The organism is Krasilnikoviella flava, from assembly GCF_900167525.1.
GTDB classification, from domain to species: Bacteria; Actinomycetota; Actinomycetes; order Actinomycetales; family Cellulomonadaceae; genus Isoptericola; species Isoptericola flavus.
The window spans coordinates 114,673-227,839 of the sequence record NZ_FUZQ01000008.1 but is presented as its reverse complement, the minus strand read 5'-3'; the positions used below and the strand labels follow the sequence as shown (position 1 = coordinate 227,839).

The 113,167-nt window shown below is 74.1% G+C and carries 102 protein-coding genes, 1 pseudogene and 1 riboswitch (2 of these 104 running past the window's edge); of the genes and pseudogenes, 67 read left to right on the top strand and 36 right to left on the bottom strand.

All coding sequences use genetic code 11. The features are described from left to right. The 3 genes in view from B5Y66_RS20910 to B5Y66_RS20900 are tightly spaced (at most 29 nt apart) and all read left to right on the top strand, a layout consistent with a single transcriptional unit that may run on beyond the window. Positions 1 to 85 carry the 3' end of a DUF4097 family beta strand repeat-containing protein gene (locus tag B5Y66_RS20910; RefSeq protein WP_079576547.1) on the top strand. 755 nt of this gene lie to the left of the window's left edge, so the window shows 85 of its 840 coding nt (coding positions 756-840); the start codon falls outside the window, past its left edge; it ends in the stop codon at positions 83 to 85. A 29-nt stretch (positions 86 to 114) separates the two neighbouring features. After that, positions 115 to 900: an ABC transporter ATP-binding protein gene (locus tag B5Y66_RS20905; protein WP_079576546.1), complete on the top strand. Its 786-nt coding sequence runs from the start codon at positions 115 to 117 to the stop codon at positions 898 to 900. Next, on the top strand, positions 900 to 1,664 hold the full coding sequence (locus tag B5Y66_RS20900; RefSeq protein ID WP_079576545.1) for an ABC transporter permease: 765 nt from the start codon (positions 900 to 902) through the stop codon (positions 1,662 to 1,664). Before B5Y66_RS20905 ends, B5Y66_RS20900 begins: the two co-directional genes overlap by 1 nt. 70 nt (positions 1,665 to 1,734) lie before the next feature. Here the strand turns inward: B5Y66_RS20900 and B5Y66_RS20895 are convergent, their stop codons facing one another. Both B5Y66_RS20895 and B5Y66_RS20890 read right to left on the bottom strand, forming a co-directional pair. After that, a complete protein-coding gene (locus tag B5Y66_RS20895) occupies positions 1,735 to 2,952 on the bottom strand; it encodes an NAD(P)/FAD-dependent oxidoreductase (RefSeq protein ID WP_079576544.1) in 1,218 nt (405 codons plus the stop codon). A 148-nt stretch (positions 2,953 to 3,100) separates the two neighbouring features. After that, a complete protein-coding gene (locus B5Y66_RS20890) occupies positions 3,101 to 3,541 on the bottom strand; it encodes an Hsp20/alpha crystallin family protein (RefSeq protein WP_079576543.1) in 441 nt (146 codons plus the stop codon). Between the two features lie 226 nt (positions 3,542 to 3,767). Between B5Y66_RS20890 and B5Y66_RS20885 the strand changes: the two genes are divergently transcribed. Beyond that, entirely contained in the window at positions 3,768 to 5,435 is a 1,668-nt protein-coding gene (locus B5Y66_RS20885; RefSeq protein WP_217700864.1) for an amidase, read from the top strand. A gap of 39 nt (positions 5,436 to 5,474) precedes the next feature. Here the strand turns inward: B5Y66_RS20885 and B5Y66_RS20880 are convergent, their stop codons facing one another. From B5Y66_RS20880 to B5Y66_RS20870, 3 genes are all read right to left on the bottom strand, one after another. After that, complete coding sequence (locus tag B5Y66_RS20880) at positions 5,475 to 6,761, bottom strand: APC family permease (protein WP_281252032.1); 1,287 nt, start codon at positions 6,759 to 6,761, stop codon at positions 5,475 to 5,477. A 177-nt stretch (positions 6,762 to 6,938) separates the two neighbouring features. After that, positions 6,939 to 8,438 (bottom strand): cellulose-binding domain-containing protein, encoded by a 1,500-nt coding sequence (locus tag B5Y66_RS20875; protein WP_176168952.1) that lies wholly within the window; start codon positions 8,436 to 8,438, stop codon positions 6,939 to 6,941. 191 nt (positions 8,439 to 8,629) lie between these two features. Beyond that, positions 8,630 to 9,994 carry an MFS transporter gene (locus B5Y66_RS20870; protein ID WP_079576541.1) on the bottom strand — a complete coding sequence of 455 codons (1,365 nt, stop codon included), beginning with the start codon at positions 9,992 to 9,994 and terminating at the stop codon, positions 8,630 to 8,632. An 88-nt stretch (positions 9,995 to 10,082) separates the two neighbouring features. On the opposite strand from B5Y66_RS20870, the gene B5Y66_RS20865 reads away from it, so the two are divergent. Next, positions 10,083 to 10,781: a GntR family transcriptional regulator gene (locus B5Y66_RS20865; protein WP_079576540.1), complete on the top strand. Its 699-nt coding sequence runs from the start codon at positions 10,083 to 10,085 to the stop codon at positions 10,779 to 10,781. 16 nt (positions 10,782 to 10,797) lie between these two features. Here B5Y66_RS20865 and B5Y66_RS22375 read toward each other — a convergent pair whose 3' ends face one another. The 4 genes and pseudogenes from B5Y66_RS22375 to B5Y66_RS20850 all read right to left on the bottom strand — a co-directional run bounded on the left by B5Y66_RS22375 (position 10,798) and on the right by B5Y66_RS20850 (position 13,207). Further along, positions 10,798 to 11,457 carry an FAD-dependent monooxygenase gene (locus B5Y66_RS22375; protein ID WP_139821022.1) on the bottom strand — a complete coding sequence of 220 codons (660 nt, stop codon included), beginning with the start codon at positions 11,455 to 11,457 and terminating at the stop codon, positions 10,798 to 10,800. Positions 11,458 to 11,519: 62 nt separating this feature from the next. Continuing rightward, positions 11,520 to 11,984, bottom strand: a pseudogene (locus B5Y66_RS23295) (FAD-dependent oxidoreductase); the annotation flags it as partial. A gap of 50 nt (positions 11,985 to 12,034) precedes the next feature. Continuing rightward, the gene (locus B5Y66_RS20855; RefSeq protein WP_139821021.1) at positions 12,035 to 12,847 is read right to left on the bottom strand and encodes a hypothetical protein; all 813 of its coding nucleotides are present in this window, start codon (positions 12,845 to 12,847) and stop codon (positions 12,035 to 12,037) included. 57 nt (positions 12,848 to 12,904) lie between these two features. Further along, positions 12,905 to 13,207 carry a putative quinol monooxygenase gene (locus B5Y66_RS20850; protein ID WP_079576538.1) on the bottom strand — a complete coding sequence of 101 codons (303 nt, stop codon included), beginning with the start codon at positions 13,205 to 13,207 and terminating at the stop codon, positions 12,905 to 12,907. Between the two features lie 93 nt (positions 13,208 to 13,300). Then, a riboswitch (SAM riboswitch) is annotated at positions 13,301 to 13,417 on the top strand. A 55-nt stretch (positions 13,418 to 13,472) separates the two neighbouring features. On the opposite strand from B5Y66_RS20850, the gene B5Y66_RS20845 reads away from it, so the two are divergent. Together B5Y66_RS20845 and B5Y66_RS20840 are read left to right on the top strand one after the other, a co-directional pair. Next, positions 13,473 to 13,769 carry a hypothetical protein gene (locus B5Y66_RS20845; RefSeq protein ID WP_079576537.1) on the top strand — a complete coding sequence of 99 codons (297 nt, stop codon included), beginning with the start codon at positions 13,473 to 13,475 and terminating at the stop codon, positions 13,767 to 13,769. Positions 13,770 to 13,853: 84 nt separating this feature from the next. Further along, positions 13,854 to 14,966 carry an NAD(P)-binding domain-containing protein gene (locus tag B5Y66_RS20840; protein WP_079576536.1) on the top strand — a complete coding sequence of 371 codons (1,113 nt, stop codon included), beginning with the start codon at positions 13,854 to 13,856 and terminating at the stop codon, positions 14,964 to 14,966. On the opposite strand, the gene B5Y66_RS20835 is transcribed toward B5Y66_RS20840, so the two are convergent. Further along, positions 14,963 to 15,802 carry an MBL fold metallo-hydrolase gene (locus B5Y66_RS20835; protein WP_079576535.1) on the bottom strand — a complete coding sequence of 280 codons (840 nt, stop codon included), beginning with the start codon at positions 15,800 to 15,802 and terminating at the stop codon, positions 14,963 to 14,965. The two genes, B5Y66_RS20840 and B5Y66_RS20835, sit on opposite strands and share 4 nt — an antisense overlap. A gap of 126 nt (positions 15,803 to 15,928) precedes the next feature. After that, the gene (locus B5Y66_RS20830) at positions 15,929 to 16,858 is read right to left on the bottom strand and encodes an HNH endonuclease (protein ID WP_079576534.1); all 930 of its coding nucleotides are present in this window, start codon (positions 16,856 to 16,858) and stop codon (positions 15,929 to 15,931) included. 120 nt (positions 16,859 to 16,978) lie between these two features. Between B5Y66_RS20830 and B5Y66_RS20825 the strand changes: the two genes are divergently transcribed. The 21 genes from B5Y66_RS20825 to B5Y66_RS20725 all read left to right on the top strand — a co-directional run bounded on the left by B5Y66_RS20825 (position 16,979) and on the right by B5Y66_RS20725 (position 43,124). After that, on the top strand, positions 16,979 to 17,362 hold the full coding sequence (locus B5Y66_RS20825) for a nuclear transport factor 2 family protein (RefSeq protein ID WP_079576533.1): 384 nt from the start codon (positions 16,979 to 16,981) through the stop codon (positions 17,360 to 17,362). Between the two features lie 82 nt (positions 17,363 to 17,444). Next, positions 17,445 to 18,494 carry a LacI family DNA-binding transcriptional regulator gene (locus B5Y66_RS20820; protein WP_079576532.1) on the top strand — a complete coding sequence of 350 codons (1,050 nt, stop codon included), beginning with the start codon at positions 17,445 to 17,447 and terminating at the stop codon, positions 18,492 to 18,494. Positions 18,495 to 18,632: 138 nt separating this feature from the next. Next, positions 18,633 to 19,868, top strand: coding sequence for an agmatinase (gene speB, locus B5Y66_RS20815; protein ID WP_079576531.1), 1,236 nt, complete (start codon positions 18,633 to 18,635; stop codon positions 19,866 to 19,868). A 47-nt stretch (positions 19,869 to 19,915) separates the two neighbouring features. Continuing rightward, complete coding sequence (gene speB, locus B5Y66_RS20810) at positions 19,916 to 21,139, top strand: agmatinase (RefSeq protein WP_079576530.1); 1,224 nt, start codon at positions 19,916 to 19,918, stop codon at positions 21,137 to 21,139. 44 nt (positions 21,140 to 21,183) lie between these two features. Further along, positions 21,184 to 22,812 carry an ABC transporter substrate-binding protein gene (locus B5Y66_RS20805; protein WP_079576529.1) on the top strand — a complete coding sequence of 543 codons (1,629 nt, stop codon included), beginning with the start codon at positions 21,184 to 21,186 and terminating at the stop codon, positions 22,810 to 22,812. A gap of 35 nt (positions 22,813 to 22,847) precedes the next feature. Continuing rightward, on the top strand, positions 22,848 to 24,158 hold the full coding sequence (locus B5Y66_RS20800) for an MDR family MFS transporter (RefSeq protein ID WP_079576528.1): 1,311 nt from the start codon (positions 22,848 to 22,850) through the stop codon (positions 24,156 to 24,158). A gap of 63 nt (positions 24,159 to 24,221) precedes the next feature. Beyond that, a complete protein-coding gene (locus tag B5Y66_RS20795) occupies positions 24,222 to 26,243 on the top strand; it encodes a dipeptide ABC transporter ATP-binding protein (RefSeq protein WP_079576527.1) in 2,022 nt (673 codons plus the stop codon). After that, entirely contained in the window at positions 26,243 to 27,178 is a 936-nt protein-coding gene (locus B5Y66_RS20790) for an ABC transporter permease (RefSeq protein ID WP_079576526.1), read from the top strand. The genes B5Y66_RS20795 and B5Y66_RS20790 overlap by 1 nt, the downstream gene beginning before the upstream one ends. A 5-nt stretch (positions 27,179 to 27,183) precedes the next feature. Beyond that, the gene (locus B5Y66_RS20785) at positions 27,184 to 28,179 is read left to right on the top strand and encodes an ABC transporter permease (RefSeq protein ID WP_079576680.1); all 996 of its coding nucleotides are present in this window, start codon (positions 27,184 to 27,186) and stop codon (positions 28,177 to 28,179) included. Continuing rightward, positions 28,176 to 29,804 (top strand): ABC transporter substrate-binding protein, encoded by a 1,629-nt coding sequence (locus B5Y66_RS20780; RefSeq protein WP_079576525.1) that lies wholly within the window; start codon positions 28,176 to 28,178, stop codon positions 29,802 to 29,804. Before B5Y66_RS20785 ends, B5Y66_RS20780 begins: the two co-directional genes overlap by 4 nt. Further along, entirely contained in the window at positions 29,801 to 30,781 is a 981-nt protein-coding gene (locus tag B5Y66_RS20775; RefSeq protein WP_245807267.1) for an ABC transporter permease, read from the top strand. The genes B5Y66_RS20780 and B5Y66_RS20775 overlap by 4 nt, the downstream gene beginning before the upstream one ends. Continuing rightward, positions 30,771 to 31,619 (top strand): ABC transporter permease, encoded by an 849-nt coding sequence (locus B5Y66_RS20770; protein ID WP_079576523.1) that lies wholly within the window; start codon positions 30,771 to 30,773, stop codon positions 31,617 to 31,619. Before B5Y66_RS20775 ends, B5Y66_RS20770 begins: the two co-directional genes overlap by 11 nt. Continuing rightward, a complete protein-coding gene (locus tag B5Y66_RS20765; RefSeq protein WP_079576522.1) occupies positions 31,612 to 33,165 on the top strand; it encodes an ABC transporter ATP-binding protein in 1,554 nt (517 codons plus the stop codon). Before B5Y66_RS20770 ends, B5Y66_RS20765 begins: the two co-directional genes overlap by 8 nt. Continuing rightward, a complete protein-coding gene (gene argJ, locus B5Y66_RS20760; RefSeq protein WP_079576521.1) occupies positions 33,162 to 34,307 on the top strand; it encodes a bifunctional glutamate N-acetyltransferase/amino-acid acetyltransferase ArgJ in 1,146 nt (381 codons plus the stop codon). The genes B5Y66_RS20765 and argJ overlap by 4 nt, the downstream gene beginning before the upstream one ends. Before the next feature lie 16 nt (positions 34,308 to 34,323). Beyond that, a complete protein-coding gene (locus tag B5Y66_RS20755; RefSeq protein WP_079576520.1) occupies positions 34,324 to 35,229 on the top strand; it encodes an oxygenase MpaB family protein in 906 nt (301 codons plus the stop codon). Between the two features lie 161 nt (positions 35,230 to 35,390). Beyond that, positions 35,391 to 36,383 carry a carbohydrate ABC transporter permease gene (locus B5Y66_RS20750; RefSeq protein ID WP_079576519.1) on the top strand — a complete coding sequence of 331 codons (993 nt, stop codon included), beginning with the start codon at positions 35,391 to 35,393 and terminating at the stop codon, positions 36,381 to 36,383. Then, positions 36,380 to 37,264: a carbohydrate ABC transporter permease gene (locus B5Y66_RS20745; protein ID WP_079576518.1), complete on the top strand. Its 885-nt coding sequence runs from the start codon at positions 36,380 to 36,382 to the stop codon at positions 37,262 to 37,264. Before B5Y66_RS20750 ends, B5Y66_RS20745 begins: the two co-directional genes overlap by 4 nt. Positions 37,265 to 37,307: 43 nt before the next feature. Next, positions 37,308 to 38,660 carry an ABC transporter substrate-binding protein gene (locus B5Y66_RS20740; protein ID WP_079576517.1) on the top strand — a complete coding sequence of 451 codons (1,353 nt, stop codon included), beginning with the start codon at positions 37,308 to 37,310 and terminating at the stop codon, positions 38,658 to 38,660. Beyond that, a complete protein-coding gene (locus tag B5Y66_RS20735) occupies positions 38,657 to 39,427 on the top strand; it encodes a glycerophosphodiester phosphodiesterase (RefSeq protein WP_079576516.1) in 771 nt (256 codons plus the stop codon). The genes B5Y66_RS20740 and B5Y66_RS20735 overlap by 4 nt, the downstream gene beginning before the upstream one ends. Before the next feature lie 121 nt (positions 39,428 to 39,548). Then, entirely contained in the window at positions 39,549 to 41,612 is a 2,064-nt protein-coding gene (locus B5Y66_RS20730) for a beta-galactosidase (protein WP_079576515.1), read from the top strand. Positions 41,613 to 41,753: 141 nt separating this feature from the next. Next, a complete protein-coding gene (locus B5Y66_RS20725) occupies positions 41,754 to 43,124 on the top strand; it encodes a nucleobase:cation symporter-2 family protein (protein WP_079576514.1) in 1,371 nt (456 codons plus the stop codon). Here the strand turns inward: B5Y66_RS20725 and B5Y66_RS20720 are convergent. Then, positions 43,097 to 43,492 carry a YchJ family protein gene (locus B5Y66_RS20720; RefSeq protein ID WP_079576513.1) on the bottom strand — a complete coding sequence of 132 codons (396 nt, stop codon included), beginning with the start codon at positions 43,490 to 43,492 and terminating at the stop codon, positions 43,097 to 43,099. The two genes, B5Y66_RS20725 and B5Y66_RS20720, sit on opposite strands and share 28 nt — an antisense overlap. Before the next feature lie 13 nt (positions 43,493 to 43,505). Next, positions 43,506 to 44,717: an MFS transporter gene (locus B5Y66_RS20715; RefSeq protein ID WP_079576512.1), complete on the bottom strand. Its 1,212-nt coding sequence runs from the start codon at positions 44,715 to 44,717 to the stop codon at positions 43,506 to 43,508. A 121-nt stretch (positions 44,718 to 44,838) separates the two neighbouring features. On the opposite strand from B5Y66_RS20715, the gene B5Y66_RS20710 reads away from it, so the two are divergent. Continuing rightward, entirely contained in the window at positions 44,839 to 45,810 is a 972-nt protein-coding gene (locus B5Y66_RS20710) for a hypothetical protein (protein ID WP_079576511.1), read from the top strand. A gap of 180 nt (positions 45,811 to 45,990) precedes the next feature. Further along, a complete protein-coding gene (locus B5Y66_RS20705; RefSeq protein ID WP_079576510.1) occupies positions 45,991 to 47,301 on the top strand; it encodes a serine hydrolase domain-containing protein in 1,311 nt (436 codons plus the stop codon). 85 nt (positions 47,302 to 47,386) lie between these two features. Here B5Y66_RS20705 and B5Y66_RS20700 read toward each other — a convergent pair whose 3' ends face one another. Continuing rightward, entirely contained in the window at positions 47,387 to 48,979 is a 1,593-nt protein-coding gene (locus tag B5Y66_RS20700) for a glycoside hydrolase family 53 protein (RefSeq protein WP_079576509.1), read from the bottom strand. A 77-nt stretch (positions 48,980 to 49,056) separates the two neighbouring features. Continuing rightward, complete coding sequence (locus tag B5Y66_RS20695) at positions 49,057 to 51,153, bottom strand: beta-galactosidase (protein WP_079576508.1); 2,097 nt, start codon at positions 51,151 to 51,153, stop codon at positions 49,057 to 49,059. A 199-nt stretch (positions 51,154 to 51,352) separates the two neighbouring features. Between B5Y66_RS20695 and B5Y66_RS20690 the strand changes: the two genes are divergently transcribed. The 4 genes from B5Y66_RS20690 to B5Y66_RS20675 all read left to right on the top strand — a co-directional run bounded on the left by B5Y66_RS20690 (position 51,353) and on the right by B5Y66_RS20675 (position 55,775). Further along, entirely contained in the window at positions 51,353 to 52,678 is a 1,326-nt protein-coding gene (locus B5Y66_RS20690; RefSeq protein ID WP_079576507.1) for an ABC transporter substrate-binding protein, read from the top strand. A gap of 108 nt (positions 52,679 to 52,786) precedes the next feature. Continuing rightward, entirely contained in the window at positions 52,787 to 53,770 is a 984-nt protein-coding gene (locus B5Y66_RS20685) for a carbohydrate ABC transporter permease (protein ID WP_079576506.1), read from the top strand. 2 nt (positions 53,771 to 53,772) lie between these two features. Further along, positions 53,773 to 54,702, top strand: a complete 930-nt coding sequence (locus B5Y66_RS20680; RefSeq protein ID WP_079576505.1) for a carbohydrate ABC transporter permease — start codon at positions 53,773 to 53,775, stop codon at positions 54,700 to 54,702. A 38-nt stretch (positions 54,703 to 54,740) separates the two neighbouring features. Then, positions 54,741 to 55,775, top strand: coding sequence for a LacI family DNA-binding transcriptional regulator (locus B5Y66_RS20675; protein WP_079576504.1), 1,035 nt, complete (start codon positions 54,741 to 54,743; stop codon positions 55,773 to 55,775). On the opposite strand, the gene B5Y66_RS20670 is transcribed toward B5Y66_RS20675, so the two are convergent. The 4 genes from B5Y66_RS20670 to B5Y66_RS20655 form a co-directional block, all read right to left on the bottom strand. Continuing rightward, entirely contained in the window at positions 55,718 to 56,665 is a 948-nt protein-coding gene (locus B5Y66_RS20670; RefSeq protein ID WP_079576503.1) for a hypothetical protein, read from the bottom strand. The genes B5Y66_RS20675 and B5Y66_RS20670 overlap by 58 nt on opposite strands. Next, positions 56,662 to 58,980, bottom strand: a complete 2,319-nt coding sequence (locus tag B5Y66_RS20665; RefSeq protein WP_139821019.1) for a hypothetical protein — start codon at positions 58,978 to 58,980, stop codon at positions 56,662 to 56,664. The genes B5Y66_RS20670 and B5Y66_RS20665 overlap by 4 nt, the downstream gene beginning before the upstream one ends. Continuing rightward, positions 58,977 to 59,300: a hypothetical protein gene (locus B5Y66_RS20660; protein WP_079576501.1), complete on the bottom strand. Its 324-nt coding sequence runs from the start codon at positions 59,298 to 59,300 to the stop codon at positions 58,977 to 58,979. Before B5Y66_RS20660 ends, B5Y66_RS20665 begins: the two co-directional genes overlap by 4 nt. A gap of 165 nt (positions 59,301 to 59,465) precedes the next feature. Further along, a complete protein-coding gene (locus B5Y66_RS20655; RefSeq protein ID WP_079576500.1) occupies positions 59,466 to 60,134 on the bottom strand; it encodes a hypothetical protein in 669 nt (222 codons plus the stop codon). A 246-nt stretch (positions 60,135 to 60,380) separates the two neighbouring features. Here B5Y66_RS20655 and B5Y66_RS20650 point away from each other — a divergent pair, with 246 nt between their 5' ends. Then, positions 60,381 to 61,259: an alpha/beta fold hydrolase gene (locus B5Y66_RS20650; RefSeq protein WP_079576499.1), complete on the top strand. Its 879-nt coding sequence runs from the start codon at positions 60,381 to 60,383 to the stop codon at positions 61,257 to 61,259. 21 nt (positions 61,260 to 61,280) lie between these two features. On the opposite strand, the gene B5Y66_RS20645 is transcribed toward B5Y66_RS20650, so the two are convergent. Continuing rightward, the gene (locus B5Y66_RS20645) at positions 61,281 to 62,672 is read right to left on the bottom strand and encodes a pyridine nucleotide-disulfide oxidoreductase (protein WP_079576498.1); all 1,392 of its coding nucleotides are present in this window, start codon (positions 62,670 to 62,672) and stop codon (positions 61,281 to 61,283) included. A 116-nt stretch (positions 62,673 to 62,788) separates the two neighbouring features. Further along, positions 62,789 to 63,394: a hypothetical protein gene (locus B5Y66_RS20640; protein WP_079576497.1), complete on the bottom strand. Its 606-nt coding sequence runs from the start codon at positions 63,392 to 63,394 to the stop codon at positions 62,789 to 62,791. Between the two features lie 154 nt (positions 63,395 to 63,548). On the opposite strand from B5Y66_RS20640, the gene B5Y66_RS20635 reads away from it, so the two are divergent. Further along, on the top strand, positions 63,549 to 64,307 hold the full coding sequence (locus B5Y66_RS20635; protein ID WP_079576496.1) for a MerR family transcriptional regulator: 759 nt from the start codon (positions 63,549 to 63,551) through the stop codon (positions 64,305 to 64,307). 88 nt (positions 64,308 to 64,395) lie between these two features. Continuing rightward, on the top strand, positions 64,396 to 64,821 hold the full coding sequence (locus B5Y66_RS20630) for a hypothetical protein (protein WP_079576495.1): 426 nt from the start codon (positions 64,396 to 64,398) through the stop codon (positions 64,819 to 64,821). A gap of 39 nt (positions 64,822 to 64,860) precedes the next feature. Here the strand turns inward: B5Y66_RS20630 and B5Y66_RS20625 are convergent, their stop codons facing one another. Next, on the bottom strand, positions 64,861 to 65,805 hold the full coding sequence (locus B5Y66_RS20625) for a hypothetical protein (protein WP_079576494.1): 945 nt from the start codon (positions 65,803 to 65,805) through the stop codon (positions 64,861 to 64,863). 50 nt (positions 65,806 to 65,855) lie between these two features. Here B5Y66_RS20625 and B5Y66_RS20620 point away from each other — a divergent pair, with 50 nt between their 5' ends. Continuing rightward, entirely contained in the window at positions 65,856 to 66,353 is a 498-nt protein-coding gene (locus B5Y66_RS20620; protein ID WP_245807266.1) for a heme-degrading domain-containing protein, read from the top strand. A 20-nt stretch (positions 66,354 to 66,373) separates the two neighbouring features. Continuing rightward, positions 66,374 to 67,909 (top strand): amidohydrolase, encoded by a 1,536-nt coding sequence (locus B5Y66_RS20615; protein ID WP_079576493.1) that lies wholly within the window; start codon positions 66,374 to 66,376, stop codon positions 67,907 to 67,909. A gap of 49 nt (positions 67,910 to 67,958) precedes the next feature. On the opposite strand, the gene B5Y66_RS20610 is transcribed toward B5Y66_RS20615, so the two are convergent. Further along, a complete protein-coding gene (locus B5Y66_RS20610) occupies positions 67,959 to 69,638 on the bottom strand; it encodes a glycerophosphodiester phosphodiesterase (protein WP_079576492.1) in 1,680 nt (559 codons plus the stop codon). A 128-nt stretch (positions 69,639 to 69,766) separates the two neighbouring features. Between B5Y66_RS20610 and B5Y66_RS20605 the strand changes: the two genes are divergently transcribed. Together B5Y66_RS20605 and B5Y66_RS20600 are read left to right on the top strand one after the other, a co-directional pair. Further along, complete coding sequence (locus tag B5Y66_RS20605) at positions 69,767 to 70,114, top strand: TraR/DksA family transcriptional regulator (protein WP_079576491.1); 348 nt, start codon at positions 69,767 to 69,769, stop codon at positions 70,112 to 70,114. 95 nt (positions 70,115 to 70,209) lie between these two features. Continuing rightward, a complete protein-coding gene (locus tag B5Y66_RS20600; RefSeq protein ID WP_139821018.1) occupies positions 70,210 to 70,836 on the top strand; it encodes a nucleoside/nucleotide kinase family protein in 627 nt (208 codons plus the stop codon). A gap of 27 nt (positions 70,837 to 70,863) precedes the next feature. On the opposite strand, the gene B5Y66_RS20595 is transcribed toward B5Y66_RS20600, so the two are convergent. From B5Y66_RS20595 to B5Y66_RS20585, 3 genes are all read right to left on the bottom strand, one after another. Continuing rightward, entirely contained in the window at positions 70,864 to 72,756 is a 1,893-nt protein-coding gene (locus tag B5Y66_RS20595) for a heparinase II/III domain-containing protein (protein WP_079576490.1), read from the bottom strand. Continuing rightward, a complete protein-coding gene (locus B5Y66_RS20590; RefSeq protein ID WP_079576489.1) occupies positions 72,753 to 74,339 on the bottom strand; it encodes a hypothetical protein in 1,587 nt (528 codons plus the stop codon). The genes B5Y66_RS20595 and B5Y66_RS20590 overlap by 4 nt, the downstream gene beginning before the upstream one ends. 674 nt (positions 74,340 to 75,013) lie before the next feature. Beyond that, complete coding sequence (locus B5Y66_RS20585) at positions 75,014 to 75,604, bottom strand: TetR/AcrR family transcriptional regulator (protein ID WP_079576488.1); 591 nt, start codon at positions 75,602 to 75,604, stop codon at positions 75,014 to 75,016. A gap of 48 nt (positions 75,605 to 75,652) precedes the next feature. On the opposite strand from B5Y66_RS20585, the gene B5Y66_RS20580 reads away from it, so the two are divergent. Beyond that, positions 75,653 to 76,831 (top strand): FAD-dependent monooxygenase, encoded by a 1,179-nt coding sequence (locus B5Y66_RS20580; RefSeq protein ID WP_176168950.1) that lies wholly within the window; start codon positions 75,653 to 75,655, stop codon positions 76,829 to 76,831. 35 nt (positions 76,832 to 76,866) lie between these two features. On the opposite strand, the gene B5Y66_RS20575 is transcribed toward B5Y66_RS20580, so the two are convergent. Further along, a complete protein-coding gene (locus B5Y66_RS20575) occupies positions 76,867 to 77,607 on the bottom strand; it encodes a VOC family protein (RefSeq protein WP_079576486.1) in 741 nt (246 codons plus the stop codon). Between B5Y66_RS20575 and B5Y66_RS20570 the strand changes: the two genes are divergently transcribed. Both B5Y66_RS20570 and B5Y66_RS20565 read left to right on the top strand, forming a co-directional pair. Continuing rightward, the gene (locus tag B5Y66_RS20570) at positions 77,546 to 79,144 is read left to right on the top strand and encodes a class-II fumarase/aspartase family protein (protein WP_245807264.1); all 1,599 of its coding nucleotides are present in this window, start codon (positions 77,546 to 77,548) and stop codon (positions 79,142 to 79,144) included. The two genes, B5Y66_RS20575 and B5Y66_RS20570, sit on opposite strands and share 62 nt — an antisense overlap. Positions 79,145 to 79,228: 84 nt before the next feature. Further along, positions 79,229 to 79,561 carry a hypothetical protein gene (locus tag B5Y66_RS20565; RefSeq protein WP_079576485.1) on the top strand — a complete coding sequence of 111 codons (333 nt, stop codon included), beginning with the start codon at positions 79,229 to 79,231 and terminating at the stop codon, positions 79,559 to 79,561. Between the two features lie 6 nt (positions 79,562 to 79,567). Here the strand turns inward: B5Y66_RS20565 and B5Y66_RS20560 are convergent, their stop codons facing one another. Next, positions 79,568 to 81,085 (bottom strand): SDR family oxidoreductase, encoded by a 1,518-nt coding sequence (locus B5Y66_RS20560; protein WP_079576484.1) that lies wholly within the window; start codon positions 81,083 to 81,085, stop codon positions 79,568 to 79,570. Positions 81,086 to 81,220: 135 nt separating this feature from the next. Here B5Y66_RS20560 and B5Y66_RS20555 point away from each other — a divergent pair, with 135 nt between their 5' ends. Continuing rightward, positions 81,221 to 82,030: a tryptophan-rich sensory protein gene (locus B5Y66_RS20555; RefSeq protein WP_079576483.1), complete on the top strand. Its 810-nt coding sequence runs from the start codon at positions 81,221 to 81,223 to the stop codon at positions 82,028 to 82,030. 4 nt (positions 82,031 to 82,034) lie between these two features. Next, entirely contained in the window at positions 82,035 to 82,592 is a 558-nt protein-coding gene (idi, locus tag B5Y66_RS20550) for an isopentenyl-diphosphate Delta-isomerase (RefSeq protein ID WP_245807263.1), read from the top strand. Between the two features lie 7 nt (positions 82,593 to 82,599). Here the strand turns inward: idi and B5Y66_RS20545 are convergent, their stop codons facing one another. After that, the gene (locus B5Y66_RS20545; RefSeq protein ID WP_245807262.1) at positions 82,600 to 83,127 is read right to left on the bottom strand and encodes a MarR family winged helix-turn-helix transcriptional regulator; all 528 of its coding nucleotides are present in this window, start codon (positions 83,125 to 83,127) and stop codon (positions 82,600 to 82,602) included. Positions 83,128 to 83,195: 68 nt separating this feature from the next. Between B5Y66_RS20545 and B5Y66_RS20540 the strand changes: the two genes are divergently transcribed. From B5Y66_RS20540 to B5Y66_RS20515, 6 genes are read left to right on the top strand one after another with little or no spacing between them, the layout of a single operon-like run. Next, positions 83,196 to 84,272, top strand: a complete 1,077-nt coding sequence (locus B5Y66_RS20540) for a polyprenyl synthetase family protein (RefSeq protein WP_079576481.1) — start codon at positions 83,196 to 83,198, stop codon at positions 84,270 to 84,272. Then, positions 84,269 to 85,156, top strand: coding sequence for a phytoene/squalene synthase family protein (locus B5Y66_RS20535; protein ID WP_079576480.1), 888 nt, complete (start codon positions 84,269 to 84,271; stop codon positions 85,154 to 85,156). The genes B5Y66_RS20540 and B5Y66_RS20535 overlap by 4 nt, the downstream gene beginning before the upstream one ends. Then, the gene (crtI, locus tag B5Y66_RS20530) at positions 85,153 to 86,775 is read left to right on the top strand and encodes a phytoene desaturase family protein (RefSeq protein WP_079576479.1); all 1,623 of its coding nucleotides are present in this window, start codon (positions 85,153 to 85,155) and stop codon (positions 86,773 to 86,775) included. Before B5Y66_RS20535 ends, crtI begins: the two co-directional genes overlap by 4 nt. After that, a complete protein-coding gene (locus B5Y66_RS20525; RefSeq protein WP_322788705.1) occupies positions 86,772 to 87,176 on the top strand; it encodes a lycopene cyclase domain-containing protein in 405 nt (134 codons plus the stop codon). Before crtI ends, B5Y66_RS20525 begins: the two co-directional genes overlap by 4 nt. Next, a complete protein-coding gene (locus B5Y66_RS20520) occupies positions 87,173 to 87,493 on the top strand; it encodes a lycopene cyclase domain-containing protein (protein WP_079576478.1) in 321 nt (106 codons plus the stop codon). Before B5Y66_RS20525 ends, B5Y66_RS20520 begins: the two co-directional genes overlap by 4 nt. Further along, entirely contained in the window at positions 87,490 to 88,410 is a 921-nt protein-coding gene (locus B5Y66_RS20515) for a prenyltransferase (RefSeq protein ID WP_079576477.1), read from the top strand. Before B5Y66_RS20520 ends, B5Y66_RS20515 begins: the two co-directional genes overlap by 4 nt. A gap of 54 nt (positions 88,411 to 88,464) precedes the next feature. On the opposite strand, the gene B5Y66_RS20510 is transcribed toward B5Y66_RS20515, so the two are convergent. Beyond that, positions 88,465 to 89,733 carry an APC family permease gene (locus B5Y66_RS20510; protein ID WP_079576476.1) on the bottom strand — a complete coding sequence of 423 codons (1,269 nt, stop codon included), beginning with the start codon at positions 89,731 to 89,733 and terminating at the stop codon, positions 88,465 to 88,467. A gap of 74 nt (positions 89,734 to 89,807) precedes the next feature. Here B5Y66_RS20510 and B5Y66_RS20505 point away from each other — a divergent pair, with 74 nt between their 5' ends. The 4 genes from B5Y66_RS20505 to B5Y66_RS20490 all read left to right on the top strand — a co-directional run bounded on the left by B5Y66_RS20505 (position 89,808) and on the right by B5Y66_RS20490 (position 94,704). Then, positions 89,808 to 90,551, top strand: a complete 744-nt coding sequence (locus tag B5Y66_RS20505; RefSeq protein WP_079576475.1) for a TetR/AcrR family transcriptional regulator — start codon at positions 89,808 to 89,810, stop codon at positions 90,549 to 90,551. After that, entirely contained in the window at positions 90,548 to 91,549 is a 1,002-nt protein-coding gene (locus B5Y66_RS20500; protein WP_079576474.1) for an ABC transporter ATP-binding protein, read from the top strand. The genes B5Y66_RS20505 and B5Y66_RS20500 overlap by 4 nt, the downstream gene beginning before the upstream one ends. Beyond that, complete coding sequence (locus B5Y66_RS20495) at positions 91,546 to 93,201, top strand: ABC transporter permease (protein WP_079576473.1); 1,656 nt, start codon at positions 91,546 to 91,548, stop codon at positions 93,199 to 93,201. The genes B5Y66_RS20500 and B5Y66_RS20495 overlap by 4 nt, the downstream gene beginning before the upstream one ends. Positions 93,202 to 93,288: 87 nt before the next feature. Continuing rightward, positions 93,289 to 94,704 carry an amino acid permease gene (locus B5Y66_RS20490; protein ID WP_245807261.1) on the top strand — a complete coding sequence of 472 codons (1,416 nt, stop codon included), beginning with the start codon at positions 93,289 to 93,291 and terminating at the stop codon, positions 94,702 to 94,704. A 56-nt stretch (positions 94,705 to 94,760) separates the two neighbouring features. Here B5Y66_RS20490 and B5Y66_RS20485 read toward each other — a convergent pair whose 3' ends face one another. Then, positions 94,761 to 96,041: an NAD(P)/FAD-dependent oxidoreductase gene (locus B5Y66_RS20485; RefSeq protein WP_079576673.1), complete on the bottom strand. Its 1,281-nt coding sequence runs from the start codon at positions 96,039 to 96,041 to the stop codon at positions 94,761 to 94,763. A gap of 68 nt (positions 96,042 to 96,109) precedes the next feature. Here B5Y66_RS20485 and B5Y66_RS20480 point away from each other — a divergent pair, with 68 nt between their 5' ends. Beyond that, complete coding sequence (locus B5Y66_RS20480) at positions 96,110 to 96,772, top strand: MOSC domain-containing protein (RefSeq protein ID WP_079576472.1); 663 nt, start codon at positions 96,110 to 96,112, stop codon at positions 96,770 to 96,772. Here B5Y66_RS20480 and B5Y66_RS20475 read toward each other — a convergent pair. Continuing rightward, positions 96,726 to 97,871, bottom strand: coding sequence for a hypothetical protein (locus tag B5Y66_RS20475; protein WP_079576471.1), 1,146 nt, complete (start codon positions 97,869 to 97,871; stop codon positions 96,726 to 96,728). The genes B5Y66_RS20480 and B5Y66_RS20475 overlap by 47 nt on opposite strands. Positions 97,872 to 98,160: 289 nt before the next feature. On the opposite strand from B5Y66_RS20475, the gene B5Y66_RS20470 reads away from it, so the two are divergent. The 3 genes from B5Y66_RS20470 (at position 98,161) to B5Y66_RS23080 (ending at position 101,384) form a co-directional block, all read left to right on the top strand. Beyond that, positions 98,161 to 100,029 (top strand): HNH endonuclease signature motif containing protein, encoded by a 1,869-nt coding sequence (locus B5Y66_RS20470; RefSeq protein ID WP_079576470.1) that lies wholly within the window; start codon positions 98,161 to 98,163, stop codon positions 100,027 to 100,029. Between the two features lie 111 nt (positions 100,030 to 100,140). Continuing rightward, positions 100,141 to 100,677, top strand: coding sequence for a metallophosphoesterase (locus tag B5Y66_RS23085; protein ID WP_245807260.1), 537 nt, complete (start codon positions 100,141 to 100,143; stop codon positions 100,675 to 100,677). Then, complete coding sequence (locus tag B5Y66_RS23080; RefSeq protein ID WP_245807259.1) at positions 100,641 to 101,384, top strand: metallophosphoesterase family protein; 744 nt, start codon at positions 100,641 to 100,643, stop codon at positions 101,382 to 101,384. The genes B5Y66_RS23085 and B5Y66_RS23080 overlap by 37 nt, the downstream gene beginning before the upstream one ends. 30 nt (positions 101,385 to 101,414) lie before the next feature. Here B5Y66_RS23080 and B5Y66_RS20460 read toward each other — a convergent pair whose 3' ends face one another. Then, entirely contained in the window at positions 101,415 to 101,948 is a 534-nt protein-coding gene (locus tag B5Y66_RS20460) for a PH domain-containing protein (RefSeq protein ID WP_079576469.1), read from the bottom strand. Between the two features lie 44 nt (positions 101,949 to 101,992). Continuing rightward, the gene (locus tag B5Y66_RS20455) at positions 101,993 to 102,631 is read right to left on the bottom strand and encodes a histidine phosphatase family protein (RefSeq protein WP_079576672.1); all 639 of its coding nucleotides are present in this window, start codon (positions 102,629 to 102,631) and stop codon (positions 101,993 to 101,995) included. A gap of 184 nt (positions 102,632 to 102,815) precedes the next feature. Here B5Y66_RS20455 and B5Y66_RS20450 point away from each other — a divergent pair, with 184 nt between their 5' ends. The 4 genes from B5Y66_RS20450 to B5Y66_RS20435 all read left to right on the top strand — a co-directional run bounded on the left by B5Y66_RS20450 (position 102,816) and on the right by B5Y66_RS20435 (position 105,906). Next, on the top strand, positions 102,816 to 103,280 hold the full coding sequence (locus B5Y66_RS20450; RefSeq protein WP_079576468.1) for an NfeD family protein: 465 nt from the start codon (positions 102,816 to 102,818) through the stop codon (positions 103,278 to 103,280). A 40-nt stretch (positions 103,281 to 103,320) separates the two neighbouring features. Further along, a complete protein-coding gene (locus B5Y66_RS20445; protein WP_079576467.1) occupies positions 103,321 to 104,829 on the top strand; it encodes a flotillin family protein in 1,509 nt (502 codons plus the stop codon). A 70-nt stretch (positions 104,830 to 104,899) separates the two neighbouring features. Next, complete coding sequence (locus B5Y66_RS20440) at positions 104,900 to 105,571, top strand: DsbA family oxidoreductase (protein WP_079576466.1); 672 nt, start codon at positions 104,900 to 104,902, stop codon at positions 105,569 to 105,571. Between the two features lie 152 nt (positions 105,572 to 105,723). Beyond that, the gene (locus tag B5Y66_RS20435) at positions 105,724 to 105,906 is read left to right on the top strand and encodes a hypothetical protein (RefSeq protein WP_079576465.1); all 183 of its coding nucleotides are present in this window, start codon (positions 105,724 to 105,726) and stop codon (positions 105,904 to 105,906) included. A 19-nt stretch (positions 105,907 to 105,925) separates the two neighbouring features. Here the strand turns inward: B5Y66_RS20435 and B5Y66_RS20430 are convergent, their stop codons facing one another. Next, the gene (locus B5Y66_RS20430) at positions 105,926 to 106,876 is read right to left on the bottom strand and encodes a DNA-3-methyladenine glycosylase family protein (RefSeq protein WP_245807258.1); all 951 of its coding nucleotides are present in this window, start codon (positions 106,874 to 106,876) and stop codon (positions 105,926 to 105,928) included. 7 nt (positions 106,877 to 106,883) lie between these two features. Further along, positions 106,884 to 107,498, bottom strand: coding sequence for a ribonuclease H family protein (locus B5Y66_RS20425; protein WP_079576464.1), 615 nt, complete (start codon positions 107,496 to 107,498; stop codon positions 106,884 to 106,886). A gap of 207 nt (positions 107,499 to 107,705) precedes the next feature. Here B5Y66_RS20425 and B5Y66_RS20420 point away from each other — a divergent pair, with 207 nt between their 5' ends. The 3 genes from B5Y66_RS20420 to B5Y66_RS22620 form a co-directional block, all read left to right on the top strand. Continuing rightward, positions 107,706 to 108,854, top strand: coding sequence for a VIT1/CCC1 transporter family protein (locus B5Y66_RS20420; protein WP_079576463.1), 1,149 nt, complete (start codon positions 107,706 to 107,708; stop codon positions 108,852 to 108,854). A 70-nt stretch (positions 108,855 to 108,924) separates the two neighbouring features. Next, a complete protein-coding gene (locus B5Y66_RS22625; RefSeq protein WP_176168949.1) occupies positions 108,925 to 111,138 on the top strand; it encodes an ICP22 family protein in 2,214 nt (737 codons plus the stop codon). Between the two features lie 85 nt (positions 111,139 to 111,223). After that, on the top strand, positions 111,224 to 113,167 hold the 5' portion of the coding sequence (locus B5Y66_RS22620; protein ID WP_176168948.1) for a beta strand repeat-containing protein. Its footprint extends 1,413 nt past the window's final position; only the first 1,944 of its 3,357 coding nucleotides appear in the window; its start codon is at positions 111,224 to 111,226; its stop codon lies off the right edge, out of view.

Here is a 113,167-nt window from a genome sequence, read left to right as displayed (position 1 = left end):
CACCGAAGGGCCGGTCGAGGACGAGGCCACCGCAGAGATCCACGCCAGCACCGGCTTCGGCGACGTCGTCGTCCGCCGGCCGTGAACCACACCTCAGGAACAGGAGTACCGGACATGACCACGGAACAGTCCCCCGAGCCCGCGATCCGGGTGCAGGGCATCGAGAAGTCGTTCGGCGAGCTGCACGTGCTGCGCGGCGTCGACCTCGACGTCGCCAGGGGGAGCATCTTCGCGCTCCTCGGCTCGAACGGCGCCGGCAAGACCACGCTCGTGCGGATCCTGTCGACGCTGCTCAGGGCGGACGCGGGCACCGCCGTCGTGCACGGGTTCGACGTCGCGGCGAAGCCCGGCGACGTGCGCGAGTCGATCAGCCTCACCGGCCAGTTCGCCGCGGTCGACGAGATCCTCACCGGCCGCGAGAACCTCGTCCTCGTCGCCAGGCTGCGCCACCTGAAGACCCCGGGCGCCGTCGCGGACGAGCTGCTCGACCGCTTCTCGCTCACCGAGGCGGGTGGCCGGCGCGCCGGCACCTACTCCGGTGGCATGCGCCGGCGGCTCGACATCGCGATGAGCCTCATCGGCGACCCGCCGATCATCTTCCTCGACGAGCCCACCACCGGCCTCGACCCGCAGGCGCGGATCGAGGTGTGGGACACCGTCAAGAAGCTGGCCCAGGGCGGCACCACCGTGCTGCTCACCACGCAGTACCTCGACGAGGCCGAGCAGCTCGCCGACCGGATCGCCATCCTGCACCAGGGAACGATCATCCAGAACGGCACCCTCGCCGAGCTCAAGCAGCTCCTCCCGCCCGCCCAGGTCGAGTACGTCGAGAAGCAGCCGTCCCTCGAGGACGTCTTCCTCTCGCTCGTCGGCGCGACCGGTACCGAGAAGGAATCCTGATGACCACCCACGCCCTTGCCGACACCGGCACCCTGACCGGTCGGTCGCTGCGCCACATCGTGCGGAGCCCGGACACCATCATCACCACGGCGGTCACGCCGATCGCGCTGATGCTCATCTTCGTCTACGTCTTCGGCGGGGCGATCAACACCGGGACCGACGAGTCGTACATCAACTACATGCTGCCCGGCATCCTGCTGATCACCGTGGCGTCCGGCATCGCCTACACCGCGTACCGGCTGTTCCTCGACATGCAGGGCGGCATCTTCGAGCGGTTCCAGTCGATGCCGATCGCACGGTCGAGCGTGCTGTGGGGACACGTGCTCACGTCCCTCGTCTCGAACCTGGTCTCGGTCGCGATCGTCATCGGCGTCGCGTTCCTCATGGGCTTCCGCACCGGGGCGTCCTTCGGGGCCTGGCTCGCGGTCGCCGGCATCATCGTCCTGTTCACCCTCGCCCTGACCTGGCTGGCGGTGATCGCCGGGCTCTCCGCGAAGACGGTCGACGGTGCGAGCGCCTTCAGCTACCCGCTGATCTTCCTGCCGTTCATCAGCTCCGCGTTCGTGCCCACCGACACCATGCCCGCCCCGGTCGCCTGGTTCGCCGAGAACCAGCCCGTGACGTCCATCGTCAACTCGATCCGTGCCCTGTTCGCCGAGCAGCCCGTCGGCAACGACATCTGGATCGCCCTCGCGTGGCTGGTCGGCATCTTCGTCGTCGCCTACGCCTTCGCGGGCGTCGCCTATCGCCGCCGCGTCAGCTGACCCCGGCCGGGTCCGCACGCCGGTCGAGCCTGTCGGGACCTCCCCGACAGGCTCGACCGGCGTGGTCGCGTCAGGCGACGGGGACGACGTCGCTCGGCGCGGCCGCACGCCGAGCCCGCAGCACCTCACGACGTCGCGGGTCGCCGACGAACGACGGGTAGCGCATGATCCCCGGTCGCCGCGCCTCCCAGGTGAGGCCCTGGACGGTGCTCCTGCAGACCAGCTCCTTGAGCCACGCGCCGGGGCGGCCGCCCAGCCGGCCGCCGAGGAACACGCGGACCGGGACGTCGCCCCGGCGGGCGAACTGGAACAGCCCCGCGCCGCGTCCGAGGCTCAGGCACTGGCCCAGGAAGCCGACCGCCACCGGTGCGGGCTCGGTGCCCACCAGCCGTGCCAGGACGGTGTCGGCTGCCGCGCCACCCAGCTGTCCCGCGGCCTGGCAGCTCATCCGGAACGGCAGGTCGGACGGCGCGCCCGCGTCGCCGGCGGCGACGATGCGGTCGTCGTCCACGCTGGTCAGGGTCTCGTCGGTGCGCAGGCGGCCGGCGGCGTCCGTGCTCAGGCCGCTGCGGGCGGCGAGGTCCGGGACGGCGAAGCCCGCCGTCCAGATCGTCACGTCGCTCGGGACGTCGCGGCCGTCCGCGAGCTGCACCGCGTCCCCCGTCACGGCCGTCACCATGGTGCCCGGCCCCGCGAGGACCGCCACGCCGAGCCGTCCGAGGGCGGCAGCGACCGCGCTGCGGCCCTTCGGGTGCAGGTACGGGCCGAGCACGTCGCCGCAGACCAGCGTCACCGCGCGGCCCTGCTCCGCCAGCTCGGACGCCGTCTCGATGCCGCTCGGCCCGGCGCCCACCACGGTGATGCGCGCCTCCCGCCCGGCGGCGGCCAGTTCCGGGGCCAGCCGGTCGGCCTCCTCCAGGCTTGCCAGCGGGTAGGCGTGCTCCGCCGCGCCCGGCACCGCCGGGGCGGCGCTGGTGCTGCCCACCGCGTACACCAGGTAGTCGTACCCGAGGCTGCCGCCGCCGGCGAGCTCCAGCCGCCGCGTCGCCGCGTCGATCCGCTCCACGGTGGCGACCTCGAGCCGCACCGCGTCGGCCAGCACCTCCCGGTAGTCCACGACCGCGTCGTGCGAGCCGGCCACCCGCTGGTGCAGGCGGATCCGCTCCACGAACGTCGGGCGGGCGTTCACCAGGGTGACCGCCACGTCGTCCCGCTTCGTCAGGCGGTTCGCCGCCGTCACCCCGGCGTACCCGCCGCCCACCACCACGACCTGCGTTGCGTCGGACATCTCGTCTCTCCTCGGTCCGTCGTGCGTCATCGGTTGCTCACGGTGACGACGAGACGCCGGGGCGAGGTGTGACGGCACCCGGCCGGAGACGCCGACGGCGCCCGGTCGCGGGTGCGACCGGGCGCCGTCGGGCGGTGCGTCCGAGCGATCAGGCGCTGGTGACCTCGATGCGCTGCGGCGTCGTGCCGGCGAAGACGCCGGCGACGGTGACCGTCAGGACGCCCGCGTCGTAGGACGCGTGGACGGCGTCGCCGTCCACGGCCTTCGGCAGGGTGACGACGCGACGGAAGGCGCCGAAGCGGACCTCCGAGATGCGTCGGCCCTCGGACTCCTCCGGGCGCTGGTCCTTGCGCTCGCCGCGCACGACGAGCTTGCGGCCCTCGACCTCGACGGTGACGTCCTCGACCGGGTTCACGCCCGGCAGGTCGAGGCGGGCGACGAGGTCCTCGCCGTCGCGGTACACGTCGGCGGCGGGCACGGGTCGTCCGGGCACGGTGCCCTCGGTCCGGGCGAGGTCGGCGAGGCGCGGGGCCCACAGGTCGCGGAGCCAGGCGTCGGCGAACGGGGCGCGGTTCAGTGTGGTGGTCATGCTGTCCTCCTTGGTGAGTGCTGCTGACCGGTGCAACCTGAGCCACCCCGACTCAATTTCCGGGTTCGCCGTGGGCGGACTCGTGCCGTCGAGCTGTGCTTGCCGGCGCGTCAGGAGGACGACTTGCTCGCGTCATCCCGGGCGTCTTACCCGCCGGCAACACGGGTGAAATGCGAGGTCGGCAAGGGTGACGGAGGTCGGTAGACGCAGACGATCGGAGTCCCTCGTGAGCACGTTCACCATCCGCCGCCTCGCGGCCGTCGCGGCCGGAGCGGTCCTGGCCTCGTCAGCAACCCTCGGCACTGCGTCGGCGACGTCCGTCGCGGCCGACCGGCCGGCGTTCGGGCACGGTCATCGCCCCGGCGCGCAGGACCCGACGACCTTCACCATCGCGGAGGCGACCAAGGCGCTGAAGACGGGCCGGATCACCTCGGTCGAGCTGACCCGGGCCTACCTGGACCGCATCGCGCAGTACGAGCCGTACTACAACGCGTTCACCCGGCTGAACCCGGACGCCCTGGCCGAGGCGGCCGCGGCCGACGAGGCGCGCCAGGGCTCTCAGAAGGACGTGGGCCCGCTGGAGGGTGTGCCGATCGTCATCAAGGACTCCCTGGACGTGCGCGGTCTGCCCACGACCTCCGGGTGGGCGCTGACCAGTCCCGAGGCGGGCGGTCTCGCCCTGGTCCCCCGGGACGACGCCCCCGTGGTCGAACGCCTGCGCGAGGCCGGGGCGGTCATCGTCGGCAAGACGAACCTGCCGGTCCTGGCGGGGTCCGGCTCCAACGCGAACAACTCGGCCTACGGCCCGACGTTCAACGCGCTGGACCAGGACTGGGCGCCGGGAGGGTCGTCCAGCGGCTCGGCCACCGCCGTCGCAGGGGACTTCGCGGTGACCGGCATCGCGGAGGAGACGGGCGGGTCGATCCAGAACCCGGCGTCGGCGCAGTCGCTGTTCGCGGTCAAGCCGACCTTCGGGCTGGTGCCGAACACCGGCAACATGCCGCTGGCCGGGAACACCCGTGACGTGCTGGGGCCGCTGGCCAAGACTCCCGAGGACGCCGCGATCATGCTGGACGTCTTGGCCGGCACCCATGCCGACGACCCCAAGACTGCGGGCGCCGAGGTGCCCGCGGGCGGGTACACCTCGCAGCTGTCCGAGCGAGCCCTGGAGGGCGCGCGCATCGGCCTCTACGGGCCCGGCTGGCGCTCCGGGAAGGATGGTGAGCTCTCCGACGAGACGGCGGCCCTGTATGCCGAGGCCGTGGACAACCTGCAGGAGCAGGGCGCGACCGTGGTCGAGGACCCGTTCGAGGGGACCGGGTTCGCCGACCTCGCGAAGGTCGGCGAGGGCGGGTACGACGGGCGCGGCAGCGTGGGCAACGCGCACGCCGTCGAGGACTACCTGGCCGGGCTGGGCGACGGCGCCGCGGTGAGCTCGCTCGAGCAGCTGGACGACTGGGCCGACGCCCACGGGTTCGCCGACGACGAGCGGATCGACGAGATGGTCGAGGCGCTGGACACCGAGCCGGCGACCGACGCCGAGTTCGAGGCGGTGTCGGAGCAGTACCAGGAGCTCTTCGACCAGGTCATGGACACGCACGACCTCGACGCGCTGGTGTTCCCGCAGCAGGTCGAGGAGATCCCCGGCATCTACGACGGGGAGATCAACGCCTCGACCGTGTCGGAGATCAACATCGCCCAGCTGCCCGGCGTCGTGCTGCCTGACGGCGCCTACGACTCGGGCAAGCCGTTCAACCTGATCGTCCTCGGCGAGAAGTACTCCGAGGCCGACCTGCTCGGGTACGCGTACGACTATGACGAGGCCTACGACGGCCGCGTCGTGAACCGGAACCTGGCCGCCACGCCCGGGCCGGTGCAGCCGGACGAGCAGTAGGGGCGTCGTGCGTCGGCCGTCGCTCACGTGCGAAGGAGCTCAACCACCGGTGTTCGGTCGACGCCTGCCGCGCACGACCATGATGACCAGGCCCAGGACGAGCCATCCGGCCGCGACCACCAGGGCGAGATGGCTGGCCAGGACGAGCACGGTGACGACGATCGCCAGGCCGACGACGGGGACGACCGTGTGGAGAGCGCGGCGGTCGGTGCGCCCGCCGACCACGTAGTAGCCGATCACGGCGACGTGCAGGAAGACGAACGCGGTCAGGGCACCGACCGTGACCATCGAGGACAGCAGGTCGAGGCCGTCAGGCCTGATCGCCGCCGCCACGGCGATGAGGAGCGTCGCGACCGCCGAGACGAGGATCGCCAGGCGGGGCACGCCGGTCCTGCGGCTCACGGCCCCGAGCCGAGCCGGCAGCTGTCCGTCGCGCGCCATCCCGTACATGAGGCGGCTCACCGCGGCCTGCGCGACGAGCGCGGAGAGCACGGGACCGATCGCGCGGGCCGTGGTGACGGTCGTGCCGAGCCACGACCCCATCTGCTCGCCGATCGTCGTGTAGAAGATCGTGCCCTGCTCGTCAGGGTTCGCGGCCAGCTCCTGGGGCGTCGTCGTCGTCAGGAGCGCTCCCAGGTAGGTCTGGAGCACGAAGAGGGCCCCGGCGAGGACGAGGCAGAAGATCAGGGCCCGGCCGATCTGCCGCGGGGAGCCGGTGCTCTCCTCGGCGAACGTGGCGATCGCGTCGAACCCCAGGAAGGCGAGCGCCGCCACCGAGACCGCGCCGAGCGTGCCGGCGAGCGTGAACCCGTCGAGCCCGGTCAGCGGGGACAGCCACGGCCTGGCCGGACCCTCCTGCACCAGGACGACGACGGCGCCGACGCAGAAGGCGGCGAGCACCAGGATCTCCACGACCAGGGCGACGAATCCCACGGTCGCCGCGAGCTTCACCCCGCCGAGGTTCAGTGCCGTGATGAGCAGCACCGCCGCCACCGTGAACACCCAGACCGGCACCGTGGGGAACAGCGCGTGGCTGGCGATGCCGGTGAACAGCGCGGCCAGGCTCGGGATGAACAGGTAGTCCAGGCCGATCATCCATCCGGCCATGAAGCCGGGCCGCCGCCCCAGCCCCGCGGTCGCGTAGGCCGAGACCGACCCCGCCTTCGGGACGGCGACGGACATGCGCGCGTACGACCAGGCGGTGAAGGCCATCGCCGCGGTCGCGACGAGGAAGACGAGCGCGACCGCACCGTTGCTGCGCGCGTCCAGCACGCCGAACGTCCCCATCGGTGCGGTCGGGCCGATGAACAGCAGGCCGTAGACGATGAGATGTCGCAGGGACAGGCTCCGGTGCAGCTGTCCCTCGGGCGCGGCGGCAGCGGGGACGTCCTTCGCGGGGCGGGGCTCGGTAGACGCGGGACTCAGCTCCTCGGCAGGTCGTGGGCCGGCTGCCAGCGTAGGACGACGGCGGCGTGCCGTCGTCCTACGCCGCGTGTCAGCTTGTCAGGCCGCGGCGCAGGGGAAGCCGTTCAGCGTGACCGACGAGGGGTCGGTGGTGCCGGACGACGAGCGCCCGACGAACCCGAACGTCGCGCGCTCGCCCGGGGCGAGGGTGTCGTTCCACGGTGCGCCGGCGGCGCGGACGACGTCCCCGTCCTGCTCGGTGTCGACTCCCCAGGCGTGGTCGATCGTCTCGCCCGACCCGAACCGCCAGGCGGCGGTCCAGCCCTCCGTCGGAGCCGTGCCGGTGTTCCGCACGCGCACCTGCGTGGTGAACCCGCGCGGCCACGTGCCGTGCACGGTGTAGTCGACGGCGCAGGTGCGGTCCAGCTCGTCCTGCGTGGCGGGCACGAACGGTGTCTCGGCGTCGCCGGTCCAGCGCACCAGCTCCAGGTCGGCGGTCTGCGCGCCCTGGGTGCCTGAGCCGGTCGCGAGGTAGAAGAACCCGTGGCCCAGCGGCTGCAGGCCGACGTCCGCCTTCTGCTCCCACCCGCGAATGCCGGTCTCCGGGTCGGAGAGCCCGTCGTCCGCCAGCGCGACGAGCAGGCCGCGCTCGGTGCCGTCGCCGTCCGGGCCGGGCACGCCGAGCAGGTCGCCCTCGACCGGCCGGGTGGCGGCGTCGACGGCGAACATTAGGTAGTTCGGGAACTCCGGCTTGGTGCCGCGGTAGACGCCGAGGAACCACCGCTGCTGCGCGTCGTCGTACGCGAGGTTCTGCACGCCGTAGGTGGTGTTGCCGGTGCGGACGAAGTACTTGCCGTCGGTCTCCGCGGGGCCGACGTGGTGCGGGTCCTCCTCGGTGAGCGGCCGCTCGTACCGCTCCCAGTCCGAGACGTCGTACTGCAGCAGGACCTGGTGGTCGTTGTCCGTGCGCGAGGTGTTCGCGTAGATCCCGTAGGCCACGGTGAGGAGCTGTTCGCCGCCCGTCCTCCCGAACCGGGGGCCGAAGCTCACGCCGTCGATCCCGGAGCTGCCGTACCGGTGGTCGGCCGTGTTCCCGACATTGCCGTCGAACACGCCGTCACCGTCCATGTCTGCGGCGTAGTCGTCGTGCACCTCGGGCAGGTACACGGTGGAGAAGACGTCGGAGGTCTGGGCGTCCATGCCGACCCGGTCGACGTCGTCGACGTCGACCGCCGCGATGTAGAAGGCCTCGTCGCCCTTGTACTCGAGCGAGCCGTAGACGCGGCCGTCCTCGGTGTTGAAGTCCAGGTCGCCCAGGTGGCCGGTGAAGCCGCCGACCGTGCCCACGAGGTTGCCCTCGAAGTCGTACTTGGCCAGCAGCGTGGTGAACGAGTAGTAGACGTAGCCGCCCTCCTGGTCGACGGCGATCCCCTGCACGTGGCTCGTGGGCCAGGTGCCGCCGTTCTGCTCGAGGGGGAGGCTCGCGACCGCAGGCGGCACGACGTCGTCGCCTGCCGATGCCGTCGTCGCCGCGAGCGGCACGGCCAGGAGTGCTGCGACGAGCGCGGAGGTCGCGCGCCAGATCCGGGAGCGGTGCATGGGTGCCTCCAGTCGAGGAGCGGTCCGGGCTGCGTCCCTGCAGGTCGGGGTCCCGGTGATCCGTCCTAGCCCATCGGACCCGCCTGACGGGGACCCGGCGGCGGGCCGAACGAGGGGTGAGCGGAGGGTGAACGACGCCGCCCCGGCCGCACGGTGCGGTCGGGGCGGCGTCGAGCTCGCGTCGGGGGGTGCTAGCTCGGCTGCCGGACGGCGTCGACGGGCGCGTCGTTGAGCAGCGGCCAGTCGGCGTATTCCTGCCCCCCGCGGCGGGCGGGCGCCGTCTCGGGCAGGAACAGCAGCGCGACGATCGAGCAGACGACCAGCACCGCCGTGTAGACCGCCACGAGCCAGAAGCCGCCGTCGGCGGCGACGAGGAGCGCCGTCGCGACCACCGTGAACGGCCCGGAGGCGATCATGGAGCCGAACTGCCACACCACCGAGACGCCCGAGTAGCGGACCGACGAGTCGAACAGCTCGGGGAAGAACGACGCCTGCGGGGCGTACGTCCCGGAGTGCCCGAGACCGAGGCCGGCGACCAGCAGCGCGACGATGACGGCCAGGTTCTCCGACTGCACGGCGAGGAACGCCGGGACGATGAGGACCAGGTTCAGCACCGCGAACCCGAGGAAGAGGGGGCGACGCCCGATCCGGTCGGTGAGGCGGCCCCAGACCGGGATCATGACGACCTCCACGAGGATCGCGACGATCACCGCCTCGAGCACGAGACCCGAGTCGTAGCCGTTGTTGTCCGCGTACGCGACCAGGAAGATCGTGTAGAAGGGGAACATCGCGGCCTCGACGAACTTGGCGAAGAAGCCGCCGACCACCTCGCGGCGGCGGTGCGCGAAGAGCTGGCGCAGCGGGGCGTGGGACGCGGCCTTGCGTTCCCGGGCGGCCTTGAACGTCTCCGACTCGTCGACGCGGGAGCGGATGAACAGGCCGACGGCGACGACGACGATCGACAGGAGGAAGGGCACGCGCCAGCCCCAGGCGAGGAAGGCGTCCGGGTCCATCCACTGCTGCAGGCTGGCGAACAGCGCCGTCGGGATGAGGTACGCGACCGGCGACCCGAGCTGGACGAAGCTCGCGTAGAACCCGCGGCGCTGCGGCGGCGAGGCCTCGGCCGTGAGCAGGACGGCGCCGCCCTGCTCGCCGCCGACGCCGAAGCCCTGGATGAGCCGGACGACCACGAGGATGGCAGCCGCCCACAGGCCGATCTGCTCGTACGTCGGCATGAGGCCGACGGCGAACGTGCCGAGCCCCGTGAGGAGCAGGGTGAAGACCAGGGCCTTCTTCCGGCCGAGGCGGTCGCCGATGTGACCCCACACGAGGCCGCCCAGGGGGCGGGCGAAGAACCCGACGGCATAGGTCGAGAACGCGGCGAGGGTGCCGACGAGCGGGTCCGTCTCGGGGAAGAAGATCTTGTTGAACACGAGCGCGGAGGCCGTGCCGTAGATGAAGAAGTCGTAGTACTCCGCGATCGTCCCGATCACGGACGCGCCGACGGTCTTGCGCAGCGTCTTCGGATCGACGGTGCGGGCCGGGGTGCCGCTCATGCTGCTGCCTCCTCGCAGTGGATCGGCGCGACGCTAGCATACTAGTGCGCTAGAACACGAGATCGCGTTCGTGAGGCAGAATCAGCCCATGTCGTCGCCGTCGCCGCTCCTGACCGCCCGGGTCCGCGGGGAGAACACCCGCAGGCTCGTCCACACCTGGCTCCGCCGGCAGATCATCGACCTCGAGCTGGCTCCGGGTGCGCCGTTGTCCGAGGCGGAGATCGGCGCGCGGCTCGGGGTCAGCCGCACCCCCGTGCGGGAGAGCCTCATCCTGCTCGCCGAGGAGGGCCTCGTGGAGGTGTTCCCGCAGCGCGGCAGCTTCGTCGGGCCCATCCGGTACGAGGACGTCGTCGCCGCCCAGTTCGTGCGCGAGGCCATCGAGTGCTCGTCCCTGGAGCTCGGCGGTGCGAACGTCGGCGCGGGCGACGTGGCGGAGCTGCGGGCGCTGATCGTGCGCCAGGGCGAGGCCGACCACGACGGCGACGCGTCCCGCTTCTTCGACCTCGACGAGGAGTTCCACCAGCTGCTGCTGCGCGCGTGCGGGCACGAGTCTGCGTGGCGCATCGTCGCGTCGGCCAAGGCCCAGATGGATCGTGCGAGGCGCCTCTCCCTGCCCGAGGGGGGCAAGATGACCGACCTCGTCGCGCAGCACGCCGCGGTCGTCGACGCGCTCGCCGCCGGGGACGTTCCCGCGGCCGTCACCCAGCTGCGAGAGCACCTGCGTGTCGTGCTGCAGGACATCACCCACATCCAGGACGAGCGGCCGGAGCTCTTCGCGCAGGCGTGACCGACCGGCCCCGCGATCAGCCCTCCGGCGGACGCCAGGCCATCACCGGGCGCAGGGCGCGGGACCCCAGGGCCTCCGTCCAGCGCCCGACGGCGCGCATCCCGGCGTCGCGCACGGCCGTGGCGGCGGGCGCCGTCCACAGGGTCGGGACGGAGATCCGGGCCGACAGCCGCATCACCTGATGCACCCGCGGGCGCCGCTCCGCGGACCAGCGCTGCAGCGCGGCGGAGACATTGTCGTCCGGGCGGACGCGCGCGCCGAGGACGACGCCGTCCTCGAGCGCCTGGCACCCGCCCTGCCCGAGGTTCGGCAGCATCGCGTGCGCGGCGTCGCCGACGAGTGCGACGCGGCCTGCGGCGAGCGACGCCGGGGGAGCGGGCAGGTGCCGCAGCTCGTGGCGCAGCGCGGTGGCGTCGTCGACGGACGCGAGCAGGGCGGGGACCGGGTCGTGCCAGTCGGCGAGGCGGGCGCGCAGCTCGTCGAGGTCGCGCGGGACGCCGGCGGCGTCGGCCACCGAGACGTACATGTAGACCCGCCCGTCGGCCGGGGGCATGACCCCCGCGACGATGCCTCGGCCCCAGATCTCGGAGCCGACGACGCCCGGCAGCGCCGGGGTGACGAACCGCCACGCCGTCGACCCGCCCGACACAGGGCTGGGCGCGCGCTCGGCATCCACCGGGTGCGCGTGGCCGACCCGATGCCGTCCGCCGCGACGACGAGGTCGGCGTCGGCCTCCGTCGTCGTGCCCGCGCCGTCGGTCGTCCGGACCCGTGCCGGGCGCGACGTCGTGCCCGGGTCGGTGACGGTCGCCGTCGCGCCGAGGCGCAGCGACCCGGCCGGCAGCGCGTCCGCGAGCAGCCCCACCAGCTGCGCGCGGTGCAGCATCAGCGTGCGGTCGCCGAACAGCGACGTCGCGCCCTCCGCGCGGCCGCGCACCAGCCATCTCCCGTCCGGGCGGCGCAGGCCGAACTCGCCCTGCAGCGCGGCCAGGTCGCGTGTCGCGTCGCCGACTCCCAGCGCGTCCAACGACCGCACCGCGTTCGGCGCGACGACGATCCCCGCGCCCACCGGGTCCAACGACGTCGCGCGCTCGACGATCGTGACGTCCCAGCCGTGGCGGGCCAGCGCGACGCCGGACGCCAGGCCGCCGATGCCTCCGCCGATCACCGTCGCCGTGCGCGCACCGTCCGTCGTGAGGGTCATGGCCCCCGACGGTAGACCAGGGCGCCGCCACGTCCTCGCCGGGGCCTTTCTCACCGGAGATCCTCGGCCAGGAGCAGCGGGGCCGGCGGGAGGTCGAGGCGGGTCGCCAGCCGCACGAGCAGGGCCCGGACGTCGGCGCGGGCGAGCATCACGGGGTCGGCCTCCCGGATGCTCCTGACGGGTCGGTGGATGGCGGCGGTGACGCGTCGCGTGACGGTGACGCGGACGCCGGGACCCGGTGCGTCGAACCAGTACCAGACCTGGCCGATCCGCACCGGCGAGCCGGACCACCAGGCCTGCATCGCGTCGTCGGAGAACCGCTCGAGCAGACGGTCCAGCTCGCGGTCATAGGCCGGCGGGACCCCGTTGTCCGGACCGCCTCCGACGACCGTGAGCTCGTGGGGCTGCTCGGGCGCCGTGACGCCGCGGCCCTCGGTGCGGACCGTCCAGCGCCGCGCCGGGGAGGACGGTTCCGTGCCGGCCCGTGCGCGCTCCAGCGCGGCGGAGAGCGCCGCGCCGTCCCACCCTCGCGCGACCGCGAGCCGCGCGAGCGCCCCGTCGAGCACGTCCGCGACAAGACGCACGACGTCCGGTGGCGCCGCGTCCGCGACGTCGTCGGGCACCCGGACCCGCACCGTCTCGGAGGAGTCGGGACGGTCGCAGTCCACCAGGACGACGACGCCGTCCTGGCGCGCGTCCGGGCGCTGCGCCACCACCATGACCGACGACACGGGGCCGACGAGGCCGAGTTCCTCGATCGCGCGCCCATAGGCGCTGACGACCCGCTCTGCCGCACCCGCGAACGCGCAGCGGGCCGGGTCGGGGTCAGGGACGAGGACGTCGAGCCGTCGCACTCGTGGCAAGGGGGCTCCCGGTGTCGCGTCGGGCTGCGGGCTGCGGTTCTGCGACCAGCCAGGGCGTCAGTCTCGCAGCGGCGATCCGACGACGGAGAAGTCGAAGCCTCCGAACTCGCCCGACAGCAGCGGACGCGCCGCGGCGATCGACGCCTGCGCGGCCGGGAGCTGCAGCGACGCCCGGTGCGCCTCCGCCGACGTCCACAGCTCGACGACGAACACCGTGTCCGGCCGGTCGTCGCTGACGCCGACCTCGTAGAGCAGGCAGCCCGCGTCCGCGAGCTCCATGCTGCGCTGCGTGAGGTGCGCGACGAGCTCGTCGCGCTTCCCGGGGGCGGCACCCAGCGTGCCGACGTTGGCGTAGGTCATGGGTCGTGACGTTAGCGCCGCCCAGGGACACGCCGGGCCGCCCCGGCGGCCGATGTTGCGTACCGGCGGTGACCTCGTGTACATATCTGCCCAGGTCACGAGTGACCGGCGAGACGCCCTCCGCGTGCCGGTCCGGCAACCGCGCTCCCTGCGCACGGTGCCCCAGGAGGAAGACCGGCCCCGGCCGACCGGCCGTGGGAAGAGCAGGTCGACGACGGTCCGGCGCGAGCCGGGTCCGTCGTCGACCCCCGAGATCGGGGTGGCGATGGACGGACAGCACACGCACGGCGACGGGACGCTGAGGTGCCTGCCCTGGCAGGTGCGCGACGAGCACCTGCTGCACCGGCACGGACGCATGCTGTGCCTCGACGCGGCGTCGCGCCACGGGGTGCGCATGAGGTATCGCGTGTGGCGTGGACTGGCGGAGTGGCGGCTCGAGCTCGCCGAGCTCAACGCCGTCGTCGCCTACGACCCGGACTCGGTGGGCGGTTTCACCCTCTCGCCCCGTCAAGCGGGCGACGCGGACAAGGTGCGCCCGCCGTCGACCGGCGGGATCCCGTGACCGTCGGGTGCGCCGTGCCACAGCACCTGCCGGAATCCCGGTCGCGTGCGGCGCGTTCCTCGAGACGTGACGACGACCGAACACATGCCGCCGACGGCGGACGTCGTTGTGATCGGCGCGGGGCAGGCCGGCCTGTCGGCGGCGTACCACCTGCGGCGGCGAGGGTTCGTGCCCGCGGTGGGTGCGCCGTCCGGCGAGCGCACGTACCTCGTCCTCGACGCCGAGGACGGGCCCGGGGGAGCGTGGCGGCACCGGTGGCGCTCGCTGCGGATGAGTACCGTCAACGGCATCCACGACCTGCCCGGCATCGAGCAGCCCGACGTGGAGCCCGAGGCGGCGAGCGTCGACGTGCTGCCCGCCTACTTCGGCGACTACGAGCGCGAGCTCGGCCTCGCCGTCGCCCGGCCGGTGCGCGTGCGCCGCGTGGAACCGACCGACGACGATCCCGGCGGCGACCTGCTCGTGCGCTGGGAGGGCGGCGGGCGCTCCGGCGCGGTCCTCGCAAAGGCGATCGTCAACGCGACGGGCACGTGGTCCAAGCCGTTCTGGCCCGCCTACCCGGGCCAGGAGACGTTCCGCGGCCGCCAGCTCCACACCGCCGACTACGTGCGCGCGGAGGACTTCGCCGGGCGTCGCGTCGCCGTCGTCGGCGGGGGGATCTCCGCCGTGCAGCTGCTGGAGGAGGTCTCGCACGTGGCGCAGACCTTCTGGTTCACGCGCCGGGAGCCCGTGTGGCGCGACTCGTTCGACTCCCAGGACGGCGCGCGGGCCGTCGCGATGGTCGCCGACCGGGTGCGCGAGGGGCTGCCGCCGTCGAGCGTCGTGTCCGTCACCGGCCTGATCCACACGCCCTCGCTGCTCGCCGCCGAGGCGCGCGGCGTGCTCGACCGCAGGCCCATGTTCACGCGCATCGTGCCCGACGGCGTCGTCGCGCCCGACGGCGAGCTCGTCCCCGTCGACGTCATCTTCTGGAACACCGGCTTCCGCGCCGCCCTCGACCACCTGCGGCCGCTCCACCTGCGCGCCGCCGGCGGCGGCATCCGCATGGACGGCACCCAGGTGGACGGCGAGCCGCGCGTGCACCTTATCGGCTACGGGCCGTCCGCCTCCACCGTCGGCGCCAACCGCGCCGGGCGGGACGCCGTGAACCGGCTCGTGCGCCACCTCGACGGAGCGGCGCTCACCGCGGTGCGCTAGTCGGTTGTCCCGGCGACCGCGCGTCGGCGGGCGGCGACGCTCTGGGCCTGCCCTTCATGGATGTCGCTCACCCATTCCCAGCCGGGCTCGGCCGACGGGCCGATCCTCGGGTCGTCGGGAGCCCTGCCGTCCCGCAGGGCATGCAGATACGCGCGGTCCTGCGCGACCCGTGAGCGAAGCTGATCAGCGCTTCCGACGGACCCGTGTCCCGGAACCACGGCATCGACGTCGTCGGCCACCTGCGCCAGCAGATCCAGCCCGCGGAGGTAGTCGTCGATCGGGTCGTTCGTGTCGTCGAAGATGTCGAGCATCGGGATGAAGACGTCCGAGAGCATGTCCCCGGCCACGAGGACCCGGTGCTCCTCGACCAGCAGCGCCGCATGGCCCGGGGAGTGCGCCGGGTGCTGGATGACCCGGACGTGGGGGCCGTCCCACGGGATCCGCGTCGTCCCGTCCGGCAGACCGGTGACGAGGCCGTACCCGTCCAGCGGCACGTCCTCGGCGATCTCCGGCGGCAGCCCCTCGGCGACGCGAACCTTCCAGTCCGGGTCCGACAGCACGCGTCGCAGGTCGGCCGCGCAGCGGGCCGTGCCGTAACGGGGCGCCTCGCCGAGCTCGGCGTGCCAGAGCACGTGGTCCCAGTCGGGATGCGTCGCGAAACCCGCCACCACCGGCACGCCCATGTCGCGAAGGTCGTTCGCGAGGCACGTCATCTCGTCGCCCGTGAGCCCGGGATCGACGAGGAGCGCGCCGTTGCCGCCCTGCACGACCACGGCGTTGTTCCGGAGCAGCTCGCTCTGGTGCACCCACACGCCGTCCGCGACCCGCCTCAGCACGGAGTGGCCTGGAACCACGTGTGCGGGGTCATGGTGATGCTCATCTGTGGTCTCCCGTCAGGTTCTCGCGGTGATGCCCTGCTGGACATCCCGCGTGTCGATGGTGACCGACGGGCAGGGCGAGACTCAGCGGTGCTGCTCTGCCGCCCGATGGTGCGTGGTCCGAGGGGCTGCCGCGTCGAAATGCTCGTAGCGCCAGGCCAGGTGATCGCGATCGGGTCGATCGGCCGGTCGCCGAGGCAGGGAGAGGGCCCGTCCGTGCATCTCCTGCAGGCCGTGCTTCAGCATGGGCCCGTCGATCTCCTCGAGGAGTCGGAACGAGATGCGCACCTCATGGTCCGGCGTCACTCCGAGCATGTTCTGGTCGTACGCGGCGTGATGGATCTTGCACAGGGCGAGCCCGTTGTTCACCGTCGGGGCGCCGAGCTCGTGCCCGTCCGGCACGATGTGCGCGGCGTCGAGCAGGGCGCCGTGCTTGAGCTCGCAGATCGTGCACCTGGTGTCGTAGGCGACGAGCACGCGCGTGCGGAAGGCGGGCTGGTGCAGGCGTTGCCTCGCGAGGCGCAGAGCGTACTCCCGCTGCGGCTCGCTGAGGTGGGCGGGGTCGTGGATGAAACGGAACGCCTCGTCGAGGGCGATGAGGAACTGCCGGTTCTCGGGCTCGTCGTCGACGACGTACACCGGGAACACGGGCGTATAGATGTTGGCGATCTCCTTGCGGAACAGGATGAGGGGCATCCCGGTCTCCATGGCATGCCGGAGCTTGCGGTTGTCACCGGACCAGGGGTCGCCCTTGCGGTACGCGTAGTGCAGCAGGCCGTCCTCGGACTCCGTGTCGTCATACGGGCCATCGGCGGCGCTGACGATCGAGAGTGTCGAGTTGAACGACGCCGGGTTGCGGATGCCGCGCGAGTAGTCGATGACCGGCAGCTTCTCGCCGTCGAGGTGGAAGTCGAGCAGCTCGTCGCGTCGCAGGAACCCGCCGTTGGCCTCGGCCCGCTCGCCCACCCACGCCATGATCTGCTTGCGCAGCTGCGCTTCGACCGCCGATTCCACGTGAGGAGCTCACCACCACGCCGGCGCCACCGCAAGGGTTCGGGGGACAGACGACGGGCAGAGACTCGTGTGCGGGTCCGCGCGTACGGTCGAGGTACCGATCGACGAGGAGGCGACGACATGACCACCGACCGCACGGACGCGCCGGACGCCGTGGCCGCGGAGTTCTTCGACCGCTACCGGCAGGCCCTGCTGGACCGCGACGAGGCGGCGGTGGCGGACCTGTACGCGGTGCCCGCGCTGATCCTGTTCCCGGGGCAGTCGCTGCCGGTGACGAGCCGGACGCAGACGGAGCAGTTCTTCGGGTCGTCGTGGAGCCAGTACGAGGGCGTCACGGGCATGACGTCGGACGTGCGCGTCGTGGCAGCCACGGCACACAGCGTGTGGGCCGACGTGACCTGGCACCACGATGGGCCGGGCGAGGGCACGGAGCGGTTCGTGTACCAGCTCGTGCGCACGGACGACGGGTGGCGGATCGCCGTCCTCACGCCGATGGACGTCTGACGTGCGAGGGCGTGCCCCGCGGAGCGCCCGTCCCGGTCCGACTCGCCCGTCCTTGGGGGACGCTCGCAGGTAAGGTCTGCGCATGACGAGCAGGCGGCGTGCCACGGGGCCGGTCACGCTCAAGCAGGTCGCCGCGGCCGCAGGTGTGTCCGTCGCGACGGCGTCGCATGCGCTGGCCGGCCGCGGCCGGATGACCGACACGACGAGGGCCCGGGTCCAGGAGACCGCGGACGAGCTGGGCTACGTGGCGAACTCGCTGGCCCGAGGGTTGCGCACGGGGCGCGCGCAGGCGATCGGCATCCACCACCAGAGCTCGGCGGCGGCGCTGGCGACCCCGTACTTCCGGGACTTCCTTGCGGGGGCCATCGAGACGGCTCACCGGCACGACCTCGACGTGGTCGTCCTCTCGTCGGACGCGTCCCAGCCTCGCGCGACGACGCCGCGGGTCGACGGCGTCGTGGTGGTCGACCCGATCGGCGACGACCTGCGCGCCCGTGAGCTGATGGAGATGCCGGTCCCCGTGGTCGCTGGCGAGCACGTGCCGCCCCAGATGTCGCAGTGCGCGGTGGTCGCGGCCGACCACGAGACGGCGGTGCGCGCCGTCCTCGACGCCGCCGCCGCGCACGGCGCCCGCCGGCCGCTGCTCGCCGCCCCTGACGCGCACAGCGGGTGGGGGATCTTGCTGCGCGACATCGTCGCGCGGTGGTGCGCGGAGCAGGGCACCACGCCGGTGCTGGTCGGGACGACGTTCGGCGATCGCTCCGTGGCACGCCACCGGACGCTGCTGGAGCCTGTGCTGGCCGCCCACCCCGACGTGGACCTCGTGCTGGGCGCGTCGTCCTTCGTCGTCCGCGGCGCGATGGAGGCCCTGCGCGCGGCGGGCCGCGTGCCCGGCAGCGACGTGCTGGTCGCCGCCTGCGCCGACGAGACGGCGCTCGCGGCCGAGGACCCGCCCGTGACGGCGGTGGAGCTGCCGGCCCACGCGCTCGGTGTCGCCTGCGTCGAGCGGCTGGTCGCCCTCGTCGAGGGTGACGAGGACCCGGTGATCGCGGCTCGGACGGTCAGGACCGTCCCCGCGCCGGTCCACCTGCGGGCCTCGACGGCGGGGGACCTTCTGGCCCGCCGTGGCTGACTAATCGTTTCACCACTGTTTCGCGCACGGTGCGAACGAGTGTCAGGTCCCGAAGGTTGAACGACCGGGGTTAAAGGTGCGTTTCGAGTGGCCTGCACCCCTGGATAAACGATTTGGCAGCGTCCTACGGTCACCGCCATGACCTCCGAGCACGACGACCACGGACACCACGATGCGGGCGGGCACGCCCACCACGACCACGACCGGTGGCCGGAAGGCTTCTGGGAGCAGCCGCGTCGGCTGGGCGAAGGGCTCGAGGGACACGGGGCTACCGACGACTACAACGAGGGCCGCCCGCCCGGGCTGCTGCACGTCAACCGGCGGCGCGGCGGCGGGCACTCGGGCATCCGGACCTTCGCCCGGCTCCCGATGGCGCTCACCCCGGACGACCTGGTGGCCGCGGGCGTCGACGTCGCGGTGCTGGGCGTGCCGTGGGACTCCACGGCCGGCGGCCGGTCCGGCACGAACCACGGCCCGCTCGCGCTGCGCCAGGTCCCGGCTTTCGCCGGCTACGGGTTCCCCAGCAAGCACCTGGACGTGCGGGTCGACCCGTTCGAGGTGCTCACGATGTGCGACTACGGCGACTCGCCGATCCACGTCGGCAACACGGCGGCGACCTTCGAGTCGGTCCGCAAGTTCGTGGGGACCGTCGTCACGTCGGGCGCGATCCCCATCGTCATGGGCGGCGACCACGCGATCACGTGGCCGTGCGCGACGGCGGTCGCCGACCACTACGGCCACGGCAACGTCGGCATCGTCCACTTCGACGCCCATGCCGACGTCGGCGCCGACATGAACGGGGCACTGGCCTCGCACGGCACTCCCATGCGCAAGCTCATCGACTCGGGCGCGGTGCCAGGCAAGAACTTCGTCCAGGTGGGCCTGCGCGGCTACTGGCCCGACCAGGAGACGCTCGACTGGATGGACGAGCGCCAGATGCGGACGCACTTCATGGCGGAGATCGACCGCGACGGTTTCGACAAGGTCCTCGAGCGGGCGGTCGACGAGGCGCTGGACCAGGCCGACCACCTGTACATCTCGCTCGACATCGACGTCTGCGACCCAGCCTTCGCCCCCGGTACCGGTACCCCGGTCTCGGGCGGCATCACCTCCATCGACGTCCTGCGGGCCGTGCGACGGCTCTCGGCCGAGGTCGGGATCGTCGGGATGGACGTCGTCGAGGTCTCCCCGCCCTACGACAACGACGGCGAGATCACGGTGCTGCTCGCGAACCGGGCGATCGGGGAGGCCCTGACCGGGACGGCGATGCGTCGTCTGGGGCTCGTCGGCCCGGACTACGCCGACCCGCACGCGCTCAACCTCGCCGCTGCCGGCGGCCGCCGCACGCAGGTGTTCCGGGACGCCCCGGCCTGACTCACCCGGCACCACCGACGTCCCACCCGACGACCCCGAGGACACACATGTCGCACGACCACAGCCACGACCAGCACGACGACCAGCACGACCACCACCACGATCTGTGGCCCGACGGGTTCTGGGAGCAGCCCCGCCGGCTCGGCCAGGGGCTGGAGGGACACGGGGCTACCGACGACTACAACGAAGGCCGCCCGCCGGGGCTGCTGTTCGCGAACCGCAAGGCCGAGGGCGGGTTCGCCGGCATCCAGACCTTCGGCAAGCTGCCTGTCGCGCTCACCCCTGACGACCTCCGCGCGGCGGGCGTCGACGTCGCGGTGCTGGGCGTCCCGTGGGACTCCACCGCGACCGGCCGCACCGGCACCAACCACGGCCCGCTCGCGATCCGGGCCTGCGACTACAAGGGCGGCTACGGGCGCCCGCACTTCTCGCTCGACACCCACGTCGACGCGTTCGAGGAGCTGGTGATGGCCGACTACGGCGACGCGCCGGTCTTCGTCGGCAACACCGCGAAGACGTTCGAGGAGGTGCGCAAGTTCATCGGCACCGTGGTCGACGCCGGGGCCGTCCCGATCGTCCTGGGTGGGGACCACGCGATCACGTGGCCGTCCGCGACGGCGGTCGCCGACCACTACGGCCACGGCAAGGTCGGCATCGTCCACTTCGACGCCCACGCCGACACGGGTTCCGACATGCCGGGGTCGCTGGCCTCGCACGGCACTCCCATGCGACACCTCATCGACTCCGGCGCCGTGCCGGGCAAGAACTTCGTCCAGGTGGGTCTGCGCGGCTACTGGCCCGACCAGCAGACGCTCGACTGGATGGACGACCAGCGCATGCGCACCCACTTCATGGCCGAGATCGTCCGGGAGGGCTTCGACAAGGTCCTCGAGCGGGCCGTCGACGAGGCGCTGGACCAGGCCGACCACCTGTACATCTCACTCGACATCGACGTCTGCGACCCGGCCTACGCCCCCGGCACTGGTACCCCGGAGCCCGGCGGCATCACCTCGAACGACATCCTCCGGGCCGTGCGACGCCTCGCCGCCGAGGTCGGGATCGTCGCGATGGACGTCGTCGAAGTCTCCCCGCCCTACGACGACCGCGGCGAGATCACCGCGCTGCTCGCCAACCGGGCGGTCCGCGAGGCCATGACCGGCATCGCGATGCACCGCAAGGGCATCACGGAGCCCGACTACCTGCACCCGTACGCGATCGGCCTGGACGCCGACGGCAACCGCCGCAACCAGGTCTTCCGCACGTCCGACTGAACCGCCCGCACATCCTGCCGAGCCAGCACAGAGAGAAGACCACCATGACCTCACGCACGCGCCGTGTGCCCGTCATGGCGAGGCGCACCCTGGCGCTCCTCGCCGTCGGCACCCTCCTGCTCTCCGGCTGCTCCGACGGGGAGCTCGGCGACAGCGCCGCCACGGCCGCCGCACCCACCGACGGCGTGCTGCGGCTCGGGGTGCTCAACGACATCGGCCAGCCGCCGGACCCCGACGTCTACTACTCGGGCAACGGCCTGGCCATCACCACCAACGCGTACGAAGGGCTGGTGCGCTACGAGGCGGGCAACCACGAGGCGGCGACCGTCGTCCCGTCCCTCGCGGAGTCGTGGCAGGTCAGCGACGACTTCACGGAGTACACGTTCACGCTGCGCCAGGGCGTGACCTTCCACGACGGCACCGCCTTCGACGCGTCGGCGGTCGGGGCGTCGTTCCAGCGTCGCCTCGACGTGGACGCCGGACCTGCCTACATGGTCCAGGGCGTCGAGGACGTCGAGGAGGTGGACGACCACACCGTCACGGTGACTCTCGCCGAGCCGAACTCGGCGTTCCTCGACTACCTGGCCTCTCCGTACGGGCCGCGGATGATCAGCCCGACGGCGCTCACCGAGCACGGCGGCGACGACTTCGCGCAGGCCTGGCTGTCGACCCACTCGGCGGGCACCGGTCCCTACGTGCTGTCGAAGGCGGTCGTGGGGGAGGGGTACGAGCTCACCTACTTCGACGACTACTGGGGCAACCTCGACCCCACGTTCACCACGGTGGAGCTGCCCGTCTACACCGAGATCTCTGCGATGCAGCTCGAGCTGGAGAGCGGCGACCTGCACGCCCTGCTGTCCGGGGTGCCGACGGCGTCGCGTCAGAAGTACCTCGACTCCGAGGCACTGGAGGCGTTCGCGCTGCCGTCCTTCCAGGTGGGCGTCATGTACATGAACCCGAACCGCGACCTGCTCGCCGACGCCGAGTCCCGCCGGACCCTCTTCGAGGGGATCGACTGGGCGTCGATCGTCGACCAGGTCACGGGCGTCAGCTCCGAGGTGGCCCAGGGCTACTACCCGAAGGGTGCCCTGCCCCCCGGGGTCGACACCCGCGAGGTCGTGCACGACCCGGCCGCGCTCGAGGAGTGGGTCGGGTCGCTGGCGCCGGGCATCGAGATCCAGATCGGCTACAACGCCGGCGGGTCGGACGCCGAGCAGATGGCGAACATCGTCGCCGCCCAGCTGCAATCGCTCGGGATGACCGCGACGGTCACCAGCCACCAGTCCTCCGAGGTGTTCGGCGACTTCCCCGAGAACCCCGAGGACGCGCCGGACGTGCTCATCGCGCCCGCCACGTGGCCCGACTCCAACAACGCGTTCATGCACGGCCACGTCTTCTGGGACCCGGACGGCGGGCTCAACCACCTGCAGTGCTCCGACGAGACAACCACCGGGCTGCTCCGCGAGGCCCTTACGACCGGGTCGGACGAGACCTACGTCGAGGCCGGCGAGGCCGCCTACGACGCCGGGTGCGCGCCCGTCTTCGCCTGGAGCACCGACTTCATGGTGGCCCAGGGCTGGCTGGAGGGCGTCGAGTCGTCCCACTCCATCGCGGCCCCCGCCACGCTCGACTTCGCGACGCTCGGCATCGACGAGTCCGCGACCGCCGAGTGACGCGGGCACCCCGCCCGACGAGGGAGAGAGACGCAATGGCCCCGCCCGCGACCGCCGGCCGCACCCGGCTGCGCGACCTGCCCGCCGCCTTCTGGTGGCTGTGGACGGCGCAGCTCGTCGTGTGGATCGGGCGGTTCGTCGTCCCCTACATGACGATCTTCCTCACGTCCTCGGTCGGCATGTCCGCCGGTGAGGCGGGGGTCGTGGTCGCTGCGTACGGGGTCGGGGTCGTCGTCTCCTCCCTCGCGGGCGGGGTGCTCGCCGACCGGGTCGGGCGCCGCCGGGTGCTCCTGGCGGGCGAGCTGCTGAGCGTGGTCGCGCTCGTGGCCATCCCGCTGGCCGACGGCGCCGGGCCGATCGCCGTCCTGCTCACCGCGTACGGCCTGTTCAACGGCACCTGCGGGCCGGTCATCCAGACCATGGTCGGCGACCTCGTCGAGCCGCAGCACCGGCGCACCGCGTTCAACTACAACTACTGGGCCGTCAACCTCGGATACGCCATCGGCCCACTCGCCGCAGGGTTCATGGCCGAGGTGTCGTTCTCGCTCCTGTTCTGGTGCCAGGCCGGGCTCGTCCTGGTGTCCGTGGGCGTGATCGCCGCCAAGGTCCCGGAGACCCGGGTCTCCCCGCCCGAGGAGGCGTCGACCACCGCCGACGACGGCGCGCGAGCCCCCCGGCGCCGGGGCGGAGGAGGCCTGCTCCCGGTGCTCCGCGACCGCGTCTTCATGACCTTCGCCGCGGTGATGTTCGCGTACTCGATCGTGTACGTGCAGTCGACGACCACCCTGCCGCTCGTCATGACCGAGCAGGGGCACCCGTCCAGCGACTTCGGGATCCTGCTCACCCTCAACGGCGTGCTGCTGTGCCTGCTGCAGCTCCCGACCGCGCGCCTGTTCAACCGGTGGTCCCGCGACCTGGTGATCGTCCTCGCGATCACGCTCACGGCGGTGGGTGTCGGACTGCAGTCGGTCGCCGCCACCCTGCCGATGTACCTCGTGACGGTCGCGATCTGGACCCTCGGCGAGATGGGCTCGCACCCCCAGGCGACCTCGATGACGGCGGACCTCGCCGACCCGCTCCGGCGGGGGCGCTACCAGGGGGTCTACGGGCTCACCCACTCGTTGGCGACGGCGGTCGGGCCGGTCGCCGGCGGGTTCGTGCTCGACGCGTACGGGTCGCGGGTGCTGTGGCTGGGCGCGTCCGGGCTGGCGCTCGTCGTCGCGCTCATGCTCGCGCTGACCGCCCGGTCGCGACAGCGCCGGGTCGCCGAGGTCACCGCCGACGACGTCGCCCGACGCGCGGCCCTTCGGCCGCTCGCCCCTGCGGGGGCCCCACCGCCCCCATAGGCCGCACGCCGCCTGCCCTCAGCCCGTCCTGCCCGCCCCACCACGAACGAAGGAGCCGGTCCCATGGATGTCGCCGTACCGCCCTCGACCAAGACGCCGCCGGATCCCGGCCCCGTCCGCACCGCCGATCCCGTCGCCCGGCTGCAAGGCCTTGACGTCAGCCTCGAGCGGAACGGAGTCCGCTCCCCGATCCTGCACGGTGTCGACCTCGAGGTCGGGCGCGGCGAGATCGTCGGCGTCGTCGGTGAGTCGGGCTCCGGCAAGAGCGTGATGAGCATGGCGATGCTCGGGCTGCTGCCGGAGTCCTCCCGCCCCCGCATCGACGGCACGCTCGAGGTGGCCGGGATGGACCTGCGGACGGCGCCTCCCGCCCGCCTGCGCGAGGCCCGGCGCAGCCGGCTGGGCGTGGTGTTCCAGGACCCGATGACCTCGCTCAACCCGACGATGCTCGTGGGCCGTCAGGTCGCCGAGAAGGCCGGGTCGCCGCAGGAGGCCGTCCGGCTCATGCGGGCGGTCGGGATCCCGCAGCCGGAGCGTCGGTACCGCTCCTACCCGCACGAGCTGTCCGGAGGGCTGCGGCAGCGGGTGATGATCGCCATGGCCCTGGCGGGACGGCCCGAGCTGGTCGTGGCGGACGAGCCGACCACCGCCCTCGACGTCACCGTCCAGGCGCAGATCCTGCGGCTGCTCGCGGACATGCGCGACGAGATCGGCTGCTCGGTCGTGATGATCACCCACGACCTGGGCGTCGCGGCGCAGGTCGCCGACCGCATCGCCGTCATGTACCGCGGGCGGATCGTGGAGACGGGGACCACGCGGCAGGTGCTGGAGCACCCGCAGCACCCCTACACCCTGGGACTGCTCGGGTCGCGCCTGTCGCTCGACTCCGACCGGTCGCGGCCGCTGTGGAGCCTTCCCGCCGAGGCCGCAGGTACCGCCGGCGCCGCGAGCGGCGGGTGCGCGTTCGCGTCGCGCTGCCGGTTCGCCGTCGAGGCGTGCGCGGAGGGGGTGCCGACCCTGGACGAGGTCGCCGCCGGCGACGGGCACGCGGAGCACCGTGCCGCGTGCTTCGAGTCCGGCCGGGTCGGCGACCGGGGTGTCTCGCGCACCCTGCTCGACCCGCTGCCGCCGCTGCCCGACCACGGGCGTGGCGCGCCGCTGATCCAGGCGGCGGAGCTCGAGTGCACGTTCCAGGTCCGCGACGAGCACGGCCGCAGGGCGCGGCTCGGCGCGCTGCGGGGCGTGACCTTCGACCTGCAGCCGGGCGAGTCGGTCGCGGTCGTCGGCGAGTCCGGCTCGGGCAAGTCGACGTTGCTGCGGGTGGCGGGGCACCTGGAGAAGCGGTTCACCGGGTCGGTGCGCGGCCCGCGCGGCACCGACATCCAGATGGTGTTCCAGGACGCGGGCTCCTCGCTCACCCCGTGGATGACGGTCCGGGAGGTCCTGCACGAGCGGCTACCGCGCGGCACGGACCGCGCGGAGAAGGAGAGCCGTGCCCGCGCGATCCTCGACCGCGTCGGGCTCCCCCCGGCAGTGCTCGACGCGATCCCCGGCGAGCTGTCCGGCGGACAGCGCCAGCGCGTCGTCCTGGCCCGCGCGACGATCGTGCCGCCCCGGGTCCTGCTCTGCGACGAGCCGACGAGCGCGCTGGACGTGTCCGTCGCGGCGAACGTGCTCAACCTCATCAACGAGATGCGCCGTGAGCTGGGGATCGCGGTCATGTTCGTGACCCACGACCTCGCGGTCGCGCGCATCGTCGGCGACCGGATCGCGGTGATGTACCTCGGCCGCATCGTCGAGGTGGGTCGTGCCGAGGACGTCATCGCCCGCCCGCAGCACCCGTACACACGCAATCTGGTGGCCGCCGTGCCACGGCCCGGCACCATCGTCGAGCCGCTGCCGGGTGAGCCCGCCAGCGCCCTCGACCCGCCGACGGGCTGCGCGTTCCACCCCCGGTGCCCCGTCGCGGTGCCCGAGTGCTCGAGCACCGTCGTCGGGATCCAGCTCACCGCCGTCGACGGCCGCTCGACCGCCGACGTCGCGCGCCGCCACGAGGTGGCCTGCCTCCGCCGAGGAGAGATCTGATGGCCGACGTCCTGACCCGCGCCGACGACCGTCCGTCCGCCGGGGCCGCGCCCCGCCCGCCCGGGGCCGTCCCCGACCCGCCCCCGCGGTGGCGCCTGACCGCCCGTCGGGGCCGCTCCGGCACGAACACCCTCGCGCGCCGGGTGCTGGACTGGACGCTCATCGGCCTGATCGTGGCCCTCACCGTCCTGGCCCTCGTCGCCCCGCTCCTCGCGCCGCACGACCCGGTGCAACCGGTGGGCCCGCCCAAGCTCCCGCCCTTCTCCGACGGCTTCCTCCTGGGGACCGACCAGATCGGGCGGGACACGTTCTCCCGGGTGCTCGTCGGGCTCCGGACGTCGTGGCTGCTCTCGATCGCCGTCACGGCGGTCGGGCTCGTCATGGGGTCCCTCGTCGGCGTGGTCGCGGGGGTGGCCGGCGGGTGGGTCGACTCGGTGCTGATGCGCACCACCGAGGTCTTCCTCGCGCTGCCGTCCATGCTGGTGGCCGTGGCCGTCGCGGCCGCCCTCGGGCCGGGCCTGTTCAACACCTTCCTCGCCGTCAGCATCGTCTGGTGGCCGTACTACGCCCGGATCGTCCGAGGTGAGGTGCGCGCCATCATGGCCCGCCCGCACGTGGAGGCCGCGCGCATGGCCGGGGTCGGCCGGGCGCGGCTCGTGCGGCGGCACGTGCTGCCGGGCGTGGTGCCCACCGCGATCGTCACCGCCAGCCTCGACATCGGCAACGTCGTCATGGTGCTGGCGTCCCTGTCCTTCCTCGGGCTGGGGCAGCCCGCCCCGGCGCCGGAGCTCGGCGCGGACACGTCACGGGCGCTGGTCGAGATCCTCGACGCCTGGTGGATCCCGCTCGTCCCCGGCGTCGCCGTGATGCTGCTCAGCCTGTTGTCCAACCTCGCCGGGGACGCGCTGCGTCACCGGATCGCCCACCGGAGGTGATGACCATGTCCCGTCTGCGCTTCGTCGGCGTCCGGCTCGCGTCGCTGCTGGGTCTGCTGGGGGCCCTGTCCCTGGTGCTCTTCCTGCTGCAGGAGGTCTCCGGGGCAGACCCTGTCTCCGCCACGATCGGCGGCAACGCCTCCCCGGACGCTGTCGCCGCCGCGCGCGAGCGTCTCGGTCTCGACGACCCGGCGCCCCAGCGGTACCTCGCGTTCGTCGGGGGCCTGCTCACCGGCGACCTGGGCACGTCGTTCCGCACCCGCCGCCCCGTGGCCGAGGACATCGGGGCGTATCTGCCCGCGACCCTGGAGCTCGTCCTGGTCGCCTTCCTGCTCGCGGTCCTGCTCGGGGTCCTGTTCGCCGTGTCCAGCATGCTGCGCTGGCCGCTGGCGGGGGTCTTCCGCGGCCTTCTGTTCGTCGGCTCGACGGCGCCGACCTTCATGCTCGGCATCCTCGGCATCATCGTGTTCTACAAGCTGCTCGGGTGGTTGCCGGCGTCCGGACGGGGCGGTGTCACCGACGGACCCACAGGTCTGAGCGTGCTCGACAGCATGCTCGCGGGCGATCCCGCGGCGACGGGCGACGCGCTCGCGCACGTCGTCATGCCGGCCCTCGCCCTCGCCGTCGGGCCGGCGCTGGCGATCGGTCGCGTGCTGCGCTCCAGCCTCACCGAGACCCTGCGCTCCGACCACGTCCGGACCGCCACCGCGAAGGGGTTGACCGAGACGCAGGTGCTGCGCGGGCACGTGCTGCGGAACTCGCTCGGCGCGTCGCTGTCGATGGGAGCCCTGCAGCTCGGTTTCATGTTCGGCGGGGTCCTTCTCGTGGAGGGCGTCTTCACCTGGGGCGGGCTCGGCTCCTACCTGTCGGCCAGCCTGCCCGTCTCCGACTTCCCCGCGGTCGCCGGCGTCACGTTCGTCCTCGGCGGCCTGTACGTTGCCGTCAACACGGCCGCCGACGTCCTGCAGTCCGTCGCCGACCCGAGGATCTCCGTCTCATGAGCATCGCTGTCCCCGCCCGCGCCGTCGTCCCGCGCCGTCGAGGCCCGGCCGCCGCCACGATGGTCGTGGTGCTCGCCCTGACCGGGTGCGCGCTCGACGACCCCGGGTCCGGCTCGCCCGACGACCCGTCGACGCTGCGGCTGGCCGAGACCGGCGAGTACGACTCCCTCAACCCCCTCGAGTACCCGCTGGGCATCACCTCCAAGCTGTACGACGGCCTGGTCGCGGTGGGCCCGGGCGGGGTGCTCGAGCCCGGTCTGGCCACCGAGCTGCCGACGCCGGACGGCGACCTCACGACCTGGACGGTCACGCTCCGCGAGGGCGTCACGTTCAGCGACGGCTCGGCGTTCGACGCCGACGACGTGGTCGCGGCGTACGACGCCGTGCGCGACCCCCGGCAGGGCTCCTGGATGAGCACGGACTACGCGATGGTCGAGGACGTCGTGGCGACCAGCGCCCACAGCGTCCGGTTCGAGCTGGCGTACCCCTACGCGGGCCTGCCGGCGCGGCTCACGCTGGGCATCCCGGCCTCGGAGGCGCTCGGGGACACCGTGGTGGGCTCGACACTGGCGGACCAGCCGGTGGGCACCGGCCCGTACGTGCTGGCCGAGTGGCGCCGCGGCGAGTCCCTGACGCTGGAGGCACGCGACGACTGGTGGGGCGGAGACCCGGAGGTGACGACCATCCACCTGGCCTTCGTCGCCGACGAGAACGCGCGGGCGCAGCGGGTCCGATCCGGCGACGTCGACGGCGCCCAGCTCTCCCCGCGGACCGCGACGGCGCTCGACGGCGTCGCCGGTCTGGAGCTGGTGACCAACCCCTCCGCGGACTTTCGCGCGATCTCGCTGCCGCAGACCCTGCCGTTCTTCGCCGACCCCGACGTGCGGACCGCGCTCAATCTCGCCACCGACCGGCAGGCGATGGTCGACGGGATCCTCGCCGGCCACGGGGAAGCGATCTCGTCCCCGTTCACGCCCGCGCAGGGCGCGAACCACGAGCCGTCGGCGGCCTTCGAGCACGACCCCGACGCGGCCGCGGCGCTGCTCGACGCGGCGGGGTGGATCCTGGGCCCCGACGGGACACGCGCCAAGGACGGCATCCCGTTCGCGTTCACGGTCATGTACTTCGCGGAGGACACGCTGCGTCGTGACGTGGCTCAGGCGTTCGCCTCGGACCTGGCCGCGCTCGGCATCGAGGTCTCCCTGGAGGGGGTCGATCGCGCGCACGCGGTCACCGCGATGGACGAGAAGGCGTTCGTGCTCGGCGGGGGCGACATGCCGTACGACCCGGACGCCCAGGTCTACCGGCAGCTGCACTCGGACTACGCGGACTTCGACGAGGACGACGCCTACTCGAACGCGTCCGGTTACGCCGACGACGAGGTGGACCGCCTGCTGGACGAGGCACGCAGGGAGCCGGACGGCGAGACCCGCGCGGCGACGTACCGGAGGCTGCAGGAGCGCCTCGTGGAGAACCCGCCCATGGTCGCCGTCTTCGCGCTCGAGCACACGTACGTGGCCCGCGGCCTCGACGCGTGGGACGGCGTGGGACACGTCGTGGAGCCGCACGAGCACGGCGTGGCATGGGGCCCGTGGTTCGACGTCCAGCACTGGACGCGCCGGTGACCCGGACGGTAGCCGCGCTGCGCCTGACCGGACGGCGGCTGGGGTGGGCCGTGCCGCTCGTCGTGCTCGTGAGCCTGGCGGTCTTCGCGCTCGCCGCGGCCTCGCCGACCGACGCGGCGTCGGCGTTCCTCGGCGCCCGCGACGAGTTCACGGGCGGGACCGCCCGCGGCGGCGTGGAGGGGATCGTGGCGGGGACGCCGTGGCTCGACGCCTGGTGGCGATGGGTCACGGGTGCGCTCGCCGGCGACCTCGGCACCTCCACGACCGGCCGGGCGCCCGTCGCGACGGTGGTGGCGGTGCGGCTGCCCTGGACCCTGCTGCTCATGGTCACGGGGCTCGCCGTCTCGATCGCCGTCGCCGTCCCGGTGGCGATGCTGGCGGCGCTGCGCCCGCACGGCGCCCTCGCCCGGCTCCTGACGGGCGGTCTATGGGCGCTCTCCGCCGTGCCCGCGTTCCTCGTCGCGTTGGTGCTGGTCGGGGTGCTGTCGCTCGGCCTCGGCTGGTTCCCGGCCGGCGGGCTGACCGATCCGGGCGCCCCGGCCACGGCCGCGCAGGTGGGCACCCACCTGGCGCTGCCGGTGCTCGCCGTCGCGGCCTCGCAGCTGCCGTGGATGGCCCTCCACCTGCACCGGGGCATGGCCGAGCACCTGCGCACCCCGTCCACGCAGGCCGCCCGTCTGCGCGGTGTCGCCGAGTGGCGGGTGATGCTCCGCCACGTGCTGCCGACGGCGGCCGTCCCGACGCTCGCGATCGCGGGGGCGCGGCTCCCCGAGGTCGTGGCCGGGTCGGTCCTCGTGGAGGAGATCTTCTCCTGGCCGGGGCTGGGCGGCGCGCTCGTCGACGCGGCGCTCGCCCAGGACTTCACGCTGCTCGCCGCGTCGACGGTGCTGCTCGTGCTGGTGGCCGTGGTCGGTGGCCTGCTCGCCGACCTCTGCCTCGTGCGGATCGACCCGAGGACGGACGCCGATGCGCTCTGACACCGTTCCCACCGTCAGCCCCCTCCGCGCGGTGCGGACCCGACGGGCGGTGCCGTGGCGCGCGGTCGCCGTGACGGGGCTGGCGCTGCTGGTGGCCTACGCACTCGTCGTCCCGCTGCTGCCCGTCGACATCGACCGCGTCGACTACGCCACGGGCGCCACACGCCCGTCGTGGGGGCACCCGTTCGGCACCGACCTCACGGGCCGCGACCTGTTCGTGCGCTCGGCGCACGGGCTGCGCATCTCCCTGCTCGCCGCGCTCGCCGGGGCGACCAGCGCGGTGGTCGTGGGTGCGCTGGTTGGCGCCGGATGCGCGCTCGCGGGCGGTCGCGTGGACCGCTGGGGCATGCGGGTCGTGGACGGCGTCAACGCCGTGCCGCACCTGCTGCTCGGCATCGTGGTCGCGTCGGTGCTGCGCGGGTCGTTCCTCACCATCGTGCTCGTGGTCGCCGCCACGCACTGGACCCAGACGGCGCGGCTCGTGCGCGCCGAGCTCCTGGCGGTCGGCACGTCGGACTACTACCGCGCGGCGGTCGCCCACGGCTTCACCCGGCGCCAGCTGCTGCGCCACCACGCCGCGCCGCGCCTCGCCGCGCAGCTTGTCGTGGCGCTGGGCCTGCTGGTCCCGCACGCCGTCTGGCACGAGTCCACCCTGACGTTCCTGGGTCTGGGCCTGCCGCCGCACGCGCCGTCGCTGGGCGTGCTGCTCGACCTCGGCCAGCAGGCGCTGCTCTCCGGGGCGTGGTGGACCCTCGCGGCGCCCGCCGGGCTGCTCGTCGCCGTCACCGTCTGCCTCTCCGGCTGTCTGTCAGGCCGCGGAGAGGAGCACCATGACTGACGCCCCGCACCCGGAGATCGCGCACGACTCCGCCTCCGTCTCCGTGCGGGGCCTGTCGGTCGCCCACGGGGACGCCCCGGTCCTTGACCGCGTCGACCTGGATCTGGTCCCCGGCGAGGTGCACGTGCTGCTCGGCCCCTCGGGGGCGGGCAAGTCCACGCTGCTGTCGGCGCTGAACGGCGCGCTGCCGTCCCGGTCGAGGGCCACCGGCACCGCCGTGCTGACGGTGGGACGGCGAAAGGTCGACCTGCTCGCCGCGCCCGCCCGCACCCACCGCAGGGTCGTGCGCGGGCGCCTGATCGGGATCGCGCCCCAGGGCGCCGGCGCCGCGTTCACGCCGACGTCGACGATCGTGGCCCAGCTCCGCGAGGCGCAGGGGGTGGCGGTGCCCGGCCGGGCACGGCTCGGGGTCGCGCACCCGCACCGCGCGTCCGGCGGCGGGCGGCTGCTCGCCGACCTCGCCCACACGGCCGGCGTCGACCCGGCGTGGCTGCGGCGGTACCCGCACCAGCTCTCGGGCGGCCAGCTCGCGCGGCTGAACCTCGTCGCAGCGATGGTCAACCACCCGCCCGTGCTCCTCGTGGACGAGCCCACGTCGGGGCTCGACGAGGACGCAGCGCAGGCGGTCGGGGTGCTGCTGTCCACCTACGCGCGGGCCGGGCACAGCGTGCTGGTCGTGACGCACGACCTCGCCCTGGCTCGGAGCGGCGGAGGTACCGTCACCCGCCTCGAGGCGGGCCGGGTCGTGGCCCGCGGGACGGCGGTCGAGGTCGTCGGCCGCTCGGCCCCTGCGCGTCGGACGGCGCCCCCCGTCGATGCGGACGCCCCGGCGTTGGCCGCGCACGGCGTCCGCGTGCTGCGGGGCGGCGGCACCGTCCTCGGGCCCACGGACCTGGCGGTCCGGGCCGGCGAGGTCGTCGGGCTCACCGGGCCGTCGGGCGTGGGCAAGTCGACCCTCGCCTCGGTCCTGGCGCAGCTCGAGGTCCCCGACACCGGTCATGTCGCGGTGGGGGGAGCACGCGTCGACGGTGCGGGTCTCGACTTGCCGCCCGCGCAACGGCGGCGGGTGGGCTGGGTGTCCCAGCATCCCCGTACGGCGGTCGACGCGCGCATGACCCTGCGCCAGGCGATCGAGCTGCCGGCGCGTCTGGCGGGGCTGTCCGTCGACGCGGCTGCGCTGGCGCACGACGTCGGCCTGGGGCCGGAGCTGCTCTCCCGTCGTCCCCACCAGGTCTCCGGCGGGGAGCTGCAGCGCGCCTGCGTCGCACGGGCCCTTGCGCTGCGACCGGAGTACCTCGTCCTCGACGAGGTGACGTCCATGCTGGACGCCGACACCGCCGCCGACCTGCTCGCCGTCGTCGTCCGTGCCGCACGGGCGGGGACCGGTGTGCTCCTCGTGAGCCACGACCTCGACATCCTGTCGCTGTGCGACCGGGTCCTGGCACTGAGGGGTGGCGACGACGGCGCTGTCCTCGTTCCGGTCCACCCCGGACCCGACCTCGTTCGACCCGACCCTGCCCCGACCCGCGAGAAGAGCACACGATGACCACCACCGTCGCCGGATTCCACGGCATCACCGGGAACGTCGGCGTCAAGGACGGCGTCCCGGACGCCGCCCTCGTGTATGCCACCGGAGCCACCACCTCCGCCGCCGTGTTCACGCGGTCGCGTTTCGCCGGACCCAGCGTGCGCCTGAGCCGGGAGGCCGAGACCCGGGCGCTGCGCGCCGTCGTCGTCGTGTCCGGCAACGCGAACGTCGCCACCGGGGAGCGCGGCCTGGCCGACGCGCGGGAGCTCCAGGAGTGGGCGGCCCGGACGGCCGGGTGCCGGCCGGAGCAGGTGCTGGTCGCCTCGACCGGCGTCATCGGTGTGCCGTACCCGATGGCGAGAGTGCGGCCCGGGCTGGCGGCCCTCCCGGCGGCGGACCGGGTGGACCTCGACGCCGTCGCCCGCGCGATCATGACGACGGACACCCGGCCCAAGGTGGCCGTCCGCCAGGTCGGGGAGGCGCGGATCGTCGGGATCGCCAAGGGCGTCGGCATGATCGAGCCCGACATGGCGACCCTGCTGTCGTTCGTCTGCACGGACGCCGACGTGCCCGCAGAGGACCTCGACCGGATCTTCCGGGCGGTGGTGGAGCGGACCTACAACGCCGTGAGCATCGACACCGACACGTCGACCTCGGATACCGCGGCGATCGTCGCGTCGGGCTTGGCCGGCACCGTCGACCTCGAGGCGTTCGAGGACGTGCTCCGGGACCTGTGCACCGACCTCGTGAAGATGATCGCCTCTGACGGGGAGGGCGCGTCCAGGGTCATCGAGGTCCGCGTGAGCGGGGCCCGTGACGACGCGCAGGCCAAGCTCGTCGGGAAGGCGGTCGTGAACTCCCCGCTCGTCAAGACGGCCGTGCACGGCGCCGACCCGAACTGGGGGCGCGTCGCCATGGCCATCGGCAAGTGCGCCACAGAGACCGACGTCCACGAGGAGGACGTCCGGATCGCCTTCGGCGGGATCGAGACCTATCCCGTGCTGCCCTCCGCCGCGGTGCGAGCCGAGCTCGAGACGTACCTCCGGCGGGACGAGGTGGTCATCGAGGTGGACCTCGGCATCGCCGGCGGAGAGTTCACCGTGTACGGGTGCGACCTCACGGAGGGATACATCCGGATCAACGCCGACTACACGACCTGAGCGGGATACTGGCGGCATGACGACGGCGACGAACCCGGTGGAGCGGCTTCGGCTGCGCCTCGGCGAGATGCTGTTCGCGAAGGTCGCCGGACGGGACGCGCACGCGGTGCGCGACCGGATCCACCTGACGCCCGGCCCGCGCTGGTTCCCGCCCGACAGCCCGGTCGGGCGGGTGCACGCGGACGCGTCGATGTTCGTGGGTGGGCTGCGGGCGCTGCTGCTGCAGTCGTTGCACCCGCTGGCGATGGCGGGCGTCGCCGGGCACTCGGGCTACCGCGGCGACCCGTGGGGCCGGCTGGAGCGGACGGCGACATTCATCGCCACGACGACGTTCGGCACCGCCGACGACGCGCAGGCGATGATCGACCGGGTCCGGTCGGTGCACGAGCGGGTGCGTGGCAAGGCGCCGGACGGGCGGCCCTACCGCGCGGGCGACCCGCACCTGCTGACCTGGGTGCACGCCGCGGAGGCGGACTCGTTCCTCACGGCGCACCAGCGGTTCGGCGAGCGGCCGCTCACCGCCGCCGAGGCGGACGAGTACGTGGCGCAGGCGGCGCGGGTCGCGCGAGCGTTGGGTGCCGTCGTCGTGCCGGAGTCGGTGGCCGAGCTGCGCGCGACGATCGAGGCGTACCGGCCCGAGCTCGAGGCGTCGGAGGCAGCGCTGGACACGGTGGGGTTCCTGCTGCGCGAGCCGCCGCTGCCGCTCGCGGCCCGGCCCCCGTACGCGTTGCTCGCCGCGGGCGCGGTGTCGACGCTTCCGACGTGGGCGCGCGACGAGCTCCACGTCGACACCTGGTTCCGCCGCACCCTCGGCGTACCGGCCGGCGCCCTCGCCACCCGCGCCGTGCGGTGGGGGATGGGCACCTCCGAGAGGACCCGGGCCTACCCCCGCGCGGGTGTCCCCGAGACGACGCCCGGCTGACGCCTGCCTGACGGCCGCCTGACGCCCCGTCGACGTCCGGGTGACCGTCGCGCAGTGCCCGTGACCTGCGGGGACCGTGCCGATGAACGTTGCCCGAACGCTTCGCGGGCACCCCCGCCCACCCGGACATATCGGACGGAGCGGTTCCTAGAGTCGCGGCTGTGACCACCGTCGTGACCCCACGGCCGTCCGGCCCCCCGGACGCCCCGTCGGCCCGGGCGGGCACCCCGCCCGCCGGCCGACCACCCGCTCCCCGCACCCGCAGCCGCCTCGGCGCGCGCCGTCGTCGGAACGCCCTGCTGTGGGCGCTGCTGCTGGCGGGCCCCAACGTGCTGCTGATCCTCGTCTTCGTCTACCGCCCGCTGCTGCAGAGCCTCTACCTGTCGACGCTGCAGTGGAACCTCGGCTCCCCGTCCGCCCGCTTCGTCGGGCTCGGCAACTACGCCGAGTGGTTCTCCGCGCCCACGACGGGCCGGATCGTCACCACGACGCTCGTCTTCACGGTCGCGACCGTCGGCGGTGCGATGGTGCTGGGGCTGGGCCTGGCGCTGCTGCTGAACCGCCGCCTCCGCGGGCGCGGCGTCGCTCGCACCGTCGCGTTCGCGCCCTACGTGCTGAGCGGCTTCGCCGTCGGCATCCTGTGGCTGTTCATGTTCGACCCGCGCTACGGGCTGGTCCAGGAGCTGCTCGGCTGGGTCGGCCTCGACTCGCCCGCCTGGTACACGGCACGACCGTGGCCGCTGGTCATGGTGATCGTCGTCTACCTGTGGAAGAACCTCGGGTACGTCGCCCTCATCTACCTGGCCGGCCTCCAGGCCGTACCGCAGGACCTGCGCGACGCCGCCGCGCTCGACGGCGCGTCGTCGGCCCGCGCGCTGCGCTCGATCGTGCTGCCGCTGCTCACCCCGACCACGTTCTTCCTGCTCGTGACGATGATGCTCAGCTCGCTGCAGTCGTTCGACATCATCAAGGCGATGACCCAGGGCGGCCCCCTGGGCTCCACGACGACGCTCATGTACTCGGTCTACGAGGAGAGCTTCGTGAACGGCCGCGCCGGGTACGCGTCGGCCGTCGCCACCGTCCTGTTCCTCGTGCTGCTCGCCGTCACCGCGGTGCAGATGCGGTACGTCCAGCGGAAGGTGCACTACGCATGAGCGCCGCCACGATCGACCGGACGGCGGCGGCGCCCGCCGGGATCCCGGGCAGACCTCCCCGACGGCGGTCGCCGCACGTCGGCGCCTACCTCACGATGGCGTTCGCGACGGTGGTGCTGGGCCTGCCGCTGGTCTGGCTGCTCCTCGCCAGCCTCAAGACGCCCGAGGAGCTGTACCAGGTGCCGCTGCAGTGGCTGCCCGGGTCGCCGAGCCTCGACAACTACGCGCAGGCTGCGGGCGCGATCCCGCTCGGCCGGCTGCTGGCGAACAGCATCGGCCTGACCGTCGTCGGCGCGGGCCTCAAGGTCGCGCTGGGGCTGGCCTGCGCGTACGCGCTGGTCTTCCTCGACTTCCCGTTCAAGAAGCTGGTGTTCGGGCTGGTCATCGCGACGCTGATGATCCCGCCGCAGATCACGATCATCCCCAACTACACGCTCGTGGCCGGCCTCGGCTGGCTCAACACCTACCAGGGGATCCTCGTGCCGGGCCTGGCCAGCGCGTTCGGCACCTTCCTGTTCCGTCAGCACTTCCTCACGCTGCCGGCGTCGATCCTCGAGGCGGCCGAGCTCGACGGCGCCGGGCACTGGCGCAAGCTGTGGACGTTCGTCGTGCCGATGAGCACGCCGACGCTCGCGGCGGTCGCGCTGGTCTCCGTCGTGACCGAGTGGAACGACTACCTGTGGCCGTTCCTCGTCGTCGACCACGCCGACAAGATGACGCTCCCCGTCGGCCTCACCCTGCTGCAGAACACCGACGGCATGTCGAACTGGGGCGTGCTGCTGGCCGCGACGGTCGTCGTGACGCTGCCCATCCTCCTCGTCTTCCTCGTCCTCCAGCGACGCCTCGTCGCCGGCCTCACCGCGGGCGCCGTCTCGGGCTAGCCCCGACCCCGCGCCCGTCACCCCACCGAACCAAGGAGCACGTGTGTCCCACCGTCCCGCCCGCCGCACCCGGACCGCCGTCGCGGCGCTCGCCGCGGTCTCGGCCCTCGCCCTCACCGCCTGCGCCGGACCGAGCGTCGGCGCCACGTCGTCCGACGACGCGTCGTCCGAGGCCGTCGACTGGTCGCAGGTCGAGCCCGCCCAGGAGATCACCTGGTGGAGCAACCACCCGGGCCAGTCGCAGGAGCTCGAGCAGCAGCTCATCGACGACTTCACCGCCGAGAGCGGCATCGAGGTCGACCTCGTCACCGCCGGCGCCGACTACGACGAGGTGGCCCAGCGCTTCCAGGCCGCCTCGCAGACGGACGAGCTGCCCGACCTCGTCATCGCGTCCGACGTGTGGTGGTTCCGGTACCACCTGAACGACCAGATCATGCCCGTGGACGACGTCATGGAGTACCTCGACGCCGACGCGGAGGACTTCCAGCCCGCCCTGTACGCGGACTACGAGTACGACGACCAGCACTGGGCGGTGCCCTACGCCCGCAGCACGCCGCTCTTCTACTACAACAAGGACCTCTGGAAGAAGGCGGGCCTGCCCGACCGTGGTCCCGAGACCTGGGACGAGCTGACCGAGTGGGACGCCACGCTGAAGGGTGAGGTGCCGGACGGTGGCTCGACGCTCGGCCTGACCACCGGCCCGTCATGGGGCGCCTGGTGGTTCGAGAACATGATCTGGGGGACCGGCGGCGCGTACTCGGACGGCTTCGACCTCACGCTGGACACCCCGGAGGCGGTCGCGGGCGGCGAGTTCGTGCGTGACCTGTTCCACGGCTCCGGCGTCGCGACGCTCTCCGCCGACGACGCGATGGCGGACTTCTCGTCCGGCCTCGTCGCCTCGACGATCGGCTCCACGGGCTCGCTCAAGGGTGCGCTCGACGCCGCGTCGTTCGAGGTCGGCACGGCCTACCTGCCGGACGGCCCGCAGGGTGGCGGCACGCCCACCGGCGGCACCGGGCTGGCCATCCCGTCGTCGAAGACGCCGGAGCAGCAGCTCGCGGCGGCGATGTTCCTCGAGTTCCTGACCAACACGGAGAACACGGCCACGTTCTCGCAGGCCACGGGCTACATGCCGGTGCGCACCTCGGCCGTCGAGAGCGACGCCATGCAGAAGGTGTACGAGCAGACGCCGCAGTTCCGCACCGCCGTCGACCAGCTCGCCGACAAGGCCCGCGTGCAGGACGACGTGCGCGTCTTCGTGCCCGGCGCCGACGCGCTGCTCAACGAGGCGCTCGAGCAGATCGTCATCGAGGACGCCGACCCGAGGGAGGCGTTCGACGCGATCGCGCCGCGCATCGAGACGGCGTACACCGAGAACGTGGAGCCGTACCTGTGACCGGGCCGACGACGGCGACGACCGGCCCGCGCCGGCCGCGGGTGGTCGCGCACCGCGGCAACAGCGCCGTCGCGCCGCAGAACACGCTCGCCGCGTTCGAGGCCGCGGCGATGGCGGGGGCGGACTCGCTCGAGATCGACGTCCGCCTCACCGCGGACGGCGAGGTGGTCGTCATCCACGACGACACCGTCGACGCGACGACGAACGGCAGCGGCAAGCTGGCGGACCTCGAGCTGCGCGAGGTGCGGCTGCTGGACGCCGGGTCGTGGTTCTCGCCCGCGTACGCAGGGCAGCGGGTGCCGACGTTCGCCGAGGTGACCGACCTGCTGCGCGCCCGTCCCGGCATGGACCTGCTGCTCGAGATGAAGGGCGCGTGGTCGGCGCAGGAGGTGCGGCGGGTCACCGAGCCGCTGCGCGAGGCCGGCCTCGCCGACCGCACGGTGGCGCAGAGCTTCTGGCCCGCGACGGTGGCCGCCCTGCGCGACGCCGACCCGGGGCTGCGCCGAGGCCTGCTCGTCACCGCCGCGGGCGACGACCTCGTCGACCGCTGCCGCGAGCTCGACGTCGTCATGTGCAACCCGCAGGGCACCGTGCTGCGCGACGACCCGGACGTCGTCGCCCGGCTGCACGACGCGGGCCTCGCCGCCGCCGTCTGGACGCTGAACGAGCCCGAGCACTGGGCCGCCGCCGTCGCGCTCGGCGTGGACGAGATCATCACCGACCGGCCGGATCGTCTCGCGGGGTGGCTCGCCGGTCGCGCGGGCTGACCCCGCCCGCTCCGGCCCGTCGGTCGAGCCTGTCGAGACCCGTCGCTGGTCTCGACAGGCTCGACCGGCGACGCCTAAGGTCACGTCGAAGCGTTTCGACGGTCCACGGGGGTATCGCGGCATGACGGCTGGTCTCGCACGGCTCACGGACGAGCTGGGCATCCTGTACGGCGGGGACTACAACCCCGAGCAGTGGGACCCCGCCGTCTGGCGGGAGGACGTCGCGCTGATGCAGGAGGCGGGGGTCAACCTCGTCACGGTCGGCGTCTTCAGCTGGTCGCGCGAGGAGCCGCGGCCCGGGGAGTACGACTTCGCGTGGCTGGACGAGGTGCTCGACCTGCTGCACGACGCGGGCATCGCCGTCGACCTCGCCACCCCGGTCGCGTCGCCGCCGCCCTGGCTCGGGCACCAGCACCCGGAGTCGCTGCCGACCACGGCCGACGGCACGGTGCTGAGCTACGGGTCGCGCAACCAGTTCTGCCCCTCGTCGGACGCCTACAGGGACGCCGCCGCCCGCATCGCCGAGCAGGTCGCGAGCCGCTACTCCGGCCACCCCGCCGTCCGGATGTGGCACGCGGGCAACGAGTACGGCCAGGCCTGCTTCTGCGACCGGTGCGCCGAGCGCTTCCGGGACTGGCTGCGCGCGCGGTACGGCACCCTCGACACGCTCAACGAGGCCTGGGCCACGACCGTCTGGTCGCAGGGGTACGGCGACTGGGCCGAGATCCTGCCGCCGCGCGTCGCGCCCTACCACCACAACCCGTCGCAGGAGCTCGACTTCCGCAGGTTCGGCTCGGACCTCCTGCTCGACCTCTACCGCGAGCAGAAGGCGATCGTCCGGCGCCACGACCCCGACCGCCCCGTCACGACCAACCTCATGGGCTTCTTCGGCGGCATCGACCCCCACGGCTGGCGCGCCGACCTGGACGTGATCGCCGACGACGCGTACCCCGACCCGGCGTCCCCGGACGCTCCCGCCGACGCGGCGCTCGTCAACCACCTGGCGCGCGGGCTCGGCGGCGGGTCGTCGTGGCTGCGCATGGAGCAGGCGGCGAGTGCCGTGAGCTGGCGCGAGCACAACCTCACGAAGTCGCCCGGGCGGTTGCGCACCGAGGTGCTGCAGGCCCTCGCGCACGGCTGCGACGGCGCGCTGTTCTTCCAGTGGCGCCAGGCGCGCTCCGGCCCCGAGCGCTTCCACTCCGCGATGCTTCCCGTCGCAGGGCCGGGCACGGCCGTGCACGAGGGCGTCCGTCGCCTCGGGGCCGAGCTGCGTGACCTCGGCGAGGTCGTCGGGCAGCGCGTCCACAGCCGGGTCGCGCTCCTGTGGGACTGGCCGTCCTGGTGGGCCGCCACGCAGGTGGCGCTCCCGACGGCGCGGCTCGACCCGCTCGCCACGCTGCAGGCCTGGCACCGCGAGCTGTGGCGGCTCGGCGTCGTCGCGGACGTCGTCGACGCCCGGTCGGACGACGTCGTCCTGCACGGCTACAACCTCGTGCTCGCCCCCGCGCTCTCCGTGCTCGACGAGCCGACGGCCGCGCGTCTCGACGCGTTCGTCACCGGTGGCGGGCGCCTCGTCTGGGGGCCGTTCGGCGGCGTCGCGGACGACCTGGCGCACCTGCACCTCGGCCGCTCGCCCGCGCTGCTGCGACACGTGCTGGGCGTCTCGGCCGAGGAGTGGGTGCCGCTGCCCGACGGCGGCAGCACGGTCGTCTGGTCGGGGTCGGGCTCGTCATCGGCGGCCGGGGAGTGGCGCGCGACGGCGACGACGCTCGGGGAGCGCACCCGGTCCGACGGTGCGGACGTGATCGCCACCTACGACGACGGGCCTCTCGACGGCTGCGTCGCCGTCGCCCGGCACGAGCACGGGGCGGGGCACGCCTGGTACGTCGGGGCGGACCTGGCCGGAGCGGGTCTCGACCGGGTGCTGCGGGCCGCCCTCGACGACGCGGGCGTCCCGCACGGTGCCCAGGACCCCGACGTCGAGACGGTGTGGCGCGGACGCGCGCTGGTCGCGATCAACCATGCCGACCGGCCCGCGACGCTCGACCTCGCCGCGGCGCTCGTCGCCGGCCCGGCCGACGTCCGCGGCGTCGCTGCGCTCACGGATGTCCGCACCGGGGCCCGGCACGACCTCGCGCCGCTCCCGCTCGCTCCGCACGACGTCGTCGTCCTCGCGGCTCGGTGACAAGGGCGGTGGCGCGAAGCCCGATGGGTTCATCCGAGAAGATTTCACGGCCCGGAAACTCTGTTTGACCCCACGGAAACCCGCGCTCCCTACCGTCGACCCGACGCGCCGACCAGGCGCCCGGTGACGAAGGGACGACGAATGTCCGACACGACCGCACCCGGGGTGCACCCCGTCGACCAGGTGCCGCGGTTCGCGCGGCTCTTCCCGCTGGGCCTGCAGCACGTGCTGGCGATGTACGCCGGGGCGGTGGCGGTGCCGCTCATCGTGGGCGGCGCGCTCGGCTACTCCGCGCAGGACCTGGCGTTCCTCATCAGCGCCGACCTGTTCGTGGCGGGCATCGCGTCGATCATCCAGTCGTTGGGCTTCTGGCGGTTCGGGGTGCGCCTGCCCCTGATGCAGGGCGTGACGTTCGCCGCCGTCGGCCCCATGATCACGATCGGCACGACGTACGACATCACCGCGGTGTTCGGCGCCACCATCGCGTGCGGGCTGTTCATGATCGTCATGGCGCCGTTCTTCTCGGCGCTGCTGCGGTTCTTCCCGCCGATCGTCACGGGCACGGTGATCCTCATCATCGGCGTCTCGCTCATGGACGTCGCCGCCGGCTGGATCACGAACAACGGCGAGTCCGCCGCACCGTCCGACCTGGCGCTCGCGGCCGGCACGCTCCTGTTCATCGTGCTGGTGGAGCGGCTCGCGCCGCCCGCACTGGCCCGTCTCTCGGTGCTGCTGGGCCTGGCCCTCGGCACGCTCGTCGCGCTGCCGATGGGCAAGGTCGACTGGTCCGGCGTGGGCGAGGCCGGCTGGTTCGCCGTCGTGACGCCGTTCCACTTCGGCCTCCCGACGTTCCCGCTCGCGGCCGTGGTGTCCATGCTCGTCGTGGGCCTCGTGATCATGACCGAGACGACCGGCGACATGATCGCCGTCGGCGAGATCACCGGCCGGCCGGTCACGAAGCAGCGGCTCGGCGACGGCTTGCGCGCCGACGGGCTGTCCACCGTGCTCGGCGGGATCTTCAACACCTTCCCGTACACGGCGTTCGCGCAGAACGTCGGGCTCGTCAGCCTCACCGGCGTGGGGTCGCGGTTCGTCGCGACGATGGCGGGCGGCATCCTCGTCGTCCTGGGCCTGGTGCCGAAGGTCGGCGCCGTCGTGGAGGGCGTGCCCAGCGCGGTGCTCGGCGGCGCGGGGATCGCGCTGTTCGGCATGGTCGCGGCGTCCGGCATCCGCTCGCTCACCAAGGTGACGTTCACCAGCAGGAACATCCTGGTCGTCGCCGTGTCCCTCGGCGTCGCGATGCTCCCGACCGTGCGCCCGGAGATCTACGCCGAGTTCCCGACCTGGTTCCGGCTGATCTTCGACTCCGGCATCAGCGCCGGCGCGATCTGCGCCATCCTGCTCAACCTGCTGCTCAACGGCGACCAGCTGCGGCGGGCCAAGGAGACGACGCAGGGGACGACGCCGGAGCTGGAGCCGACCGCTCAGGCGCCGACGTCGCCGTCCACGTAGAACCATCGGCCGCCCTCGCGGACGAACCGGCTCACCTCGTGCAGGCGGCCGCGCTCGCCCGTGGACGCCGACCGGTACTGCGCGACGAACTCCACCTCGCCGCCGTCGTCGAACGGGCCGCCCGCGTGGGTGGCGAGGACGGTCAGCCGCCACCACTCCTGGTCGTCGTCGAGCTCCAGCGACGGCGGCCGGGTGCGAGGGTGCCAGGTGGCGCCCAGGTAGGCGGCGTCGCCGACCGCGAACGCGCTGTAGCGCGAGCGCATCAGCGCCTCGGCGGTGGGCGCCGGCCGGTCGCCGCGGTGCAGCGGGCCGCAGCACGCGCCGTAGGTGTCGCCGGAGCCGCAGGGGCAGCGGTCGCTGTCGAGCACGGGACCTCCCGGGTCAGTGAGCGCCGGGCAGGCGCGGGTTGAAGCGCTCCTCGCCGAGGGCGACGAGGAGGGCGAGCAGCACGACGACGGCGCTCGCGAGCGGCACGACGCGCACGTCGACGGCGGCGACCAGCGCCGCGCCCAGCCCGGACCCGGCGGCGATGCCCACGTTGAACATGGACGACGAGATCGCCACGCCCATGTTGGTCGACCCGGGCGCCACGAGCATCACCCGGTGCGACAGGGCGGGCGGCACGCAGGAGAACGAGAAGCCGAACAGCGCCAGCGACGCGACGGCCGCGACGGGGTTCTCGCCGAACGCCCACAGGGACGCGAGGGCCACCGTGAGCACCCCGAGCGCGACGAGCAGCACCGCCACGGGCCGGGCGTCGATGAACCGGCCCACCACGATCGTGCCCACCACGCCGGCCGCGCCCTGCAGGAGCAGCAGCCGCGCCATGTCCGACTGCGCGAACCCCGTGACGTCGATGAAGTACTGGGTGACGAACGTGATGACCCCGAAGGCGCCGGTCAGCACCAGGCCGGTCGTGACCATCTGGAACCCGAACCGGCGCCCGCTGGGGTGCGGCGCCCGGCTGGCCCCGCCCTCGGACGGCGCCATCGTGGGGAAGAGCGTCAGCACCACGAACGTCACCACCAGCGAGAGGACTGCGACGGCGGCGAACGTCCACCGCCACGACGTGTGCTCACCGAGCCATGTACCCACCGGGACGCCGAGCACCGGGGCCAAGGAATTGCCGAGCGCGAGCCGCGTCATCACCCGGCCGCGGACCACGGGCCGGAAGAGGCCGGTCGTCGCGGGCACCACCGCCGCCCAGAACAGCGCCTGCGCCGTCGCCGTCACCAGGCGCGCTGCCAGCAGCTGCTCGTAGCTCGGGGCGAGCGCCGCCCACGCCGTCGCGACAGCGGCCACGCCCGCGCACGCGGACAGCACCCAGCGGCGCGGCACGTGCCGCGCCCAGTGCGCCAGCGGCACCGTCGTGACGAGCACCACCAGTGCGTACCCCGTGACCAGCAAGCCGATCTCGGAGGTGGAGCGGCCCAGGTCGGGAGCCATGAGCGTGAGCAGGCCGGACGGCAGCGACTCGACGGTGACGAACAGGAACGTCGACAGCGCCATCGCCAGCAGGATGATCGTGGCGCGGCGCTCGTCGACGGGGGGCGCGATGCTGGGCGCCGGCGCAGGAGGAAGGTTCTCTGTCATGGGGATCGAAACGATCCTAAGGGCGGGTCGTCAGGGCCACGTCGCGCTCTACCCCCACGTGGTTCTGACAAGTCCGGCGGGTGGGGTTGCGGCGGACGGCGTGCGTCCCGATTCTCGGAGGGTGCCCACGCTCACCGAGGTGCTGACGGACGCTGCCGGAGAGCTCTACGCCCTCGAGCCGGCGGGCTTCGTGCCCGCGCGCGACGCCCGCGCGGCCGCGCTCCGCGCCGACGGCCAGGAGGAGGCGGCGGCCCGGGTCAAGGCACTGCGCAAGCCGTCGACGGCGGCGTGGGTGGTCAACCTCCTGGCGCGCGCGGAGGGGGAGCAGGTGGAGCAGGTCGTCGAGCTCGGCGCCGCGTTCCGCGAGGCGCAGGACGACCTCGACGGCCCGCGCCTGCGCGAGCTCACACGGCAGCGGCGGCAGCTCGTCGCGGCGGTCGCGGCGCGGGCGCGGTCGCTCGCCGTCGAAACAGGAGCGAGCGTGTCCGGCGCCGTCCTCGCGCAGGTGGAGTCCACCCTCACGGCCGCGATGATCGACGCCGACGCCGGTCGCGCCGTCCGCAGCGGGCTGCTGGTCGGGCCGTTGCAGGCCACCGGCATCGGGCGGGCCGACGTCGCGTCCGCCGTCGCGGTCCCCGACGCGCTCGGTATCGCGCCCGTCGACGACGACGGTGCGCCCGGCCGGCACCTGCACGCCGTGCCCGACCCGCCGGGCGTGCGTGGGGGGCATCGTCGGGCCGCGTCCTCGCGGGGGCAGGACGACGCCGCGGCGCGGGCCGAGGAGGAGGCCGCGCGGGAAGCGGCTCGGCGGGAGGCGGAGCAGGAGCTGGCCGACGCGGAGGACGACGTCGCCGCCGCGCGCGACGTGGGCAGCGCGGCCGCCGCGGAGGTCGGCCGCATCGAGGGGATCGCACGCCGCACCGACGCCGAGCGCGACGCCGTGCGCCGTCGCCTGGCCGAGCTGGACGACGAGGCCGCCGCCGTCGACGCCGAGCTGCGCGGCGCCGTCGTCGCCCGCCAGCGCGCCGAGCGCACCCTCACCGACGCCACCCGCCGCCGCGACGAGGCCGCCGCCCGCCTCCGCGACCGGTGACGCCGGCGCACTTGTCAGAGCCAGGTGGGCCTATACCCCGACGTGGCTCTGACAACTCGCAGGCCGACAGTCCGGCGGACGGTGGAGGTCCACGACGGCGGATCTCCGTCGCCCGGCGGATCCGCGCGGGCGGGCGCCCTGCGAGGGTGGGGGCACCGACACCGAGGACGAGGAGACACCATGCGCCGCCGCATGCGCACGCCCCTGACCGTCACGACCGCCGCCGCGCTCGCGCTGAGCCTCGGCGCGCTGCCCGCGGGTGCGGACGAGCCGCCCGCGCCGACGTCGCCGTCGACCGCGCTCGACGAGGACCGCGCGTCCGTCGCGCAGGCCGTGGCCGACGCCGTCGCGGAGGCGGAGCGGCAGGCCGAAGGCCGGACGTTCACGGCGCCGAGCGAGGCGAAGGACGGAGGCGCCGCCGTGACGGACGCCCTCGACCAGGCGCTCGCGGACACCGTGGCGGGCGTCCCCATCGGCGTCGTCGGGCGCGTCGACGCGCCTGGCCTGCGGTGGAGCGGGTCGGACGGCACGCGCCGCCTGGACGGACGAGGGCCCGCACGGCCGCAGGACCGGTTCCGTGCGGCGAGCAACACGAAGATGATGGTCTCGACGCTGGTGCTGCAGGAGGTCGAGAAGGGCACGTGGACCCTCGACACCCCGGTGGTCGACCTCGTCCCCGAGTCCGCCGCCGTCATCCCCGACGCCTACGAGGGCCAGGTCACCCTCGAGCTGCTGCTCACCCACCGCTCCGGCCTGCCCGACCACCTGTCCGCGCTCACCGCCGGCCGGATGGCCGACCCGGAGGACTTCGACGAGTTCTTCGAGGTGCTCGGCGAGGAGTACACGACGGCCGACCACCTCGCCGCGATGGACGACCAGCCGTGGCTGTTCGAGCCCGGCACCGGGGCCTCGTACTCCAACGCCGGCTACGTGCTGCTCGGCCTCGCGCTCGAGCACGCCACGGGGCAGAGCGTCGAGCGGCTGCTGGAGAAGCGGGTGTTCAAGCCCGCCGGGATGCGGCACTCGGCGTTCCCGGACGACCCGGGCTACCGCGGCCCGTTCCTCCACGAAGCCGCGTACACCGCCGACCTCGGCGCCGGCTGGTACGCGCTCGACGGCTTCGACCCGAGCCTCTTCGGCTCTGCCGGCGCCGTCACGAGCACGACGGCGGACCTGCAGCGGTTCACCGAGGCGCTCGTGACGGGCGACCTGCTCGAGGCGGAGACTGTGACGGACGTCCTCACGCCGCGCACCGTCGGCAGCGAGACGCTGCCCGACTACGGCCTCGGCGTGTACCGCCTGCCCGACCCGTGCCAGGAGGGGGAGTGGCTGTACGGGCACGACGGCGCCTCGTTCGGCACGCTCAGCATCACGCTGACCTCGCCGGACGCCGAGCGCCAGGTGACGGTCGCGCTCACGGGCCGCGACCTCACGAAGCTCGAGTCCGACCTCAACACGGCCCTGGTCCCGGCGCTGCTCGCCACCTGCTGACGACGCTTCGGTCGAGCTCGCAGGTCGAGCCCGCTGGTTGAGCCTGTCGAAACCCGCGACAGGCTCGACCAGCGGAGCGGCGGGCTCAGCCGGCGGCGAGGGTGGCCGCGACGGGGCCGAGGAGACGCCCGTCGTGGTCGAACATCGCCTGGTTCTCCCACGCGTTGCCGGACGCCGGGTCCGCGGGGTCCCAGCCGTTGCCGGCGACGGACGTCCAGGCCGGCTCCCAGTAGACGGCGCCGAGCCCGCGCCCGCCGGGGGCGGCGGCGACCACGTCCTGCACGGCGCGGAACGCCGCCGCCTGGCCCTCGGGCGTCGCGGGGTAGCCGGCGACGAGCTGGCTCTCGTCCGCGACGACGTTCTCCCAGGCGGGGGCGTCGTCCTCGAGAGTGAACGGGTACGCCGTCTCGACCACCACGACGTCGCGGTCGTAGCGCGCGGACAGGGTGCTCACGGCCTCCTGCAGGTCGGTGAGGGAGCCGTGCCAGTAGCCGTAGTAGCTGAGCCCGACGAGGTCGAACGGCACGTCGCGCGCGGTGACCTCGTCGAACCACCAGGTGAGCCCGTCGATCCCGTTGTTGATGTTCGTCAGGTGCAGGATCGTCTGCGTGGTCGGCGACACGGCCTTCACGGCGTCGTGCCCGGCGGTGAGGAAGCCGGCCAGCGCGTCCCACTGCGCGCCGTCCACGCCGTCGCCCGGGACCGCGTCCCACGTCTGGCCGTACGGCCAGAGCATGCCGGGGTTGATCTCGTTGCCCACCTGCGCGTACGCGACGTCGACGCCCGCGTCGACGAGGGCGGTCATCACCTCGCGGGTGTGCGCGGCGAGCAGGTCGGTCATCGCGGCGACGCCCGAGCCCGCCCACTCGGCGGGCACGCCCTGCGCGCCCGGGTCGGTCCACCGGTCGGAGTAGTGGAAGTCGACCATGACGTCCATGCCCGCCGCCTGGATGCGGCGAGCGCTCTCGACGACGTGCGTCACCTCGTTGTACCCGTCTGCCGGGTCCACCCACACCTTGAGGCGGCCGAGGTTCATCCCGTGGTCGGCGAGGATCTGCACCGCGTCGCCGGGCGTGCCGTCGACGTCGGCGTACGTGGCGCCGTGGTCCTCGTTCTTCGCCAGGCCGGACAGGTCGCCGCCGCGCACGTCGCGCGTCACCCGCCCGCGCTCGACGGCGATGTCGTCGACGGACGCCCACGCGCCGCCCGCGTCGTCGGACGTCGCGACGGCGAGCCCGCAGTCGCCGCCGCGGCTCTTCGCGGAGACGGCGACGCGCACCCACGCGTCGTCCTGCAGCGTCTGGGGCAGGGTGACGGTGCCGGACGTGCCGCCCGTGCAGGTGAGGGACAGGGTCGAGGTGTCCAGCCCGCCGGACTTCACCCAGGCGCTCGCCGTCCACCAGCCCGTCCCCAGGCGGCCGAGGCGCTGGGACGTCGTGACCTCGTACGGCGCGTCCGACCAGTGCGTCAGCCGGTCGCCGGTGCGGCCCCCGGCCTCCGCGGTCGCGGCGGCGGTGTCGCCGGTGACCGTCCAGCCGTCCAGGCCGGAAGCGAAGCCCGAGTTCTCGGGCGAGACGGCCGCTCGGCCGCCGGGCGCGGCCCCTGCGGGTGCGGCGAAGGCGGCCGCCAGCGCGGCGGCGAGCAGGCCTGTGGTGATCGTGCGGGTGCGGTGCGACATCATCGTCCTTTCGCGGTGGGCGAGCCGTCAGGACGTGCGCCCGGCAGGCCCGGCGCACGTCCCTGACAGCTCGTGGGTCAGTGCGGGGTACGCAGCACGCGCGCCCCGCCCGCGGGGACGACGACGCCGCCGGCGACGTCCTCCCCGGTGAGCAGGTCGGTGGAGCCCGGCGCGACGTCGGGCAGCTTGGCGTCGGCGTCGGCATGGTTGAGCGCGACGGTGTAGACGGCGGCGTCGCCGTGGCGGCGGACCACCTCGAGCTCGGCGGGCAGGCCGGCGGGCGAGAGGCCGGCGTCGTCGTACACGCGCGCCATCAGCGGCGCCAGAGTGTCGACGTCGAGCCGGGTGGACACGTACCAGCCGGTGCCCCCGCCGAGCCGGTTCCGGGTGACCGCCGCCGCGCCGGGTCGCGGGCCGCCGTCGTACGTGGCGACCACCTCGGCGCCGTCGAGGGCGAGGTCGTCGGCCCACACGTCGCCGGCGACGATCGCCTCGCCCGCGTCGTCCGACAGCCCGACGACGCCCAGCGTCTCGCCCTCGCGCAGCGGCAGGAACTCCTCGACCGTCAGGCCGAGCGCGCGCCGCAGGGGCGCGCCGTAGCCGCCCTCGTGCACGCGGTCGTGCTCGTCCACGACGGCGCTGAAGTAGCTCACCAGCAGCGTTCCGCCGCCCTCGACGTACCGGGTGAGGTTGTCGGCGGCTGCGGCCGTGAGCAGGTACGACGCCGGCGCCACGACCAGGCGGTAGCCGGACAGGTCCTGCTCCGGGTGCGCCATGTCGACGGTGAGTCCGTCGCGCCAGAGCCGGTCGTAGAAGGCTTCGGTGCGCTCGCGGTGCGAGGCGTCGACGCTGGGCCGCCACTCGAGGTCCTGCGCCCAGTGCGACTCGTAGTCCCACAGGAGGGCGACGTCGGCCCGCACGCGCGAGCCTTGCACCTCGCCGAGCCGGCCGAGCTCGGCGCCGAGCTCGCACACCTCGCGGAAGACGCGGCTGCCCGTCCCGGCGTGGGGCAGCATCGCCGAGTGGAACTTCTCTGCGCCGCTGCGCGAGGCACGCCACTGGAAGAACAGGATGCCGTCGGCGCCGCGGCCCAGGTGGGCCAGGGCGTTGCGCCGCTCCTCGCCGGGGCGCTTCGCGACGTTGCGCGGCTGCCAGTTCACCGCCGAGCTGGAGTGCTCCAGCAGCAGCCACGGCTTGCCGCCCGCGACGGACCGCGTGAGGTCCGCGGCCATCGCCAGGCCGACGTGGCCGCGCGGGTCGGCGGCGGTCAGGTAGTGGTCGTCCGAGACCACGTCGACCTCGCGCGCCCACGCCCACAGGTCGGTGGACGGGCAGGCGGTGGCCATGAAGTTCGTGGTGATCGGCACGTCGGAGTGGGCGCGGATCGCGTCGCGCTCGGCCACGAAGCACTCGCGCAGCATCGCGTCGGTGAAGCGCGCGTAGTCGAGGCGCATCGCGGGGTTGGCCACGGTCGGCGTGGTGGACGGCGCGACGACGTGCTCCCACTCGCCGTAGACCTGGCCCCAGAAGCGGGTGCCCCACGCGGAGTTGAGGGCGTCGAGCGTGCCGTACCGGGCGCGCAGCCACAGCCGCCAGGCACGCTGGGCGTGCTCGGAGAAGTCGTCCGAGACCGGGGCGCCGTACTCGTTGTGCACGTGCCACAGCACGACGGCAGGGTGGGAGCCGTAGCGCTCGGCCAGCGCGCCGGCGATCCGGGTGGCGGCCCGGCGGTAGGCAGGGGACGACGGCGCGGCGGCGCCGCGGGAGCCGAACTCCAGCACGGTGCCGTCGCGCGTCACGACCCGCGAGTCCGGGTAGGTGCGGAAGAACCACGCCGGCGGCGACGCGGTCGGGGTGCCGAGGTCGACGCGGATACCGCGGGAGTGCAGCAGGTCGAGCAGGCGGTCCAGCCAGCCGAAGTCGTGCTCGCCTTCTCGCGGCTCCAGCAGCGCCCAGCTCCAGATGCCGACGCTCACCAGGTTCACGCCGGCCTGCTGCATGAGGTCGACGTCCTCGTGCCACACGTCCTCGGGCCACTGCTCGGGGTTGTAGTCGCCGCCGTAACAGACGTCCTCGACGCCGGGCAGCCAGCCGTCGAAGTCCGGCCCGGGGCGGAACGGTGCGGTGCGGGCGCCGAGGGCGGGGGGTGTTCCCTCGCGGGGCGTGTCGGGCATGGGAGCGGCTCCTCGCGTCGTTGCTGTGCGCGGTCACAGGCGTCGAGACCGGGCAACGACTAGGTAACACCACGAAACCGGAAGTTGACAATCCCGGGAGGCTGGTCGCTACTGTGACCGTGCACAGCCACACTGTCGTGAGTCGCCCAGCGCTCCCTGCCTGACGCGGCGGTGCGATGGTCCTTGACGAGGAGGAGTCATGCGCCTGACCACAGGCACCCGGATCGCGGCCCTCGCCGCCGCCACCGCGCTGCTCGCGTCCGCCTGCTCCGGCGGCGGTGACGACGCCGGCTCGGACGACGGCGGGTCGGCCGCCGGCCCGGTCGAGCTCACGTTCTGGACGTGGACGCCGAACATGGAGAAGGTCGTCGACCTCTGGAACTCCGAGCACCCCGACATCACCGTCACGGTGAACAAGCAGGACGGCGGCGACCCCGCCATCACCAAGCTGCTCACCGCGATCAAGGCGGGCTCGGGCGCGCCGGACATCATGCAGGCCGAGTACCAGAAGATCCCGCAGCTCGTCTCTTCGGACGCGCTGGCGGACCTCGCCGGCTCGCTGGGCGACGACGTCGCCGGACAGTTCACCGACGGCGTGTGGGACGCCGTCACGCTCGGGTCGGACGCCGTCTACGCGGTGCCGCAGGACTCCGGGCCCATGCAGTTCTACTACCGGGCCGACATCTTCGAGAAGCTCGGCATCGACGTCCCCACCACCTGGGACGAGTACGCGGACGCCGCGCGGAAGGTGCACGAGGCCGACCCGAAGGCGTACCTCGGCACGTTCTCGGCCAACGACGCGGGCTGGTTCTCCGGCATCACGCAGCAGGCCGGCGCCTCCTGGTACGGGATCGACGGCGACGCCTGGTCGGTCGACATCGACTCCGAGGCGACCACCAAGGTCGCGGAGTACTGGGGCGGTCTCGTGGAGGAGGGTGTCATCGACAACAAGCCGATGTACACGCCCGAGTGGAACGCCGGCCTCAACGACGGCACCCAGGTGGGCTGGCTGTCGGCGATCTGGGCGCCCGGCGTCCTCGCGGGCAACGCCGCCGACACCGCCGGGAAGTGGGAGATGGCGCCGATGCCGCAGTGGGACGCCGACGCGCCCGCGACCGGCGCCTGGGGCGGCTCGGCCACCGCGGTGACGTCGCAGTCGGAGCACCCGGAGCAGGCCGCCGAGTTCATCACCTGGCTCAACACCGACCCGGAGGCCGTGCAGGCGCTCGTCGACGAGACCGGCATCTACCCGGCCGACGTCCCTGCGAGCACCGAGGCGCTGACCGACCCGCCGGAGTTCTTCTCCAACCAGCCCGACTTCTACGAGGTCGCGGCGCAGACGGCGCAGACGGTGCAGCCCTTCACCTACGGGCCGAACATCAACGTCGCCTACTCCGCGTACAACGACGAGTTCGCGAAGGCGACCAAGGCGAAGACCGCCGACGCGTTCGTCGACGCCGTCGACGCGATGCAGCAGATCACGCTCGACGACCTGAAGAACCAGGGCTTCAACGTCAGCGAGTGACGTGGCCCCGCTGGTCGAGCTTGTCGAAACCCGGGTCTCGACAAGCTCGACCAGCGGGCCTGCCGGGCGGCCCACCGCCGTCGTACGGAACCGAGAGGGAAGCCTGAGATGACCACGACCACCGCCGCGCCGCCGGGCGGACGCGCGGCCCGCGCCGCGGCCCCGTCCGCCCGCGCCACCGGTCCGAGCACGTCCGGCCGGCGCCGGCTCGCCCCGTGGGGCTTCCTCGCCCCGGCCATCGTGCTGTTCGTCCTGTTCCTCGCGCTGCCGATCGGGTACGCGCTCTACCTGTCCTTCCGCACGGAGAAGGTGAGCGGCCTGGGCCTGGGCTCGGGCTCCCGCACCGAGGTGTGGGCGGGGCTGTCGAACTACGCGGCCGCGCTGGGCGACCCGGAGTTCCTCGCGTCGGTGGGCCGCGTCGCCCTGTACGGGGTGATCGTGGTGCCGACCATGCTCGGCCTCGCGCTGCTGTTCGCGCTGCTGCTGGACTCGCGCCGGGCGCGGGCGCGCACGTTCTCGCGCACCTCGATCTTCCTGCCCTACGCGGTGCCGGCCGTGATCTCGTCCCTGCTGTGGGGCTTCCTCTACCTGCCCGGCGTCAGCCCGTTCTACGACCTCTTCGAGCGGTTCGGCTGGGACGTGCCGTCGCTGTTCGACGGCGACCTGGTGATGTTCGCCGTCGCGAACATCGCCGTCTGGGGCGGCACGGGCTTCAACATGATCGTGATCTACACGGCGCTGAAGTCGGTGCCGTCGGAGCTGTACGAGGCGGCGGAGCTGGATGGCGCGTCGCAGGTGGCGGTGGCCCTGCGGATCAAGATCCCGATCGTCACGCCGTCGATCATCATGACGGCCGTCTTCTCGATGATCGCGACGCTCCAGGTCTTCGCGGAGCCCACCACGCTGCGCCCGCTGAGCAACGCCATCTCGACCACCTGGACGCCGCTGATGAAGGTGTACCGCGACGCGTTCACGCGAGGCGACCTGTACTCGGCCGCCGCGACGTCGGTGATCATCGCCCTGGCGACGTTCGTGCTCTCGTTCGGCTTCCTGCGCCTCGTGCAGAGCCGCGCCTTCGCATCGGAGAAGTGACCATGACGACGCTGACCAGCCCGCTGCCCGCCGACGTCCCGGCGGCGCGCGTCGACGCACGCCGCCCTGCCGGAAGGGCGCGCCGGCACTGGCGCGGCGCCGGCGAACGACCGTCCCCCGTGGCCACGGCCGTGCTGCTGCTGGGCGCCCTGTACTGCCTGCTGCCCGTGGTGTGGGTGGTGGTGGCCTCGACGAAGTCGGGGGCCGAGCTGTTCGCGAGCTTCACCTTCGCGCCGTCCACGCACCTGGCGGACAACGTGGCCGACCTCTCCGCGTACCGCGACGGGCTGTTCTGGCGGTGGATGGTCAACACCGCCCTATATGCGGGCGTCGGCGCGATCCTGTCCACACTGGTGTCCGCGATGGCCGGGTACGGCCTGGCGAAGTACACGTTCGCCGGCAAGAACGCCGTGTTCAACGTGCTGCTCGCCGGCGTGCTCGTCCCCGCCGTCGTCCTCGCGATCCCGCAGTACCTGCTGCTGGCCGAGCTCGACCTCACCAACACGTACTGGTCGGTGCTGCTGCCCAGCATCATCAGCCCGTACGGCATCTACCTCGCTCGGATCTATGCCGCGGCCGCCGTGCCCGACGAGGTGGTCGAGGCGGCCCGGACGGACGGCGCGAGCGAGACCCGCACCTTCTTCCAGGTGGCCGTGCCGATGCTGGTGCCCGGCCTCGTGACGGTGTTCCTGTTCCAGTTCGTCGCGATCTGGAACAACTTCATGCTGCCGTACATCATGCTCGGCGACGACAAGCTGTTCCCGATCACCGTGGGGCTGTCCGGCCTCCTCAACCAGGGCGCCAGCCAGCCGGCCATGTACACGCTCGTGATCACCGGGGCGCTGCTGTCGATCCTTCCGCTCGTCGCGCTGTTCTTCGTGCTCCAGCGGTTCTGGCAGGTGGACCTCGCCGCCGGCGCGGTGAAGTCGTGACCCGTCCCCGCGCAGCAGGTGTCAATACACTCACGGGCGTGGAAGGAACGGGTGGGCACGGGGCCGACGACGGCCGGGCGAAGCGCCCCACGATCCGCGAGGTCGCGGCCGTGGCGGGGGTGTCCCGGGGCACCGTCTCGCGGGTCATCAACGGTGGGCACTGGGTGTCACCCGACGCGCGTACCGCGGTCGAGGAGGCGATCCGCGCCACGGGGTACCGCGCGAACCCGCACGCCCGCTCGCTGGTGACGGGCCGGGCGAACTCGGTCGCGTTCCTCCTCACGGAGGAGCAGCACCTGCTGTTCGAGGACCCCAACTTCTCGCTGCTGCTGCGGGGAGCCACGCATGCCGCCGCCGAGCGGGAGATGCCGATGGTGCTGCTGGTCGCCGGCACGGCCGAGGAGCGCCGGCGGGTGGCGCAGTACCTGGAGGCCGGGCACGTGGACGGGGTGCTGCTCATCAGCTCCCACCGCGGCAACCCGATGATGGGCGAGCTGCTGCGGCACGAGATCCCCACCGTCGCGTGCGGCGTGCCGCTCGGGTACGAGGGCAAGGTCGGGTACGTCGCGGCCGACGACCGGTCCGGCGGGCGCGCGATGACGCAGCACCTGTGGGACACCGGCCGGCGGCGCATTGCCACCATCACCGGCCCGATGGACACCCCGGGCGGCGTCCTGCGGCTGGAGGGCTACCGCGAGGTGCTGGGAGACGCCTACGACCCCGAGCTCGTGGCGCGCGGCGACTACTCGCGCGAGAGCGGCCGCCTCGCCATGACCGAGCTGCTCGAGCGACGGCCCGACGTCGACGCCGTGTTCGTGCACTCCGACCTCATGGCCGCCGGGGCGCTGGTCGCACTGCAGGCCGCGGGCCGCAGCGTGCCCGGCGACGTCGCCGTCGGTGGCTTCGACGACTCCGGGGTCGCCGCGCAGCTGCACCCGCCGCTCACCACGATGCGGCAGCCGTACGAGCGCATCAGCGCCGAGATGGTGCGGCTGCTGCTCGAGGTCGTCGACGGTCAGGAGCCGGCCGCCATCACGCTGCCCACCTCGCTCGTGGTGCGCGAGTCGGCCTGAATGCCGGACCCGCCGTCCTCCGCAGCGGGGTACGACGGCGGGGCCGCGCGTACCTCGGCAGCCAGCCGCTCCAGCAGCAGTGCCGGCTCCACGTCTGCAGAGGGCTCCACGTCGTCGGGCACGACGACGCCCACGACGACGAGCGCACCCTCCACGACGGTGGCGAGGGTCGTCGTCCGGCGCGCCACCCCTGCGGCGTCCCGATGGTGCGCCACCAGGCCGAAGTATCCGGGACCCCCCGCGTCGAACGGCTCGTCGCGTGCCTCGAACCGCTCCTGCTCCGACGGCTGGTGACCGACGTAGGCGACCGAGAGCAGCTCCTCGTCCGCGAACGGGTCGGGGAAGACCTTGCTCGGTTCCGCCTCGAAGAGCTGCTGCGGCGCCTCGAGCGCGTCCCGACGCAGGGCCTCGGGGTGCCGGGCGCCCTCGAGGGTCGCGTACGACGGTCCGTCGGGGGCACTGACGTAGGTGAGCACGTCGACCCCGTCCACCCGGCTTCCCGCGAGGGCGTCGGTCGTCCGCATCCGGAGGTGGAAGGTGTCGTCCCGCCAGTACCCCTGGGTACCCACCGGGCCGCTGGCGTAGAACAGCAGGTCCAGACCCGGGACCCGGCTCGCGTCGAGGGCCCACCCGGGCGTGTTCCATCGGGAGACTGCCGACGGCTCCACCGCCAGCTCCACGGCGTCGTGCCCGGGGAAATCGTCGGCCGTGAGCGCCCACGGTTCGGGGGTCCAGCGTTGGGCGCGGTTGAACTGCCAGTCGCTGCGGAGGTCCTCGGCCAGAGCCCGACCGCCCCCGAACCAGAGGAGCGCGCCCGTGACGAGGAGCCCGATCACCAGCCCCGGGGTGACCCTGGGGTTGGCGAAGACGCGTTTCAGGACGGTGCTCATCGATCTCCTTCGCTGGGCCGGGACATGTCGTCGAAAGACGACCGGAACTGAGTGGCTAGCGGCACGGACGTGGCGGCGTCCATGCCCTCGGCGCGCCGCATCGCCTCGTCGAGCGGGAGGCCGACGTCGAGGTCGTGTGCGAGGACGAGGTCGTGCATCGTCGTCGCGTACCGGACGTACGTCTGGGCGCCGACAGCGCCGACCTCGTCCTGTACCTCGGCGATCGGGCCGTCCGTGTCGAGGAACTCCATGCCCTTGGTCGCCGCCGTGGCGGCCACCGCCTCCACGGTGCTGCGGCCGAGGGTGCCGAGCCCCATCGCGTCGCCGGTCAGGGAGATGACGGCCGCACGGGTCTCGACCTCGTCGTAGGCGGCAGCGAGCGTCTCCGCCTGCATCGCCCCGGTGACCGCACCGACCCCGCCGAGAGTCTGTTCCACGAGGTGGTAGCGCGGGGCGGTGTCGACGTCGTACACGCCCGACGTCGCGACCTCGGCCATCGACGCCGCGTAGCGCTCGGTGGTACCCAGCCAGGCCTGCGCGGCCTCGGGGGAGCGCGACGTCGCGGCGATGACGTCGCGCAGCGCGAAAGCGTCGAGCTCCGGCTGGGGGACCTCCGTGCGCCGCCCGGTACCCGCGGCGAGGCTGTCGTCCGGGTCGATCCCGGGTGCCGGGACGGGTTGCGCCGATCCGCCGGCGGACGACTGCTCCCGCGTCGCGTCCCCCACCGACGGCAGGTAAGCCTCGTAGGCGCGGGCGACGTCGGCGCTCGCGCGGTCGTCAAGGGTCGGGCCGGAGAGCAGCCCGGACGCCATCGCCGGCGTGGCGTGCGAGACCAGCACCGCGGCGCACTGCTGGTCGGCGCGGTCAGGAGAGGCCGTCCCCTCTTCGACGGCCGCGACGAGTGCGCCGGCGGCGGCCCGGCCGTCGTCGGGCCAGCCGCCGCGGGGGACCCACCCGAACCACCGGCGGGTGCTGCGGGCGACCTGGTCGTCGGCCGTCGGGGCGAGCCGGTCGAGCGCGAGCCGGGGGTGGCGCGCGTAGCCCGCCAGCACCGCCGCGGCGAGCGGGGCCGTGATCGTGGCGTCGGTGAGCGCGTCGCCCGCGCGGCCAGGCGCTACCTCGGGGCCGTCGCCGTTCGCCTCCTCGTCGGTGCGGGCCCACCATCGCGCGTCGAGCGCGTCCCCGGCGGCGGCGTGCGCCGCCGCCGGGAGGTCGGCGGGCAGGAGCGCCGCGGCGAGCCAGGACCGCTCGCTCAGCCCGAGCGGCCAGCTGCCGACACCCGTGACGACCTCCCGCCCGTACTCCCTCAGCTCCGGGTCCGACGCCGTCCGTGCCCAGTCCTCCGCCCCCTGCCTCAGCGCCGCCTGGAGCTCCGGGGGGACGGGCGGGCTCGGGTCGAGATAGCTCGGCCCGATCGCCAGGTAGAGGTCCTCCGGCGTGGCCCGGTCCCAGAAGACGGCCCAGAAGGCGGGGTCGCCGGCGCGCGCGGTCAGGAGACGGCGGACGTCGGCGCGCAGCTCCCGACGGGTCGCTTCGTCCCCGCCCGACGCGGCGCGCGGCAGCAGGGCGACGGCGTGGCGCGCGGCCGTCCCGGAGGCCTCGAGGCCGGTCGGGTCGGCTCCGGCGGCCGCGACCGCACGCATCGCACGGACGTCCGCGAGCGAGGCCAGCGCGGCCGCGGCCTGCCGCGACGCCTCGTCCTTCCCGTCCCGGGCGGCACGCCAGCGCGCCTCTGCCGCCGCGACGTCCGCGCGCGCCGCGGCCAGCTCCCGCTCGGCGGCGGCGAGCCGCAGGTGTGCGTGCCCAGGATCGCCGGGCAGCGTCGCGGCCCCGGGCCACGCCACACCCGACCACGCCACCCCCGACCAGGCGGTACCCGGTGCCGAGGCTGTCGCGGCACCACCGGCCAAGGCGACGTTCCACGTGGAACGACGCGCCTCGTCCGCCTCCGCCTGCCAGCGGACCTCGCGGGCGACGGCCTCCGCGCGGTCCGTGAGGGCGCTCGCGGCCGCCGCCTGGACCTCTCTGAGCGCGCTCGCGTGGCGACGCAGGGTCGCAGCCGCCGCCTCGAGCATGCCGCCGCTCGCCCGGGCGTCGTCGGCCGCCATCGTGAGCCGCTCGCGCGCCCGGTCGACCGCCGCGCTGCGCTGGCCGTCGAGCGCCGCGCGGACCCGCAGCAGCTGCGTGCGGGAGTCCGTGAGCCGCACCGCGGCACGGATCGCGCCGTCGGCAGCGTCGACCAGGGCAGGCGGGCTGCCGACCAACGGACAGAGCTCGACGTCAGGGCCGCCGCCGCGCGGCACAGCGAGCCTCATGCGTCGTCCCCCGTCCGGGGGCCGCCGAGCACCGCGGCCAGGTCGTGCGTCGTCCCACGCTCCGCGCCGTCGAAGACCTCGGCGGCGCGGGAGAGCCCGGCCCCGAGGGACCCGAGCTCGCCCACCAGCCACTCGTGCGTGGTGCGCCACGCCGCGGCGAGATCTTCCAGGGCGGCCGACAGGCAGGCGTCGCCGCTCGCAGCCGGCGCCGCCGCCGAGGCCAGCACGCCGCGGGGGAGGTCGGCGAGCGACGAAGCGGCGCCGCGCAGGTCTGCGCCCGTCGTCGCGAGGGTCGTGGTGTCGAGGTCGAGCTGAGCCATCCCGTCCTGTCCTGGTCCGTCGTCGTCGGTTCCGTCCGTGGGTGCGCCGGAGCGCGGGCACGACGGTAACGACGGTGGCGAAGGGCGGACCGAAGTTATCCACAGGGCTCCGGCGGAAAGGCGCGACGACGGTGTGCACGGGCATGGGCGCAGGCACGGGCACGGTCAGTCCCACCAGACGCGAAACCAGGACTCGCCGGCCTGGTCGCCGAGCGAGCCGTCGGGAGGGCACCCGCCCCACCAGGGCGTGACCTCGTCCGGCGGTGCGTGCATGTCGTCGACGCCGAGGTCGGCCAGGGCCCGCACGACGTCCGCGCACTCGCACGCAGGACCGTGCCGCCGGTCGACCTGCAGCGCGCGGTCGGCGCGGAGCAGCACGCCGGTCACGCTGATCCGCTCGTCGCACCGCAGGGGCCCGACGACGTAGCCCTGCGCCCGCACGCGGTCCGGGTGGCGCACGACCGCCCGGAGGACCGTACCGAGCGTCGGGCCCAGGTTCTGCCGCTCGGTCGCGAGCCGGTCCTCGTCCAGGCGCTCCAGCAGGCCGGCGGCGGTGCGCTCGTCGAGGGCGGCGAACGGGTAGTAGCCCGGCGTCGCACTGCCGCCGAGCGCGGGCTCGAGCAGCACGTCGAGGCCGTCGTCGAGCAGCCATCCGTGGCGCCCGGGACACTCCCGGCCGAGGCCGCCGGCGTCGTGACGGGACCGGGGCGCGCCCGCCAGCTCCCGCTCGCGGGTCCAGGCGGTGCGCAGGTCGACGAGGTCGGGCGGGGTGAACCGCGCGGCGGGCAGGGCCGGGTCGGGCGCTGAGGGCGGGGGCATCGTCACCACGGGCATCGCGGGCTCCTTCGGTCCGGGTACGGCGCCCCGAGCAGGGCGTCCGTGACCGATCCTGGCGACGGGAGCGCGGACGTGGGGCCGCGTGGCGGCGGTCTGTGGACGACGGTCTTCTGGGGGCAGGCTCCCGGGCCCGAGGTGACGCGCCGCCGTCGTGCCTGGTCAGGACCGATGAATTCCGGGGTGGTGCGACGTCGGAACCCCGGAGCAGGATGGACCCACCCAGACGGCCACGGAGGCCCCACGATGAGCGAGCTCACCACCCACACCCTGGACGTGCCCGGCGCCGTCCTCACCTATGACGTGCGCCGCACCGCCGGACCGAGCGATCACCCGCCGCTGTTCGTGCTGGGTTCGCCGATGGCGGCGTCGGGCTTCGCCCAGCTGCTCGAGCGGATCGACGACCGCACCGTCGTCGCCTACGACCCGCGCGGGGCGGAGCGGAGCGTGCTCGCCGCCGACGGCGAGGTGTCGGTGGAGATCCACGCCGACGACTTCCACCGGGTGGTTCAGGCGGCCCGTGCGGAGATCGGCGACGGACCGGTCGACGTCTTCGCTTCGAGCGGCGGGGCCGTCAACGTGCTCCCGTGGATCGTGGCGCACCCCGACGAGCTCGGCACCGTCGTGGCCCACGAGCCGCCGCTGTGGGCGCTGCTGGAGGACCGCGACGTGCAGCGCAAGGTCACGCAGGACATCGTGGAGACGTACCGGCGCGAGGGGTTCGGCCCGGCGATGGCGAAGTTCATCCAGGTGTCCATGCAGGACGCGCCGCTCACCGAGGAGTACCTGGCGCAGCCCGCGCCGGACCCGACGGCGTTCGGGCTGCCCACCGAGGACGACGGTTCCCGGGGCGACCTGCTGCTCGACGGCAACATGGCCTCGCTGCCATGGTTCGAGCCGGACCTCGACGCACTCCGCCGCACCACCGTGCGGCTGGTGCCTGCCGTCGGAGAGAAGGGCCCCGGCACGATGCCGCGCCGCGGGGGCGAGGCGCTGGCCGCGGCGCTCGGCGTCGAGCCCGTCACCTTCCCCGGCGACCACGGCGGCTTCGAGGCCAGCGACTGGTCGCCCGACAACGACCCGAGCGCGTTCGCGGCACGGCTGCGGGAGGTGCTGGCGGGCTGACCGCGCCGGCGGGGAGCTCCGTCAGACCCGGCCCCACGCGTCCCGGCCGATCCGTTCCAGGCCGGCGATGCCGGCGGGGGCGTACTCGAGGTACCGCGCCACGGCGGCGCGTACCTCGGGTCGCGCGGTCTCCTCGGGTGGCACCCGGGCGGGGTTGAGCAGCACGGAGTGGGCCCATGCGGCGACGTCGGGGTCGGACATGAACGTTGCCGCCGCCCGGGCGCCGCGGCCCTGCAGCGCGGCCCAGTCGGCGGGGGTGCTCCAGTACGGGGTCGGCGGGCAGAGGCGGTTCTTCTCCTCGTCCGGGCGGTCGTGCCAGGTGCCCTCGACGAAGCCGACCAGGGCTGCGCAGAACGGTGGGAACCCGGCCCGGACCGACTGCAGGGTGATCCGCTCACCCCAGATCGGCAGCGCCGGGCGCAGGTGCAGGCCGTACGCCGCGCAGTGCACCACGACCGCGCCGTGGGGCACCGCGACGTCTCCGTCGTCGAGCACCAGCCGTCCGGGCGAGACGCGGCGCAGGTGGCCGGCGCGCACGACGCGGTCGACCGACCGCAGCAGCTCGAGCTCCCACCGGCCGAGCGTCGGTGTGCGGGCCATGGTCGGCACGACGGCCGGGTCGATCCGCGTCATGACGCCCGCGTCCTCGAGGCTCAGGAAGAGGTCGTCCGCCGACGAGGCGACGCAGGCCGCGGCCATGAGCGTCCCCGCCATGCCGAGGAAGACCGCCGGGTCCGGCTGCACCACCGAGCGGTCGAGCATCCACGGGTCCCGTGGACGCACCCAGTGGATCGCCTCGGGGTCCACGCCGCGCCCGAGCAGCCAGACGACGGCGTCCGTCGCGGTCTTGCCCGACCCCACGACGACGAAGTCCGCGGCGTCGCCTACGTCCGGCAGGGCGCCGACCGGGACGACGCGCGCGCCGTCGTCGACGTCGAACGGCGGCGGCGTCAGCGCGGGGATCGACGGTGCGAGGTAGCGCGCGTCGACCACCCGACGCCGTACGCGGGTCTCGACCGCCCGTCCTGTGGCGAGATCGACGACGCTCCCGTCGCGGTACTCGTGCCCACCGAACAGCTCCACGCGCCCGGTCGGCAGCAGGCGCTCGGCGAGCACCTTCGCGTAGTAGGAGCAGATCTCGGGTCCGGTGGCGCGCTCGTGCAGCCCTTGCTCCGGGCCGGACTCCTGCACTCGCCCCGTGCCGAGGCGCGTGGACGCGACGCCGTAGAACTGCGACGCCTGGTGCAGCCGTACGAAGGGGTACGCGTCCAGCCAGTGCCCGCCCGCGGCGTCGCGCCGGTCGACGAGCGTCGCGTGCGCGGTCGGGTCGTGGTCGACCAGCGCGTCGACGAACGCCATCCCGGCCGCCCCGGCGCCGACGACCAGGTAGTCGGTGTCGACCGTGCGGGTCATATCTCCAGTGACCCACCGGTGTCAGGGCGGGTCAACGGTCGGCGGGGGTGATTCAGCGGTGCCCCGGGCGACGCAGGGCCAGGCAGGACGCAGGCCAGGCAGGTCGACCGGTCCGGTCAGTCCTCGCGCTCCTGGGTGACGGTGCCGTCCTGGGTGCCGACCCGGAAGTCGACCTCGGCGCCGTCCACCAGCACGGTGACCGACCACTGGAACCGGCCGTCGTCCTCGTCCAGCTCCGCGTCGTCGAGGTCGCCGCCCGACGTCGCGACCGTGCGTTCGATGGCCTGGGTGATCGAGAACTTCGCGTCGGCGATGGCCTGGCGGTCGTCGGCGTCGAGGTCGTCGTCCCGCGTGCCCACCACCTCGGTGCCGTCGGCGCTGACCTCGACCTCGACGCTGATCTTCCCGGTCGCGACGCCGATCTCCCAGGTGTTGTCACGGTCGGGGTCGTCGATGGCGAAGGCGGTGCCGCCGGCCTTCTTCTCCGCGGTGGCGATCGCCAGCAGACCGGCGGCCGTGCGGTGCTCCGGCACGGCGGACGCGCTCGGCGACGCGCCGTCGTCCGTCGCGCCGCTGGTCGCCGGGTCGTCGGTGGACGTCGTGGTCCCGCCCGCGGGCGCGGCGCCGTCGCCGGAGTCGTCGGCGCAGGCGGTGAGCACGAGGCCGAGGGTCAGGGCGAGCGCGACAGGGACGGCGGTGCGGCGTGCGGTGCGGTTGCTCATGACGACGATCCTCCGGACGGTCGGTGACCCGCGGATGAGGCGTGGATGTGAAGATCCTCATCTGCCGGCCCGACGACCGCGACCGCGGGCTCCTCGGACGACCCGTGACCCACCTCTTGCGGTTGACGCGGCGTCAACCTCTACCGTCGACAACATGAACCGCTCCATCCAGGACGTCGCCCGGCTCGCCGGCATCAGCAGCCGCACCCTGCGGCACTACGACCAGATCGGTCTGCTGGCGCCGTCGGGCACCGGGCCAGGCGGGCTGCGGCAGTACGACGACGCCCGGGTTCGGCGCCTGCAGCGCATCCTGCTGCTGCGCGACCTGGGCCTGCCGCTGACCGACATCGGCCGGGTGCTCGACGAGCAGGCGGACGAGGCCGGCGCGCTGCGCCTCCACCTCGACCAGCTGCGCGCCGAGCAGGACCGCCTGGCGCGGCAGGTGGCGTCCGTGGAGCGGACCGTGACCGCGATCGAGAAGGGAGAACGGCTCATGGCCGAGGACATGCTCGACGGCTTCGACCACACGCAGCACGAGGAGGAGGTGACCGAGCGCTGGGGCGCCGACGCGTACGCGCGGAGCGACGCCTGGTGGCGCGGGCTGGGGCCCGAGGGCCAGAAGGAGTGGCAGGCCCGCACGAAGGAGCTCGGCGAGGCCTGGGGCGAGGCCGCGCGCCGCGGCGTCGACCCGACGTCCGAGGAGGCGCAGGCGCTCGCCGCCCGGCACGCGGCCTGGCTGGGCGGCATCCCCGGCACGCCGGGGTCCGAGCAGGGACGGCCGACGAAGGAGTACGTCGTCGGCCTGGCCGAGATGTACGTGGCCGACCCGCGGTTCGCGAAGAACTACGGCGGCACCGAGGGCGCGACGGTCGTGCGCGACGCCCTCGTCGCCTACGCCGAGCGCGAGCTCTGACAACTCGCGGGCCAGGGGACTTGTCAGAGCCTGGAAGGCCCATACCCCGACCTGGCTCTGACAACTCGGCGGGTGGGAGGATGCGCGGGTGAGCGACGACTGGGCGGCGCAGCGCACCGAGGCCGCGCGCGTGCAGGCGGAGCGCCTGCGGGCGCGGCAGGACGTCGAGCACGAGGAGGCGGAGGCGCTGCTGCGCGACTTCGTCCGGGCCGCGGCGGCTGCCGGGCTGGAGCCCGAGCCGCTGCAGGTCAAGGGGTACGGCGGCCGCGGGACCGCGCGCACGTCGCTGCGCGGCTGGTACCTGCGGCAGGACCGCACGGCAGGCGTCACGACCGACGGCACGTTCTACGTGCTCACCGCCCCGCTCACGCTGGTCGACCGGGTGCGCGGGGCGCGCGTGGCACCGCAGCGTCCGCCGATGATCCTGGGCGCCGGCGGCAAGGACGGCAGCTCCATCGAGCTCGTCGCCGCGCTGGAGCGGCTGCTCCCCGGCTGGCGGAACACCGCGACGTAGCGGTTCCTGCTCGTCCCCCGACGGGACGGCGAGCGGGCGCTACGTCAGCGCCTCGGCCACGGGCCCGGCGACCTCCGGCAGGGCGAGATACCCCGCCCAGCCGCCGTCGAGCCGGTACGCGGCGGCGTGGGAGCCGGGCGCCCGGTTGGTCACGCGCAGGGCCTCGACCCCCGGTGATCCTGTCGGCAGCGGGAAGGCGGCGGGGGTGAGGTCGTGCAGCGCGAGCAGGTCACGCGGGTCGCGGGGGCTCACCCAGCGGGCCACCTGTGCGGGGAACCTCAGCGGTGCCCGCGCATGCAGCGCCGCGAGGACCGCGCGGATGCCGAGCGGCGAGCCCGGCGTGAGCAGCAGCGGCACGTCGGGGCCGGCGTTCCGCCCGGCCAGCACCGGGTACGCCACCACGCTGCCCAGGGAGTGGGCGACGACGACGGCGGGCTCGTCGCCGGCCAGCGCGTCGTCCAGGCCCGCCTCGACCACGCGCCGGACGGCGTCGTCGTGCAGGACGGCGTACACGTCGCGGGTGAGCGTGAGCAGGACGGCGGCGCTCACGCCCGGCACGTACCGGTCCACGAGGGCAAGGGCCGCCACGAGCGCCTCGACGAGGGCGTCGCCCACCACGCCCTCCGCCTCCACGGGCGGGGGCACCGGCCCGACGTCGGGCCGGTGCCCGGTGGCCGCCAGCACGTCGCGCGCGACGTCGAGCACGAACTGCACCTCGCCGTCGGGCAGGGCACCCGCGAGCCGGGGGAGCGCGGCCGGGTCGGCACCCCGCGCGTGCACCGTCACCGGCGGCGGCGTGCCGCCGTCGACCAACCGCTCCAGGGTGTCGCCGTAGTAGACGAACGACGCGTCGGCGTCCGTGGGCCGCAGCGTGGAGCCCGCCGCGGCGAGCCCCGCCCCCAGCGCGCCGAGCCACTCCGCCTCGAGCGCCTCCGGGTCGCGTCCGTCGAGGTCACGGCCGTGGACGAGCACCAGTCGGGTCACGCGGGCGACGGTACCGCCACCGGGGCGGGCGCGCGTGGCACGCTGGCCTCGTGGGAGACAGCACGCGGGACATCGAGGACGTCGCAGCCCTGGTCGCCGAGGTCGAGCAGCAGGAGCGGGAGCTCGTGCTCACCCGGTTCACGCACGACGACGCGTGGCAGCTGGGCTGCCTGCTGGTCGAGCTGGCCGCCGAGCGCGGGCTGGGGGTGACCGTCGACGTCCGCAAGGGGCCGCAGCAGGTGTTCCACGCCGCGCGCGAGGGCACGAGCCCTGACAACGACTCGTGGGTGGCGCGCAAGGTGCGCGTCGTGGAGCGGTTCGGCGCGTCGTCGTACCTCACCGGCCTGCGCGCCCGCGCGAAGGGCAAGGACTTCAACACCAAGCACCAGCTGCCGCTGCAGGAGTACGCCGCGCACGGCGGCGCGTTCCCCGTGCGGGTGGAGGGCGTGGGGATCGTCGGCGTCGTCACCGTGTCCGGGCTGGCGCAGGCCGACGACCACGCGCTCGTCGTGGAGGCGCTGCGCATCCACGACGCCGGCAGCGCCTGACCGCCCCCTACGGTGGCCCCGTGACCGCACTGCTCCTGACGAACGCCCGCCTCGCCGGCCGCCCCGACCGGCCCCTGGACGTCCTGCTCGACGGCGGCCGCGTCGCGGCCGTGGTCCCGGCGGGCGCCCCGGCCACGGTGCCCGTCTCGACCCTCCCCGAGCAGGTCGACGTGGACGGCCGCACCGTGGTGCCGGGCCTGTGGGACGCGCACACCCACCTCACGCAGTGGGCGATGGTGCGCCAGCGGCTCGACGTGTCCGCGGCGACGAGCGCCGCGCACGCCGCCGCCCTGGTGCGCGACCGGCTGGACCTGGCCGCGCCGCCCACCGGGGGCACGCCGCTCGTGGGCTACGGGTTCCGGTGGGCCACCTGGCCGGACGACCCGACCGCCGCCGCGCTCGACGCCGTCGCCGGTGACGTCCCCGTGGTGCTGCTGTCCGGCGACCTGCACAGCGCGTGGGCGTCGACGGCGGGCCTGCGCTTCCTCGGCATCGCGGAGCACCCCACCGGGCTGCTGCGCGAGGAGGAGTGGATGCCCGCCAGCCCGCGCATCGTCACGGTGGACGACGCCGTGGCCGACGCCCTGGTGGTGGACGCGGCCCGTGCCGCCGCCGCGCGCGGCGTCGTCGGCGTCGTCGACTTCGAGGTGGCCGACAACCTGTCCGCCTGGCGCCGCCGGGTGGCGGGCGGCTGGGACGGCCTGCGGGTGCGCACCGGCGTGTGGGAGCAGCACCTGGGGGCGGTGCTCGACGCCGGGCTGCGCGACGGCGACCCGGTCGGGGACCCGGCGGGCTCCGACCTGGTCACGCAGGGGCCGCTCAAGGTGATCAGCGACGGGTCGCTCAACACGCTCACGGCGTTCTGCTTCGACGCGTACGCCGGCATCGCCGGCCCGGACGCGCACGGCATCCTCAACATCGCGACCGACCAGCTCGCGCCCCTCATGGCCCGTGCGCACGCCGCGGGGCTGCGCTGCGCGATCCACGCCATCGGCGACCGCGCCAACGCCCTCGCCCTGGACGCGTTCGAGGCCTCCGGCGCGCGCGGCTCCGTGGAGCACGCGCAGCTCCTGCGGCGCGAGGAGGTGGCGCGCTTCGCCGCACTGGGAGTGACGGCGAGCGTGCAGCCCGAGCACGCGATGGACGACCGCGACGTCGCCGAGGAGCTGTGGCCGGGACGCACCGCCCGCGCGTTCCCGCTGGCCGAGCTGCGCGCCGCGGGGGTGCCGCTGGCCCTCGGCTCGGACGCGCCCGTCGCGCCGCTCGACCCGTGGACGGCGCTCGCCGCGGCCGTCACCCGGTCGCGCGACGGCCGGGACCCGTGGCACCCCGAGCAGCGGATCGACGTGCGCGCCGCGCTCGAGGCCTCCGTCGACGGCCGCTCGCTCGACCTCGCCGTCGGGGGGCCCGCCGACCTGGCCCTGCTCGACGTCGACCCGCTCGCCGTCGAGGACGAGCGGGTCGACGTGGTCGAGCGGGCGGCCGAGCTGCGCGCGACGCCCGTCGCCGGCACCCTGGTCGCGGGCCGGTGGACGCACTACGCGCTCGGTGGCTGAGCCTGTCGAAACCTCGTCCTGGGTTTCGACAGGCTCTCACCGCGAGGGTTCAGCCGCGCAGCTCGGCGATCTCCGCGAGCAGTGCGTCGCGCTGCTCGGCGTCGTCGACATGCTTCGTCACGACGCGCTCCAGCCGGTCCCAGTCCTCGCGGGCGAGGGCGGAGAACAGCTGCTGCGCCTGACCGGTGGACAGGTCCAGCTCGGCGAGCCGGGCGAGCAGCCCCGGGGTGGGCTCCGGGTCGGCCTGCTCCTGCGCCGCCTTCCACCCGATGAACGCGCCGGGGCGGTTGGTGATCATGCCCTCGACGCCGAGGTCGGTGAACCGCGTCCAGTCGGCGGCGGAGTCGACCGTCCACACGAAGACGCCGACGCCGGCGGCGTTGAGGTCGCGGGCGACGGACGGCCGCGTCGCGAGGGCGGAGCCGGACGGGTTGTAGTACGTGGCGTGCAGGCGTTCGGCCGTGGCGACGGGGTCGGCGTCCAGGGTGCCGCGCAGCAGGCCGAGCGGGATCTGCGGCGCCCGCTCGTAGGCGTACTCCAGGGCCTTCTCGTCGAACGACTGCAGCACCACGCGGTCCTCCAGCCCGGCCTCGAGGATCATGTCGACCGTGCGGCGCACCTCCTCGCGGGTCTCGGGTCCCTTGATCTCCAGCAGCAGGTCGGAGCTGCCGGTGCCCATGAGGTCGAGCACCTGCGCGAACGTGGGTACCCGCTCCCCGGCGAACGCCGGGCTGAACCAGGAGCCCGCGTCGATCGAGCCGACGTACGACGACGACAGCAGCGCGACGTCGCCGGTGCCGTCGGTGGTGCGGTCCACGGTCTGGTCGTGCAGGACGACGGGGACACCGTCGGCCGTGGTGTGGACGTCGATCTCGACGTACTCGGCGCCGGCCTTCATCGCCGCGGAGTACGCGGCGAGCGAGTTCTCCGGGTTGACCGCCGAGTAGCCGCGGTGGGCGGCCGTCACGGGCAGGTCGCCGGGCTCGTTGACCACCGGCTTCGGGTCGATCTCCGTGACGACGACGTCGTCGATGCTGACCCGCGCGCCGTCCGCGGAGAAGCCCAGGACGCCGTCGTCGGTGCGGCCGATGCGCCCCTCGAGCACCTCCTGGCCGTCGTAGACCCACGTGGCGTGGTTGCCCTGCACCTCGACCGCGATGCGCACGTCCTTCCCGACGCCCGCGTCCGACGGCGCCGCCGCGGTGGACGGCACGTTCCACGTGCTCCCCGTGGTGCGCTCGGCCAGCTCGAGCCCGTTGCTCGCCGTCGTCGTCGAGCGCATGGCGGCCTGCCACCAGGGCGTCGACCCCGAGGGGTCGATGTCGAGGATCGGCGCGAGCCAGCGGGCGGAGTTGTTCACCGCCTCGAAGCGGACTGTCGCCTCCAGCCGGTAGTTCTCCAGGTGCGGGCCGAACGTCACGCGCCCGATGGCGGCCGGCTCGCCAACCAGGCGGCCGTCCCGCACGGCCCAGTCGCCGGCCGCGGCGGCCCAACCCGCGGGCAGGGCGCCGTCGGCGACGCCGTCGAAGTCCTGGGAGTACGCGACGTCGCCGGGCTCGGCGGGCAGGGGAGCGGCGGTCGCTACGGGCGGCGCGACGACGGTCGCGGCGAGCGACGCGACGGACACCCCGGTGGCGACGGCGAAGGCAAGGGTCGCGGAGACGGTGCGCGTCCCCGGCGGTGCGAGCAGGGTGCGGCGGCGGGCGGACGGTGCGGACGGTGACGACATGGCGTTCCTCCTGGCGGTGGCGGGTGTCCCCGGGACGCTAGGAACGCCGGATGACCGTCCAGGGGTGCGGCGGATGGCGCGTCGATGACGGCCCGACGAACATCCGGTGCCGGTGCGAGACTGCCGGGATGACCCATCGCGCGGACGCCGCCGAGGCACGGCTGCGGGCCCGGCTGGCCGGCGTCGAGGCCCGGCGAGCTGCGCAGCGGCGCGCCGTCGAGGGCATCGTCGAGTCGGCCCGCGACTCCAACGCCGACGACGAGCACGACCCGGAGGGCACGACCCTCGCGTGGGAGCGGCAGCAGGCGGCGGCGCTCGAGGCCGAGGCCGAGCGGGAGCGCGACGAGCTGCTCGCGGCGCTCGGCCGCGTGGCCGCCGGCACCTACGGCCTGTGCGAGGTGTGCGGCCTGCCCATCCCCGACGCGCGGCTGGAGGTGCGGCCCGCCGCCACGCGCTGCGTGGAGCACGCGGGCTGACGCCCTCGACGTCCCGCTCCGGCCGCCGGACCCGAGAAGGAATCCTCGGTGAACAGGCGGTGCCTCGCCCTCAGCACAGGTGGCAGCATGGCGGCGTGCGGGTGCAGGCGGTGACGTTCGAGCGAGTGGTGGCGCACGTCGTCGAGCGATTCCTGGGCGACGACGACGACGCACGGCCCGCGCGGGTGCTGGTCGACGGCCACCCGTCCACCCGGCCGGAGGCGCTCGCCGACGCGCTCGTCGAGCCGCTGCGCGCGGCGGGACGACCGGTGGCGCGGGTGCGCGTGCGGGACTTCCTGCGGCCCGCGTCGCTGCGGCTGGAGCGCGGGCGCCGGGACCCGGACGCGCTGCTGGAGGAGTGGATCGACGTCGGCGGGCTGAACCGCGAGGTGCTCACGGGCATCGTGCGCCGCGGGCGCTGGCTGCCGTCGCTGCGGGACCCGGCCACCGACCGCGCCACGCGCGCCGCCTACGTCGACGCGGCGCCCGGCACGGTCGTCGTGCTCGACGGGTCGCTCGCGCTCGGCCGCGGCCTCGACGTCGACCTCGCCGTGCACCTCGCGCTGCAGCCCGCGACGGAGACGCGGAACACGCCCCTCGACGAGGCGTGGACGCTCGCCGCCTACGGCCGCTACCGCCGCGAGGCGCAGCCCGAGCGGCGCGCCGACGTCGTCGCGCGCGTGGACCACCCCGACCGGCCGGCGCTGGTGCTGCCGGACTGAGCCGCCCCCCGTTCAGCCGCCCCCCGTTCAGCCGCCGATCGCGAACGACGCGGCGACCTCGAGCAGCCCGTCCGCCGGCACGACGCCGCGCACGCGGACCACGCCGAGCGGGAGGCCCGTGGGGTTCGCGTCCGCCACGGCGGTCTCGACCGTGCCGCCGGGCGGCAGCGGGAGCGTGAGCGTCGGCGACCCGGGCGCGTCCCAGCGCAGCCGGACCTCCCCGTCGGTCCCGGGCGGGACCCGGTGCACCTCGCGCAGCCACCGGTGGCCCAGGTCGTCGCGTGGCGGGGCGAGGAGCCCGGCGGGGGCGGCGCCGTCGGCCCGGACGCGCCCGTCGCCGTGGAACACCCACTCGACGACGGTGCCCTCGGGCGCGGTCACCGTGGTGACGTCGGACCAGCCGGCCGGCTCCAGGGCGAGCGCGCGACGCACGCGACCCGGGCCCCACGACGCCTCGGCGACCAGCCGGTCGTCGCCCGCCTCGACGAGCCGGCCCGCGAGGTCGGGCTGCGGCAGCCCGTCGAGGATCACGAGGTCGTGCGCGACGGGCGAGCGCATCCAGTCGGTGATCTCGGCGCCGTAGCCGCTGGTGCCGAGGTCGAGGCTCGACCAGCCGCCCGCCGTGCCGACGTCGACGGCGAGCCGGTCGTGGTGGTCGTGCCAGCCCGACGGCGGGCCGAACCGCATCGCGAGGCGCACGTCGTCCGAGCGGAGCACGCCGATGCCGGCGTGCGGCCACACGAAGGACCCGAGCGGGGGAGCGGGCACCGCCGCGACGTCGTCGGGCCCGAGGACGAGCGCCGCGACGCTGCCCCGGCCGGTCAGGGGCGCCGACGGGCCGTGCGTGTGCTGGTTGGCGAACCAGAGCTGCACGGGCGCGGTGCGCGGCTGCGCGTAGAACGGGGCGAGGGGGACAGGGTTCCCCGGCAGCAGCGCGGTGGCGGCCTCGGCCTGTTCGGCGAAGGTGCCGACGAAGCAGTCGGGCCAGCCGTCGGCGTACGCGGGGATGCGGCCGTCGTCGTAGGCGAGCGCCACCGGGGCCCGGACGGCGCGGGCGAGGCGGGCGGCGGCCTCGTCGGAGAGGCCGCCCGGACCCGTCGCCTCCGCGTACGAGAGCAGCGCGGTCACCGTGTAGTAGTGGTAGTGCGGGTTGACCTCGAACCACAGGCCCTCCGGGCCGAAGCCCTCCCGGGCCTGCGCCTCCGCGCCGAACTCGCCGTCCCGGCACTCGGCGAGCAGCGTGGCGTCGCCGGTGCGCACGGCGCACTCGGCGAGCGCGGCCAGCAGCCAGCAGTGGATGTTGTGGATCATCCCGAGCTGCGGGCGCAGCAGCGCCGCGACCTCCCCGGCCAGCCGGGTGGTGGCCGCGTGGACCTCCGGGCCCAGCGTGTCCCCGGCCCACCGTGCCGCGCGCAGCAGCCCCACCGCCCAGACCGCCTCGTCGAGGTTCTGCGGCTGCACCCGGCCCGTGCCGACGTTCACCCCGTGCGGGGCGTAGGAGGAGTAGTCGCGGGCGTAGGCCGTGAGGATCCCCGCGAGCCCGGCCGCCGCCTCCCGGGCCTCGGCCGGGTCGTCCGACAGCCGCGCCAGCAGCGCGGCCCGCTGCGCCTGTGCGGCGGCCGCGCCGTGCATCCGCGTGCGCCAGGCGCCGTCCCACGGCTCCCCGGAGTGCTCCCGCCCGCACGTCGGGCACCGGTGCCGGCGCGGGCTGCCGGCGTCGAACCGCAGCGGTGCGCCGTCGTCGCCGCAGAAGTAGTGGTGGGTCCACGCCGAGTCGGCGCCCGGCGGCGGTACGGCGAGACGGTCGCGCCAGTGGTCGTGGTCCACGCGGACGGCGTCCAGCACGGCCGCGGCCCACGGTGCGTCGTGCGTCCGCCGTCGCGCGGCCGCCCAGTCGGGGACCACCGGGCGGGGGGTCATCGGCGGGCCTCCTGCCGGTCGGCGTCGCGGTGGGCATCCAGGTCGGTGCGCGCGTCGGTGTCAAGGTCGGTGTGCAGGTCGACCCGGAGGCGGACGGGCCGGTCGGCCGGGACGTCGCGCGCGACGTACCGCAGCCACCAGGTGTCCTCGTCGGGCTCACGACCGTCGTGCTCGACGGCGACCAGCTCGGCGTCGCCGGTCACGACGGCGTCCAGCCCGGGCACCCGCCACCTGCGGGAGGTGAACGCGCCGGCGCCGGCGCCGGGGGCGCGGACCTGGAACGTGAGGTCGACGTCCCCCCGGTCGTGGCGCGCGCACGACAGGCTCAGCGACGGGCCGTCGGCCCGCGCGTCCACGGCGAGGTCGCTCACGAGCCGGGCCCAGCCGACGTCGTCGCCGGCTCCCGGGCGGCCGGCGTGCCAGTGGACGGTGGCCGGGTGGAACTGGTCGCCCAGGTGGCCGCGCACCCCGCCGACGTCCTCGGCGCCGACGAGCAGCCGCTCGCCCACCCACCAGGTCGCGGTGCGCCGGGGGGCGCGGGCGATCACCTGCGCCGCCTGCCGTGGGCCGCGGAACCCGTCGAGGAGCGGCTGCGCGTCGGCGGGGACCTCGGCGCCGAGCAGGGCGACGAGCGGGCCGAGGGCGAGGTCCCACGCGTGCCGGAAGGGGCGGTCGGTCGCGGGGAAGGGCGCGGCGTCGGGCCCGGCGGCGAGCCAGATCCACAGCCCGACGCCCGACGCGTAGCGCCGCAGGTCCATGCCGTAGCTGCGGTCGTACGGGCCCGCGAGGTTGCGCAGGCCCGCGTGGTAGTGCGCGGCGGTGTCCCGCCAGAGGGCCGCCTCCAGCTCGGTGCCGCCCGCTCTCAGCAGCGGCAGGCGCGCGTACCGGCGCCACAGTGCGAGGGCGACCAGGTCGATGCCGTAGTACGTGGGGGAGCAGTACTCGTCGAAGGCCCCGTCGACGCGGAATCGCTCGAGCACCTGCTCCGCGAGGTCGGCCGCCGCCGCCTCCCACGCGGGCTCGCCGAGCCGGGTCGCGGCGTCCTGCAGCAGGAACGACCTCAGGAGCGCGATGTTCGTGTAGCTCGGGTCGACGTCGCGCGCGAGCGTCCCCTCGACGGCGCGGCGCAGCGCGGCGTCGACGCGACCCCGCAGGTCGTCGTCCAGGGCCTCGGGGAACTCGGTCGCGATCACCACCAGGGTGGTCCCGACGAACTCGCGCCAGTTCGGGTCGTAGTCGCGCCACTCCACGGACGCGGCGGTGGGCGCCTCCTCGTGCGGGCTGCGCAACCAGGTGCCGTGGAACCGGGTGCCGGGCGCGTCGATCTGGTGGTCCAGCACGCGGCCGAGGGCGTGCCGCGCGCGGTCCGCGTCGGGCTCGGCGCCGTCGGCGTCGTCGCGCATCAGCAGGCCGAGGGCGTACCAGGCGGTCTCGCGGACCAGGTGGCCGGCCGGGGCGTGCTCGTCGCCGACGGGGTCCGGCGCCCGGAGCAGCCCGGCGGCCGGGTCCCACCGGCCGTCCATCCACTCCAGGGAGCGCGTCGTGAGGTCGCGGGCGTGCCGGGTCAGCCGGTCGGGTCGCATGGCCGACCACCCTAGGGACGCGCGCCGGGCAGGGAAAGCGCCTGCCCGGCGCGTCCTCCGTCGTGCCCAGTACTGCAGCCGTAGATCGTGACCCTGACCCCTCCCGGCATGCTTGGACCGGGGTCGGGAAGGTCGCGGCGCGCGACCTCGCCGCGAGGATGCCCCCACGGCGTGGCAGAACTACTGCGCGGGAGAAGGGTCCGAGGGCCGCCGCTGCTACTCATCGGCCCTGAACGGCATCGAGGCAGAACCCGAGCCCACCGCGGTGGAGGACCTGGGCGGGAAGCAGATGCGGCTGGTGCGCCGCAACGAGGCCACCGGCGAGCTCGCCTACCTCCTGTGCTTCGCACCGAGACCGGTCCCGATGCGGACCCTCGTTCGCGTGGCCGGGCAACGCTGGCGCATCGAGGAGAACTCCGAGCAGGGCCTCATCGCGATCACCGTCGCCGAGGCCCGCCGCATGTTCAACACCCTCGCCGCCGCCATCACCCGAATCCTCGAGCAGATCCTCGCCTGGTCATTCTGGAGACGGCGACATCAAGCCAGAGCCCGCGCCGCGCACTTCCATCGACGTATCACCGCAGGTCAGGATCACGATCTACGGCTGTCGTACCAGCCATCATTCGCGACCATCACGCGGACGTGGGGCCTTTCGTCGTTCGATGAGTGGGCTTTCACGGGACGCGGGGGCGTAGGCCGTCCATCAGGACCTCGAGGTAGGCCTCGGCGAGTTCGGGGGTGCCGTGGGAGGCCTTGGCGATGGTGAATGCCGTCTCTCCGACGAGGCTGGTGACGAGCACGGGGTCGATGTCCGAGCGGATCGCGCCCTGCTCGCGGCCTTCGCCGAGCATCGCGTCGACGACGCGCACCAGCTCGGCGCGCAGTGCCGTGGTGGCAGGCAGGTCGAGCCCGGCGAGCTGGTCGTTGACGGCGTAGTGCGCGGCCTGGAACGCCATGAGCTCGGCCAGGAAGGCCCGCAGCGCCGTCGGGCCCCCGTCGCGCTCGAGGATCTGCCGGCCGCGGAGGACGAGAGGCTCCAGCAGCTCGGCGACGGCCGCGTCCATGAGCGCGTCCTTGCCGCCGAAGGCGCGAACGACCGTCCCCGCGCCCATGCCGGCCCGTTCGGCGATGGCTTCGACCTTCGGGGGCCCGCCGGGTTCGGCCAGGAGCGCGGTCGCGGCGTCGAGTGCTCGGCGGCGGTTGCGGAGCGCGTCGGCCCGAAGGGCTTTCCCGTGTGACGTTGACAACTGGAATCTCCGTTCCATATATTAATCTGGAATCGTCGTTCCAGATGCTACGTCCAGGGAGACCGTGTGAACAAGCGAATCCTCGTCGTCGGCGCCAGTATCGCCGGGCTCGCCGTCACGCACTGGTTGACCAGGTACGGCTTCGACGTCACCGTCGTCGAGAGGGCTCCGGCTCCCCGACCGGGCGGCAACGGCGTGGATGTCCGCGGCCAGGCGATCGAAGTCGTCGAGCGCATGGGGCTCCTTGGCCCGGTGCGCGAGGCCGCTACCGACGTCGAGGCCATGCAGTTCGTCGATCGCGCGGGGCGGGTCACCGCGCGGATCTCGATCACCGAGCCGGGCGCGACCGAGATCATGCGCGGAGACCTGGTCGCGCTCCTGCGCGACCAGGACGGGGCCGACTACCGGTTCGGTCACCACGTCCGGGGACTGCGCCAGGACGCCGACGGGGTGGCTGTCGAGTTCGAGCGAGCGCCGAGCGAGCGCTTCGCCCTTGTCGTCGGCGCGGACGGGATGCACTCCACGGTCCGCCGCCTCGCCTGCGGCCCCGACGAACGATTCGTCCGCTTCATGGGTCACTACTTCGCGTTCGCCGACGCAGACGCCACCCTCGGGGCAGACCGCGCCGTGACCATGCACAACAGCCCGGGCAAGATGGCCGGGCTCTACCGCTCGGGCAACCACGCACAGGCCAAGGCCTATTTCATCTTCCGGTCCGCGCCGCTCGGCCACGACCATCGCGACATCGAGCAACACCGGCGTCTATTACGCGAGGCATTCGCAGACGAGACCGGATGGCGCGTACCCCGGCTCTTGGAGGCGGCACTCGCGGACACGGACCTGTACTTCGACGCGCTCGCCCAGGTGCGGATGGGCTCGTGGTCGAACGGCCGAGTCGTCCTCGTCGGCGACGCCGCCTGGTGCGCCTCACCGGCATCGGGCTCGGGCGCCGAGCTTGCGCTCGTCGGCGCCTACCGGCTCGCGGGCGAGCTCGCGCGGGCTGGAGGCGAACACCGAACCGCGTTCGCGCGCTACGACGCCGGGCAGCGCAGCCTCGTCCGCAGCAAGCAGCAGATCGGCCCGAACGTGAGCCTCATGGTCCCGAGAACCACCACGGGCAGGAGCCTTCGGGACGCACTCGCCCGCCTCCCGATCCTCGGACCGCTCGGCGCCCTCGAGCGGCTTCTGCAGGGAAGGGCGCGGCCTCTGCCCACCTACGCCCCGGCGGACCGAGAGCTGCCATGACACACGGGGGCTCAGGAAGTGTGGTGCCTGCCGCTCTAGGAGCCGCAGAGACAGAACGGGTGCCCGGCGGGGTCGGCGAACACGCGGAACGTCTCGCCGCCGCCAGGGAGCCGGGTCGCCCCGGCGGCGAGCACGGCCCGCTCGGCCGCCTCCATGCCGCCGCTCGGCACCTCCAGGTCCAGGTGCAGCTGCTGCGGCCGCGCCGGGTCGGGCCAGCTCGGTGCCGCGTAGTCCTCGACCTGCTGGAACAGCACCGCCCGCTCGCCGCCCAGCATGGCCATGCCGTCCGCGTCGTACACCACCGGGTCGCCCAGGGCCCGCGACCAGAACGCGGCCGCGGCCGAGGCGTCCGGCACGTCGAAGGTCACCCCCATGACGGTCAGCCCGTCGTTGTCCGGCGCGTGGCACAGGTCGAACGGGTGCCCGGCCGGGTCGGCCAGCGTGGTCCACCCGGGGCTCTCCCGCAGCACCGTGGCGCCCAGCGCGACGGCGCGCTCGACGGCCGCCGGTACGTCCGGCACGCGCAGGTCGAGGTGCGCCTGCTGCGGGTGCTCCTGCCCGGGCCACTCGGCCCGCACCAGGTCGGGCGCGAGCTGGAACGCCAGCCCCCAGCCGTCGGGCGTGACGATGGTGATCCAGTCGTCCTCCTGCTCGGTGGTGCGCGTGGAACCGGTGAGCCCGCGCCAGAACGCCGCCGAGCCCTCCATGTCCGGGGTGTCGAAGACCACCGAGTCCAGCGTCGTCCCCGTCGTCGTCGGCGTCGTCTGCTCGCTCATGCCGCTCACCCTGCCGCGCCCCGCCGACACCCGCACGGTGCCGGGGCTGTACACGCGGTCCGGGCCGGGCGATCATCGTGCCCACCGCCGTCGGCCGCACCCGGGGAGCCGCATGATCGTCGCACCGTTCGGACGCTTCACCGAGGGTCGCGTGCCCGACCCGGGCATCGCGCGCCTGTTCACGCGGGAGAACCGCTGGCAGGCGCGGCTCGACGTCGAGGCGGCACTCGCGCTCGCGGAGGCCGACGCCGGGCTCATCCCCGCGGAGTCGGCCCGCGCCATCGCGCTCACGGCGCGCATCGAGAAGCTCGACGTGAAGCGGGTGCTCGCCGCGACCGCCGAGGCCAGTCATCCGCTGGTGCCGCTCATCGAGGAGTTCGCGCGCGCCGTCGGCTCCAAGCACGGCGGCTGGGTGCACTGGGGCGCGACGACGCAGAACATCACGCAGACCGCCGACGTGCTGGTGCTGCGCGACGCGCACCGGGCGATCCTGCGCCAGCTCGGCCGCGTGCTGCGGTCGGCCGGCCGTCTCGCCGAGTCGTCCGCGGCGCTCCCGATGGCCGGCCGCACCCACAGTCAGCACGCCGTGCCGGTGACGTTCGGGTTCAAGGTCGCGGTGTGGATCGACCAGCTCGCGGCGCACGCGGACCGGCTGGAGCGCCTCGACGAGCGGCTGTTCTGCGTGCTGATGGGCGGCGCGGCGGGCACGTTCGCGTCGTTCGGGGGCTCCGGCCGGGCGATCGAGGCGGGGGTGGCGCGCCGGCTGGGGCTGCACCCGATGCGGGTGCCGTCGCGGTCGGTCAACGACGGCATCGTGGAGCTCGTGCTGGTGCTGGCGCAGCTCGCGGGCACGATCGGGAAGATCGGCAAGGACGTGTACACCCTCATGCAGCCGGAGTTCGCCGAGGCGTTCGAGCCGGTGCCCGAGGGGACGGTCGGCAGCTCGACCATGCCGCACAAGCGCAACCCGCAGCTCGCCCTCGACATGCAGACCATGTCCGCGGAGCTGCGCGCCCTCGCGGGCCCGGCGCTCGAGTCGATGCTGCACGACCAGGAGGCGAACGGCGCCATGACGGCCCTGCTGGAGGACGTCTCCGCGTCGGCCGCGGTGCTCGCGGGCGACATGCTCGCGCGCCTCGAGGTGGTGATGGACGGGCTGGAGCTGGACCCGGGCCGGATGCGGGCCAACATCCGCCTGTCCGAGGGCATGATCGGCTCCGAGTCCCTGATGCTCGCCCTCGGCGAGAAGATCGGGCGGCAGCGGGCGCACGACGTCGTCTTCGCCGTCGCGCAGGCGACCGCATCCGGCAGCCGGCCGTTCCTCGAGCTGTTGCACGGCGACCCCGTGGTCAGCGAGGCCTTCGACGACGACGAGCTGCGCGCGCTGCTCGACCCGGCGGGCTACCTCGGCCTGAGCGTGGAGATCGCCCGCGAGCTCGCCGCGTGCGCGGGCGAGGCCGCCGACCGGCTCGAGGCGCTGCCCGAGCGGATCCCCGTCGCGATCGGGAGCCAGCGGCCCGGCACGCCCGCCGGTTGAGCCTGTCGAAACCCCGGGTCTCGACAGGCTCGACCAGCGGGGTCTCGACGAGCCTGGCCACCGCACGGATGTCATCGTGGGGAGATGGAACCGGTGCAACCCGCGCGCGGACGCCGCGCCCGCCGGGTGGCGACGGCGGTGCTCGCCGTCGGCGTCCTCGTCGTGCTGGCCGCGTGCGCGGCGGGCCCCAATCCCGGCGTCGACACCTCGGCCCTCGGCGGCCAGGGCCCGTACGGCTTCTGGTGGGGCCTGTGGCAGGGCATGATCCTGCCGGTCACGTTCATCGTGTCCCTCTTCACGGACTCGGTGTCGATCTACGAGGTGCACAACACCGGCAACTGGTACGACGTCGGGTACGTCCTGGGCATCTCGCTGGTCTTCGGCGGCCCGCTCGGCGCCCGCCGCGCCCGCCACTGAGCGGCGTCAGCACCCGCGGGCGGGGAGGTCGGCGGCGTCCGGCCCGTGCGCGGCGTGCTCGTGGGCCGCGCGAGCGATGTTGCGCTGCATCCCGCCGAACACGACGCCGTGGAACGGGCTGATCGCCCACCAGTAGAGCTGCCCGGGCAGCCCGCGGGGGGAGAAGACCGCGCGCTGCCGGAAGACGGGCCGGTCGCCGGGGCCGTCCTCGACCGACAGCTCCAGCCAGGCCAGCCCGGGCAGGCGCATCTCGGCGCGCAGCCGCAGCAGCCGGCCGGGCACCACCTTCTCCACGCGCCACCAGTCGAGCGCGTCCCCGGGCTCCAGCCGGTGCGGGTGCCGCCGCCCGCGCCGCAGCCCCGGACCGCCGAAGAGGCGGTCCAGCAGGCCCCGCGCCACCCAGCCGAGGCGCCAGGAGTACCAGCCGTGCGCCCCGCCGATGCCCTCGATCACCGACCACAGCGACTCGGGGGTGGTGTCGACCTCGCGCGAGCGGTCGTCCACGAGCAGGCTGCCGCCGGCCCAGTCCGGGTCGTCGGGCAGCGGGTCGGACGGCGCGCCCCGCGTGGACGCCGAGCTCCAGCTGGTGCGCACGTCCAGGTCACGGATCCTGGCCAGCGCCAGGGCGACGGCGTCGTCGAACCCGACGAGGCCCTCGGGAGGGTCGGGGACGTACGCCGCGATGTCGTGGTCGCGGGCGACGACCTCGTGCACCAGCGACCCGACGAGGGGGCGTGCGATCGCCGGCGGCACCGGCGTGACCAGCCCGACCCACAGGCTGGCCAGCCGCGGCGTCAGCACGGGGACGGCGCCGATCACCCGGGGTCGCAGCCCGGCGACGGCGGCATAGCGCTGCATCATCCGGCGGTAGGTCAGCACGTCGGGTCCGCCGATGTCGAAGCCGCGGCTGACGTCGCCGGGGATCGAGGCCGCCCCGACCAGGTAGCGCAGCACGTCGCGCACCGCGATCGGCTGGATGCGGTTGTCGATCCATCGCGGGGCGACCATGACGGGGAGCCGCTCGGTGAGGTAGCGCATCATCTCGAACGACGCGCTCCCGGAGCCCAGGATCACCGCGGCCCGCAGGACGACGGTGGGGACCTCGCCGTCGAGCAGGATCTCCTCGACCTCCCGCCGGGACCGCAGGTGCGGCGACAGGTGCTCCGTGTCCGGGTACAGCCCGCCGAGGTAGACCACCCGTCGCAGCCCGGCCTCGGCGGCAGCCGCGGCGAACCCCCCGGCCGTGCGGCGGTCCGTGTCGGCGAACCCGGGTCCCGCGCCGAGGGCGTGGATGAGGTAGTAAGCGACCTCGACCCCGTCCAGGGCGCGGCGGAGGTCGTCGCGCGACCCGGCGTCGCCGGCCACGACGTCGACGGCATCGGCCCAGTCACGCCCGGCGACCCGCTCGGGATGCCGGGCGAGCACGCGGACCCGATACCCGGCGGCGAGCAGCTCGGGCACGAGGCGCCCGCCGATGTATCCCGTGGCCCCGGTGACCAGGACGAGCGGAGCGTCGGACGTCATGGGCGTGTCTCCTCTCGCGACGACCTCGGTCGCTAGCCAGGCTAGCAATATCCGCGCCGCGATGGCATCGTGGGGGACGGGCGCGGCCGTCCGGCCGCGACCGAGCCGGGCGTCCGACTCGAGGAGGGATCCTGCATGGTGGGCTCGACGGCAGGCCTGCGGCCGCAGCAGATCGTCGTCACGGCGAGCCTGCTGGTCTGCGTGGTGGGCTCGATGATCGGCGTGGGCGTCTTCGGGGGCACCCCGATCGCGGAGGCGGCGGGCGGCGCGCTCGCGGCCGACGCCACCCTGGTCGCGCCGGCGTCGCCGGCGTTCTCCATCTGGACCGTCATCTACCTCGGCCTCGCCGGGTACACGGTCTTCCAGTGGCTGCCCGCGCACGCGGCCGACGACCGGCAGCGCCGGCTGCGGCTGCCCGTCGCGACGACGATGCTGCTCAACGCCGCGTGGATCCTCGTCGTGCAGGCGGGGGCGCTGTGGTGGAGCGTGCTGGTGATCGTGGCGCTCCTCGCCCTGCTCGTGCGCACGTTCCTGATCCTGGTGCGGACCCCCGCGAGCGGCGTCGCCGAACGGGTGCTCGTGGACGGCACGCTGGGCCTGTACCTCGGCTGGGTGTGCGTGGCCACCGTCGCGAACGTGGCGGCGGCGCTCGCGGCAGCCGGGTTCGACGGCGCGGGGGTGGCGCCGGACTGGTGGGCGGTCGGGATCCTCGCGGCGGTCGCCGGCGTGGGGGTCGCCCTCGCGGTGCGCGGCAGGGGTCGCGTCGCCGTGGGGGCGGCGATCGCCTGGGGCCTGGCGTGGGTGGCCGTCGCCCGGTCGCAGGGGGACCCCCCCTCGGCGCCCGCGGCGGCCAGCGCGCTCGCCGCCGCCGTCCTCGTGCTCGGCGTCGCGCTGGTGCTGAGCGTGCGGACCGCCGTCCGCGCCCGCTCCGGCGTGGGGTCGTAGGGCCGTGGCAGCCGGGCCGGGGGAGAGCCCCGGGGTCGAGGACCACGTGATCCTGCTCGACGACGCGGGGGCGCCGACGGGGACCGCGCCGCGCGCGACCGTGCACACCCGCGACACCCCGCTCCACCTGGGCTTCTCGTGCTACCTGTCCCGGCCCGACGGCCGGGTGCTGCTCACGCGGCGCGCGCTGACGAAGCGCACGTGGCCGGGGGTGTGGACGAACTCGTTCTGCGGGCATCCCCGGCAGGGCGAGCCGCTGGGTCAGGCCGTGCTGCGGCACGGCCGCCACGAGCTGGGCCTCGACGTGACGACCGACGGCGTCCCGGTCCTGCCGTCCTTCCGCTATCGCGCGGTCGACGCGGGCGGCGTCGTCGAGAACGAGATCTGCCCCGTGCTGCTCGCATCCGTGGACCGCGACCCCGTGCCGAACCCCGACGAGGTGATGGACTGGCGGTGGGTGCGGCCCGACGAGATCGCGTCGGTCGTCGTCCTCGCGCCGTGGGCGGTGAGCCCGTGGATGGTGGCGCAGGTGCCCGACCTGCGTGCCGCCGGCTGGGTGTGACGGGTCGTCAGGTGGACGTGTCGCCGACGACGGTGCCCGCGACGTCGTCGGGCTCCCGCTCGGCCTCCGCCGCCATGGCGAGGAGGAAGTCCCGGACCGCGGGCCGGGAGCGCACCGGTACCGTCCGCGCGATCTCGAGCATGCGTGCGTGGACCGGGGCGAGGCGCTCGCGCACCTCGGCGTGCGCGGCGGTCGAGGCGACGATGACGACGGAGCGGCGGTCGGACGGGTGCGGGCGTCGCTCGAGGTGACCGGACGCGACGAGGCGGTCGAGCAGCTTGGTCGTCGACGCGGTGGAGATCGCCAGGTACTCCGCGAGCCCGCGGGGCGTCGCGGGCTCGTCCCGCCCCTCGCAGGCGATGACGTGCTGCAGCGCGCGCAGGTCGGTGAGGTTCATCTTCATCTCGCGGCCGGCGCGCCGGCGCATGGCCTCGTCCGCGCGCCGGAACGTCCGCAGCGCCTCGAGGAGTCGGCGGGGTTCCGCGTCCGACTCCTCGAACCAGTAGGACGAGCTCCCCGTGGGTGCCTGGGTCACGCGGCCATCCTAACGAGCAAACGTGTGGCTAGTATCTTGCTAGGCTATTGATATGCCAGGCTAGTGACATGCTGAGCGAGGAGGTGGGGCCGGTGCATCGCTCGTCGCCCGAGTCCGACGACCCTGTCGGCCCTGTGGTCGAGCGAGCGGTCGAGCGGCTGCTCGACGCGGGGGACCGGCCCGACGACACCCGGCTGTGGAGCTCCGTGCGCGGCACCAGCCGCGGCGGCAAGCGGCTGCGGCCACGGATCCTGCTGGACGCGTACGACGCGCTCGCCGGGACGGCACCGCGGGAGACGCGGGAGGTCGTCGTGCGCGTCGCCGCCGCCCTCGAGCTCCTGCACCACGCGCTCCTCGTGCACGACGACGTCATCGACGGCGCGGACACGCGCCGCGGGCGCCCCAACGTGGCCGGGACGTTCGCCGAGCAGGCCCGCGAGTCCGGGGCGAGCCCCCGGCAGGCGCAGGGCTACGGCGCCGCCGCCGGCATCCTGGCCGGGGACCTCGCGCTCACGGGCGCCGTACGGGCGATCGCGCTGTGCGGGGCGCTCCCGGACACCACGGAACGCCTCCTCGACCTCGTCGACGAGACGCTGCACCTCACCGCCGACGGCGAGCTCGCCGACGTCTGGCTGAGCCTCGGGCCGTGCGCCGACCTCGACGAGACCCTCCGCACGGCCGAGCGCAAGACGGCCGTGTACACGTTCCAGCTCCCGCTGCGGGCCGCCGCGATCCTGGCCGGCCGGGACGACCTGGACGTCGCGGTGCAGCGGCTGGGGCGCGACCTCGGCCTCGCGTTCCAGCTCCGCGACGACCTGGACGGCGTGTTCGGAGACCCGGCGCAGACCGGCAAGAGCAACGCCTCCGACCTGCGGGAGGGCAAGTGCACCCCGCTGGTCGCGCTCGCTCGCGGGACGTGGGCCTGGGCGGAGCTGAGCACCGTGCTCGGCGACCCCGGCGCCGGGGAGCAGGACCTGCGCCGCGCCCGCGAGCTGCTCGAGGCCAGCGGGGCGCGCGCGGCGGTCGAGCTGCTCGCCGCGGACCTCGAGCGCGACGCCGTCGGCCTCGGCCGCGACCTCGGCCTGGGCGTGCTCGCGGAGCGCGTCACCGGGACCGGCTCCGACCCCACCTGGAGCGCCGCATGAGTGCCGCCCCTGCCGTCCCCGCGGCGACCGGTCTCGGCGCCGGCGACCCGACCTACGACGCCGTGGCCGTCCGCAGCGCGGCGGTGGTCATCCGCGCCTACTCGTCGTCGTTCGGCTGGGCCTGCCGCCTGCTCGGCGACCCCGTCCGCGACCACGTGCGCACCGTCTACGCCCTGGTCCGGGTCGCCGACGAGATCGTGGACGACCCCCGGCCGGTGCTCACTCCCGCCGAGCGTGACGAGCTGCTCACCGAGCTCGAGCGCGAGGTCGGGCGCGCCCGGGCGCGCGGGCGGAGCAGCAACCTCGTGGTGCACGCCTTCGCACGCACGGCGCGCACGTTCGGGATCGGGGACGACCTGGTGGCCCCGTTCTTCGCGTCCATGCGGGCCGACCTGACGGCCACCGCGCACGACGACGCCAGCTTCGCCGCCTACGTGCACGGCTCGGCCGAGGTGGTCGGCCTGATGTGCCTGCGGGTGTTCGTCGCCGGGGACGAGGCGGCCTACGACCGGCTGGCCCCGGGGGCGGCCCGGCTCGGCGCGGCGTTCCAGAAGGTCAACTTCCTGCGCGACCTGGCCGAGGACGTCGACGCACGTGGCCGCTCGTACTTCCCGGGCCTCGACGTCGACGCGTTCGATGACGACGACCGCGACCGGCTGCTGGCCGACGTGGACGCCGACCTGCGGGCCGCGGCCGCCGTCATCGACGACCTGCCGCGCACGTCGCGCCGGGCGGTGCGAGTGGCGCACGACCTGTTCGCCGAGCTCTCCCGCAGGCTCGCGGCGACCCCTGCCGCCACGATCCGCCGTGAGCGGGTGCGGGTCCCCGACCTGGTCAAGGCGCGCCTGGTCGCCGCCGCCGTCGCGCGGGACGTGCTGCGATGAGGGTGGTCGTGGTGGGGGCCGGGATCGCGGGGCTGGCGACGGCCGGTCTGCTCGCGCGCGAGGGTCACGACGTCGAGGTGCTCGAGCGGCACGACGCCCCGGGCGGGCGCGCCGGTTCGTGGGAACGCGCCGGCTTCCGCTTCGACACGGGCCCGTCCTGGTACCTCATGCCCGAGGTCTTCGACCACTGGTTCCGGCTCATGGGCTCGAGCGCCGACGACGCACTCGACCTGGTCGGGCTGGACCCCGCCTACCGGGTCTTCTTCGAGGGGCACGACGACCCGCTCGACGTCTCGCCCGACCGGGCCGAGAACGTCGCGACGTTCGAGGCGATCGAGCCCGGCGCGGGTGCGCGGCTGGACCGCTACCTGGACTCGGCGCACGACACCTACGACCTGGCCCTGCGGCACTTCCTGTACACGACGTTCGCGTCGTGGCGGCCGTTCGCGCACCGGGAGGTCGCCGCGCGCCTGCACCGGCTCGGGCCGCTGCTCGGCAGGTCGCTCGGCTCCCGGGTCGCCGCGGCCTTCCAGGACGTGCGACTGCGCCAGGTGCTGGGGTACCCCGCGGTCTTCCTCGGCTCGTCGCCCGACCGGGCGCCGAGCCTGTACCACCTGATGAGCGCCCTCGATCTCGACGGCGGCGTGCGGTATCCACTGGGGGGATTCGCGCGTGTGGTCGCCGCGGTCGCCGGGCTCGCGGTCGGCGCGGGGGTCACCCTGCGCACCCGCGCCCGGGCGACCGCGATCACGACCACGGCCGTCGAGGCCGGCCCGGGGGCGGCACGGACCCGGCTCCCCGCCCCCGGGTCCCGCCGTCCCCGGGCCGAGGTCACGGGGGTGCGCTGGGTGGACGACGCCGGGCGGGAGCACCACGCCGCGGCCGACGTCGTCGTCACGGCGGCCGACCTGCACCACGTGGAGCAGGACCTGCTGCCGCCCGAGCTCCGCGACCGGTCGCCGGAGTGGTGGTCCCGGCGCGACCCGGGGCCCGGCGGGGTGCTGGTGATGCTCGGCGTGCGCGAGCGGGTGCCGCAGCTCGCCCACCACTCGCTGTTCTTCACCGCGGACTGGCGGGAGAACTTCGGCGCGATCGCGGACGGCCGCGTCCCCGACCCGGCGTCGCTGTACGTGTGCGCGCCGTCGCGCACCGACCCGTCCGTGGCGCCGCCCGGGCACGAGAACCTGTTCCTGCTCGTCCCCGTGCCGGCCGATCCCGGCCTCGGACGCGGCGGCGAGGACGGCGCGGGCGACGCCGCCGTCGAGGCGATCGCCGACGCGGCGATCGACCGCGTCGCCGCCTGGGCGGGCGTGCCCGACCTGCGCGAGCGGGTCGTGGTGCGGCGCACGGTGGGCCCGGGCGACTTCGCGGCCGACCTCTCGTCGTGGTCGGGCGGCATGCTCGGCCCGGCGCACACGCTGCGCCAGAGCGCGATGTTCCGCGCGGGCAACCGCTCGCGCCGTGTTGCGGGCCTGCTGCACGCCGGCGGGTCGACCATCCCCGGCGTCGGGCTGCCGATGTGCCTCATCAGCGCGGAGCTCGCCGTGAAGCGGGTGCGCGGCGACACGAGCGCCGACCCGCTGCCCGAGCCCCGTCCGGCCCTCGCCTCCCAGGAGTGATCGCCCTGCACTGGAACTCCTTCGTCTACCTCGCGCTGCTGCTGGGGGCGCTGGCCTCGATGGCCCTCGTGGACCGGCGGGCGCGGCTCGTGCTGTGGTCGGCGACGCCGCTGCGCGGGGCGGTCGTGCTCGCCGTCGGCACCCTCGCGTTCCTCGGGTGGGACCTCGTGGCCATCGCCGCCGGCTTCTACTCGCGCGGGGGAGCCGCGATGACCGGGATCGAGCTGGCGCCGCACCTGCCGCTCGAGGAGCTGTTCTTCGTCCTGTTCCTCTGCTGGTTCACGCTCCTGCTGCACGGGCTCCTGCGGCGCGTCCTGGCGCGCCGGGAGGGTGCCCGGCGCCGTCCCGCCCGCCGCGGCGCGCTCCACGCCGTGCCGGACCTGCCCGGGGAGGGGCGATGACGTACGGGGGCCTCGCGGTGGTCGCCCTCGCCGTGGCGCTCGTCGTCGCGCTCGTCGTCGCGCGGGTCCGGGGCCTCGGCGCCCGGTGGTGGGCGGCGACGGCGCTCACCGGGGTGGTGCTCACGGGGCTCACGGTGGTCTTCGACAGCCTGATGATCGCCGCCGACCTGTTCCGCTACGACGAGGCGGCGCTCCTGGGGGTGCGGCTGTGGCTCACGCCGGTCGAGGACCTCGCGTGGCCGGTCGTGGCCGCCCTGCTGCTGCCCGCCCTGTGGGCCCTGGGGGACGGGGCCGAGCGCGCGGGGGCGGACGCATGACGGCGACCGGAGCGGGGCCGGCCGCGACGACGGCGGGGCCGGCCGCCGCGCTGCGTCAGGTGGTGGGCTCGTCGCGGCCGGTGAGCTGGATCAACACCGCGTTCCCGTTCGCCGCGGCGTACCTGCTGGCCGGCGGCGCCGGCCGGGTGGGGGTCGCGGAGCTGGTCGTCGGCGCGCTCTACTTCCTCGTCCCGTACAACCTGCTGATGTACGGGCTCAACGACGTTTGGGACTACGAGTCGGACCTGCGCAACCCGCGCAAGGGCGGGATCGAGGGCGTGGTGCTGTCGCGCCGGTGGCACCGCCTCACCGTGCGCGCCGCCGTCCTGAGCAACCTCCCGTTCCTTGCCTACCTCGTCGCCGTGGGCGACGCGGCGTCCACGGCGGTGCTCGCGGTGAGCGTCTTCGCCGTCGTCGCCTACTCCGCGCCGGGGCTGCGGTTCAAGGAACGGCCGGTGCTGGACTCGGCGACGTCGAGCACCCACTTCGTCAGCCCCGCCGTCTTCGGTCTCGCGCTGGCGGGCGGCACGGTCACCGGCCCCGTGCTCGCGGTGCTCGCGGCGTTCTTCCTGTGGGGGATGGCCTCCCAGGCGTTCGGCGCGGTGCAGGACGTCGAGGCCGACCGTGCGGCCGAGATCGGCTCGGTGGCCACCTGGCTGGGCGCCGCGCGCACGGTGCGTGCGGCCATGGTGCTCTATGCGGCGGCCGGGGCCGTGCTCCTCCTGGCGGGGCTACCCGCCGCCCTCGCCGCCGTCCTGGTCGTGCCGTACGTCGTGAGCATCGCCGGGTTCCGGAACCTGCCCGACTCCCGCTGCGCGGAGGCGCACGCGGGCTGGCGGCGGTTCCTGTGGCTCAACCTCGTCACCGGCTTCCTGGTGACCCAGCTCCTCATCGCCGTCGCCATGGGGTGGCTCTGAGGCGCAGGCCCGTTCCCACTCCTCGCGCGGCCGAGGGACCAGGCGCGCACGTGGTCATCGTGACACGCGCACCCACCGCAGGAGCAGCCCGACGGCGAGCACGCCGGCGCCGGCGAGCGCCGCGGCCACCGGCAGCGTGGCGCACAGCGCGACGCAGCCGACCAGGCCCACCGCCTGCAGCGCCCGCGGGTAGCGGCGGTGGGTGCCGGTCTGCGTCCAGGCCGCGACGTTCGCCACCGCGTAGTACACGAGCACCCCGAACGACGAGAACCCGATCGCGCCGCGCAGGTCCACGGTGAGCACCAGCGCGACCACGACGACGGCGACCGCCACCTCCGCCCGGTGCGGCACCTGGAACCGGGGGTGCACGGCGGCGAGGGGCCGCGGCAGGTCGCCCTCGCGCGCCATCGCCAGGGTGGTGCGGCCCACGCCCGCGACCAGGGCGAGCAGCGCCCCGAGCGACGCGGCGGCCGCGCCGACGCGCACCACCGCCCCGGCCCACGGGGTGCCGGTGACCGCGGCCGCCAGCGGCGCCGGGGTCGCCGCCGTCCCCGCGAGGCCGAGCACGGCGAGCAGCGTCACCGCGACGACGGCGTAGACGACCGCGGCGCCGCCCAGCGCGACGACGATCGCGCGCGGGATGCTGCGGGCCGGGTCGCGCACCTCCTCGCCGAGCGTCGCCACGCGCGCGTACCCGGCGAACGCGAAGAACAGCAGCCCCGCGGCCTGCAGCACCCCGTAGACGACGTCGACCCCACCGGTCGAGCCGCTCCCGGTGGTCGAGCCTGCCGAGACCAGGAGCTCGACCGGCGGCGCGCCGACCCACGCGACCGTCGTCCACACCGCCAGGGCCAGCAGCACTACGACGACGATCCACCGGGCGAGCCGCGCGGTGCGCGTGACCCCGCGGTAGTTGACGGCCGCGAGCGCGACGACGGCGAGCGCCGCCAGCGGCCGCTCCCACCCGGGCGGGGCGGCGTAGGCGGCGAACGTCAGGGCCATCGCCGCGCAGCTCGCCGTCTTGCCGACCACGAACCCCCAGCCGGCGAGGTAGCCCCACCAGGGGCCGAGGCGCTCGCGGCCGTACACGTACGTGCCGCCCGAGGCCGGGTACTGCGCCGCGAGCTGCGCGGACGACGTGGCGTTGCCGTACGCGACGACGGCCGCGACGCCGAGGGCGACGAGCAGCGCGGCGCCGGTCCCGGCGGGCAGCACGGCCGCGGCGGCGGGGGAGAAGGCGGCGAAGACGCCGGCCCCGATCATCGAGGACAGCCCGATCACGACGGCGTCCGTCGTGCCGAGGCGGCGCGCGAGCTGGGTCACGGGTCGATCCTGCCGCGCCCCGGGGCCCCTCCGGGTCTTGCGGGGCGGCTGAACGCGTGTTTAGTCTGTTGAACATGCGTTCAGTCGATGTCGCCGCCGAGAAGCCGGCCGAGGCCCGCGAGCCGCTCGTGCCGAAGCCCGACGGCAGCACGCGCGGCCGGATCCTCGACGTCGCGATGCGCCGCTTCGCCCGGTCCGGGTTCGGCGCGTCCGTCCGGTCGATCGCGTCCGACGCCGGGGTGAGCCCGGCGCTCGTCATCCACCACTTCGGGTCCAAGGACAAGCTGCACGCCGCGTGCGACGAGCACGTCCTCGCCTGGATCCGCGACGTCAAGCGCGACTCCATCGGGCGGGTCGCGGGGGGCGGCACCCTGCTACAGGTGCTCGCCGGGGCGGACCAGTACGCACCGCTCGTGGGCTACGTGCTGCGCTCCCTGCAGGCGGGCGGCGTCGTGGGCCGTGAGTTCACCGAGCACATGATCGCCGACGCCGAGGAGTACATCTCCGAGGCGGTGCGCGACGGCGTCGTGACGCCGAGCCGCGACGAAGCCGCGCGCGTGCGCTACCTCATCTACTCGTCCCTCGGCGCGATGCTCCTGTCGGTCACGCTCGACCCCCCGCACGACCCCGAGGACGTCACGGCGGCTATGCGCCGCTTCATGGACGAGCTGTACCTCCCGATGCTCGAGCTCTTCACCGAGGGCTTCCTCACCACCCGTCGGATGCTCGACGACTACCTCCTGTACGTGCCGGACCCGCCGCCGGGCGACCAGCCCCCCGCCGACGGAACCCCCCACGACGACGAAGAGGAACCATGACCACCACGGCTTCATCCACGACCCCCGCGGTCGAGGTCCACGACCTGCGCAAGGCCTTCGGCTCCGTCCAGGCGCTCGACGGCCTGGACCTGACCGTCGAGACCGGCCAGGTGGCCGGCTTCCTCGGCCCGAACGGCGCCGGGAAGTCCACCGCCATCCGGGTGCTGCTGGGGCTGCTGCGCTCCGACTCGGGCAGCGCCCGCCTGCTCGGCGGCGACCCCTGGCGCGACGCCGTCGCGCTGCACCGGCGTCTGGCCTACGTGCCCGGCGACGTGAGCCTGTGGCCCAACCTCACCGGAGGCGAGGCCATCGACTACCTCGCCCGGCTGCGCGGCAAGCCGGACAAGAGGCGCAAGGCCGAGCTGCTCGAGCGGTTCGAGCTCGACCCCACCAAGAAAGCCCGCACCTACTCCAAGGGCAACCGGCAGAAGGTCGCGCTCGTCGCGGCGTTCGTGTCCCAGGTCGACCTGCTGGTGCTCGACGAGCCGACCTCCGGCCTCGACCCGCTGATGGAGGCCGTGTTCACCGAGCACGTGCGCGAGGCCAAGGCCGCCGGCACGTCGGTGCTGCTGAGCAGCCACATCCTGTCCGAGGTCGAGAAGGTCTGCGACACCGTGACGATCATCCGGGGCGGCCGTGCCGTGGAGTCCGGCACCCTGGACGACCTGCGCCACCTCACGCGCTCGGCCGTCACCGCCGTCGTCGACGGCGACCCGTCGCCGATCGCCGCGATGGCGGGCGTGCACGACCTGGCCACGACGTCGAACGGTGCCGGCACGCGCGTGACGTTCGACGTCGACAACTCCGAGATGGGCCGTGTGCTGCCCGCGATCAGCGCCCTGGGCGTGCACTCCTTCACCGCGCAGCCGCCGTCGCTGGAGGAGCTGTTCATGCGGCACTACGGCGACGAGCTCGCCGCGGACGGCGTGCCCACGAGCGGGGACGGAGCGGACGGCGCGGGCAAGCACGCCGCGAGCAGCCGGGCAGGTGCGCAATGAGTGCCGTCACCGCCGCCCCGCCGCTCGCGTCGGCCCCCGCCGCCCGGGGCGGGACCACCCTGACCGGCACGTGGAGCCTGGTGCGGTTCATCCTGCGCCGCGACCGCGTGCGCCTGCTCGTCTGGTCCCTGGCGATCCCCGCGCTCTACCTCGCCTCCCTCGGCGAGTACACGGCGATGGCGGACGACCCGGAGGGCATGCAGGCCCGCGCCGCCCTGGTGCAGACGCCCGCGATGGTGTCCATGACCGGCCCGGGGTACGGCACCGACGACTACACCGTCGGCGCTGCCGTCTCGAACGAGCTCGTGCTGTGGATGGTGCTCGCGCTCGCGGTGATGAGCATCCTGCAGGTGGTGCGGCACACCCGGGCGGAGGAGGAGTCCAGCCGGTCCGAGCTGGTGCGCGCGGCCGCCGTCGGCCGGCACGCCCCCGTGGTCGCCGCGCTGGTGGTGGTGCTGCTCGTCAACGTGGTGGTCGCCGCGCTGTCGTCCGCGGTGCTGGTGGGGGCCGGGCTCGAGGCCGTCGACTCGGTCGCGATGTCGCTCGGCGTCGCCATGAGCGCGATGACGTTCGGCGCGATCGCGCTGGTCGCGTCCCAGGTGACGGAGCACTCCCGCGGAGCCACCGGGCTCTCGATGGCGGCGCTCGGCGCCGCGTTCACGCTGCGGACCATCGGCGACATGCAGGAGCAGCACGGCAGCTGGGTGTCGTGGCTGTCCCCGATCGCGTGGGCGCAGCAGATGCGCGCGTATGTCGACCTGCGCTGGTGGCCCGCCGCCCTCGGCGCCGTCGTCATCGTCGTGCTGCTGTTCGTGGCGTCGACGCTGGCCTCGCGCCGCGACTTCGGCGCCGGGCTCGTGCCCGACCGCCCCGGCCGCGCCGACGCCCTGCCCAGCCTGCGCACCCCCGCCGCGCTGGTCTGGCTGCAGCAGCGCATGGCACTCCTGTGGACCGCCCTCGGGCTGGCGTTCATGTGGTTCGCCACCGGCACGATCGTCAACCAGGTCGGCGCCATGACCGAGTCTCTGGCGAACAACCCCGTGTACGCGAGCGTGCTGGGCAGCGGCGAGGTGACCAAGGCGTTCGTCGGCATCATCGTGCTGTACGCCGCGCTCGGGGCGGCCGCGTACGGCATCGTCGCGGCCCTGCGCGCCAAGACGGAGGAGGACGCCGGGCGGGCGGAGTACGCCCTTGCGACGCCGGTCTCCCGCGCCCGGTGGCTCGGCGCGAACCTCGGTGTGACGTCCGCCGGCACCGTCGTCGTGCTCGTCACCGGCGTGCTCGCGCTCGCGGGTGGTGCGGCGGTCGCCGGCACCGAGGACGTCACCTTCGGCGAGGTCACCGAGGCCGGGCTGCTGTTCCTCCCGGCGCTCGCGGTGTTCGTGGGCCTCGCGGCGGCGCTGTTCGCGTGGATCCCCAAGGCGACCTCGCTGGTGTGGCTCCTGCTCGAGTACACGATCGTCGTGGCGCTGTTCGCCGACCTGTTCCACCTGCCCGACTGGGCGCGGCGGATCTCGCCGTTCTGGTGGGTGCCCGACCCGCTCACCGCCGGCGTCGACTGGGTGCACGTGGGCGGGCTGTGCGCCGTCGCGCTCGTGCTGTTCGTGCTCGCGTTCGCCGGCTTCCGCCGTCGGGATGTCGCGACGAAGTAGCGCACCCTCGCAAGTTGTCAGAGCCACGTGGGCCTCGACCCCGGCGTGGTTCTGACAACTCGCGGGGGCGGGTTAGCGTGGTCGGCCGTGACACCCCCCACCGATCCCGGCACGACGGCGAGCGAGCAGCCCGGCGCGGGCCACGACGCCCAGCTCGCGCACGGCCTGCGCACCCGCCACCTCACGATGATGGGGCTCGGGTCCGCGATCGGCGCCGGCCTGTTCCTCGGGGCCGGCGTCGGCGTGGCGACCGCCGGCCCCGCCGTCCTCGTCAGCTACGCCATCGCGGGCGCGCTCGTCGTCCTCGTGATGCGGATGCTCGCCGAGATGGCGTCGGCGCTGCCCGCGTCCGGCTCGTTCTCCGTGTACGCGGAGGCGGCGCTCGGCCGCTGGGCCGGGTTCCTGCTGGGCTGGCTGTACTGGTTCACCCTGATCATGGTGCTGGGCGTGGAGGTGACCGGCGTCGCGGGCATCGTCAGCGGCTGGTGGCCGGACGTGCCGCAGTGGGCGGTGGCGGCCGTGGTCGTGGTGGTGCTGGGCGGCATCAACCTGGTGGGCGTGCGGCAGTTCGGCGAGTCCGAGTTCTGGTTCGCGGCGATCAAGGTGGCCGCCATCCTCGCCTTCCTCGTGGTGGGCGTGCTGATCGTGCTCGGCATCGTCCCCGTGTCGGGCAGCGTGCTCGGCTACTGGGCCGCGCACGGCGGCTTCGCCCCAGCCGGCTGGGCCGGGATCGCGGCCGGCCTGCTCACCGTGGTCTTCGCTTTCGGCGGCATCGAGATCGTGGCGATCGCGGCCGCCGAGGCGCGCGACCCGCGCACCGCCGTCGCGCGCGCCACCCGGACCATCGTGTGGCGCATCCTGCTGTTCTACGTGGGCTCGGTGGCGATCATCGTCGCGCTCATCGCCTGGGACGACGCCGCGCGGCTGGCCTCCCCGTTCGTCTCGGTGCTGCAGATGGCCGGGTTCGAGGGCGGGGCGCGGCTCATGGAGGTCGTCGTGGTGCTGGCGCTCCTCAGCGCCTTCAACGCGAACGTCTACGGCACGTCGCGGATGCTCTTCTCCCTCGGCCAGCGCGACGACGCCCCCGCCGCCACGAGGCGCGTCTCCCGACGCGACGTGCCGTGGGTGGCCGTGCTGGTGTCCGTGTTCTTCGGTGTCGTCGCGGTGGGCCTCAACTGGCTGCTCCCCGCGCAGATCCTCACGATCCTGCTCAACGCCGTCGGCTCCGCGCTGTTCGTCGTGTGGCTGCTCATCACGGTGTCGCAGCTGCGCCTGCGCCCACGTCTCGAGGCCGACGCCGAGCGCTCCGGCGAGCCGATGCGGCTGCGCATGTGGGGCTACCCGTACCTCACCTGGGTCACGCTCGCGGGCCTGGTCGCGCTCGCCGGGCTCATGCTGTCCGACCCCGCGGCGCGCGCCCAGCTCGTCGCGACCGCCGGCCTGGTCGTGGTGATCCTCGCCGTCTACGCGGTCATGCGCCGGGTGCGTCGCACCGCTGGTTGAGCCTGTCTCTCCGCCGGTCGAGCCTGTCGAGACCTCGACGAGCTCGACCGGCGGGGCTACTTCGACGGCCGGATCGTGGGCACGTCGCCGACGATCGGGATCGGGCGGCGGTGGAACGGGAACCCGTACCGGGTCACGAGGCCGGCGAGCGTCGTGACGCGGTTGCGGGGCCCGACGAGCGACATGATGTGCACGAACAGCCACACCAGCCAGGCGAGCCCGGCGGTGAGCCGCAGCTTCTTGGACGTCACGGGCAGCGTGATCTCGGCGATCGCGGCGCGTCGGCCGATGACCGCCATCGTGCCCTTGTCGTGGTACTGCAGCGAGCCGGTGGCCCGGCCCTCGAGGAGCGCGAGGATGTTGCGCGCCACCTGCTGGCCGCCCTGGATGGCCGGCTGGGCCAGCTGCGGCTGCCAGTCGGGCGACTCGGCGATGTCGCCGATCGCGAAGACCCCGGGCCGCCCCTCGACCTGCAGGTCTGCGCCGACGGCGATGCGCCCGCCGTTGCGGCGGGGCACGTCCCAGTCGTCCACCTCGGGGTGCGGCCCCACGCCGGCGGACCACACCGTCAGGTCGGCGCGGATGCGGGTGCCGTCGGTGAGGATGACGGCGTCCGGCCGCACCTCCGCGACGCCCGCGCCCAGGTGCAGCTTGACCCCGCGGTGCCCCAGCTCCTTCGCGGCGTACTCGCGCAGGCTCGGGTGGAACGACTTGAGCAGCTCGGCGCCGCGCTGGACGACGGTGATCTCGAACGCGTCGCCGTGGATCTCGGGATAGGCGGGCGCGAGCCCGGCGGTACGCAGCTCGGCGAGCGCCCCCGCGACCTCGACCCCGGTGGCGCCTCCGCCCACGACGACCACGCGCAGGCCGTCGTCGGAGTCCCGGGTGAACGCCGAGCGCTCCAGCCGGATGAAGAGCTGGTCGCGGATCCGCAGCGCCTGCGAGCGGGAGTACATGCCGAGCGCGTTCTCCTTGGCGCCCGGGGTGTCGAAGAAGTTCACCGTGACGCCGTTGGCCAGGACGAGGTAGTCGAAGGAGACCTGCTCGTCGTTGGCGAGCCGGATGGCGCGGGCGTCGTGGTCGATGCCGACCAGGTGCTCGTGCAGCACCCGCAGGTTCTTCTGCTTCAGCCGCAGCCCGCGCAGCCAGTAGGTGACGTCGCCGGGGTTCAGCCCGCCCGTGGCGACCTGGTACAGCAGCGGCTGGAAGGTGTTGTAGACCCGCCGCTCCACGAGGGTGACGCGGACGGGGGCCTTCGCGAGGGCCTTCACCACCGCGAGGCCGCCGAACCCTCCTCCGACGACGACGACATGGGGAAGGTCGGTGCGCTCGCTCACGGGCACCACGGTAGGCGACGGATCGCCCTGAGACCGGATGACCGGGCTCGGCCTGAGAGGATGCTGCCGTGCCCGAGCTCCTCGCCGTCTGCCGCGTGTTCGCCCTCCTGCCCGATGCCGGCACGGTCGGCGTCACCGCCATCGACAAGCGCCCCGTCGACGGCCGGGTGAAGGCCCGCCCGTACGGGCTGTACGCCGACGTGCAGGCGGACCGTGCCAACCACGGCGGCCTCGACCAGGCGGTCTACGCCTACTCCCAGGAGGACGCGGAGGTGTGGGGCGCCGAGCTGGGCTACGAGATCACGCCCGGGCTGTTCGGCGAGAACCTGCGCACCCGCGGCCTCGAGGTGAGCCGGGCGGTGGTCGGGGAGCGCTGGCGCGTGGGCACCGCCCTCCTCGAGGTGACGCAGCCCCGCACGCCGTGCCAGACGTTCGCCCGTCGCCTCGACTCGCCGCCCCGCTGGGTGCGCCGGTTCACGCAGGCGAACCGCACGGGCGCGTACCTGCGCGTCGTGGAGAACGGCGACCTGGGCGCGGGGGACGTCGTCGAGGTGGTGCACCGGCCGACGCACGGCGTCACCCTCACGGACTGGTTCGGGGCGTTCAACCGGCTCGACGGCGCGGCCGTGCTCGCCGACGTCGCGAAGGCGCTGGTCGTGGCCCACGACGACGGCGAGCTGCGGCTCAGCGACGAGATGCGGGAGCGGGCGCAGCAGGTCCTGGATCGCTGACCGGCCCGACCCCGTACCGGTGCCCGGCGTACCCCCAGACGGCGAGGGCGAGCGCCGGGCCCCAGAACCACGCGGGGAAGTACAGGGCCGCGGTCCACCCCATCATGACGATCATGGGGACGGCGGCGCCGCAGAGCATGACGGCGACGATCCCGCCCGGCACGATGGCGGCGGCCGGCGGCACCGGCTGCCCGGCGCGGCGGCCGAACCAGCGCGGCAGGCGTTCGCCCCACGGCAGGATCAGGCCGAGCGTGAGGACGATGCCGAGCCACGCGCCGGACGAGAGCGACAGACCCTGGATGCGGACGGCGAGGGGCAGGGCCTCGCCCGTGGCGAGCTGCGGCCACGGCGTCAGCCAGGTGAGACGGGCGAGCGCGTAGGGCAGGGGGCCGAGCGCCGCGACGACCGTGAACAGCGTGCGGTGCCGCGTCACCCAGACGGTGGCCCGGCGCAAGGACCCGCGTCGCCAGGCGGCCATCAGGGCCAGGCCGGCCCAGGCCGACGCCGTCGCGAGCGGCAGCAGCACGGCGAGCAGGCCCCACCGTTCGCGCGCGAACCCTGCCGCGATGCCGTTGATCCAGGTGCCGAAGGCGTCCTGGGCGACGACGATGCCGACGACGGCGGCCACGGCCGCGAGGAGCACCGTGAGCCGCCAGGCGGGGCGGTGGCGGAACACCTGCACCCCCGCCCACACGGCGAGGACCGGCACCGCGAGGGCGACGAGGTAGCCGGCGACGCTCAGCGTCCCGGAGCCCTGGGCGAGGATCCCGAACGCGAGGACCTCGACGACGGTGACCGGCGCGACGACCCGCCAGGGCTGCCGCCCGGTGGCGAGCACGACGGCAGCCGTCGCGGCGCCGAAGAGCGCCACCGCGAGCAGCAGCCAGCTGAGCGGCAGGCCGGGCAGGAGGGCGTGCCCGAGGGAGTTCTCCTCCTCGCGGAACGGGTCGATCGCGGGCCGGGCCACGAAGAGGCCGAGCAGGGCCGCCGTCGCGGCGGAGGCGCCGAGCGCGGCGCCGGCGAGGCGCCGGCCCCACGTCGACGCCGCCGGGCCGGCGGGCGTCGTCACGGTGTCGTGGTGGACGGGCGGGCTGGTCATCGGGTGCCTCCGGTGGTGGGGTGCGTGTGCTCCCACGCTCCCGCCGGACCCGTGCCCGTGGCCTCACCCGGACGGGGGAACGGTGTCCCCCGTGCACGGGACCGTCGTGCGCTCACCGCGGTCGGGACACCGCGGCCGGGACACCGCCGCCGGGGCACCGCGGTCGGTGAGGCGACATCGGCTGTGCCCCACGTGACGCCACGCCCGCCGCGGGCGGGCGGCGCAGACCTGCTCCTTCGACACGCGTCTGCCCTTGTGGGGCCAGGTCAGGGACGCTACTCTCGAACACATGTTCGAAGACGACGGAGCCCGAGCCGCCCCGCCCGCGGCCGGGCACCGTCGTCCTCGGGCACTCGGCTCCGGCGCGGCCTGTGCCCCGGTCGCGCCGGAGCTCTACACGTCGCGCGCACCGCACGTCACGGCGGTGCGCGCGACGATTCTCGAACGAGCACTCGAAGGCCCTCTCGGGGACGACATCGCCGAGGACGCCGACGGCGGTCGTCTCGTCGACGTGCGCTGGTCGCCGGCTGGTGCGGCGCTCGATGGTGCGGTGCTCGCCGGTGGTGTGCTCGCCGGTGGTGTGCTCGACGGTGATGTGCTCGGGACCTCATCTTCGGCCCCGACCTCCGCCCCGACCTCCGCCCCGACCTCGCCCCCGACGTTGCCGGTCGAGGTCCGGGAGGGGCGCGGTGCCGACCGTCCGCTCCTCGCCGTGCTGGACGCTCTGTCGCCGGGCCCGGACCTCGCGAGCACGCTGGCGTCGCTGGACGAGGCGGAGCTGGACGACTTCACGATCCTCGAGGTGCTGGCAGCCTGGGAGCGGGTGGCTTCCTGGGCACAGGCGGGGTCCGCGCGCGTGCTGGCGGAGATGCTGGAGCGCACCCGCGGGTCGTCGCGGCACGAGTTCGTGGCCGATGCCGTGGCGGCGAGGCTCGGCCTGACCCGCCACGCGGCGGCGCAGCTCGTCACGGTGGCGCACGGCACGTCCCGGCTGCCGGAGGTGGCGGACGCCCTCGCCTCGGGCGTCGTCGACCGGCGCAAGGCGGAGGCACTGGTCGACGCGGGCCGGATGCCCGACCACCTGCGCCGCGAGGCCGTCGCCGGGGTGCTGTCCGACGCCGAGCACCTCACCGCGCCGCAGCTCCGTGCGCACATGCGCCGGGCGGAGATCGAGGTCGACCCGGGCGGCGCGGAGGACCGGCACCGGGCCGCGCGCGCCGAGCGGTACGTCAGGCTCGAGCCGGTGGACGACGCGATGGCCTACCTCACCGCCTACCTGCCGGCGGACGACGCCGCACGGGCGTTCGCCGCGATCGACGACGTCGGCCTCGCCATGCGCCGCGCGCCCGGCGAGACGCGTCGCCTCGGCGAGTGCCGCGCAGACGCGTTCACCGCGCTCGCCACCGGACGGCTCGCCCCCGGCCCGTCCCTCCCTGGACCGTCGGCCCCCGGCCCGTCCCTCCCTGGACCGTCGGCCCCCGGCCCTTCCGCCCTCTGCCCGTCCGTCCCAGGGCAGCACGTCACGGGGCAGTACGTCCCCGGGCGGATCGCCGCGGGCGGCGAGGCTTCGTCCCGGCCGCGCTCGCGGTCGCGCGCGGGTATCCGGGTGTCCGTGGCAGCGTCGACCCTGCTGGGCTCCGAAGACCTGCCGGCGATCCTGGCCGGCCACGGTCCGATCCCCGCCTCGATGGCGCGGGCCCTCGCGTCCGACCCGGACGCCGTCTGGCAGCGGCTGTTCACCGATCCGGAGAGCGGGGTGCTGACGGACGTCTCGTCCCGCACCTACCGCCCCGGCGAGGCGCTGCGCGCGGCCGTCGTCGCGCGAGACGTCACGTGCACGTTCCCCGGCTGCCGCGTGCCGGCCGCGTCGTGCGACCTCGACCACGTGGAGCCGTTCGACCCCACCCGCGACGCCCCGCAGACCCACGGCGCCAACCTGCACGCCCTGTGCCGCACCCATCACCGCGCCAAGACGGTCGGCGGGTGGGCGGTGGCTCGCGACCCGTCCACCGGCGGCACCACGTGGACCGCGCCCACGGCTCACCGGTTCGCCCGTGACCCGGTGCCGCAGGACCCGCGCGTGACGTCGGCGCGGCGCGACGGGCCGGCCCCCGGCCCCGGCCGCCGACAGGACGGCGACGGGCCGCCACCCTTCTGAGCGTGCCCCGGCCCCCTCCCGTGGGCCTGCTCGTCGAGTTCGGGATCTGTCCACGAGGGGTTCACCGCGCGTCCTGCCCGTGGTTCCCGCCCGGCCCTACGTTCCGGGGACATGAGCGAGCATCGGACCGAGCACGACGAACCCGCCCGCCCCGACGAGAGCACCGACGCGACGGCGTCCGGCCTGGGGCGGCGTACCTTCATGACACTCACAGGCCTGGGCGCGGCGGGCACCGCCGTGGCGGGCGCGTCGTCGGCCGTGGCGGCGCCCGCCGCGACGGAGGCGGCGTCCGCTTCGCGCGGTCGTTCGCCGAGACTGCGGTTCCGTGCGGACGGCACCTACACGATCGTGCAGTTCAACGACACCCAGGACGACGAGAAGATCGACCGCCGCACGCTGGAGCTCATGCGCGCGGTGCTCGACGACGAGCGGCCGGACCTGGTGATCCTCAACGGCGACAACATCACGGGCGGCTGCGACACCCCGCTCGAGATGCGGCAGGCGATGAACAACGTGGCCCAGCCGATGGAGGAGCGGCAGATCCCGTGGGCGATCACGTTCGGCAACCATGACGAGACTCGACGCCCAGCAGCGGGGTGGACGAGGCGCAGATGCTCGCGTTCTACCGCTCCTACCGCCACAACGTGAACGGCCCGACCGCCAAGGGCGTGACGGGGCAGGGCAACTCGCACCTGCTGATCGACGGCACGAACGGGCGGCCGGCGTTCAACGTGTGGCTGCTCGACTCCGGCCGGTACGCGCCCGGCACGATCGACGGGCAGGACCTCACCGGCTACCCGACGTGGGACTGGGTGCGGATGGACCAGGTGGACTGGTACTACCGCACGTCGGTCGAGCTGGAGCGGCGCTACCGCCGCGCGATCCCGTCGCTGATGTTCATCCACATCCCCCTGTGGGAGTACCGGTTCATGTGGTTCGGCTCCGTCGACGGCCGCACCGCCGCGGACCACGATCGCGGCGCCGGGCGGCACCAGATCGTGGGGGAGCGCAACGAGGAGGAGTGCCCGGGACCGTTCAACTCAGGCCTGTTCTCGGCGGTGCAGCACCGGGGCGACGTCCGGGGCATCTTCTGCGGCCACGACCATGTGAACACGTACTCGGGGAACTACTACGGGGTGCTGCTGGGCTACTCCGGCAACACCGGGTTCGGCACGTACGGCCTGAGCGGCGCGGAACGCAACCGACTGCGGGGTGCGCGCGTCTACCGGCTCGACGAGTCGGTGGACGGGGTGCTGGCCGGTACGACCATGCGGTTCGCGTCGGAGTTCGGCATCGACCTCACGGCTGACGACCAGTGGATCGAGCCGCTCCCGCTGCCGGACGGCAGAGGCTGACGGGAGTCTTCGACGGCAGGCTGTGCCGGCTCAGCGCCGGCGGCCGCGCGAGGGTTCGGACGGCGGCCACTCGCCGTCGTCCGAGCCGTCGTCGGCGCTGTGCAGCAGCTCCTGCAGCTGCACCTGGACCCGCTCGACGCGGGGCACGTCGCGCAGCATCATGCCGGCCTTCTCGGTGGCGTCCGAGACCTGCAGGGTGCCGCAGCCGAGCATCCGGTCCAGGAGGTCCTTCTCGAGCGCGATGTCGTTGATGCGGTAGAGCGGGATGTCACGGCCCACGCGCGTGACGATGCCGGAGCGCATGGCGATCCGCTTGGTGGTGACGGTCCACGAGGTGGTGCGCCACTTCAGCCACGGCACGAGCACCCAGACGACGGCGACGACGGCGAGCACACCGAGCACGATCCAGCGGACCACGTCGTCCATGGGGACGACGAACGAGAACGCGGCGGCGACGAGGAGCACGAGCAGGAGCAGGAACGGCCAGATCACGGCCTTGGCGTGCTCGTGCAGGTCCATGACCACGCGCTCACCGTCGATGAGGTCGTCCTGGTTCAGCGCCATGCCGCACATCGTGCCAGACGGGCGGTCGGGGACGACGGCGCTGCTCAGACGTGTGGAGGCAGGTTCCAGCCCTCGATGGTGCGCAGGTCGTGCCCGTACCCGAGCTGGCAGATCGCGGCGGTGCCGAGCTCGAGTCGCGCGGCGTAGCGCGGGTCGACGCCGATCCAGGCGGTCGCGAGCACGCGCAGCAGGTGGCCGTGCGCCACCGCGAGCACGTTCCCGCCGGCCTGGAGGGTGGTGTCGGCGCGCTCGACGAACCGCCGGGCGCGGGCCGCGACGTCGGCGAGCAGCTCTCCGGGCCGGCCGTCGCCGTGCGCGGGGTCGGGCGACAGCACGCGCACGCCGTCCTCGAAGATCTGGAACTCGTGGCCGATCGCCTCGGAGACGTCGGCGCTGGTGCGTCCGTCGACGGGGCCGTAGTCCCACTCGGCGAGGTCGGGATCGGCGACGGCGTCGGGGTGGCCGACGAGCTCCGCGGTGTGCCGTGCGCGTTCCAGCGGTGACGCGTAGACGGCGGTGAAGGTGATGCCGGCCAGCGCGTGCCCGGCGGTGCGGGCCTGCTCCACGCCTGCGTCCGTGAGCGGGAGGTCGGTGCGTCCGGTGTGCTGGCCGCTCGCGCTCCACGCGGTCTCGCCGTGGCGCAGGAGGACGAGCTGCGGGTCCTTGCTCGGCACGAGAGGCATGCCTCCGAGCATCACGCAGACCTGCGGCGGCGGCACGCGGAGGTGCCTGTGGAGGTTCCTGTGGACCGACCGTCCAGGCTCCGTCCAGAGTTCGCTAGGGTGTCGTCGTCGTCACACGATCCACACATCTTCAGCACCCGGCCCGTGGCCCCGCGTCGCGTCCGCCCACCACCCAGGAGACCGCGTGCTCGTCTTCGTCCTCATCGGTTCGGCAGGGATGATCCTGCTGCTCGTCTCGCTCCTGGTCGGTGATCTGGTCGACCTCGGCGACGGCGCGCTGTCCGGCACGTCCCTCGGGGTGGGCGCCGTGGTGTTCGGGGCGGTCGGCACGATCGTCGTCGCCAACGACCTCGCGGTGTGGATCGCGTACGTCGCGTCGGCGGTCGTCGGGCTCCTGGCCGTCCTTCTGGCACAGGTGCTGGTGCGGCGGCTGGCGTCGAGCGAGGACGGCGTCGCCGTCTCGCTCGTCGGGGCCAGCGGCACGGCGACGACCGACGTGACACCCAGCTCGGGCGAGGTCTCCCTCGACGTCCCGAGCGAGCTCGAGCGCCGCCTCGCCCGGTCCGACGCGCCGATCGCCGCCGGCACGCGCGTCGTCGTGCTCGAGCACTCCGGATCCACCGTGCGGGTCGCCCCGCACACCCGCTGACGTCCCCTCGACCGGAAGGAGCCGCGCTCCGGCGCGCACCATGTTCGACTCGTCCGACAGCAGTTTCATCACCACGATCGCGGTGCTCGCGCTCGTCGTCGCCCTCCTGGCCGTAGGCATCTTCGTCGGGCAGCGCATCCGCCGCGTCCCGCCGAACCAGGCGCTCGTCATCGTCGGCCGCGGCGCCGGCAGCAGAGAGAAGGCGGGAGTCAGCCAGAAGGTCGTCATCGGCGGCCGCACGTTCGTCTGGCCGATCCTGCAGCAGGGTTTCGCGATCTCGCTCGAGCAGCGGCAGATCGGTATCACCGTCGAGGGCGTCGACAAGAACCGCATCAAGATCGCGATCAAGGCGTCGATCAACTTCAAGGTGCGGGGCGACGACGAGGGCGTGCGGCGCGCGGCGCAGCGCTTCCTCTCCCAGCAGGAGATGCTCACCGAGATCATCAAGGAGTCCCTCGAGGGCTCGCTGCGTTCCATCGTCGGCGACATGACGATCGAGCAGATCATCTCCGACCGCAAGGGCCTGTCGGACCGCGTCGTCGAGTCGACCAAGACCGACCTGGCGGAGCAGGGCCTGCAGGTGGACCTGCTCAACATCTCCGACATCTCGACGCCGGGCTCGGAGTACCTCGCCAACCTCGGCCGCGCGGAGGGCGCTCGCGCGCTGCAGGTCGCGGAGGTCTCCGAGGCGGAGGCGCGCCGGCTGTCCGAGTTCGCCGTCATCGAGGCGGCCGAGCAGATCGCCGAGCGGCAGAAGGCGCTCGACCTCAAGAAGGCCGCGATCAAGGCCGACACCGACCGTGCGAACGCCGAGGCCGAGGCAGCCGGACAGCTCGCCCGGGCCGAGCAGGACCGCCTCGTCGCGCAGCAGGAGCGCGAGGCGCTGGCCGAGCAGGCGCGCGTCACGCAGGAGCGCCTCGACATCGAGATCCGCAAGCCGGCCGAGGCGAAGGCGTACGCCGAGGTCCAGGAGGCCACGGCTCGTCGTGACGCGGCGAACGCCGCCACCGAGGCCGACGCGTTCAAGCGCACCACCATCGCCGAGGCGAACAAGACGGCGGCCATCCAGGACGCCGAGGCCTCCGCGGCCGCGGTGCGCCGTGCCGGCGAGGCCGAGCGTGACCGTCAGGTGGCGCTGGCGGAGGGCATCAAGGCGGAGGGTGAGGCACGCGCCTTCGCGACCGAGGCCGAGGGCCGCGCCGAGGCGGTCGCCACCGACGCCAAGGCGGAGGCGCTGAAGAAGTACGGCGAGGCCGCGCTGGTGCAGGAGCTCATCGAGCGCCTGCCCGAGATCGTCCGGGCCGCGGCCGAGCCGATCGGCTCGATCCAGGGCATGACCGTGATCTCCACCGACGGCGCGTCCTCGGTGACGAAGTCGGTGGCCTCCGTTCTCGGCGAGGGCCAGGGCGTGGTCAAGCAGCTCACCGGGGTGGACATCCACCAGCTCATCGCGGGCCTCGCCGGCGGGCAGCTGCCGACGTCCGGCGGCGACGCGAAGGCCACCGCCTCGAACGGCGCCGCCGCGAACGGGACCGCGCCGCTGAACTGACGAGCGGCGTGCGACGCACGACACGCCCCGCCGCGGGAATCGCCTCCCGCGGCGGGGCGTTCGCACGTGCGTGACCACCACCGAACCCGCCCCCCTGAAGGTCGACGTCTGGTCGGACGTCGCGTGCCCCTGGTGCTACATCGGCAAGCGTCGCTTCGAGTCCGCGCTGCAGCGGATGGCGGACCGTGACGGTGCCGCCCCCGAGGTCGAGGTCGAGTACCACTCCTTCGAGCTCTCGCCCGACACTCCCGTCGACTTCGACGGCACTGCGACGGAGTTCCTCGCCGACCACAAGGGCATCCCCCTCGAGACCGCCCAGCAGATGCAGGACCAGGTGACCGCGCTCGCGGCCGCCGAGGGCCTCACCTACCGGATGGACCAGGTCCGGCACACCAAGACGCTCAAGGCGCACGAGCTGCTGCACCTCGCCAAGGCGTTCGGCAAGCAGGACGAGATGAAGGAGCGCCTGCTGCGCGCGTACTTCACCGAGGGCGAGCACGTGGGCCGCGTCGAGGAGCTCGCGGACCTCGCGGCCGAGGTCGGCCTGGAGCGCGAGGTCGTCGTCGTCGCGCTGAATGCGGGCACGTATGCCGACGCCGTGGCCGACGACATCGACCGCGCCCGCGCGTACGGCATCAACGGTGTCCCGTTCTTCGTGCTCGGCGGGCGCTACGGCGTCTCCGGCGCGCAGGACCCCGACGTCTTCGTCCAGGTGCTCGACCAGGTCCTCGCCGAGGGCTGAGGCGACGCGACAGAGGCGCATCTCACACCGTCACCCCTGGCTGTGAGACGCGGTATCACCGAGAATCGAGGCCTCGCCCGCACCGTCGCGGGCACGCCGCGGGACGGCCTACAGGCCGTCGACCCCGGCGGTGAGGCCCCTGGAGGAGGATCATGAACGACGCCACCGCGAGCTCGTCCCGCTCGATCGCCAACCCGCGCCGCACCACGCTCGTGTCGCTCACCGCGGCCGAGGCGGCGGCACCCCACCACGGCGCCGGCGACGAACGCCCGCTGCAGCTGCTGGGCGACGCCGGCGCCGTCTGCGTGGACGGCGTGTGCAGCCTGCCGGAGTGACCGCTCGTCATCGAGCCGGTCACATCGTGCGGTAGTCCGCGATCGACAGCCGCGGGCCCCGTCGCGGGGCCTGCGGCCGGCGGTCGAGGAACAGCAGCCGCACCACCCGGTGACGGTGGGGGGCGTAGGGCGCGAGGAGGCGCAACATCCCCTCGTCGTCGGTGCGCTCACCCGTGAGCGCCCAGCCGACGGCGCCCGCCAGGTGAAAGTCGCCCACGGACACGGCATCGGCGTCGCCGAACGCGCGCTGCGCCACCTCGGCAGAGGTCCAGACCCCGACCCCTGCGACCTTCTCCAGCCGGGCGCGCGCCTCGTCGGCGGGCATCGCTGCCGCGTCCTCGAGCCGGGCCGCGACCTGAGCACAGCGCACCGCCGTCGCGGCGCGCCGCGGGTCGACGCCCGCGCGGTGCCAGTCCCAGGTCGGGACGGCGGCCCACCCGCGCGCGGACGGGACCACCCGCATCCCCTCCGGGGCGGGCCCTGGTGCCGGGGCACCGTGCCGGGCGACGAGCCACCGCCACGCCCGGTGCGCGGTCACGATCTGCACCTTCTGCTCGAGGACAGCCGGCACGAGGGCCTCGAGGACGCGCCCGCTGCGGCACATCCGCAGGCCGGGGGCGCGCCGTGCGGCATCGCGCGCCTGCGCGGGCGGCGTGAACGCGGAGGTGTCGTCGGTCTCGCCGAGCAGCTCGGGCACGGCGTCGGCCGCCTCCCGGGCCCCCGGCCCCCAGTGCTGCACGACGACCGTCCGGGCGCCGGTCACGACGAGCCGCTGCGTGACCGGCCCCGTGCGCACCAGCGTCGTGCGCCACACCGCGCCGTCGGCGGTGCGACGGAACGTCGGGTCGTGCGCGCCGTGCCGCAGCGGGGCGAGCGTCAGCCCGAGATCGAGCGGTCGGTCCGAGGTGTGCTCGAGGGTCACGTCGCTGCCGGCGGTGACCACGCCGGCCGCGGCGGGGGTGCTCGGCACGAGTGCGCTAGTCAAAGAGGGTTCCGAGCTCCCACCCGGTGTCGCTCCGGGCGCCGACGGGCTCGACGTCACGTGCCGGCCGCCCGGCCGGGCGCTCGCCGGGGACGGGATCGACCGCGCCGTCCTCGCGCGCCGTCGGGCCGGCGCCCGCGTCCTCCGTCAGCAGCAGCTCGTCGACGCCGCCGCGGCCGGCGGCCCAGTCCTGCGCGGCGAGGCCGGCGAGCTGGTCGGCCCGCTCGTTGAAGGGGTTGCCCACGTGGCCGCGCACCCAGCGGAACCGGACCGGGCCCTCGCGCCCGGTGATCGCGGCGTCGATGGACCGGATCAGCTCGAGGTTCTTCACGGTGTCGCCGGAGGCGGTGCGCCAGCCCTTGCGCTTCCATCCGTGGATCCACTCCGACGCGCACCGGATCGCGTACTGCGAGTCCGACTCGATGAGGAGCGGCTCGGCCCCGGGATGGGCCTCGATCGCGCGCAGGAGCGCGGTGAGCTCTGCGACCTGGTTGGTGCCGGACGCGGCGCCGCCGGAGTCGAAACGGCCGCCCTCGTGGGCGATCCACGCCCAGCCGATCGCGCCCCCGGGATTGCGGAGGCACGAGCCGTCGGTGCTGACAATGATCACGCCGGAGTCTCCCAGTGTCCGAGCCCCTGGTTGCCGCCCCCATTGTGCCTCGTGCCGGTGACACTCGGGGGCGCGTCCACGCAGCCGGCACCCGAGCCCGCGGTGAAGGTCGGCTGCGGACGCCCGAAAACTCGGGCACGCGGCCCCGGAAGCCGCCGCGCCTCCGCCCGGAACCCACGGCCGCTGCGCAGCGGTGATCATGGCGGCATGACCGACGGCACCGCCATGCCCGCCCACGACCGCCCCGCGCGCCGTCCCGCGGACGTCCGCAAGTGGCGCCGCTACCTCGCCGACGAGCGCGCCGAGGCCGCCGCCTACCGGGACCTCGCGCGGCGTCGCACCGGCGAGGAGCGCGCCATCCTGCTCGCGCTCGCCGATGCCGAGAAGAGGCACGAGCAGCACTGGCTCGATCTCCTGGGCGACGACGTCGGGCGGCCGCTGCGCGGCGACCTGCGCACGCGCATGCTCGGCCTCCTCGCGCGCCGCTTCGGCGGCGTCTTCGTGCTCGCTCTCGCGCAGCGGGCCGAGGCGCGGTCGTCGTACGACGGCGACGAGCACGCCACCGCCGCCATGGCCGCCGACGAGCAGATCCACGGGGAGGTGGTGCGCGCGCTCGCCACCCGCGGGCGCAACCGGATGTCCGGCACGTTCCGCGCGGCCGTCTTCGGTGCCAACGACGGCCTGGTCTCCAACCTCGCCCTCGTTCTCGGCATCGGCGCCTCCGGGGTCTCGTCGCAGACCGTGCTCCTCACCGGCGTCGCCGGCCTGCTCGCCGGCGCGCTGTCGATGGGCGCGGGCGAGTTCGTCTCGGTGCGCTCCCAGCGCGAGCTGCTCGAGGCGTCCACCCCGGACCCCAAGAGCGCCACGGTGCTGCCGCACCTCGACGTCGACGCGAACGAGCTCGCGCTCGTCTACCGGGCGCGCGGCATGTCGTCCCAGGAGGCGCAGGGCAGGGCCGACCGGGTGCTCGCGGGGCTGGCCGCGACCGGCACGCTGGCACCGGAGGTGCTCGGCGACGAGCCGGACGAGGTCGAGGTCGAGGTCGCCGGTGTCGAGCGGGACGACGATCTGGAGACGCACGGCACCGCCTGGGGGGCCGCGATCTCGAGCTTCTGCTTCTTCGCGTCGGGCGCGGTGATCCCCGTGCTGCCCTACCTCCTGGGCCTCACCGGGTTCCCGGCGATCGCCGTGGCCGCCGCTCTCGTGGGGGTGTCGCTGCTGGTCACGGGCGCCATCACCGGCCTGCTCTCCGGGACGTCGCCCTGGACGCGGGCGCTGCGCCAGCTCGCCATCGGGTTCGGGGCGGCCGCCGTGACCTACGCGCTCGGGCTGCTCTTCGGTACGTCCGTGGCCTGATCCAGCGGGTGAGATCTCGTCTTCAGGTGTTGCGGGACGGTTGCTCCGGCACCACTGTGTGATCTGGGTCATGAGCGAGCAGACCGTGATCCCGCGTGGCATCGAAGGGGGCCGAGTGGCACGCACCGTGGACCGTGCACCGGGGGCAGCACGCCGCCGGCGCCTGTTCGCGCGCGCAGCAGCGGCCGCAGGGGGGTTCCTCGGGGCAGCCGCGCTGAGCGTCGCGGTCGCCGGGGCCGCCTCCGCGGACCAGGGCCACGGCCAGGACCGCCCGTCGGAGAAGTCGGTCGTCGAGCATGTCGTCGACGACGTGGTCCGGTCGGTCACCGAAGCGCCCGCCGACGCCGTCCAGAAGCCGTGGGACGAGAAGACCTCCGGCCAGCCGGCGCCGGGCCACGACAGCGAGCATCCCCGCAGCGAGCGTCCTGGCGAGCCGGAGCCCGACCGCGGGAACGGCGACGAAGGGGCGTCGAGCGACCGGGCCCCGGGCGAGGACGCCGGGCCCGCAGCAGACGCTCCGCGGGAGGACCCGAAGGAGCTCGCGGAGGACATGGCCGTGGAGGCCGCCGCGCCGGAGGAGGAGCCGGCCGGGGAGCCGACGGAGAGCAGCCCCGAGCAGGACGCCGATGAAGGCGCCGCCGAGCAGGACGCCGAGCAGGATGCCGAGCCGCAGCGCGTGACGGAGCGGCAGCGCTCCGAGGCGAAGGACGACGACGCCGCCCCGGCCGAGCGCGAGCGGGCGGACGCGGGCACCGAGGAGCGGGGCATCGACGGGCGGGCCGCCGATGAGCCGGTGAGGGACGCCGTCGAGGAGCTGGCCGAGCCGCCGGCGGAGGATGTCGAGCCCGCGGAGGCCGTCGAGCCGACGGAGCCGACGGGACCTGTCGCGTCCGACGAGGAGCCGCGGAGCCGCGGTCCCGTCGAGGACGTCCGCGGCACGTCGAAGGTGACGTCGAGCCTTGCTCGGGAGGCCGCCGAGGAGTGGGCCGAGGCGTTCGTCGACGACCTCCCGACGGCGGAGGACTGGGAGCAGGCGTTCTCGGGGGCCCCGCTGCGGGAGTGGATCGAGAAGGTATCCGCCGAGCCGGCGGAGGAGCACGCGGACGACGTCGACGGGGCGACGCCGGCGGACCCGGCAGAGCCTGCCGGCGAGCGCGTCGAGGCCGCCGCGGAGGACGACGGCCTCTCGGTGACGGACCTCGGGCTGCGAGACGTCGCGTCGGAGGGCCTCGCCGACGAGCCGGCGGAGAAGCCCTCGGATGCCGGCGCCGAGCAGCCGGCGGAGTCGCCGGCCGGAGCGGTGGACGCGGTGGTCCGCCCGGTCGCTGTGGTGACGGAGCCCGTGGGCGCCGTCGTCGCGGAGGTCACGGAGCCGGTCGGGGTCGGGCTCGAACCGGTGAACGCCGTCGTCGAGAGCGTCACGGCCCCCGTCGGCGTCATCCTGCAGCCGGTGACGGCGCTGGTCGGTGCGGTGGTCGCGCCGGTCACGTCGGCGCTGTCGCCCGTGCTCGAACCCGCGGGCGAGGTCGTGGGAGCCGTGACGGCGCCGCTCGCGCCGGTCACGGACGCCGTGGGCTCCGTCGTCGCACCCGTCGTCACGACGCTCGACCCCGTCCTGGACCCGGTCGTGGAGCTGGTGAGCCCGGTGGTCCGCTCGCTGGACCCCGTCGTCACCCCCGTGCTCGGCGCGACCGGGCCTGTCCTCGCCGCGCTGCGCCCGGTCGTGGAGCCGGTGGCCGGCGTGCTCGACCCCGTCGTGGCACCGGTGACGAACACGCTGGAGCCCGCCACGGGCCCGATCGTCGAGGCGCTGCTCCCCGCCGTCGAGGCGCCCGCCGGCGTCGAGGTGGCCGAGCCCGCACCCGCCGTGCTCGCGCCGCCGGCCCCCGAGGTCGGGACGCCCGACGTCGTGGACACCGTCGCGGCTGAGCCCGCACCCGCGCAGACCACCGACCGCCCGAGGGCCACGACCGAGGCACCGGCGTCCTCGCTCGTCGTGACCGCCGACCTCGCGTCCACCGTCGCCGTTCCTGCTGCCCCCGCCGAGACCCTCACGAGCGGGTCCCCCGAAGGTGAGCGGAAGGCGCCCGGGACTTCCTCGTCTCCGGCGCTCACGTCATCCGGCGGCGGCTCCTCCGCAGGGTCGCGGGGAGCGTCCGGCGACGCGGCCGCCGTGCTCGGCGAGCACACCCACACTTCCGCCGGAGCCTGGCTGATGCCGGCCGGCGAGACCCTCGTCCGCCTTCCGGCGGTCGCGTACGACATCCCCGTCTCTCCTGCCTGACGTGGCCGCGTCGCGCCATTGAGCGCGACTGCGACCGCGGGCGGCGCCAGCCGCCTGCGTCTTACGTCAGTCAAGGAGCCGAGACATGCATATCTCTGTCCGACGTGCGCTGAGGACGGCGCTCGTCGCGGGCGGCCTGGTGGTCGCCGGGGCCGGAGTGGCCCAAGCTGCAGAAGGGGACGGCGCGAACGCCCCCGTCGAGAAGGACGCCACGGTGACGCTGGAAGCCACAGCGACCGAGGAGTCGAAGGACGCCCCCGTGAAGGCCGAGGTCGAGGTGACGAAGGACGACGCTCCGAGCGTCGTCGACGTCGCGGAGGCCGCGGTCGAGGACGTCACCTCCGACGTGATCGGGTCGGAGCCCGACCGCGACGGAGCCACGGACGAGCAGTTCGACGGCGGGCAGGACGACGCCGAAGACGTCCCGCAGGACGTCTCGCAGGAGACGGCCGAGGACGCCGGGGAGGGTGTCGCGCCGGAGGACGAGGTCGTGGACGACACGACCGGTGCCGGCGAGGATCACCGGGACCTGGGCCAGGGTGACGACCGCGGCGACGGCAGGGACGTCGCCGACGGGGTGACGGACGACGTGCGGCACGACGCGGGGAAGGCTGCGGGCGCCGTGGACGACGTCGTCGAGAAGGTCTCGGACACCGTGACCGGCACAGCCGGCGGGGTGGACGATCTGCTCGGCACCGGGTCGACGGTGCAGGACACGGCCGACGGCGTGATCGGCGCCGACGGTGTGGTCGACGACGTGGTCGGGGCGGACACCCCTGAGACCGACGTCGCGGACGACGTCGTCGAGCACCTGGTCGACGACGCCGCGCAGACCGTCCAGGACGTCGCACGCGGTGACGCGGCGGCGGTCGCGGGCGACCTGTCGTCCGAGGACGGCGTCGTCGACGACGCCCTCGAGGACGGCGGTCCGGACGGCACGGTCGACGCCGCTGCCGACACGGTGTCGGGAGCGGCCGGCACGGTCGACGGGCTGCTCGGCACGGGATCGACCGTGCAGAGCACCGCCGACGGGGTGATCGGTGAGGACGGCGTCGTGGACGACGTCCTCGGCGCCGACGCCCCGGAGGCCGGGGTGACCGACGAGGTCGTGGACCACGTGCTCGACGACGTGGACGCGACGGTCGGTGCCGTCCTCGCCGGTGACGCCACCGGGGCGACGGACTCCGTCCTCGCAGAGGACGGCCTGGTCGACGACGTGCTCGAGGACGGCGGGATCGACGCCGCCCTGGGGGACGTCGACGGGCTGCTCGGCACCGGGTCGCTGGTTCAGGACACGGTCGGCGGCACGCTGGGCGCCGACCTCGGTGCCGGAGGCGTGGAGCCGGCGGTCGGGAGCCTCGACGACGTCGTGGCTGGCGCCGTCGAGGGCGACCTCGGTGCGGTGACCGACCCGATGCTCGGCGGTGCCACCCACCTGCTGGACGGTCTGGGTGGCCTCGGCGGTCTGGGTGACCTGGACGGCTTGGGTGACCTGAGCGGTCTGGGTGACCTGACCGGTGTCATCGAGCTGCCCGGTACGCCGGGCCTCGACGGGGTCGTCGACGGCGTCGTGGTGGCGGTCTCCGGTGTGACCGGAGCTGTGGACGACGTGCTCGGCACCGACTCGCAGGTCGAGGACGCTGTCAACGGACTGGTCGGCGCCGACGGCGTGGTGGATGACGTCGCGGGCGCCGACGGGCCGGAGAACGGCGTCACCGACGAGCTGGTGGAGCACGCGGTCCGAGACGTCAACGAGGTGCTCGCCTCGCTCGCTGCCGGCGACCTGCCCCGTGTCCTCGACGGCATCGTCGCCGAGGACGGCCTGGTGGACGACGTGCTGGAGGACCAGGGTCTGAACCCGGTCCTGGGCGACGTCGTGGACTCGACCGGCGTGGTGGATGACCTGCTGGGTACTGGTTCGACGGTGGAGGACGCCGTCGACGGGATCGCCGGTGAGAAGGGCGTGCTGGATGACGTCCTCGGTGCTGACGAGCCGCAGGACGGCGTCACGGACGGTCTCGTGGAGGCC

Bases quoted from the DNA above. Each gene is read 5' to 3' on its own strand.
- B5Y66_RS20660 (WP_079576501.1), bottom strand. From the start codon at position 59,300: ATGGCTCAGCTCGACCTCGACACCACGACCCTCGCGACGACGGGCGCA.
- B5Y66_RS20905 (WP_079576546.1), top strand. From the start codon at position 115: ATGACCACGGAACAGTCCCCCGAGCCCGCGATCCGGGTGCAGGGCATC.
- B5Y66_RS20805 (WP_079576529.1), top strand. From the start codon at position 21,184: ATGACCTCACGCACGCGCCGTGTGCCCGTCATGGCGAGGCGCACCCTG.
- B5Y66_RS20575 (WP_079576486.1), bottom strand. From the start codon at position 77,607: ATGAGCGAGCAGACGACGCCGACGACGACGGGGACGACGCTGGACTCG.
- B5Y66_RS20890 (WP_079576543.1), bottom strand. From the start codon at position 3,541: ATGACCACCACACTGAACCGCGCCCCGTTCGCCGACGCCTGGCTCCGC.
- B5Y66_RS20845 (WP_079576537.1), top strand. From the start codon at position 13,473: ATGGACGGACAGCACACGCACGGCGACGGGACGCTGAGGTGCCTGCCC.
- B5Y66_RS20715 (WP_079576512.1), bottom strand. From the start codon at position 44,717: ATGACAGAGAACCTTCCTCCTGCGCCGGCGCCCAGCATCGCGCCCCCC.
- B5Y66_RS20470 (WP_079576470.1), top strand. From the start codon at position 98,161: ATGTTCGAAGACGACGGAGCCCGAGCCGCCCCGCCCGCGGCCGGGCAC.
- B5Y66_RS23085 (WP_245807260.1), top strand. From the start codon at position 100,141: ATGAGCGAGCATCGGACCGAGCACGACGAACCCGCCCGCCCCGACGAG.
- B5Y66_RS20680 (WP_079576505.1), top strand. From the start codon at position 53,773: ATGACGACGCTGACCAGCCCGCTGCCCGCCGACGTCCCGGCGGCGCGC.
- B5Y66_RS20460 (WP_079576469.1), bottom strand. From the start codon at position 101,948: ATGGCGCTGAACCAGGACGACCTCATCGACGGTGAGCGCGTGGTCATG.
- B5Y66_RS20800 (WP_079576528.1), top strand. From the start codon at position 22,848: ATGGCCCCGCCCGCGACCGCCGGCCGCACCCGGCTGCGCGACCTGCCC.
- B5Y66_RS20865 (WP_079576540.1), top strand. From the start codon at position 10,083: ATGTCGTCGCCGTCGCCGCTCCTGACCGCCCGGGTCCGCGGGGAGAAC.
- B5Y66_RS20435 (WP_079576465.1), top strand. From the start codon at position 105,724: ATGAACGACGCCACCGCGAGCTCGTCCCGCTCGATCGCCAACCCGCGC.
- B5Y66_RS20840 (WP_079576536.1), top strand. From the start codon at position 13,854: ATGCCGCCGACGGCGGACGTCGTTGTGATCGGCGCGGGGCAGGCCGGC.
- B5Y66_RS20420 (WP_079576463.1), top strand. From the start codon at position 107,706: ATGACCGACGGCACCGCCATGCCCGCCCACGACCGCCCCGCGCGCCGT.
- B5Y66_RS20690 (WP_079576507.1), top strand. From the start codon at position 51,353: ATGCGCCTGACCACAGGCACCCGGATCGCGGCCCTCGCCGCCGCCACC.
- B5Y66_RS20560 (WP_079576484.1), bottom strand. From the start codon at position 81,085: ATGACGTCCGACGCTCCGCTCGTCCTGGTCACCGGGGCCACGGGATAC.
- B5Y66_RS20745 (WP_079576518.1), top strand. From the start codon at position 36,380: ATGAGCGCCGCCACGATCGACCGGACGGCGGCGGCGCCCGCCGGGATC.
- B5Y66_RS20645 (WP_079576498.1), bottom strand. From the start codon at position 62,672: ATGACCCGCACGGTCGACACCGACTACCTGGTCGTCGGCGCCGGGGCG.
- speB (WP_079576530.1), top strand. From the start codon at position 19,916: ATGTCGCACGACCACAGCCACGACCAGCACGACGACCAGCACGACCAC.
- B5Y66_RS20650 (WP_079576499.1), top strand. From the start codon at position 60,381: ATGAGCGAGCTCACCACCCACACCCTGGACGTGCCCGGCGCCGTCCTC.
- B5Y66_RS20765 (WP_079576522.1), top strand. From the start codon at position 31,612: ATGACTGACGCCCCGCACCCGGAGATCGCGCACGACTCCGCCTCCGTC.
- B5Y66_RS20770 (WP_079576523.1), top strand. From the start codon at position 30,771: ATGCGCTCTGACACCGTTCCCACCGTCAGCCCCCTCCGCGCGGTGCGG.
- B5Y66_RS20670 (WP_079576503.1), bottom strand. From the start codon at position 56,665: ATGAGCACCGTCCTGAAACGCGTCTTCGCCAACCCCAGGGTCACCCCG.
- B5Y66_RS20535 (WP_079576480.1), top strand. From the start codon at position 84,269: ATGAGTGCCGCCCCTGCCGTCCCCGCGGCGACCGGTCTCGGCGCCGGC.
- crtI (WP_079576479.1), top strand. From the start codon at position 85,153: ATGAGGGTGGTCGTGGTGGGGGCCGGGATCGCGGGGCTGGCGACGGCC.
- B5Y66_RS20515 (WP_079576477.1), top strand. From the start codon at position 87,490: ATGACGGCGACCGGAGCGGGGCCGGCCGCGACGACGGCGGGGCCGGCC.
- B5Y66_RS20610 (WP_079576492.1), bottom strand. From the start codon at position 69,638: ATGTCGTCACCGTCCGCACCGTCCGCCCGCCGCCGCACCCTGCTCGCA.
- B5Y66_RS20665 (WP_139821019.1), bottom strand. From the start codon at position 58,980: ATGAGGCTCGCTGTGCCGCGCGGCGGCGGCCCTGACGTCGAGCTCTGT.
- B5Y66_RS20820 (WP_079576532.1), top strand. From the start codon at position 17,445: ATGACGAGCAGGCGGCGTGCCACGGGGCCGGTCACGCTCAAGCAGGTC.
- B5Y66_RS20725 (WP_079576514.1), top strand. From the start codon at position 41,754: ATGTCCGACACGACCGCACCCGGGGTGCACCCCGTCGACCAGGTGCCG.
- B5Y66_RS20700 (WP_079576509.1), bottom strand. From the start codon at position 48,979: ATGTCGCACCGCACCCGCACGATCACCACAGGCCTGCTCGCCGCCGCG.
- B5Y66_RS20590 (WP_079576489.1), bottom strand. From the start codon at position 74,339: ATGCGACCCGACCGGCTGACCCGGCACGCCCGCGACCTCACGACGCGC.
- B5Y66_RS20635 (WP_079576496.1), top strand. From the start codon at position 63,549: ATGAACCGCTCCATCCAGGACGTCGCCCGGCTCGCCGGCATCAGCAGC.
- B5Y66_RS20605 (WP_079576491.1), top strand. From the start codon at position 69,767: ATGACCCATCGCGCGGACGCCGCCGAGGCACGGCTGCGGGCCCGGCTG.
- B5Y66_RS20540 (WP_079576481.1), top strand. From the start codon at position 83,196: ATGCTGAGCGAGGAGGTGGGGCCGGTGCATCGCTCGTCGCCCGAGTCC.
- B5Y66_RS20795 (WP_079576527.1), top strand. From the start codon at position 24,222: ATGGATGTCGCCGTACCGCCCTCGACCAAGACGCCGCCGGATCCCGGC.
- speB (WP_079576531.1), top strand. From the start codon at position 18,633: ATGACCTCCGAGCACGACGACCACGGACACCACGATGCGGGCGGGCAC.
- B5Y66_RS22625 (WP_176168949.1), top strand. From the start codon at position 108,925: ATGAGCGAGCAGACCGTGATCCCGCGTGGCATCGAAGGGGGCCGAGTG.
- B5Y66_RS20685 (WP_079576506.1), top strand. From the start codon at position 52,787: ATGACCACGACCACCGCCGCGCCGCCGGGCGGACGCGCGGCCCGCGCC.
- B5Y66_RS20900 (WP_079576545.1), top strand. From the start codon at position 900: ATGACCACCCACGCCCTTGCCGACACCGGCACCCTGACCGGTCGGTCG.
- B5Y66_RS20875 (WP_176168952.1), bottom strand. From the start codon at position 8,438: ATGCACCGCTCCCGGATCTGGCGCGCGACCTCCGCGCTCGTCGCAGCA.
- B5Y66_RS20655 (WP_079576500.1), bottom strand. From the start codon at position 60,134: ATGCCCGTGGTGACGATGCCCCCGCCCTCAGCGCCCGACCCGGCCCTG.
- B5Y66_RS20585 (WP_079576488.1), bottom strand. From the start codon at position 75,604: ATGGAACGGAGATTCCAGTTGTCAACGTCACACGGGAAAGCCCTTCGG.
- B5Y66_RS20595 (WP_079576490.1), bottom strand. From the start codon at position 72,756: ATGACCCCCCGCCCGGTGGTCCCCGACTGGGCGGCCGCGCGACGGCGG.
- B5Y66_RS20505 (WP_079576475.1), top strand. From the start codon at position 89,808: ATGCGTTCAGTCGATGTCGCCGCCGAGAAGCCGGCCGAGGCCCGCGAG.
- B5Y66_RS20475 (WP_079576471.1), bottom strand. From the start codon at position 97,871: ATGACCAGCCCGCCCGTCCACCACGACACCGTGACGACGCCCGCCGGC.
- B5Y66_RS20495 (WP_079576473.1), top strand. From the start codon at position 91,546: ATGAGTGCCGTCACCGCCGCCCCGCCGCTCGCGTCGGCCCCCGCCGCC.
- B5Y66_RS20455 (WP_079576672.1), bottom strand. From the start codon at position 102,631: ATGCCTCTCGTGCCGAGCAAGGACCCGCAGCTCGTCCTCCTGCGCCAC.
- B5Y66_RS20825 (WP_079576533.1), top strand. From the start codon at position 16,979: ATGACCACCGACCGCACGGACGCGCCGGACGCCGTGGCCGCGGAGTTC.
- B5Y66_RS20850 (WP_079576538.1), bottom strand. From the start codon at position 13,207: ATGACCTACGCCAACGTCGGCACGCTGGGTGCCGCCCCCGGGAAGCGC.
- B5Y66_RS20780 (WP_079576525.1), top strand. From the start codon at position 28,176: ATGAGCATCGCTGTCCCCGCCCGCGCCGTCGTCCCGCGCCGTCGAGGC.
- B5Y66_RS23080 (WP_245807259.1), top strand. From the start codon at position 100,641: ATGCTCGCGTTCTACCGCTCCTACCGCCACAACGTGAACGGCCCGACC.
- argJ (WP_079576521.1), top strand. From the start codon at position 33,162: ATGACCACCACCGTCGCCGGATTCCACGGCATCACCGGGAACGTCGGC.
- B5Y66_RS20520 (WP_079576478.1), top strand. From the start codon at position 87,173: ATGACGTACGGGGGCCTCGCGGTGGTCGCCCTCGCCGTGGCGCTCGTC.
- B5Y66_RS20695 (WP_079576508.1), bottom strand. From the start codon at position 51,153: ATGCCCGACACGCCCCGCGAGGGAACACCCCCCGCCCTCGGCGCCCGC.
- B5Y66_RS20895 (WP_079576544.1), bottom strand. From the start codon at position 2,952: ATGTCCGACGCAACGCAGGTCGTGGTGGTGGGCGGCGGGTACGCCGGG.
- B5Y66_RS20755 (WP_079576520.1), top strand. From the start codon at position 34,324: ATGACGACGGCGACGAACCCGGTGGAGCGGCTTCGGCTGCGCCTCGGC.
- B5Y66_RS20730 (WP_079576515.1), top strand. From the start codon at position 39,549: ATGACGGCTGGTCTCGCACGGCTCACGGACGAGCTGGGCATCCTGTAC.
- B5Y66_RS20790 (WP_079576526.1), top strand. From the start codon at position 26,243: ATGGCCGACGTCCTGACCCGCGCCGACGACCGTCCGTCCGCCGGGGCC.
- B5Y66_RS20565 (WP_079576485.1), top strand. From the start codon at position 79,229: ATGGAACCGGTGCAACCCGCGCGCGGACGCCGCGCCCGCCGGGTGGCG.
- B5Y66_RS20445 (WP_079576467.1), top strand. From the start codon at position 103,321: ATGTTCGACTCGTCCGACAGCAGTTTCATCACCACGATCGCGGTGCTC.
- B5Y66_RS20705 (WP_079576510.1), top strand. From the start codon at position 45,991: ATGCGCCGCCGCATGCGCACGCCCCTGACCGTCACGACCGCCGCCGCG.
- B5Y66_RS20500 (WP_079576474.1), top strand. From the start codon at position 90,548: ATGACCACCACGGCTTCATCCACGACCCCCGCGGTCGAGGTCCACGAC.
- B5Y66_RS20785 (WP_079576680.1), top strand. From the start codon at position 27,184: ATGTCCCGTCTGCGCTTCGTCGGCGTCCGGCTCGCGTCGCTGCTGGGT.
- B5Y66_RS20870 (WP_079576541.1), bottom strand. From the start codon at position 9,994: ATGAGCGGCACCCCGGCCCGCACCGTCGATCCGAAGACGCTGCGCAAG.
- B5Y66_RS20640 (WP_079576497.1), bottom strand. From the start codon at position 63,394: ATGAGCAACCGCACCGCACGCCGCACCGCCGTCCCTGTCGCGCTCGCC.
- B5Y66_RS20555 (WP_079576483.1), top strand. From the start codon at position 81,221: ATGGTGGGCTCGACGGCAGGCCTGCGGCCGCAGCAGATCGTCGTCACG.